This is a genomic window from Nonomuraea sp. 3N208, from assembly GCF_052245935.1.
Taxonomy (GTDB): Bacteria; Actinomycetota; Actinomycetes; order Streptosporangiales; family Streptosporangiaceae; genus Nonomuraea.
In genome coordinates this window covers 283,830-395,567 of sequence record NZ_JBQQBR010000004.1, presented here as the reverse complement: position 1 = coordinate 395,567, position 111,738 = coordinate 283,830, and the positions used below count along the sequence as shown (strand labels likewise).

The 111,738-nt window shown below is 69.3% G+C and carries 108 protein-coding genes and 2 pseudogenes (2 of these 110 running past the window's edge); 61 read left to right on the top strand and 49 right to left on the bottom strand.

Annotated features, from left to right (window positions below):
- The 4 genes from ACTWPT_RS08185 to ACTWPT_RS08170 form a co-directional block, all read right to left on the bottom strand.
- Window positions 1–38, bottom strand: the beginning of a protein-coding gene (locus ACTWPT_RS08185) for an alpha/beta fold hydrolase (protein ID WP_443176640.1). 331 nt of this gene lie to the left of the window's left edge; only the first 38 of its 369 coding nucleotides appear in the window; the start codon lies at window positions 36–38; its stop codon lies off the left edge, out of view.
- Window positions 25–393, bottom strand: coding sequence for a hypothetical protein (locus ACTWPT_RS08180; protein ID WP_443176639.1), 369 nt, complete (start codon window positions 391–393; stop codon window positions 25–27). The genes ACTWPT_RS08185 and ACTWPT_RS08180 overlap by 14 nt, the downstream gene beginning before the upstream one ends.
- A gap of 135 nt (window positions 394–528) precedes the next feature.
- Window positions 529–3,591, bottom strand: coding sequence for an NACHT domain-containing protein (locus tag ACTWPT_RS08175; protein ID WP_443176638.1), 3,063 nt, complete (start codon window positions 3,589–3,591; stop codon window positions 529–531).
- Between the two features lie 635 nt (window positions 3,592–4,226).
- Window positions 4,227–5,492 carry a LuxR C-terminal-related transcriptional regulator gene (locus tag ACTWPT_RS08170; RefSeq protein WP_443176637.1) on the bottom strand — a complete coding sequence of 422 codons (1,266 nt, stop codon included), beginning with the start codon at window positions 5,490–5,492 and terminating at the stop codon, window positions 4,227–4,229.
- A gap of 241 nt (window positions 5,493–5,733) precedes the next feature.
- On the opposite strand from ACTWPT_RS08170, the gene ACTWPT_RS08165 reads away from it, so the two are divergent.
- From ACTWPT_RS08165 to ACTWPT_RS08155, 3 genes are all read left to right on the top strand, one after another.
- On the top strand, window positions 5,734–6,207 hold the full coding sequence (locus tag ACTWPT_RS08165; protein ID WP_443176636.1) for a luciferase domain-containing protein: 474 nt from the start codon (window positions 5,734–5,736) through the stop codon (window positions 6,205–6,207).
- Window positions 6,208–6,296: 89 nt separating this feature from the next.
- Window positions 6,297–7,295 carry a hypothetical protein gene (locus ACTWPT_RS08160; RefSeq protein ID WP_443176635.1) on the top strand — a complete coding sequence of 333 codons (999 nt, stop codon included), beginning with the start codon at window positions 6,297–6,299 and terminating at the stop codon, window positions 7,293–7,295.
- A gap of 263 nt (window positions 7,296–7,558) precedes the next feature.
- Entirely contained in the window at window positions 7,559–8,260 is a 702-nt protein-coding gene (locus ACTWPT_RS08155) for a hypothetical protein (RefSeq protein ID WP_443176634.1), read from the top strand.
- A gap of 108 nt (window positions 8,261–8,368) precedes the next feature.
- On the opposite strand, the gene ACTWPT_RS08150 is transcribed toward ACTWPT_RS08155, so the two are convergent.
- On the bottom strand, window positions 8,369–10,906 hold the full coding sequence (locus ACTWPT_RS08150) for a LuxR C-terminal-related transcriptional regulator (protein WP_443176633.1): 2,538 nt from the start codon (window positions 10,904–10,906) through the stop codon (window positions 8,369–8,371).
- A gap of 66 nt (window positions 10,907–10,972) precedes the next feature.
- Here ACTWPT_RS08150 and ACTWPT_RS08145 point away from each other — a divergent pair, with 66 nt between their 5' ends.
- The gene (locus tag ACTWPT_RS08145; RefSeq protein ID WP_443176632.1) at window positions 10,973–12,070 is read left to right on the top strand and encodes a hypothetical protein; all 1,098 of its coding nucleotides are present in this window, start codon (window positions 10,973–10,975) and stop codon (window positions 12,068–12,070) included.
- Between the two features lie 72 nt (window positions 12,071–12,142).
- On the opposite strand, the gene ACTWPT_RS08140 is transcribed toward ACTWPT_RS08145, so the two are convergent.
- Both ACTWPT_RS08140 and ACTWPT_RS08135 read right to left on the bottom strand, forming a co-directional pair.
- The gene (locus tag ACTWPT_RS08140) at window positions 12,143–12,946 is read right to left on the bottom strand and encodes a GNAT family N-acetyltransferase (RefSeq protein ID WP_443176631.1); all 804 of its coding nucleotides are present in this window, start codon (window positions 12,944–12,946) and stop codon (window positions 12,143–12,145) included.
- Between the two features lie 246 nt (window positions 12,947–13,192).
- Window positions 13,193–14,257 (bottom strand): hypothetical protein, encoded by a 1,065-nt coding sequence (locus ACTWPT_RS08135; protein ID WP_443176630.1) that lies wholly within the window; start codon window positions 14,255–14,257, stop codon window positions 13,193–13,195.
- Between the two features lie 478 nt (window positions 14,258–14,735).
- Here ACTWPT_RS08135 and ACTWPT_RS08130 point away from each other — a divergent pair, with 478 nt between their 5' ends.
- On the top strand, window positions 14,736–14,870 hold the full coding sequence (locus ACTWPT_RS08130; RefSeq protein ID WP_443176629.1) for a hypothetical protein: 135 nt from the start codon (window positions 14,736–14,738) through the stop codon (window positions 14,868–14,870).
- Window positions 14,871–14,959: 89 nt separating this feature from the next.
- On the opposite strand, the gene ACTWPT_RS08125 is transcribed toward ACTWPT_RS08130, so the two are convergent.
- Window positions 14,960–15,160, bottom strand: coding sequence for a hypothetical protein (locus tag ACTWPT_RS08125; RefSeq protein WP_443176628.1), 201 nt, complete (start codon window positions 15,158–15,160; stop codon window positions 14,960–14,962).
- 148 nt (window positions 15,161–15,308) lie between these two features.
- On the opposite strand from ACTWPT_RS08125, the gene ACTWPT_RS08120 reads away from it, so the two are divergent.
- Window positions 15,309–16,529, top strand: a complete 1,221-nt coding sequence (locus ACTWPT_RS08120; RefSeq protein WP_443176627.1) for an MFS transporter — start codon at window positions 15,309–15,311, stop codon at window positions 16,527–16,529.
- A 59-nt stretch (window positions 16,530–16,588) separates the two neighbouring features.
- On the opposite strand, the gene ACTWPT_RS08115 is transcribed toward ACTWPT_RS08120, so the two are convergent.
- Entirely contained in the window at window positions 16,589–19,558 is a 2,970-nt protein-coding gene (locus ACTWPT_RS08115; protein WP_443176626.1) for a BTAD domain-containing putative transcriptional regulator, read from the bottom strand.
- A gap of 111 nt (window positions 19,559–19,669) precedes the next feature.
- Between ACTWPT_RS08115 and ACTWPT_RS08110 the strand changes: the two genes are divergently transcribed.
- A complete protein-coding gene (locus tag ACTWPT_RS08110; protein WP_443176625.1) occupies window positions 19,670–20,755 on the top strand; it encodes an ArsR/SmtB family transcription factor in 1,086 nt (361 codons plus the stop codon).
- The gene (locus ACTWPT_RS08105) at window positions 20,752–20,904 is read left to right on the top strand and encodes a hypothetical protein (protein ID WP_443176624.1); all 153 of its coding nucleotides are present in this window, start codon (window positions 20,752–20,754) and stop codon (window positions 20,902–20,904) included. The genes ACTWPT_RS08110 and ACTWPT_RS08105 overlap by 4 nt, the downstream gene beginning before the upstream one ends.
- Here the strand turns inward: ACTWPT_RS08105 and ACTWPT_RS08100 are convergent.
- Window positions 20,880–22,130 (bottom strand): vanadium-dependent haloperoxidase, encoded by a 1,251-nt coding sequence (locus tag ACTWPT_RS08100; RefSeq protein WP_443176623.1) that lies wholly within the window; start codon window positions 22,128–22,130, stop codon window positions 20,880–20,882. The genes ACTWPT_RS08105 and ACTWPT_RS08100 overlap by 25 nt on opposite strands.
- 244 nt (window positions 22,131–22,374) lie before the next feature.
- Window positions 22,375–23,013 carry a TetR/AcrR family transcriptional regulator gene (locus tag ACTWPT_RS08095; protein WP_443176622.1) on the bottom strand — a complete coding sequence of 213 codons (639 nt, stop codon included), beginning with the start codon at window positions 23,011–23,013 and terminating at the stop codon, window positions 22,375–22,377.
- A 74-nt stretch (window positions 23,014–23,087) separates the two neighbouring features.
- Between ACTWPT_RS08095 and ACTWPT_RS08090 the strand changes: the two genes are divergently transcribed.
- Entirely contained in the window at window positions 23,088–23,495 is a 408-nt protein-coding gene (locus ACTWPT_RS08090) for a RidA family protein (RefSeq protein WP_443176621.1), read from the top strand.
- 185 nt (window positions 23,496–23,680) lie between these two features.
- Here ACTWPT_RS08090 and ACTWPT_RS08085 read toward each other — a convergent pair whose 3' ends face one another.
- Window positions 23,681–24,085, bottom strand: a complete 405-nt coding sequence (locus ACTWPT_RS08085; protein WP_443176620.1) for a hypothetical protein — start codon at window positions 24,083–24,085, stop codon at window positions 23,681–23,683.
- Window positions 24,086–24,654: 569 nt separating this feature from the next.
- Between ACTWPT_RS08085 and ACTWPT_RS08080 the strand changes: the two genes are divergently transcribed.
- From ACTWPT_RS08080 to ACTWPT_RS08065, 4 genes are all read left to right on the top strand, one after another.
- A complete protein-coding gene (locus ACTWPT_RS08080; RefSeq protein ID WP_443176619.1) occupies window positions 24,655–25,047 on the top strand; it encodes a response regulator transcription factor in 393 nt (130 codons plus the stop codon).
- A gap of 142 nt (window positions 25,048–25,189) precedes the next feature.
- Entirely contained in the window at window positions 25,190–26,140 is a 951-nt protein-coding gene (locus ACTWPT_RS08075; protein ID WP_443176618.1) for an SPFH domain-containing protein, read from the top strand.
- 5 nt (window positions 26,141–26,145) lie between these two features.
- On the top strand, window positions 26,146–26,415 hold the full coding sequence (locus tag ACTWPT_RS08070) for a hypothetical protein (RefSeq protein ID WP_443176617.1): 270 nt from the start codon (window positions 26,146–26,148) through the stop codon (window positions 26,413–26,415).
- A complete protein-coding gene (locus ACTWPT_RS08065) occupies window positions 26,390–27,040 on the top strand; it encodes a GPP34 family phosphoprotein (RefSeq protein WP_443176616.1) in 651 nt (216 codons plus the stop codon). Before ACTWPT_RS08070 ends, ACTWPT_RS08065 begins: the two co-directional genes overlap by 26 nt.
- 419 nt (window positions 27,041–27,459) lie before the next feature.
- Here the strand turns inward: ACTWPT_RS08065 and ACTWPT_RS08060 are convergent, their stop codons facing one another.
- Together ACTWPT_RS08060 and ACTWPT_RS08055 are read right to left on the bottom strand one after the other, a co-directional pair.
- Window positions 27,460–28,341, bottom strand: a complete 882-nt coding sequence (locus tag ACTWPT_RS08060) for an alpha/beta hydrolase (protein WP_443176615.1) — start codon at window positions 28,339–28,341, stop codon at window positions 27,460–27,462.
- Complete coding sequence (locus tag ACTWPT_RS08055) at window positions 28,338–29,189, bottom strand: MBL fold metallo-hydrolase (protein ID WP_443176614.1); 852 nt, start codon at window positions 29,187–29,189, stop codon at window positions 28,338–28,340. The genes ACTWPT_RS08060 and ACTWPT_RS08055 overlap by 4 nt, the downstream gene beginning before the upstream one ends.
- A 75-nt stretch (window positions 29,190–29,264) precedes the next feature.
- On the opposite strand from ACTWPT_RS08055, the gene ACTWPT_RS08050 reads away from it, so the two are divergent.
- The 3 genes and pseudogenes from ACTWPT_RS08050 to ACTWPT_RS08040 form a co-directional block, all read left to right on the top strand.
- Window positions 29,265–29,591 carry a winged helix-turn-helix transcriptional regulator gene (locus ACTWPT_RS08050; protein WP_443176613.1) on the top strand — a complete coding sequence of 109 codons (327 nt, stop codon included), beginning with the start codon at window positions 29,265–29,267 and terminating at the stop codon, window positions 29,589–29,591.
- Between the two features lie 456 nt (window positions 29,592–30,047).
- Complete coding sequence (locus ACTWPT_RS08045; protein ID WP_443176612.1) at window positions 30,048–30,422, top strand: YciI family protein; 375 nt, start codon at window positions 30,048–30,050, stop codon at window positions 30,420–30,422.
- Between the two features lie 449 nt (window positions 30,423–30,871).
- A pseudogene (locus tag ACTWPT_RS08040) lies at window positions 30,872–31,123 on the top strand (hypothetical protein); the annotation flags it as partial.
- Between the two features lie 3 nt (window positions 31,124–31,126).
- Here ACTWPT_RS08040 and ACTWPT_RS08035 read toward each other — a convergent pair.
- The 5 genes and pseudogenes from ACTWPT_RS08035 to ACTWPT_RS08015 form a co-directional block, all read right to left on the bottom strand.
- Window positions 31,127–33,949: a BTAD domain-containing putative transcriptional regulator gene (locus ACTWPT_RS08035; RefSeq protein WP_443176611.1), complete on the bottom strand. Its 2,823-nt coding sequence runs from the start codon at window positions 33,947–33,949 to the stop codon at window positions 31,127–31,129.
- Between the two features lie 725 nt (window positions 33,950–34,674).
- Window positions 34,675–34,833 carry a hypothetical protein gene (locus ACTWPT_RS08030; RefSeq protein ID WP_443176610.1) on the bottom strand — a complete coding sequence of 53 codons (159 nt, stop codon included), beginning with the start codon at window positions 34,831–34,833 and terminating at the stop codon, window positions 34,675–34,677.
- Between the two features lie 345 nt (window positions 34,834–35,178).
- Window positions 35,179–35,263 (bottom strand): annotated as a pseudogene (locus ACTWPT_RS08025) (IS5/IS1182 family transposase); the annotation flags it as partial.
- 18 nt (window positions 35,264–35,281) lie between these two features.
- Window positions 35,282–35,704 (bottom strand): hypothetical protein, encoded by a 423-nt coding sequence (locus ACTWPT_RS08020; RefSeq protein ID WP_443176609.1) that lies wholly within the window; start codon window positions 35,702–35,704, stop codon window positions 35,282–35,284.
- A gap of 66 nt (window positions 35,705–35,770) precedes the next feature.
- Window positions 35,771–37,159, bottom strand: a complete 1,389-nt coding sequence (locus ACTWPT_RS08015; RefSeq protein ID WP_443176608.1) for a DHA2 family efflux MFS transporter permease subunit — start codon at window positions 37,157–37,159, stop codon at window positions 35,771–35,773.
- An 88-nt stretch (window positions 37,160–37,247) separates the two neighbouring features.
- Between ACTWPT_RS08015 and ACTWPT_RS08010 the strand changes: the two genes are divergently transcribed.
- Window positions 37,248–37,874, top strand: coding sequence for a winged helix-turn-helix transcriptional regulator (locus tag ACTWPT_RS08010; protein ID WP_443176607.1), 627 nt, complete (start codon window positions 37,248–37,250; stop codon window positions 37,872–37,874).
- Window positions 37,875–38,146: 272 nt separating this feature from the next.
- Here the strand turns inward: ACTWPT_RS08010 and ACTWPT_RS08005 are convergent, their stop codons facing one another.
- Complete coding sequence (locus ACTWPT_RS08005; protein ID WP_443176606.1) at window positions 38,147–39,166, bottom strand: aldo/keto reductase; 1,020 nt, start codon at window positions 39,164–39,166, stop codon at window positions 38,147–38,149.
- 150 nt (window positions 39,167–39,316) lie between these two features.
- Between ACTWPT_RS08005 and ACTWPT_RS08000 the strand changes: the two genes are divergently transcribed.
- Window positions 39,317–39,919 carry a TetR/AcrR family transcriptional regulator gene (locus ACTWPT_RS08000; protein WP_443176605.1) on the top strand — a complete coding sequence of 201 codons (603 nt, stop codon included), beginning with the start codon at window positions 39,317–39,319 and terminating at the stop codon, window positions 39,917–39,919.
- 116 nt (window positions 39,920–40,035) lie between these two features.
- Here the strand turns inward: ACTWPT_RS08000 and ACTWPT_RS07995 are convergent, their stop codons facing one another.
- The gene (locus ACTWPT_RS07995) at window positions 40,036–40,236 is read right to left on the bottom strand and encodes a hypothetical protein (protein ID WP_443176604.1); all 201 of its coding nucleotides are present in this window, start codon (window positions 40,234–40,236) and stop codon (window positions 40,036–40,038) included.
- A gap of 118 nt (window positions 40,237–40,354) precedes the next feature.
- On the opposite strand from ACTWPT_RS07995, the gene ACTWPT_RS07990 reads away from it, so the two are divergent.
- Together ACTWPT_RS07990 and ACTWPT_RS07985 are read left to right on the top strand one after the other, a co-directional pair.
- Window positions 40,355–40,570, top strand: coding sequence for a hypothetical protein (locus ACTWPT_RS07990; protein WP_443176603.1), 216 nt, complete (start codon window positions 40,355–40,357; stop codon window positions 40,568–40,570).
- A 116-nt stretch (window positions 40,571–40,686) separates the two neighbouring features.
- The gene (locus tag ACTWPT_RS07985; RefSeq protein ID WP_443176602.1) at window positions 40,687–41,046 is read left to right on the top strand and encodes a hypothetical protein; all 360 of its coding nucleotides are present in this window, start codon (window positions 40,687–40,689) and stop codon (window positions 41,044–41,046) included.
- A gap of 288 nt (window positions 41,047–41,334) precedes the next feature.
- Here ACTWPT_RS07985 and ACTWPT_RS07980 read toward each other — a convergent pair whose 3' ends face one another.
- Window positions 41,335–41,943 (bottom strand): TetR/AcrR family transcriptional regulator, encoded by a 609-nt coding sequence (locus ACTWPT_RS07980; protein ID WP_443176601.1) that lies wholly within the window; start codon window positions 41,941–41,943, stop codon window positions 41,335–41,337.
- A 71-nt stretch (window positions 41,944–42,014) separates the two neighbouring features.
- Between ACTWPT_RS07980 and ACTWPT_RS07975 the strand changes: the two genes are divergently transcribed.
- The gene (locus tag ACTWPT_RS07975; protein WP_443176600.1) at window positions 42,015–43,265 is read left to right on the top strand and encodes an FAD-dependent oxidoreductase; all 1,251 of its coding nucleotides are present in this window, start codon (window positions 42,015–42,017) and stop codon (window positions 43,263–43,265) included.
- A 30-nt stretch (window positions 43,266–43,295) separates the two neighbouring features.
- Here the strand turns inward: ACTWPT_RS07975 and ACTWPT_RS07970 are convergent, their stop codons facing one another.
- Together ACTWPT_RS07970 and ACTWPT_RS07965 are read right to left on the bottom strand one after the other, a co-directional pair.
- Window positions 43,296–44,141 (bottom strand): LLM class flavin-dependent oxidoreductase, encoded by an 846-nt coding sequence (locus ACTWPT_RS07970; RefSeq protein WP_443176599.1) that lies wholly within the window; start codon window positions 44,139–44,141, stop codon window positions 43,296–43,298.
- Window positions 44,142–44,393: 252 nt separating this feature from the next.
- A complete protein-coding gene (locus ACTWPT_RS07965) occupies window positions 44,394–45,146 on the bottom strand; it encodes a GNAT family N-acetyltransferase (protein ID WP_443176598.1) in 753 nt (250 codons plus the stop codon).
- Between the two features lie 289 nt (window positions 45,147–45,435).
- Between ACTWPT_RS07965 and ACTWPT_RS07960 the strand changes: the two genes are divergently transcribed.
- The 7 genes from ACTWPT_RS07960 to ACTWPT_RS07930 all read left to right on the top strand — a co-directional run bounded on the left by ACTWPT_RS07960 (window position 45,436) and on the right by ACTWPT_RS07930 (window position 49,509).
- Entirely contained in the window at window positions 45,436–45,675 is a 240-nt protein-coding gene (locus tag ACTWPT_RS07960) for a VOC family protein (protein ID WP_443176597.1), read from the top strand.
- A 130-nt stretch (window positions 45,676–45,805) separates the two neighbouring features.
- Window positions 45,806–45,976 (top strand): alpha/beta hydrolase fold domain-containing protein, encoded by a 171-nt coding sequence (locus tag ACTWPT_RS07955; RefSeq protein ID WP_443176596.1) that lies wholly within the window; start codon window positions 45,806–45,808, stop codon window positions 45,974–45,976.
- 56 nt (window positions 45,977–46,032) lie between these two features.
- A complete protein-coding gene (locus tag ACTWPT_RS07950; RefSeq protein WP_443176595.1) occupies window positions 46,033–47,013 on the top strand; it encodes an oxidoreductase in 981 nt (326 codons plus the stop codon).
- 57 nt (window positions 47,014–47,070) lie between these two features.
- A complete protein-coding gene (locus ACTWPT_RS07945; RefSeq protein WP_443176594.1) occupies window positions 47,071–47,655 on the top strand; it encodes a mycothiol transferase in 585 nt (194 codons plus the stop codon).
- Window positions 47,656–47,704: 49 nt separating this feature from the next.
- A complete protein-coding gene (locus tag ACTWPT_RS07940) occupies window positions 47,705–48,484 on the top strand; it encodes a DinB family protein (RefSeq protein WP_443176593.1) in 780 nt (259 codons plus the stop codon).
- Between the two features lie 122 nt (window positions 48,485–48,606).
- Complete coding sequence (locus tag ACTWPT_RS07935) at window positions 48,607–49,077, top strand: hypothetical protein (protein ID WP_443176592.1); 471 nt, start codon at window positions 48,607–48,609, stop codon at window positions 49,075–49,077.
- A gap of 90 nt (window positions 49,078–49,167) precedes the next feature.
- Window positions 49,168–49,509: an iron chaperone gene (locus tag ACTWPT_RS07930; protein WP_443176591.1), complete on the top strand. Its 342-nt coding sequence runs from the start codon at window positions 49,168–49,170 to the stop codon at window positions 49,507–49,509.
- A 221-nt stretch (window positions 49,510–49,730) separates the two neighbouring features.
- Here ACTWPT_RS07930 and ACTWPT_RS07925 read toward each other — a convergent pair whose 3' ends face one another.
- Complete coding sequence (locus tag ACTWPT_RS07925) at window positions 49,731–50,648, bottom strand: LysR family transcriptional regulator (RefSeq protein WP_443176590.1); 918 nt, start codon at window positions 50,646–50,648, stop codon at window positions 49,731–49,733.
- A 72-nt stretch (window positions 50,649–50,720) separates the two neighbouring features.
- On the opposite strand from ACTWPT_RS07925, the gene ACTWPT_RS07920 reads away from it, so the two are divergent.
- The gene (locus ACTWPT_RS07920) at window positions 50,721–51,125 is read left to right on the top strand and encodes a nuclear transport factor 2 family protein (RefSeq protein ID WP_443176589.1); all 405 of its coding nucleotides are present in this window, start codon (window positions 50,721–50,723) and stop codon (window positions 51,123–51,125) included.
- A 228-nt stretch (window positions 51,126–51,353) separates the two neighbouring features.
- Here the strand turns inward: ACTWPT_RS07920 and ACTWPT_RS07915 are convergent, their stop codons facing one another.
- Window positions 51,354–51,674 carry a hypothetical protein gene (locus ACTWPT_RS07915; RefSeq protein WP_443176588.1) on the bottom strand — a complete coding sequence of 107 codons (321 nt, stop codon included), beginning with the start codon at window positions 51,672–51,674 and terminating at the stop codon, window positions 51,354–51,356.
- Window positions 51,675–51,849: 175 nt separating this feature from the next.
- The gene (locus ACTWPT_RS07910) at window positions 51,850–52,740 is read right to left on the bottom strand and encodes a polysaccharide lyase (protein ID WP_443176587.1); all 891 of its coding nucleotides are present in this window, start codon (window positions 52,738–52,740) and stop codon (window positions 51,850–51,852) included.
- Between the two features lie 271 nt (window positions 52,741–53,011).
- Here ACTWPT_RS07910 and ACTWPT_RS07905 point away from each other — a divergent pair, with 271 nt between their 5' ends.
- Entirely contained in the window at window positions 53,012–53,428 is a 417-nt protein-coding gene (locus ACTWPT_RS07905; RefSeq protein ID WP_443176586.1) for a RidA family protein, read from the top strand.
- A gap of 75 nt (window positions 53,429–53,503) precedes the next feature.
- Here ACTWPT_RS07905 and ACTWPT_RS07900 read toward each other — a convergent pair whose 3' ends face one another.
- The 3 genes from ACTWPT_RS07900 to ACTWPT_RS07890 all read right to left on the bottom strand — a co-directional run bounded on the left by ACTWPT_RS07900 (window position 53,504) and on the right by ACTWPT_RS07890 (window position 56,694).
- Window positions 53,504–54,529 (bottom strand): serine hydrolase domain-containing protein, encoded by a 1,026-nt coding sequence (locus tag ACTWPT_RS07900; protein ID WP_443176585.1) that lies wholly within the window; start codon window positions 54,527–54,529, stop codon window positions 53,504–53,506.
- A gap of 191 nt (window positions 54,530–54,720) precedes the next feature.
- Window positions 54,721–56,214 carry an FAD-dependent monooxygenase gene (locus ACTWPT_RS07895; protein ID WP_443176584.1) on the bottom strand — a complete coding sequence of 498 codons (1,494 nt, stop codon included), beginning with the start codon at window positions 56,212–56,214 and terminating at the stop codon, window positions 54,721–54,723.
- A 15-nt stretch (window positions 56,215–56,229) separates the two neighbouring features.
- A complete protein-coding gene (locus tag ACTWPT_RS07890; RefSeq protein WP_443176583.1) occupies window positions 56,230–56,694 on the bottom strand; it encodes an SAM-dependent methyltransferase in 465 nt (154 codons plus the stop codon).
- Between the two features lie 98 nt (window positions 56,695–56,792).
- Between ACTWPT_RS07890 and ACTWPT_RS07885 the strand changes: the two genes are divergently transcribed.
- Entirely contained in the window at window positions 56,793–59,525 is a 2,733-nt protein-coding gene (locus ACTWPT_RS07885) for an ATP-binding protein (protein ID WP_443176582.1), read from the top strand.
- A 27-nt stretch (window positions 59,526–59,552) separates the two neighbouring features.
- Here ACTWPT_RS07885 and ACTWPT_RS07880 read toward each other — a convergent pair whose 3' ends face one another.
- Window positions 59,553–60,101 (bottom strand): maleylpyruvate isomerase N-terminal domain-containing protein, encoded by a 549-nt coding sequence (locus tag ACTWPT_RS07880; RefSeq protein WP_443176581.1) that lies wholly within the window; start codon window positions 60,099–60,101, stop codon window positions 59,553–59,555.
- Window positions 60,102–60,216: 115 nt separating this feature from the next.
- Here ACTWPT_RS07880 and ACTWPT_RS07875 point away from each other — a divergent pair, with 115 nt between their 5' ends.
- From ACTWPT_RS07875 to ACTWPT_RS07860, 4 genes are all read left to right on the top strand, one after another.
- Window positions 60,217–61,056: an NAD(P)H-binding protein gene (locus tag ACTWPT_RS07875; RefSeq protein WP_443176580.1), complete on the top strand. Its 840-nt coding sequence runs from the start codon at window positions 60,217–60,219 to the stop codon at window positions 61,054–61,056.
- Window positions 61,057–61,208: 152 nt separating this feature from the next.
- Complete coding sequence (locus ACTWPT_RS07870) at window positions 61,209–61,334, top strand: hypothetical protein (protein WP_443176579.1); 126 nt, start codon at window positions 61,209–61,211, stop codon at window positions 61,332–61,334.
- Window positions 61,335–61,441: 107 nt separating this feature from the next.
- Window positions 61,442–63,280 (top strand): ABC transporter ATP-binding protein, encoded by a 1,839-nt coding sequence (locus ACTWPT_RS07865; protein ID WP_443176578.1) that lies wholly within the window; start codon window positions 61,442–61,444, stop codon window positions 63,278–63,280.
- Window positions 63,280–65,103, top strand: coding sequence for an ABC transporter ATP-binding protein (locus ACTWPT_RS07860; protein ID WP_443176577.1), 1,824 nt, complete (start codon window positions 63,280–63,282; stop codon window positions 65,101–65,103). The genes ACTWPT_RS07865 and ACTWPT_RS07860 overlap by 1 nt, the downstream gene beginning before the upstream one ends.
- 18 nt (window positions 65,104–65,121) lie before the next feature.
- On the opposite strand, the gene arsM is transcribed toward ACTWPT_RS07860, so the two are convergent.
- The 3 genes from arsM to ACTWPT_RS07845 all read right to left on the bottom strand — a co-directional run bounded on the left by arsM (window position 65,122) and on the right by ACTWPT_RS07845 (window position 69,959).
- Window positions 65,122–66,345, bottom strand: coding sequence for an arsenite methyltransferase (gene arsM, locus ACTWPT_RS07855; protein WP_443176576.1), 1,224 nt, complete (start codon window positions 66,343–66,345; stop codon window positions 65,122–65,124).
- Between the two features lie 11 nt (window positions 66,346–66,356).
- The gene (locus ACTWPT_RS07850; RefSeq protein WP_443176575.1) at window positions 66,357–66,692 is read right to left on the bottom strand and encodes an ArsR/SmtB family transcription factor; all 336 of its coding nucleotides are present in this window, start codon (window positions 66,690–66,692) and stop codon (window positions 66,357–66,359) included.
- A 327-nt stretch (window positions 66,693–67,019) separates the two neighbouring features.
- Complete coding sequence (locus ACTWPT_RS07845; RefSeq protein WP_443176574.1) at window positions 67,020–69,959, bottom strand: BTAD domain-containing putative transcriptional regulator; 2,940 nt, start codon at window positions 69,957–69,959, stop codon at window positions 67,020–67,022.
- Between the two features lie 96 nt (window positions 69,960–70,055).
- Between ACTWPT_RS07845 and ACTWPT_RS07840 the strand changes: the two genes are divergently transcribed.
- Window positions 70,056–71,093 (top strand): ArsR/SmtB family transcription factor, encoded by a 1,038-nt coding sequence (locus ACTWPT_RS07840; protein ID WP_443176573.1) that lies wholly within the window; start codon window positions 70,056–70,058, stop codon window positions 71,091–71,093.
- A gap of 79 nt (window positions 71,094–71,172) precedes the next feature.
- A complete protein-coding gene (locus tag ACTWPT_RS07835; RefSeq protein WP_443176572.1) occupies window positions 71,173–71,559 on the top strand; it encodes a YciI family protein in 387 nt (128 codons plus the stop codon).
- A 109-nt stretch (window positions 71,560–71,668) separates the two neighbouring features.
- Here the strand turns inward: ACTWPT_RS07835 and ligA are convergent, their stop codons facing one another.
- Together ligA and ACTWPT_RS07825 are read right to left on the bottom strand one after the other, a co-directional pair.
- Window positions 71,669–73,732, bottom strand: coding sequence for an NAD-dependent DNA ligase LigA (ligA, locus tag ACTWPT_RS07830; protein ID WP_443176571.1), 2,064 nt, complete (start codon window positions 73,730–73,732; stop codon window positions 71,669–71,671).
- 162 nt (window positions 73,733–73,894) lie between these two features.
- Window positions 73,895–79,375: an ATP-binding protein gene (locus ACTWPT_RS07825; protein ID WP_443176570.1), complete on the bottom strand. Its 5,481-nt coding sequence runs from the start codon at window positions 79,373–79,375 to the stop codon at window positions 73,895–73,897.
- A 320-nt stretch (window positions 79,376–79,695) separates the two neighbouring features.
- Between ACTWPT_RS07825 and ACTWPT_RS07820 the strand changes: the two genes are divergently transcribed.
- The gene (locus tag ACTWPT_RS07820) at window positions 79,696–81,144 is read left to right on the top strand and encodes an ankyrin repeat domain-containing protein (RefSeq protein ID WP_443176569.1); all 1,449 of its coding nucleotides are present in this window, start codon (window positions 79,696–79,698) and stop codon (window positions 81,142–81,144) included.
- Between the two features lie 172 nt (window positions 81,145–81,316).
- A complete protein-coding gene (locus tag ACTWPT_RS07815) occupies window positions 81,317–81,793 on the top strand; it encodes a hypothetical protein (RefSeq protein WP_443176568.1) in 477 nt (158 codons plus the stop codon).
- 76 nt (window positions 81,794–81,869) lie between these two features.
- Here the strand turns inward: ACTWPT_RS07815 and ACTWPT_RS07810 are convergent, their stop codons facing one another.
- Window positions 81,870–82,598, bottom strand: a complete 729-nt coding sequence (locus tag ACTWPT_RS07810; protein WP_443176567.1) for a class I SAM-dependent methyltransferase — start codon at window positions 82,596–82,598, stop codon at window positions 81,870–81,872.
- 132 nt (window positions 82,599–82,730) lie between these two features.
- Between ACTWPT_RS07810 and ACTWPT_RS07805 the strand changes: the two genes are divergently transcribed.
- The 4 genes from ACTWPT_RS07805 (at window position 82,731) to ACTWPT_RS07790 (ending at window position 86,400) form a co-directional block, all read left to right on the top strand.
- A complete protein-coding gene (locus ACTWPT_RS07805) occupies window positions 82,731–83,435 on the top strand; it encodes a ThuA domain-containing protein (RefSeq protein ID WP_443176566.1) in 705 nt (234 codons plus the stop codon).
- The gene (locus tag ACTWPT_RS07800; protein WP_443176565.1) at window positions 83,420–84,523 is read left to right on the top strand and encodes a Gfo/Idh/MocA family protein; all 1,104 of its coding nucleotides are present in this window, start codon (window positions 83,420–83,422) and stop codon (window positions 84,521–84,523) included. The genes ACTWPT_RS07805 and ACTWPT_RS07800 overlap by 16 nt, the downstream gene beginning before the upstream one ends.
- Complete coding sequence (locus ACTWPT_RS07795; RefSeq protein ID WP_443176564.1) at window positions 84,516–85,022, top strand: hemerythrin domain-containing protein; 507 nt, start codon at window positions 84,516–84,518, stop codon at window positions 85,020–85,022. Before ACTWPT_RS07800 ends, ACTWPT_RS07795 begins: the two co-directional genes overlap by 8 nt.
- A 169-nt stretch (window positions 85,023–85,191) precedes the next feature.
- Window positions 85,192–86,400: a serine hydrolase domain-containing protein gene (locus tag ACTWPT_RS07790; RefSeq protein WP_443176563.1), complete on the top strand. Its 1,209-nt coding sequence runs from the start codon at window positions 85,192–85,194 to the stop codon at window positions 86,398–86,400.
- On the opposite strand, the gene ACTWPT_RS07785 is transcribed toward ACTWPT_RS07790, so the two are convergent.
- Window positions 86,381–86,797, bottom strand: coding sequence for a PPOX class F420-dependent oxidoreductase (locus ACTWPT_RS07785; protein ID WP_443176562.1), 417 nt, complete (start codon window positions 86,795–86,797; stop codon window positions 86,381–86,383). The genes ACTWPT_RS07790 and ACTWPT_RS07785 overlap by 20 nt on opposite strands.
- Before the next feature lie 95 nt (window positions 86,798–86,892).
- Between ACTWPT_RS07785 and ACTWPT_RS07780 the strand changes: the two genes are divergently transcribed.
- The 3 genes from ACTWPT_RS07780 to ACTWPT_RS07770 all read left to right on the top strand — a co-directional run bounded on the left by ACTWPT_RS07780 (window position 86,893) and on the right by ACTWPT_RS07770 (window position 88,267).
- Window positions 86,893–87,507, top strand: coding sequence for a TetR/AcrR family transcriptional regulator (locus tag ACTWPT_RS07780; RefSeq protein WP_443176561.1), 615 nt, complete (start codon window positions 86,893–86,895; stop codon window positions 87,505–87,507).
- A gap of 143 nt (window positions 87,508–87,650) precedes the next feature.
- Window positions 87,651–87,893 carry a hypothetical protein gene (locus ACTWPT_RS07775; RefSeq protein WP_443176560.1) on the top strand — a complete coding sequence of 81 codons (243 nt, stop codon included), beginning with the start codon at window positions 87,651–87,653 and terminating at the stop codon, window positions 87,891–87,893.
- Complete coding sequence (locus ACTWPT_RS07770) at window positions 87,890–88,267, top strand: hypothetical protein (protein WP_443176559.1); 378 nt, start codon at window positions 87,890–87,892, stop codon at window positions 88,265–88,267. The genes ACTWPT_RS07775 and ACTWPT_RS07770 overlap by 4 nt, the downstream gene beginning before the upstream one ends.
- Window positions 88,268–88,341: 74 nt before the next feature.
- On the opposite strand, the gene ACTWPT_RS07765 is transcribed toward ACTWPT_RS07770, so the two are convergent.
- The 3 genes from ACTWPT_RS07765 to ACTWPT_RS07755 all read right to left on the bottom strand — a co-directional run bounded on the left by ACTWPT_RS07765 (window position 88,342) and on the right by ACTWPT_RS07755 (window position 92,476).
- Complete coding sequence (locus tag ACTWPT_RS07765; RefSeq protein ID WP_443176558.1) at window positions 88,342–88,719, bottom strand: VOC family protein; 378 nt, start codon at window positions 88,717–88,719, stop codon at window positions 88,342–88,344.
- 90 nt (window positions 88,720–88,809) lie between these two features.
- On the bottom strand, window positions 88,810–89,736 hold the full coding sequence (locus ACTWPT_RS07760; protein ID WP_443176557.1) for an esterase/lipase family protein: 927 nt from the start codon (window positions 89,734–89,736) through the stop codon (window positions 88,810–88,812).
- An 85-nt stretch (window positions 89,737–89,821) separates the two neighbouring features.
- Window positions 89,822–92,476: an AAA family ATPase gene (locus ACTWPT_RS07755; protein ID WP_443176556.1), complete on the bottom strand. Its 2,655-nt coding sequence runs from the start codon at window positions 92,474–92,476 to the stop codon at window positions 89,822–89,824.
- A gap of 221 nt (window positions 92,477–92,697) precedes the next feature.
- Between ACTWPT_RS07755 and cpt the strand changes: the two genes are divergently transcribed.
- Entirely contained in the window at window positions 92,698–93,228 is a 531-nt protein-coding gene (cpt, locus tag ACTWPT_RS07750; protein WP_443176555.1) for a chloramphenicol phosphotransferase CPT, read from the top strand.
- 132 nt (window positions 93,229–93,360) lie between these two features.
- Here the strand turns inward: cpt and ACTWPT_RS07745 are convergent, their stop codons facing one another.
- Window positions 93,361–94,041 carry a response regulator transcription factor gene (locus ACTWPT_RS07745; RefSeq protein WP_443176554.1) on the bottom strand — a complete coding sequence of 227 codons (681 nt, stop codon included), beginning with the start codon at window positions 94,039–94,041 and terminating at the stop codon, window positions 93,361–93,363.
- A complete protein-coding gene (locus ACTWPT_RS07740) occupies window positions 94,038–96,002 on the bottom strand; it encodes a sensor histidine kinase (protein ID WP_443176553.1) in 1,965 nt (654 codons plus the stop codon). The genes ACTWPT_RS07745 and ACTWPT_RS07740 overlap by 4 nt, the downstream gene beginning before the upstream one ends.
- Window positions 96,003–96,202: 200 nt before the next feature.
- On the opposite strand from ACTWPT_RS07740, the gene ACTWPT_RS07735 reads away from it, so the two are divergent.
- The 5 genes from ACTWPT_RS07735 (at window position 96,203) to ACTWPT_RS07715 (ending at window position 99,483) form a co-directional block, all read left to right on the top strand.
- The gene (locus tag ACTWPT_RS07735) at window positions 96,203–96,799 is read left to right on the top strand and encodes a hypothetical protein (protein ID WP_443176552.1); all 597 of its coding nucleotides are present in this window, start codon (window positions 96,203–96,205) and stop codon (window positions 96,797–96,799) included.
- Between the two features lie 161 nt (window positions 96,800–96,960).
- On the top strand, window positions 96,961–97,209 hold the full coding sequence (locus ACTWPT_RS07730) for a hypothetical protein (protein ID WP_443176551.1): 249 nt from the start codon (window positions 96,961–96,963) through the stop codon (window positions 97,207–97,209).
- Window positions 97,206–97,607, top strand: a complete 402-nt coding sequence (locus ACTWPT_RS07725; RefSeq protein WP_443176550.1) for a DNA-binding protein — start codon at window positions 97,206–97,208, stop codon at window positions 97,605–97,607. Before ACTWPT_RS07730 ends, ACTWPT_RS07725 begins: the two co-directional genes overlap by 4 nt.
- 116 nt (window positions 97,608–97,723) lie before the next feature.
- Window positions 97,724–98,548 (top strand): aminotransferase class IV family protein, encoded by an 825-nt coding sequence (locus tag ACTWPT_RS07720; RefSeq protein ID WP_443176661.1) that lies wholly within the window; start codon window positions 97,724–97,726, stop codon window positions 98,546–98,548.
- 218 nt (window positions 98,549–98,766) lie between these two features.
- On the top strand, window positions 98,767–99,483 hold the full coding sequence (locus ACTWPT_RS07715) for an alpha/beta hydrolase (protein ID WP_443176549.1): 717 nt from the start codon (window positions 98,767–98,769) through the stop codon (window positions 99,481–99,483).
- A gap of 219 nt (window positions 99,484–99,702) precedes the next feature.
- On the opposite strand, the gene ACTWPT_RS07710 is transcribed toward ACTWPT_RS07715, so the two are convergent.
- A complete protein-coding gene (locus tag ACTWPT_RS07710; RefSeq protein ID WP_443176548.1) occupies window positions 99,703–100,908 on the bottom strand; it encodes a cation:proton antiporter in 1,206 nt (401 codons plus the stop codon).
- Window positions 100,909–101,168: 260 nt separating this feature from the next.
- On the bottom strand, window positions 101,169–101,651 hold the full coding sequence (locus ACTWPT_RS07705) for a cupin domain-containing protein (RefSeq protein ID WP_443176547.1): 483 nt from the start codon (window positions 101,649–101,651) through the stop codon (window positions 101,169–101,171).
- A gap of 328 nt (window positions 101,652–101,979) precedes the next feature.
- On the opposite strand from ACTWPT_RS07705, the gene ACTWPT_RS07700 reads away from it, so the two are divergent.
- Window positions 101,980–102,441, top strand: a complete 462-nt coding sequence (locus tag ACTWPT_RS07700; RefSeq protein ID WP_443176546.1) for a carboxymuconolactone decarboxylase family protein — start codon at window positions 101,980–101,982, stop codon at window positions 102,439–102,441.
- A gap of 39 nt (window positions 102,442–102,480) precedes the next feature.
- On the opposite strand, the gene ACTWPT_RS07695 is transcribed toward ACTWPT_RS07700, so the two are convergent.
- Entirely contained in the window at window positions 102,481–103,095 is a 615-nt protein-coding gene (locus ACTWPT_RS07695) for an NADP-dependent oxidoreductase (RefSeq protein ID WP_443176545.1), read from the bottom strand.
- A 440-nt stretch (window positions 103,096–103,535) separates the two neighbouring features.
- On the opposite strand from ACTWPT_RS07695, the gene ACTWPT_RS07690 reads away from it, so the two are divergent.
- From ACTWPT_RS07690 to ACTWPT_RS07680, 3 genes are all read left to right on the top strand, one after another.
- A complete protein-coding gene (locus ACTWPT_RS07690) occupies window positions 103,536–104,135 on the top strand; it encodes a sulfite oxidase-like oxidoreductase (RefSeq protein ID WP_443176544.1) in 600 nt (199 codons plus the stop codon).
- A gap of 11 nt (window positions 104,136–104,146) precedes the next feature.
- A complete protein-coding gene (locus ACTWPT_RS07685) occupies window positions 104,147–104,377 on the top strand; it encodes a hypothetical protein (RefSeq protein ID WP_443176543.1) in 231 nt (76 codons plus the stop codon).
- A 143-nt stretch (window positions 104,378–104,520) separates the two neighbouring features.
- Window positions 104,521–105,087, top strand: coding sequence for a YciI family protein (locus tag ACTWPT_RS07680; protein WP_443176542.1), 567 nt, complete (start codon window positions 104,521–104,523; stop codon window positions 105,085–105,087).
- A gap of 75 nt (window positions 105,088–105,162) precedes the next feature.
- Here the strand turns inward: ACTWPT_RS07680 and ACTWPT_RS07675 are convergent, their stop codons facing one another.
- Window positions 105,163–106,086: an RNA polymerase sigma-70 factor gene (locus ACTWPT_RS07675; protein ID WP_443176541.1), complete on the bottom strand. Its 924-nt coding sequence runs from the start codon at window positions 106,084–106,086 to the stop codon at window positions 105,163–105,165.
- A 106-nt stretch (window positions 106,087–106,192) separates the two neighbouring features.
- Window positions 106,193–106,378 carry a hypothetical protein gene (locus ACTWPT_RS07670; RefSeq protein WP_443176540.1) on the bottom strand — a complete coding sequence of 62 codons (186 nt, stop codon included), beginning with the start codon at window positions 106,376–106,378 and terminating at the stop codon, window positions 106,193–106,195.
- Between the two features lie 213 nt (window positions 106,379–106,591).
- On the opposite strand from ACTWPT_RS07670, the gene ACTWPT_RS07665 reads away from it, so the two are divergent.
- The 3 genes from ACTWPT_RS07665 (at window position 106,592) to ACTWPT_RS07655 (ending at window position 108,873) form a co-directional block, all read left to right on the top strand.
- The gene (locus ACTWPT_RS07665) at window positions 106,592–107,335 is read left to right on the top strand and encodes an SDR family oxidoreductase (protein ID WP_443176539.1); all 744 of its coding nucleotides are present in this window, start codon (window positions 106,592–106,594) and stop codon (window positions 107,333–107,335) included.
- 240 nt (window positions 107,336–107,575) lie between these two features.
- Window positions 107,576–108,373, top strand: coding sequence for a thymidylate synthase (locus ACTWPT_RS07660; protein WP_443176538.1), 798 nt, complete (start codon window positions 107,576–107,578; stop codon window positions 108,371–108,373).
- Window positions 108,370–108,873: a dihydrofolate reductase gene (locus ACTWPT_RS07655; protein ID WP_443176537.1), complete on the top strand. Its 504-nt coding sequence runs from the start codon at window positions 108,370–108,372 to the stop codon at window positions 108,871–108,873. Before ACTWPT_RS07660 ends, ACTWPT_RS07655 begins: the two co-directional genes overlap by 4 nt.
- A gap of 31 nt (window positions 108,874–108,904) precedes the next feature.
- On the opposite strand, the gene ACTWPT_RS07650 is transcribed toward ACTWPT_RS07655, so the two are convergent.
- On the bottom strand, window positions 108,905–109,891 hold the full coding sequence (locus tag ACTWPT_RS07650) for a DUF5937 family protein (RefSeq protein WP_443176536.1): 987 nt from the start codon (window positions 109,889–109,891) through the stop codon (window positions 108,905–108,907).
- A 48-nt stretch (window positions 109,892–109,939) separates the two neighbouring features.
- Here ACTWPT_RS07650 and ACTWPT_RS07645 point away from each other — a divergent pair, with 48 nt between their 5' ends.
- Together ACTWPT_RS07645 and ACTWPT_RS07640 are read left to right on the top strand one after the other, a co-directional pair.
- Window positions 109,940–111,199, top strand: a complete 1,260-nt coding sequence (locus ACTWPT_RS07645) for an MFS transporter (RefSeq protein WP_443176535.1) — start codon at window positions 109,940–109,942, stop codon at window positions 111,197–111,199.
- On the top strand, window positions 111,181–111,738 hold the 5' portion of the coding sequence (locus tag ACTWPT_RS07640) for an alpha/beta fold hydrolase (protein WP_443176534.1). The gene runs 153 nt beyond the window's last position; 558 of the gene's 711 nt are visible here — the first part of the coding sequence; its start codon is at window positions 111,181–111,183; its stop codon lies beyond the right edge, outside the window. The genes ACTWPT_RS07645 and ACTWPT_RS07640 overlap by 19 nt, the downstream gene beginning before the upstream one ends.

Below are 111,738 nucleotides of genomic sequence, written 5' to 3'. Positions count from 1 at the left end.
AACCAGGCGGGACGGTCGAGGGGTTCAAGCGGAGACATGCATACCTCCTGGTCGTATGTGTCGATGGCGCGGTGTCAGGTCGTCGCCGCCGTGCCCGGCGGGCGGCGCGGCCAGCCCGGGCGCGAGGAACGCGACCAGCCTGGCCAACTGCTCGTCGAGGTCGTCGGTGCCCAGCTGCCCGATCTCGCCCGGTTCGGGTGCGGTGGCGAACAGGACGGTGACCATTGCGACGACCATCCACATCCGGATCCGCAGTTCAGCCGCGTCCACGTCCGGCACGGCGCGTTCCAGCAGGGCGAACAGCCGGTCGCCCTCCAAGGGCACCCGGTCGCCGTGGGTCGCCACCGCCTGGTCGAGCAGCTGGCGGCCCTGGCAGCGGGCACAACGCTGCATGTCGGCAACTCCGGCCGGGCGGTTCAGCGGGACCGGCCGGTAGCGCTCCGGACATGCCATATCGGCCTGTAGTCGGGGCAGGCCGTAGAGGTCAGCCGCGGCGTCGGCGTCTCGCCGCTCGCGCGCATGGGGCCGTCAGCTCTCGGGCACCCGCTCTGTGATGCGCCTGATCCGGTCGTGGTGCGCGGCGGCGAGGCGTTCGAGCTGCCCCGGACAGCGTTTGTCGTACTGGATGAGCGACGAGAGCAGACCGGGGTGCCGGAACTGCGGTGCAGAGGCCCATACTCCGCGCGGGATCGGAACTGTGCTCTTCTCGTCCACCATCCAGGCGATGTGCCCCAGCGCCGCGTCCAGATCCTGCAGCACGTCCATGGCATGGGTCAACGATTCCGGCGGGCACTCGGTCAGGGTCCTGACCAGGAAATCCGTCTCGGGCGTCTCCCAGTTCCTGCCACGGGAGACCGAACTGCCCGGGTGATCGGCACGGCCGGCGCGGTACAGCATCGCGAGCAGTTCCTCGGCGGTGAGGTGGCCGCTTGCCATGCGGTCGGAGACGCCCTGCCGCTTGATCCGCCGTTGCCACCTGGACAGGACGCTGTTGACGAGGAGGGCCAGGAGGATCAGGCCCGTGACCGTCGCGCCGCGCGCGTCGTCTTGGTTCTCAGGGGAGACGTTCGGGATTTCGGCCGGTAGACCTAAGACGAGGATCGCGAGGGCGAGGAAGAGGCCGCCGTTGAGCCAGCGAAGCAGGACCGCCTTGTTCGGAAGCGCCAGGTTGCGCTGGACGGCGTGGAGGATCTCGTTCGGGTCGCGGGCGGCGATGTGCTGCGTGAACAGGTCGTGCAGCGGGCGCAGATGCGGCACGATCCAGTCCCGCGGACCTTGAGGCAGCCGCGCCGTCCAGCCCATGAAGGCCACCAGCGCGACGGGCCACGAATCCGCCGTCGCCCTGAACAGTTCCAGGAGCCCGTTTCCTATTTGTCCCGACAGGAGGAAGACGAATGCCTGCACGGCGTGCGTGATGGCGCGCAGGGCCAGCAGACTCCCCACGAACGCGGGGATCACGGCCATGGCATAGGCCTTCCGTGAGACGGTCTTCAGTCGCAGGCCCGAGCCGAGGAGGAAGACGCCGCACGTCAGTATCAGCACGGCATTGGGCCACCATACGCTCACGTCCCCGGAAAGCAGGGTGCTGAGGCGGACGATGCCGATGACCGCCCACGCCTGCAGCAGGCGCACCGTGGCGCGGACGAGGGCTGCCAGGCCGATGACGTCATCGTCGAGGCGGATTCTGGCCCGGGGGACCAGCAAGCTGACCAGTGGCGGGGACTGCAGAACCCGGGTGAGGAGCAGCAGGCGGACGTGTCCCGGCAGGCGTGAGAACGTCTCCGGCGACGCGTTGAGCTGCTCGGCCGCGTTGAGAGTCAGCCCTTCGGGGCTGTCCGTCCGCACCAGCCAGGTCACCGCCCAAGCTCCGACCTCCGGCGACGCGAGCGGCAACAGAGCCAGGGCGCGTTTCTGCTCTGCCGGCCGGCCGCGCACGAACGCGCTGACGACGATGCGGTCGATGAGGCGGGTCAGCTCGGCGGACGCAGGCACGTCGCCCTCCACCCTGTTCAGCAGGTCGAGCACGTGCCTCATCGGCGCGGGCCAGGCCAGATCCGGCCCCGCGATGCCGGTGATGGGAGCGTTAGGCGCGGACGTGAGGTACGGGGTCACGTCGCCGATCGCCCACTCCGCCTTGGCCAGCTGCTCGTCGAGCACCTCGCGGGCCGCCGTGACCAGTGGCTCCCGCAGCTCGCCCGCAGGCGGGCCGAGGCAGAGCGCGAGGGGATCGCGCCAGGCCGGAGCCGTGATCAGCTGCCGAGGGTCGATCCGCTGGCGCATGCGTACGAGCCATCGAGCGGCGAAATAGTCGCAGAACATGCCGCTGGAGAACACGGCCGTGTCATTGCGGTACGCATGCAGGATGCCCGCTGCGATCAGCGCGTCGATCGCCGCGGGATCCGGGGGTTCGAGGTCCGCCGCGAGGCCGCGGTCGATCACGCGAGCGGCGAGCGATTCCGCGACCTCGGCGGCCTGGAGCGGGTTGGCGGCTGTCCCCAGCCGCTCGGCGACGACCGCTTCCAGCAGCTCGTACGAACTGCCGGGAAACCGCTTCGCCTCGGCTTGCCGTACGTGGTCGCAGAGGAACTGCAGAAACCGCGGATTGGCCGCCCGCCGCGCCAGCTCGGGATGCTGGGCCAGCTGCGTCAAGAGTCTCTTGAGCACCATGTCCGTGACGCCGCTGCTCGCCGCTATTTCCTGCTGCTGCCCATAGGTCAGCGGCGAAAGACGCAGGATCTTCTCGCCCGCGAGGGCGTCCGGCTCGTCCTGGGTCACGACGATCGCCTCGAACGCCGGCCCGCTGTCGGCGAACTGACGAATGGCCTTCAGGGTCGTCTCGTCCGAGTCCGCGGCGTCGAAGGTGTCGAACAGGAAGAGCCACCTCAGGTTCCGCCGTCCGCTCAGCAGATCGCGCAGGTCGGTCTCGATGACAGAGTCCCCGTCGGCGACGAACTCGTAGACATGGCTGCGGATCGCCTCTGCGGTGATGGGCGCCGCCACGTCGGCCAGGTTGACGTACAAGGCCATCCAGCGGGGCTTCTTCGTGCTCGTGACATGCTGGTGCGTTCGCCACAACGCCTTCCGCAGTGCCAGCGTCTTCCCCGAGCCTGCTTCGCCGGCGACGAAGGTGACTTTGGCGCCGGAACGCAGCAGCTGCCGAGAGGCCGACCGGCGGCGCGGGACCTTCTTGCCGATGGTGACGAGCGGCTCGGTGAGCTGGTCCGGCTCGCCGAATCTCCCGATGGCGGTGTTGGAGATGTGCCGTAACTTGGTCACGTACGACTCCGGCCCAGTCCGCACCACCCGTACGATGCCCAGGACGAGCACGGCGCAGCCGACGCCCGCTGTCACGATCGACGTGATGTCCGGCCAGACGCGCGGCGGGACCCCTGCGCCCCTGAGCCAGGCGAAGACGCCGAGCCCGGCCAGCAGCAGGCCCACGACAGCGAACGACCGCCCGCTGATCTTCCGGAATGCCTCTTCACGGCCGTGGGCATGGCTGAAGGCGTCGAACCGCAGGCTGATCACTGCCGCCACGGCGGCGACGGCGGACAGGATCCACGCGATCTGATCGAGAAAATTTTGCGTCACGAGCTCATTCCTCGGCGTAGTCGGCTACCTGGACAACGAGGCAACCGCAAGGAGCGTTACCGGGGTCGAGGGGGGATCCGCGCCCCGCCGCGCTCGGCGGGGCGGTAGTAGCAGCGCCGGCGGTGTGGACCGTAGCGGGCAGCTCGCCGCCGATCACCGGGTCGGCGCCGGTAGGCCGCCAGCCCTCGATCAGCTTTTCCGGCCTCCATAACCTCGGGCACGCCGACCTGGTCACCGCGCTCTACACCCCTGCACAAGAAGATCATCCCATCACCAGCCGGGGTGCTGGCATCACGACATCAGGACGACGCTCCAAGGCCGCCAGCAACCGGTCGATCGGCCTGCAGGGCCAGCCCGTCATCTTCCAGCGGAGCCCCGCCCCGCGTGAGCTGAGACAACGATCTTGCCCGGGCCAGTGTTGAGGCATGGGTCGAGCTCAGGGAGTACTTCCTCACCGATCAGGCGAAGTGGGTCTGGCGGTATCGATCAATCAGCTGGATTCGGACCCGGGTTGCGCGGGGTGGCTCACCCCAAGCTCATATTTGAAGTGCCTGTCTGAATGAGCTGCTGCCAGAAAGTGAACCTCCGCCTTGGGAAGTCACACACCAACTCGGTGAAAGCTTCCGGTCATAGCATTAGGTGTGGCTGTGTGCGAGGGCTGCGGCCTCGGTACGGGTGCCGACCCCCAGCTTGTCCAGGATGTTGGCCACGTGGAACTTCACCGTGTGCTCGCTGATCATCAGCTCCTCCGCGATCTGCCGGTTACGCAGGCCGCGCGCCAGCCGTTCGAGCACCTCCAGTTCGCGTGGCTTGAGCGCGGCCAGCGCCTCGTCCTGGAGCTTGGGCGCGGGCGGCACGAGCGGCAGCACTGCGGTCACCGTGGTGCCCCAGCCGGGAACCGCGTCGAGGGAGAGGGTGCCGCCCACCGCGGTTGCCAGCTCGGTCAGGCGGCGCAGTGGCAGGGCGTCGGCGGTCAGGACGCCTGGTCCGTCGTCGCGGACCTCCAGGCGGAGGTCTGGCCCGGACGGTTCCCAGGTCACGCGGATCCTGGTCACGCCCTTGTAGTCGAGCATGGTCACGACGGTGTTGTGGACCAGGGCCTGGGCGGCGTTGGCGATGTCGCCGGGCAGGACGCGGTCCCGATCGCGTGGACCGGCCACCTCCAGCGACACCTCGCCGTAGCGGGTCAGCGGTGCGAGCTTTGCGGCGAGCCGGTCGAAGGCGGGGCCGGCCTGCTCCTCGCTCAGCGAGGAGTCGAGGTCGGCGGCGGCACGCAGCTCGATCAGCGCCGATACCGCCAGGTCGGTGGCGTTCCGCCGGGCGGCGGCGTCGTCGAGCCTACGGCTGCGCAACGTGCTGAGCAGCGATTGGAGCGTGGCCGCGTGGGCGGTGGTGAGCTCGGCGATGGCGCGGGCGCGCTCGCCGGCGGCCAGGCGGTTTCCGCTGAGGTCGGCCGGCGGTAGGTTGACGGCCCGGTGCGGCAGGTGCAGGGTGACCAGGTCCCACAGCTTCTGCATCAGCTCGCGAACCGCAGTGGTGGGCTCGATCTCGCCGGCCGTCACCACCACGAGCAGGGCGCCAGAGGCGCCGGCCGGCCGGGACGCGACGGCGAGCGCCGGGATGAGACCGCCCGCCAGGTACGCGTCCCCGAACCATGGCCTGCCCACCTCCACGGTTCCACCTACATGCGCCAGCTCTGCGCTGGTGATCTGCTCGGTGAGTACGGCCTCGCCGTACGCCTTCATGGGATGCCTGGCGCAGTCGCCGGTGAGCATGGCCAGCGCCTGGTGCGGCAGGAACTCCGACACTGCCTGGGACAGGGGCTCCAACATGCCGCCGATCGGAGCCTGTAGCACTGAGGCGGCGGCGGCCAGAGCGGTGGTCGGGTCGGGCACGCGCATGGCCTCATGCTAGGTGATCTCCCTGGCCTGCTGGTCTGCTCGATCGGGCAGCGGATACCACCCGAACGGCCAGTGCGTTAGTCGGCCGTCGGTCAGCAGGCTTTCCCTCGACCGGTCACTCACCGCGACGCGCCCCGCTCGCTCACCTTGCCGTAGGTCACGCGGCCTCGGTTGCGTGGCTGGTCTCCACACCGTGCGGTCCCGTCAAGGGGGCGGCATGGCTCTGTTGAGGAGGAACATCATGATGACGCTGCTGAACCTGCCCGCCCGCGTGGGCGATCGTCCCCGTACCGGGCCGTCCGTGCCGCACGTCCAGCTCAGCCAGAGAAGCCCCGAGGAGATCCGCGAGCAGCTGAAGCAGTGGATGAGCACCGAGTTGCCCTCGACCGAGATCAGGCCCAGCGAGATCGCCGAGCCCCGGTCCATCGCCTTCTTCCTGGCGGGCGACGCGGCTCCACCGCAGGGAACGGTGCTCCTGCCGCCCCGCCTGATCGCTGAGTTCGCGCACATTCACGTCGATGGCAGCCTGCATCTGGCCCTGTCACAGGAGGACCAGCGGGAGCTCATCGACAAGGGGTGGGGTGAGCGGCATCCTCTGTATTCACCCACCATCAACGTGGTGATGCTCTACGGCCCCCGGACGGCGGGGGAGCTCGAGGTGGCCAAAGGCGTCGTCGCGGCCTCCTACCGGTACGCAACCGGTAGGACGCTGTAGCAGCCTGGGTGCTCGCTCACGTCGCTACAACCATTGCCCAGCCGTGCACCGCTCTGCCCAGACGCGACCGATACGGGCAAGGTGGAAGCATGCGTGTACTTCTCCTGGGCGGCACCTGGTTCCTCGGCCGGCGCGTGGCCGAACGGCTCGTGGAGCGCGGCGACCAGATCCTGCTCGCCCATCGCGGCTCCCCACGCTCGGCTCCCGAGGTGCCCGGCGAGCACCTCCTCGGCGAGCGCCATGATCTCGTACGGCATGTCGGCCGGATCAAGGAGTTCGCCCCCGAGGCGATCGTGGACACCTGCGCGTTCACCGGGGCCGACGTCGATGCCGTACTCCCGGCGCTGCCGGATGTGCCCACGGTGGTCCTGTCCAGCCAGGACGTCTACGAGGCCTACACCGGTCTGCGCAGCGGGCGCGAACTGTCACCGCTGCCGATCACCGAGGAATCGGCCCTGCGCAGCGAGCGCTACCCCTACCGCGGCACGGGGCTCCCCGATGTCCCTGACGACTACGACAAGCTCGACGTCGAGGAGCGCTGGCTGCCACGCGGCGCGGCGGTCCTGCGGCTGCCGGTGATCTACGGCCCGCACGACTGGCAGCGCCGGGAGGAGCCGATCCTGCGCCGCGTACGCGCCGGCCGCCGCCAGATTCCTGTTGGGATGGCCAACCTGTTGTGGACGCGTTGCCACGTTGATGATCTGGCCTCCGGCGTACTGGCCGCCCTGGATCGCCGGACGGCCGACGGCCAGGTGGTCAACCTCGGCGAGACCAGCACGGTGACGATCCGTGCGTGGTTCCACCAGATCCTGGCCGCAGCCGGGTCATCGGCGGAGCTGGTCCGCGTGCCCGACCGGGCTCTGCCCGAAGACCTGGCCCTGTCCGGGGAGCAGGCCCAGCACCTCCTGGTCTCGGTCGCGAAAGCCCAATCCCTGCTGGGCTGGGCTCCCGGTTCCCCCGCCACACGGGTGCAGGACTCGGTCCACTGGCACCTGGCCCATCCGCCAGCCGGCATCAGCTGGACGGAGGCGGACACGACAGCCGACGAGACGGCGCTCGCAGCCAGCCAATCCGGCAACCCGCACTAGCCGGCAACCATCGCGACCGAGTAGCCGAGGTTGGTCGCCCAGAAGAGCAGCCCGTATGCCCTTGAACGCAGTTCCGCCGAGACGAGGTCGGCGACACCCGGTGGATGGCGCCATGGCGGCCAGAGCACGAGCCGCACTCCAGTGAGCGAAATATGAGTAGGGGCTACTCATGTCCCGGCGGTGGGCCGCGGGACAGGATGCGATCGCGGGGGCCGGGAGTGCCTGCCCGCGCTCCGTCCTTTGATCTCTCCCGGAGGAAGAACATGCTCACACGTTCCGGCAGGCTCGCGGCGATGACGGCATCGGGGTGCCTGGCGTGGTCGCTGTTCGGGGTTACGGGAGCCGGCGCTGAGACCGCGTTCGCCCCCGACAGCTGCGCCAGCGGGTACGTCTGGCGCGGCGCGCGGCCCAGCGACCACGTATGCGTGGACCCGTCCATACGCGACCGGACGCGGTCGGAGAACGCGTCAGGAGTCTGGCACGCGTGCACGACCGGGTTCGTCTGGCGGGAGGCGTACCCCGGCGACTACCGGTGCGTGGTCCCCAGCTCCCGCACCCAGGCGCGGCGCGACAACGACAGCGCGGCCCGCAGGCTCGCGTGGGTCATCATGATGAAGCGCAACCACGCCGGCAACGGGCCCTCTTGTGACGGCGAAACCTGCTCCACCACCAACGAGGGGCCGTACCAGACCGTGGCCGTCCGCGGCTACTACCTGACGCCTGGCACCCAGGTCACCGTCCAGGTCAAGCGCTCCTCGGACGGCGGGGTGCTGTGGCAGGGCCGTGCCACCGCGCAGTCGGGCGGCAATGGACCGGCGGGCAGCTACTCGGTCGACACGGGGCGCGTCCTGTGCGGCGGGAGCTCGTTCAAAGCGTCGCTCACCGCGTACGTGGTCGTACGCGGCGACGGCGGACAGTGGTCGCCGCGCGTGCCGATCGCCTGGCGGTCCTGCTCACTGCTGTGATCACGGGCACAGGCCGACGAGCGTCAGCGTGAGCAGCCGGTCGGCGCGGCTGGAATGACCGCGCCGCCCGGTTCAGGGCGTGGTGCGCCCGGGGGACGGGGGGTTCGCTCAGGCGGGTGGCCGGTTCAGGAGAGCCGTAAGGGCGGTGCGGTCGTTGACGCCGGTCTTGTCGTAAATGGCGTACAGCGTGTTCGCGACGGTGCGGACGGAGACGACGAGCCGCTCGGCGATCTCCCGGTTGGTCAGCCCCTGCGCGGCCAGCACCGCGATCTCCCGCTGCCTCGGGGTCAGCCCGGGAACCTCGAGGTCCATCAGCGCGAGTGTACGGGCGCCCTGGCAGCGTTGCGCGAGGTGCCATGCCCGGGTCTCGGCAGCCCGCGCGCCGCGGGACAGGCCCGATTCGCGGTAGCGCGCGGCCGCCTGGGCCGCCGCCTCGGCCGCGTACAGCAGCAGGCCCAGCCGCTCGAAGCCGGCCGAGACCGCGTCCAGCTCCGCGCCGTCGCGGGCGACGGCGTGCTGTGCGAACAGGGCCACCAGCGGGCCCTCCACGCCGACCGCGGCGAGCCGCCCGGCGACCAGGTCGGGGCGGCCGAGCCGGACGACGTCGTGCAGCACGATCGGCAGGTCGCAGGGCAGCGCGGTCTCGGCGACCTCCAGGCAGAGTTCGACGGCCCTCGCCACGTCGCCGCGTCCGGCCTGGGTCCAGATCCGGGCGAGGCGGAGGGGCACGACGACGGACGGGCCGATCGGCATGCCGGTCGCCTCCGCGCGCGCCAGCGCCTCCTCCGCCGCGTCCACGTCACCGAGGAGCGCGTGCGCGTGCGCCAGCTCGCCCAGGCACGGTCCGGCCAAGGTGCTGCGGGTGGGCAGCCGCGCGGCCGTGTCGCGGGCCCAGGAGATGGCGTCGCCGAGCCGGCCGCGCAACCGCAGCACGCGGGCCTTGAGAGCGCCGAACTCGAGGATCGCCCGGGTCCAGGTGCCGAACTGGCCGTCCAGGCGGTATCCCTCGTCGGCGAGCCGCTCGGCGGTGTCCAGATCGCCGAGCAGTAACGCGGCGTTCGTGGCGTGGCCCGTCAGCGCGGCGGTGAGGCTGCCCATGGCGTCCCGTTCCCTGGCGATCCAGGTGCGGGTCTCCTCCACACGGGCCAGGCATTCCCTGGCGCTGCCGCGCGCCAGCAAGACGGCCGCCTCGGCGCCGCCGATCGTGCGCTCGCCGTGCGGGGTGAGCGGGCCCATGCGCCGCGTCCGCGCCAGCAGGTCCTCGGTGGCCGCGATGTCGCCGGTGAGCGTGGCCAGGACGGCCCGCATGACGTACATGCCCTGCAGCATGGGGACATCGCGGACGAGCCGGGTGGTCTCCTCGAGGACGGCGCGCGCCTTCGTGACGTCTCCGAGGCCCACGGCCAGGTTCATCGCCCGTTGGATGCCGAGGTCGGCCCGGGCGGTCTCGTCCATCTCCGTCTCCCAGACGGCGGCGGACACCTCCTCGGACTCCTCGTACCGGTCGGTGTAGAACAGCACGGTTGCCAGCGCGGCGAGCGCGGATGTCCCGCCGCCCGCGGCCACGGCCGCACGCCCGAGCCGTACGGCCAGCTCCAGGTCGCGGGCGACCCGGGCGCGCTTGGACCCGGCCAGCAGCAGCTCGGGATCGCCGGTCATGCCGGCGTCCAGCCGCCACACGGCCACCCTGAGCACGTCCTCGCGCCGCCGCAGCCCGGCCTCGGTGACCGCCTCGGCCAGTCTCCGCATCATCGTGCGGGCACGCAGCACCCCGCAGCCGTCTCTGATGACCTCGCCGTGCAGGGGATGCGCGAGCCGCACCTGGAGGCGCAGGCCGTCCGGTTGCACGCTGACGAGCTGCCGGTCCTCCAACTGCTGGACGGCGTCGAAGGAGCCGAGCGCGGCGAGCAGATCCGCGCCGAGCGGCTCCCCGTACGCCAAGAGCTCCATCACCTCTCGCTCCCGCGGCGTGACCTCGCCGATGCGGCCGGCGATAGTCTCGCGCAGCGTGGGCGTGATCGTCATCGGCCCGCGCCAGCGCCACACGCCGTCGGCGTCGGTGAGCACCCCGGACAACACGAGCTCGCGCAGGTAGAGAGCGTTGCCCTGGCTGGCACGCCACAGCCGCGTCACGGTCGCGGACTCGACGTGGCCGCCCAGCGCGCCCTTGAGCACGGCCGTGGTCTCCTCCAGTGAGAACGGCTCCAGCTCCAGCAGCGGCGTCATACCGTCTTTCCACAGCGCCAGCACTGCGTCCGGCACGGGCGTCCGGCTGCGGAGTGTCGCTATCACCCGGGTGCCGCCGCGCGTCACGAGGTGGTGGACGAGCGCGGCCGAGGCCGCATCGAGCAGGTGGGCGTCGTCCACCACCAGCACCGGCGCGCCCAGCGCGGCGGCTGCCCAGCCCAGCGGGTTGCCGGTGGGCGGTGTGGTGGGAAGCAGCGCGGCGAAGGCGCCCAGCGGGATCTCCGCGGCGGCCGCGGTGGCGCGCACCCAGGCGACCCCGTCGAGATCGTGGACGGCCTGCGCCACCAGCCGGCTCTTGCCCGTCCCCGGCGGGCCGGCGACCACGACGCCCCTGGAAGCAGACCTGATCTCCGCGAGTTGCGCCGCACGCCCGGTGAACGGCCAGGAGCTTGGTGTCACGGCGAAAGCGTATTTGAGTAGACCATGCTCATGCGAGGGCATTGTCCGGTCGAGCATGCTGTGCCCATGACCATGGCACTGACCGCTGACCTGACCGTTCTCGTCCGGGAGAGCCTCGGCGACCCGCTGGCCGAGATCGCCGGCCAGCATGCCGAGCTGCTCGACCACGGCCCAGGGATGTTGTCCACGGCCTCGCTCCACCGCGTGCACGGCACCACGACCAGCGGCGCGACCTGGTCGTTCTTCGTCAAGTCGATCCACTCGCTCAGGCATTGGCCCGGGCGCGCGATGATCCCCGAACACTTGCTGGCCGACGCGGACGCGAACTTCCCCTGGCGGGCCGACGCGGACGTCTACCTCGCCGGCCGGCCGCTCCCTGACGGACTGCGGCTGCCGCGGATGTACCGGCTGGACGACCTGGGCGACGACCGGCTGGTCATGTGGCTGGAGGACGTTCAGGTCGCGCCCGCGGAGTGGGACCTGAACCGTTACCGTTGCGCCGCCCGCCTGCTCGGCGACCTGGCCGCGGCACAGCCCGTGGCAGGGGCGGCGACCGGTCCGCGCGAGCCGCTCGACAGCCACCTGCGCTACTACCGCGAGGGCCCGCTCGACCATGTGTTCCTGCCGGCGCTGCGGGACCCGGCGACGTGGCGGCATCCGCTGGTCGCCGTGAACGCCGACCCCCTGCTTCGCGCCGACCTGCTGGCCCTCGCCGACCGGATCGACCCGCTGATGGAGGCCCTGGACCGCCTCCCGCACACTCTCGTCCACGGCGACGCCAGCCCAAAGAACCTCCTGGTCCCGGCCGACGGCTCGGCGGAGTTCGTGGCCATCGACTGGAGCTGGCCGTGCCCTGCGGCCGTGGGCTTCGACCTGGGCCAGCTGCTGGTCGGTCGCGCCCACACCGGTGAACTCGACCCCGAGGACCTGCCCGCCGTCCACGAGGCGATCGAGACCGCGTACGCCGCATCGGCCGGCGCCCTGGCGAGCCCGGACGAGGTGTCCTTCGGCTACGTCGCCTCTCTCGTGCTCCGCAGCGCGTGGTCCGCCATCCCCTTCGAGCTCCTGGACCAAGAGCCCACCCCCGAACTGCACGAGCTCTTCCGCAAGCGGGCCGGGCTCGCCCGCTTCATCGTCGATCTGGGCCGATCCCTGGTCATATAGACAGGCAATCCGCGCGCGTACGTCGACGCGGATGCAGCGGCCCCCTTCTTGCCGATCATGCCGATGCGCTGTTCAAGCTCGTCGAGCGCGAACCCAATCGCGATTCTCGCGCACGACGGTGAACCCGGCCGATCGATAGAGCACCACCGCGGCGTCGTTTGTGGACGGTGTCGCGACGGCGACCGCGCTCGCACCCCGATGGGCGAGAGCCGCGCACGCGCCCAGCACGGCATCGCGCCCATAGCCGTGCCCGCGATGGTCCGGATGGGTGCCGACCGGCTCGAGCAGCCCGCACCTGCCCACGCCCGCGAGCCATCCGGTCGCGGCGGCTGCAGGCTCCCCCGCGGGCGTGCGCACGAGCGCCTCCACGGCCAGCCCGCCCGCCGGCGACCGCTTCATCGTGCGCCAGCGCTCGACGGTGAACGTGGATCCCGCGAAGGCGGACCGCTGCACCAGCACCCGGTCGGCCGCACCGGCCTCACCGACCGGCTCGGCGCGGCTCGACACCGGCCGCGGGGTCCACGACATGACGAGCCAGGACTCCTCCTGCTCGAGCTCCCACCCGGGCACAGGCAGACCGTCGGACCAATCGTTGCCGGGCTCGAGCAGCTCCTCGGCATCGGCCGCGAGCGCCCCCAGATCGGCGCCGGGCGCGGCGGTCACGCGCAGCACGGGGCCGTCGAGGAAGCCGGCTGCCACCGGCACCACATCATCAATCCAAAGAAAAACGGCCGCGTCGTCGAACCGCAGATACCACCCCACGTCTCCGGGATGGACGCCGCCGCCCGGGGCATCGACTGGCGTCCACTCGCACAGCGCGCGCAGCGCCGGGCCGGTTTCGGCAGGGGTCAGGCGGTGCCGCGCGAGTGAGATCATGGACGGCAGATTAGCCAGCGCGCCACGGTGTCTCAAAGGCTTATATCCAGCGGTCGAACCGCTCGACCGCCTCGGCCGTGGGCGTGCCGGGGAATTGCTGACCGGCTGGATCACCGGCAGCACGCCGACCGCGATGTGGTCTGTCCGTGGGAGGATCACATCGCCCTGGCCGCAGCCCTCGAGATCGAACGCACCCAGAGCTGATCACACCGCCTCCGGCACCGGCCCAAGGCTGACCGCGCTGTTCTAGCGGGGAGGGGATTTGCGTCGCATGAGAAGGAGACTCGCAGCGGTGAGCGCTGCGGCCACGCAGAGCAGGGCCGCGCGGACCGCCGGCACGTACCAGACCGGGCCCTCGATAACCACGTCGGGCACGGCCTCGTCGGTGTTACCGATGGTGAAGGGCGTGTAAGAGACCGCAAGCGTCAGGAGGAGGAGGTACGCCAGACCCGAGGTGACCACCGCGGCCTGCGTCCCCGCCGTACCGCCCCTGATCCAGACCCGTCGGGCCAGGACGATCAGACCCACGACGACGACGACGAACAAGACGGTGTAGGCCCAGGCGCCCGTCTCCGCATCCTCAAGGAAAGAAAGGCCGACACGGTCACTCCTCACAATGCGCCGGGCCTCGTCGATGCCCGCGAAGCTGAGGACGGTGATGATGGGCGCCGCCGTGATCGAGGCGGCGATCAGCGCGGCGGGCACTCTGCCGTCCGCCCGCTCCCCATTCGGCACGGCTGCCAGCCGGGCCATTGCTGCCATGAGCGGCACGGTCAGGAGTGAGCCGATGACGGGCCACACCACCGGCAACCTCGTGAACGTGCCGGAAAAGCTCATCATCGCGATGGTGAAAAGGAAGGCGATGATCCCTCCCGTGATCAGCACGGCTTTCGATCCGCCTCGCCGGGTTGCCAGTACGGCCAGGATCACGGCGATCCCTGGTGCGATGATCATCATGGGGGTGGGGGGCGGAGACCCAAAACCCTCCCCCAGCTTCCACGCGTAGGCCGCCGCCGCGAGCACGACAATGCCGATCGCGCTTCCCACCAGAGCCCGCCGCGTGAAGGCGTCGGCCTGCATGGGGCTTTTGTGTGGCGGAATCGCGAAGAGGGCGAGGACGTACGACAGGGCGGCGAGGCTGAAGAGCGTGGCGATGGGCCAGACGTACCATGACACCCCGTCGTCGGCGGCGGCGAAGAAGAGCACAAATGCGCCGAAGTACGAAAGGACCATCAGCCAAGGGCCGATCCAGGCAGCCAGCAGCGAACCCAGCGGTTTGCCCCGATAGACCATCAGGGCGACGACGCCCATCAACGGCGCCGCGGTGAAGTTGAACAGGGCGCCGATGAAGACGAACGACGAGGACGGACTAGCGGCGGTGAACAGCATGGTCCTGAGTGCCTGCAGTATGGACCCGGCGTCTATCTCGCGCAGGTTGCTGCCTGTGGGCCGCGCCAGGACAGCGAGATCGAGTCCACCGATCAAGGCGCACCATAAGGCTACGGAGCCGAGCAGGATAGCCGCCCACGCATGACGTCTCATGATGAGTTGGACGCACGAGATCAGCTACAGGTTGTGTCGGTGGACGGCCCTGGGGTTCTCCCATGACTTCTCGGCGTTCTCGCAGCGGGCATCGTGGCCCTCGGCCGTGCCGCCGGCCGCTCCCTGACGGACTGCGGCTGCCGCGGATGTACCGGCTGGTCGCCGTGAACGCCGACCCCCTGCTGCGCGCCGACCTGCTGGCTCGCCGACCGGATCGACCCGCTGATGGAGGCCCTGGACCGCCCCGATGAGGAACGTCGGGGACGGCTTCCGATCGATTTTCCGTCACCTGAGCTGGACCTACACGGTGGAAATGATTCCCGCCAAGGCCTACGACGCTTTGGTGTACGTGCCGCAGGCCAGCCCGGTCACGCCACTGTGACGGCAACCGGGTGTTCGTAAGCTCGTCGCCGTACGTGAGCCCTGGGAGCGTGCGGCCCGCCACTGCACAGCGGGCCGCACGAAGGAGCGCTAGCCGCCGAACCTGCTCGTGTTGCGTGGGTCGGATACGCCGAGCCCGCTCTTGACCGGGCTGATTCCACTGCTCGGGCCGAGCCCGCTGCTGCTGCCGAGTCTGCCCCTGTCCGACGCCGCCGACGCGGCCTGAGCCATCGAGCCGGTCAGCAGCGCGACCCCCATGGCGGCGGCGACGATTCCGGTGACAATCCGCATGTTTCTCCCCCTGTCTGGAGCGGATCTGTGCTGCAGCCCAGGGTCGTCGAGCGGGGTCATAACGGCGTCATAGCCGCAGGATTATGACGCCGCTATGACAGCGGCGGGCGAAGCTGCTCGGAACAGATCGGCGTCTGGGGGCAGACACATGGGGCAGCGCTCGCCGGGGTTCCGCGACGTGTTCGCGGTGGGGGAGTTTCGTACGCTGCTGGCGGCCCAGAGTCTCTCGACGGCCGGCGACCAGGTCGCGCGGCTGGCGCTGGCCATCCTCGTCTACGCCGACACCGGCTCGCCGGTGTTCACCGCGGTCAGCGTCGCGCTCACGTACGTGCCCGAGTTGCTCGGCGGACCGCTGCTGAGCGGGCTCGCCGACCGCTACCCGCGACGGGAGGTGATGGTCGCGTGCGACCTCGTCCGGGCCGTACTCATCGCCGCCGCCGCGATTCCCGGCCTGCCGTTGCCCATGCTGTGGCTACTCGTTTTCCTGGTGCAGACGGCGAGCGCGCCGGCGCGGGCCGCACGGTCGGCGAACATGTCGGTCATGCTCGCCGGCGATCGCTACACGGTGGGGCTCGCGGTGATGTCCACGGCCGCGCAGATCGCCTACTTCGGGGGATTCGCCCTGGGCGGCGTGCTGGTGAGCGCGGCGGGGCCGCACGTGGCGCTGCTGGTGGATGCGGGTACGTTCGCCGTCTCCGGGCTGCTGTTCCGCATCGGCCTCGTGCCGCGCCCCGCGAGCAGGCGGGACACGACGATGCTCGGCTCGGCCCGGGCAGGGCTGCGGCTCGTCTGGCGGGATCGCAAGCTGCGTGCGCTGGTGACGCTGGCCTGGATCTACGGCTTCTACGTCGCGCCGCTCGGGCTCGCGGTGCCGTACGCGGACCAGATCGGCGCGGGAGCGGCGGCCGCCGGCTTGTTCCTGGCCGCCGAGTCCGTCGGCTCGGTGGCGGGCGGCCTGCTGCTCGCCCGCCTGGTCTCGGCGGGGCTCCGGCTCCGGCTGCTGGGTCCGTTGACCGTGCTCACCGGTGTGCCCCTGGTGGCCATGGTGTTCGCGCCGTCGATCTGGCTGTCGCTTGTGCTGCTCGTGCTGTCCGGGGTCTTCGTCGCCTACCAGGTGGTCGCGAACGCGACGTTCGTCATGTCGATCGCCGTCGAGTACCGCGGTCAGGCGGTCGGCATCGCCGCGTCGGGGCTGTTCGCCGCGCAAGGGCTCGGGATCTTGGGCTCCGGCCTGTTTGCCGAGGTCGTTGGGCCTGCGGCGAGCATCGCGGCGTTCGCGGCGGTCGGGGTGCTGGCCGCCGTTCCGGCCGGCGTCGCCTGGCGGCGGGCGACCCGGCACGCCTATGAGTACGCGGGGAAGGAGGGATGATCATGGAATCCAAACGTGCCTTGGACTGGCACGCGCCAGTCGAGTGGAACTGAGTCCGCTCAGCCCGCCCGGCGGGTCCGATGGGCGCGCCGGGCGGGGACTCCCGCTTCGATGTCCGGGTCGACGGCGCCGATGGCGGCGATGAGGTGGCGTACCTGGGCGCGGGCCGCGGTGGCGGCCGGCTCGCAGCCGCGCTCGGCGTGCACTTCGGCCTCCTGGTGCAGGGCGCGGGCCTGCCAGATCGGTGAGTCGATGGCCCGCGCGAGCCGCTCAGCCTGGCCGAACCGGTGCAGCGCCGCCTCGTGGTCATGGCGCAACCTGCTGGCCGCGCCGAGCGCCAGCCACGCCTTGGCCTCCACCAGGGGCTCGTCCACGACACCGGCCAGCTCGATCACCTGATGGAGGTACTCCTCGCCTGCGGTGAGACGATCCCGCTCGAGGTGCAGACAACCCAGGCCGTAGCGGGCGAAGGCCTCGCCCCGCTGGTCGCCGAGGCCGGTGACGGTGGCGAGGAGGTCGGTGAACGCCTGCTCCGCCTCCTCCAGCCGTCCCGAGGCGAGGAGCAGTTCGCCGATCCGATAGATGACTTCCGGGTGCACGTGCGGGTCGACCGCCCGGCTCGCGGCAAGGGCCTCGTCCAGGTACGGGCGGGCGGAGTCGAGGTGGCCGACGTCCAGCAGGAGCTGGCCCAGCAGGCGCAGCACGAGGATCTCCGCACCCGCGTCGCCGACCTGGCGTATCGCGTGGAGTGCGCGCTCGCACTGCTCGACGGCCTCGGCGTACAGACCCCTCATGCCTGCCGTGAACGCGGCCACCGCGTTCGCCAACCCCCAGCCGTGCCGGTCGCCGCACTCTGCGAACAGCTTCAGGGCTTCGTCGACGGCCTCGGCGGCCGGCTCATAGCGGTGCCGGTACGCCTCCAGCAGGCCGATCCCGGTGAGCAGGGCGGCCGAGCCGCGGGCGTTGTCCGCGGCGCGGGTGGCGGCGAGGGCGACCCGGTGGGTCTCCTCCCAGTCGTCGTAGTGTCCGCGGGTCTGGAACAACGACACCGCGCTGACGGCCAGGTCCCAGCACAGCTCGTCGAGGCCGAGTGTGGCGGCTTGGCGGACGGCGGCGGCGATGTTGGGGCGTTCGGTCTCGTACCAGGTGAGGGGGTCGGTGTCGACGATGTCCAGACCGGGTGGTTGCCAGCGGGCGGCTGCGCCGTGCAGGATCGCGTGGTCGCCGCCGTAGACGGCGCGGTGTGCCCGTTCGACCAGCGCCAGCCAGCCACTGAGCACGCGCGGAATGGATTCGGACTCGCCGAGCTCGCGGGCGTAGACGCGGACCAGGTCGTGGAAGCGGTACCGCATGGGCCCTGCGACCTGGAGGAGCTGGGCGTCGACCAGGCTGTCGACGAGGTCGGGCGACCCGTTCGCGGCGAGGGCGGTCCAACCGGGCAGGTCGGGGGTGTCGGTCAGCGCAAGGGCCGAGAGCAGCCGGAGCGCGGCCGGGGTGAGCCCTTCGGCCGAGAGCGCGATGCTGCTGCGTACCTCCAGATCGCCGTGCGCGAGCTCGTCGAGCCGCCGCCGCTCGTCTCTGAGCCGCTCCACCATGTGGCCGACCCGCCAGTGTGGCCGGCCGGCGAGTCGGGCACCGGCGATGCGAAGCGCCAGGGGCAGGTTTCCGCAGAGCCGTACGAGTTCGTCCGCGGAGTCCGGTTCGGCCCGCAGCCGGTGAGCGCCGGCGACCTTGGCGAGGAGCCGTATCGACTGGGCGGGCTCCAGCTCTCCCAGCTCCATGCGTCCGGTGCTGGGCAGGGCGCACAGTCTCGACCTGCTGGTCACCAGCACAGCGCAGCCCGCGTTGCCCGGGAGCAGGAGGCGCATCTGCGCCTCGTCGATGGCGTCGTCCAGCACGACCAGGACGCGCCGCGTAGACAGGAGTTCCCTGAACCTGGCCGCGCGCTCGTGCACGCCGGCCGGAAGGTCCTGTACCGGCTCACCCAGCGCGCGCAGGAACTGCGCGAGCACCTCCCCGGGCGGCACGCGCCGATCCTGTACGGCACGCAGCCGGGCGAACAGCTGGCCGTCCGGAAACCGTGCGCGCACGCGGTGCGCGACGTGCAGGGCGAGTGTGGTCTTGCCGACCCCGGCCTTGCCCGTGACGATCAGGACGGCGACCGCGGGCCCGGCCTCCGGCCGCAGCATCGCGTCCAGCTCGGCCGCCGCCCGGTCCCGACCGGTGAAGTCCGGCACGTCGGGCGGCAGCTGGCCCGGACGGGGCCGGTCGGGCTCCCGGTCGAGGTCGAGTGCGGGATCCCCGGTGAGCATGGCCTGCTCCAGCCGCGCCAGGCGCGGCTCCGGCTCAAGTCCGAGCTCTTCCACGAAGGTCTGCCGGGCGGCCTGGTAGAGCACCAGAGCATCGGCCTTGGCGCCGCACCGGTAGAGAGCAAGCATCCGCGCCTCCCACATCCGCTCACGCAGCGGGTGCTGGTCGGTGAGTGTGGCCAGCTCGGACAGGAGCTCCCGGTGCCGGCCGAGCCGCAACTCCAGTTCCAGGCATGCCTCCAGTACGGCCAGGCGGGCCTCCTCCATGCCGGCCTTCTCTGCCTCCAGGACGTTGGCGTCGATGCCTGACAGGAGAGGGCCACGCCACAGCGCCAGGCCGCGCCGCAGCGACGCGACGGCCTGCGCATGCCTGCCCTCGGCGGCGGCACGGCGGCCTTCCTCGACGTGGCCCGCGTACTCGAGCAGGTCAAGGGTGTCCGGGCCGGCCTCGAGCAGGTAGCCGCCCGGCCTGGTCCTGATCACGTCCGGGCAGCCGGCCGCGGCCAGCGACCTGCGCAGCCGTCCCACGGTGTTCCGGACCTGCCGCGGGGCCGACTCCGGGACCGGATCGGCGAAGGATACCTCGACCAGCTGGTCCACGGTGACCGTGTGGTTGGCGCGAAGCAGCATCAGCGCGAGCGACTCGCGCTGGCGTAACCCCAGGTCCACCACATCCCCGTTGACGGTGACCTCGATCCGTCCGAGAACATGGAACCGCACAGCCACCTTTACGCCTTTCCCCCGTTTGCCGATAATCGTGGCCACGGGCGTGACGGGGTGTCCACGCTCTGCAGTCATGGCTGAAAAGCCCAGCATGAACAGCGAAGTCGGATGTTGCGGATCCATTTCACGAGTGAGGACCTTGCCCGGACGCGGATCGCCACGACGGCGGATCCACTCTGGGAGATCGCGCTGAGCATGTACCGCCTGACGGGGCGCAGGGGCAGGAGCGCGTTCGCCGCCTGGCGGAGCCGTACCCGGCAGGAGCTGGCCACCACGGGCGGCACGGCCACGGTGCGACGGGTCCTGGCGCCGCTCTTCCCCAGCACCTCCTCCTACTTTCCGGACTTTCTCACCCCTCCCGACGGCGGTCTCGGGCTGGAGGCGGGAGTGGACGCCGTGCTGAGCACGCCGCGGCGGCTGCTCCGCCGGGAGCTGGACAAGCTGGCGGGCAGGACGGGTACGCCGTCATGGGCCTGGGGACTGGTTGACGGCCGCCGGGACGCCTTCCACGATCTACGGGACGGGCTGCACAGCTATTTCGACACGGTCATCGCGCCGTACTGGTCCGACATCCAAGGCATGGTGGACGCCGACCGGGCGGTGCGCGGACGTGCGTTCCTGGACGGCGGGGTCGACTGCATGCTGGCCGGCTTCCGGCCGATCATGCGCTGGGAGCCGCCCGTGCTGTCGATGGATCATGCGGTGGACCGGGACGTGCATCTCGGCGGGCGCGGGCTGGTGCTGATCCCTTCGCACTTCTGCTGGGGGGCGCCCGTGCCGCTGGCGGATCCCTCGCTGCCGCAGGTGGTGGTCTATCCGATCCAGCGCGATCACCCGCCTGCCGCGCCAAAGCCCGGCAGCACTGTCGCCCGGCTCCTCGGTCCCACCCGCGCCGCCATCCTCCGTGCCGCCGTCGAGGGGGCGACGACCGGCGAGCTCGCCCGGCGCCAGGGGATCTATGCCTCCGGCGTGAGCCAGCACACCCAGGTGTTGCGGGAGGCCGGCCTGATCGTCAGCCGGAGGACGGGCGCCCAGGTCATCCACACCATCACCCCCTTGGGCGCGGCCCTGCTGGCGGGCGCTACGGACAGCAGGTCCGTTGGAGATCGGCTGCGGTGTGGCCGATCTGCGCCGGACGTGTCAAAGGACAGCAGGCCCGGCGCGGTTCGGGAACACCGAGACGCGAGCCCTTGATCATCCACCTGTCCGACCACCCCGGTCAGATGATCCTCATCGATGCCGTTCTGGAGAATGGCGGAACGGCCGACTTCACCGCCTGGCCGGTCGCTGAACCGTTCCAGAACCGCTTCCTTTCTGATCAACGCGAGACTGGCCTGAAGTAGTTGGCGGCCTCCCACCGCGCAACCTCCTTGCCGAGTCGCGCGCCTTGCACGTCCGCGGTACGGAAGTGAACACCGCCCCACACGCGCGAGTCGATCACCTCGTCGAGTGCCTGGGAGAAGCTGGTGAATCTCCTGGTCGTGCCCGAGCTGGAACTCGTTGCACTGAATGCGATCGTGTCGGTTCCGAAGAAGGTCTGCAGTGCGCCGGCGATCGCGGCACTGCCGCAGGTGTGTCCCGCCGCGTGTTCTGCGAATCCAGGTGTTTCGAGCAAGGGAGTCCACTTCCGGTTCGGTCTGGTGGCCGGGTTGCCGTCGCTCGCGGCGTCGCGGATCGCGGTGACCGGCCGCCACCAGTTCCAGTGGTTCTTGTCGTTCACACAGGCGATCTGGGAGTCGGCGGCAGCCAGGTACACCATCGCCAGCAAGCGGGCGGTCTCTGCGGCATTCAGCTTCCGGCTCTGAGCCAGCGACCGGACGATGTCGTCCCACGGCGCCTGGTCCCAGTAACGCGCGACATCGGTCTGTTCGGGTGTCCGCGCTGGGCTGTCGGCCGCGCCCAGCTTCTTGACCTCGGCGAAATCCTTGGCGTAAGCCGTGCTTGTGAGTGCGTTGGGGCCGCGGGTCCGCAGTTGCTCGGCGCTGGGGATGAGGAACGGTTTGACGTCTCCGAGCCAGGCTGTAGGGGCGACCGTGTAATTCGGCGGCGTCGGCCGCCACTGGCCTGGCTCTGTGCCGATCGCGGGTTGCCTCGTGCCATTGCGGCCGTCGCCCTCGCGTGCGGCGAGCATCGCCTCGGCAGCCTGCTCGCCGGCCTTGACGCCGCCTCTCTTGGCGGCGTCGTCGTGGATCGTGGACAGCGATCGCTCGTACCGCGACTTCAGCTCCGGCTGCCGCTCTGGCAGCAGCGCGATCATCGTCCGATAGGCGGCGGTCGCGGCGGCGGCCTCTGCGGAGTACCACGGTCGTGCGGGCGGTGTGACGAGATAGGGCTGGTTGGTGCGCGTGATCGCGTTCACCGCGTCGTACACCGCGCCTTGCACCATCGCGATCTCCAAGCGGTTGACCATCTGCACCGCGTACCGGTTCCATTCCAGGACGACATCGGCGGATGCGGCCGCCGGCGCCGCATGCGCGGTCGTCGGTGCCGCGAGCGGTACCACCGCGCTGACGGTTGCCGATAACGCGGCGGCAACGGCGATGGTGCGGCTGAATCGCTGCTTCTGCATGATCTCTCCTTTGGGGCGACCCGGAGCCATTCCGGCCGGCGAGGTTGGGCGAAATGCCATGACCATCGGCACGATCGAGCCGAGAGATGCGATGACAAGCCCACGGCCGAGCGGCCATAGTCACCAAGCTTCGGTGGTGGATAGGGCTGACCGCATCGACCACTGGGGGGAATTGCCCGGTCCACGATCGGTGGACAAGCATCACCACTGCGTGGACTGCCAGCGGGATCTCAGAACGCCAATGTCAATGGCCCGCCGCGACAATGAGCTCGGATGTCAGAGGACGCCACCCGCGTTCGACTGACCGGCGGCATTGCTCGGGGTTGTCGCCTGCGCTGGTGAACAGGGCGGTCAGCAGCGGCACGCCCTGGGCGAGCGCTTGACGGGGCAAGGGGCCGGTCGCGACCAGCGATGCCAGTCCATGACCGATGGTCCAGCTCTGGGTAGCCAGCTCCAGGGGGTCGATGTCGTCACGAAAGCGACCGGCGGCCGTGGCCCGTTCGGCGCCGCGAACCAGACTGTGCAGCGTGTCATCTGCGGCCGCGGCGTCCTCGAGCTCGAATGCGGCGTCGAACATGACCCGGTAAAGATCGGGACTGGTCAGGGCGTTGGACAGGTACGCGGCGCCGAGGGCGGCCAGATCTCGCACCGGATCCTCCGACGGCGAGACTGTGGCGAGGCGGGCGGCCAGGCGGGTGAAGCCTTCCTGCCGCACGGCTTTCCACAGGCCGTCCATGCCGCCGAAGTAGGTGTAGACGGCCATGGTCGACACGCCGGTTCCGGCCACCAGCGTGCGGAGTGTGACCGGCTGCCGAGCGGCGAGCATCTGCGCGGCCCGGTCGATCAGCAGGGAGCGGACCGCCGGGTCCTTCATCCTCACCATGGCAGCACAATACATAGCTTTGCTATGTTTTCGGGGAATGCCGAACCATCTGTGCCGATGTGCAAGGAGCGGACATGGCCGTGACGCTGGTCAACCCCGACGGGCTGCCGAAACCCGACGTCTATCGCCAACTGTCGATCGCCACCGGGTCCAAACTGGTGTTCCTGGCGGGCCAGGTGGCCCGCGATGCCGAGGGCCGGCGAGTCGGCGAAGGAGATCTGGCCGCTCAGGTCGAGCAGGCCTACCTCAATATCGGCACCGCACTGGCCGCAGTCGGCGGATCCTTCGACGACGTGGCCAAGCTGACCGTCTACGTCGTCGACTGGAAACCTGACAAGATGCCGCTGCTGGGAGAGGGCGTCGCGCGGGCAGCCGCGAAGCTGGGGGTCGATCCGGTCAAGCCGATCACGCTGCTGGGCGTCGCGGCGCTGGGAGAACCCGATCTGCTGGTCGAGGTCGAAGCCACCGCGGTCATCGACTGAATCGGGCACCTCAAAATCTGGGCACCATGGGACACGCCCGCCGGCCTCCCGTGTCGGCGGGCGTGTCCACCTCAGACTTCAGGCCCACGCCGGTGCCCACCTGCCCGGCTGGAATCTCGGCATGCTGCTGCGGCACGTCGGCGGCGATAGCTGGAGGGCTCCTGGCCGCGGGACGCGGCCTGGGCTCACAGCGGCAACTCCAGCGTGATGGTCGTTCCGTCGCCGGTTGATGAGGCGATGTCGTACCGCCCTCCCATTGCTGCGGCGCGGGCGCGCAGTTCACTGCGGTTGAGAACCTCCTTTGAGTCGAGCCCCAACCCGTTGTCGCACACGGTCAGCCTCAACGTGCCCCCGGCGGTCAGCGCCATCGACACGTACGTGGCCTGCTCCACGGCGGAGAGCGCGTCGACGAGCACCGCGAACGCGAGGCCGGCCGCCTCGTCGGGCACCACTCGCTGTGGCAGCGCCCACACCTCGACCGGGATCGCCGTGTGCTTGCCCCAGCCGGCCACGAACGCCTCCACCGACTCCCGCAACGTACGGCCCGTGACGTGTGACGGCTCCCTGATCAAATCCAACACTGCGGTCATGACACCCCCTCTTCCCTATGGGACCAGAGTTGTGGAGCATCCTTGGAGCCACATGGTGATGGGATGAGAATCACATGAAGACAGCTCAGCCGGTAACGGCTGCATCTGCCCAGGCCGGAACCGTCAGTGCTGCGAAGTGCGTGCTGTTCCCTGGCAAGGCGAAGAAGGATGGCTACCGGGATGTCGTCGGCGCGGGCTCTGTGTCGAGCGACTGTAAGGGCCAGGTCGAGCTGCGCCTTCAGCGCCAGCGGTGGTACGGCTGGGAGACCATGGCCCGTGACACCTGGGACCCCAAATGGGGGCACCAGGAGAGCCGTGGTCTATGCGAAATGCAAGGGCACCCACAACTGGCGTGTCTGGATGTACTCCGACAGCGCGGGCGCCGCCACCGCCGGAAACACGAAGATCAGCTGCTAATTCGCCGCCTGATTGGTCGCGACGCGCATGCGGACAGGTCGTGATCGCAGCGTGGGTCAGGCTGCGGCTTCCTGCTCAAGGGATCGCCGCCGGAGCACCTGTTCGCCGCCATCCGCAGCGCCGCCCGCGGGGACATCCTGCTCGACCCCGCCGTGACCGGACGCGTCGTCGACGGCTACCGCCGTGCGACGCCGCCCGTGCCGTCGCCGTCGGGGCTGACGGCGCGGGAGGAGCAGGTGCTGCGCCTGGTGGCCGGAGGCCTGTCCAACTCCGAGATCGCCGACGCCCTGTCCATCACCGAGGCGACCGTGAGCACCCACCTCAACCGCCTGCTGGCCAAGCTCTCACTGCGCGATCGGGCCCAGGCCGTGCGGTACGCGTACGAGTCGGGCATCGACCGCGCCCTGATGGCGTTCTGGGTTCGACCGGCGCCGCGCCGAGGAACTGCTCGAGCACGTCGATCAGCAGCGCGGCCGGGAGCACCCACCACCACATCGAACGTGGCGGACGCAGCTCGGGCGGACGCGCGTGATAGGCCCTTCTGACCTGCGGCAACACGTCTACCTTGCGGCTCATCGCACCGACCCTTGCGGAGGGCCCTGATTCACAGAGAACCGGCCTGCCGCAGTCGACCAAAAAGTGATATCATTTTAATAGCAAGATGAAGTCACGTAGAAAGGACGGACGATGGCGAACACATCGGGCGGGGCCGCACTTGAGGCCGCCGTCGTGGACATGCCCGCACCGCACACGAGCGAGCACCCGGTGCGGGCGGCCAACGGGTTCGTGATGCTGGGGGTGGCGACGGCGCTGGACCTGGCCGGGATCGTGCTGCTCGTCGTGGGAATCGTCATGCTCGCCTCGGGGGCCGGGCAGGGCGGCATGTGGGTGGTCATCGTGAGCAGCCTGATGATCCTGCTCGGGTTCTTCATGTACTTCGGCCTCACCGCGGTGGCGCCGGGCGAGGCCAGGGTGGTGCAGCTGCTCGGCCGGTACGTCGGCACCCTGCGCACCCCCGGCTTCCAGTGGGTCAACCCGATCACGGTGCGCCGGCGGGTGTCCACGAGGATCCGCAACCACGAGACGGACGTGACGAAGGTCAACGACGCGGACGGCAACCCGATCCAGATAGCGACCGTGGTGGTCTGGCAAGTGCAGGACACCGCGCAGGCGGTCTTCGAGGTGGACGACTTCGTAGAGTTCGTGGCCATTCAGGCGGAGACGGCCGTGCGGCACATCGCGGGCAGCTATCCGTACGACGCGCACGGCGAGCCCAGGCTGTCCCTGCGGGACAACGCCGACGAGATCAACGAGCGGCTGTCCACGGAGATCGCGGCCAGGGTGTCGTCCGCCGGGGTGAAGGTCATCGAGTCCCGCATCATCCACCTGGCGTACGCGCCCGAGATCGCCCACGCCATGCTGCGCCGCCAGCAGGCGGGCGCAGTGGTGGCGGCGCGGCAGCGGATCGTCGAGGGGGCGGTCGGCATGGTGGAGATGGCCTTGGCCAAGCTCGCCGAGCACGACGTGGTCGAGCTGGACGAGGAGCGCAAGGCGGCCATGGTGAGCAACCTGCTCGTGGTGCTGGTCGGTGACCGCGACACCCAGCCCGTGGTCAACGCGGGCACGCTCTACCAGTAATCACCGTGGAGCGGAAGAAGATCCTCCTGCGGCTTGACCCGGTGGTTCACGACGCGCTGGCCAGGTGGGCGTCCGACGAGCTGCGCAGTACGAACTCCCAGATCGAGTTCCTGCTGCGCAGGGCCCTCGCCGAGGCCGGACGTCTGCCTGACGGGGTGGGGCGGATGCGCCCACGCGGACGGCCTAGGAAGGCGCCTGAGGACGGCACAGGGGACGACACAGATCAGGAAGAAGAAGAGGAGCGGGCGGATGGAGACGCAAGTGAAGCAGGATGAGTCACTGACCCGATCGGCCTTCCTACTGGCCTTCGACCTGCGGAAGGAGAAGCTGACCCAGCGGGGCGAGCTGGGCTACCTGCTGCGCGCGGCCACCCTCGCCGAGCTGCTGCTTGCGGGCAACCTGGCGGACGAGTCGGGCAAGGCACGAGCTCTCATTGCCCCGGCCGCCGAGCCGGGTTCCCTGCGGGCCGTGGTCTGGGAGCAGATCTCGAACTCGCGGCCCCGCTCGTGGCGGCGGTGGGTGCAGAAGGACAACGGCAAGGCGGTCCGCGTGGTACGCGACGAGCTGGCGGCCGCCCGGATGATCAACGTGGAGCGGCGCCGGATCCTGCTGTTCCCGGTCGAGCGGATCACGCCGCGCAAGGCGTACCTGTCGCGCAGGCTGGCCGAGCGCGTCGGCCGGGCCATCCGCGGCGGCCAGCCGGTCGGGCACCTGGACGAGGACGTCCGCGTCCTGGCGGCGCTGGCCACGGCGGCCCGGCTCAAGACGGTGGTTCCCTCCTGGCGGGAGACGCGTCTGCGCCGGGACAGGATCCAGCAGCTGTCCGCGCCCGTCGAGCCGATCGCGACCGCATTGCGCAAGAGCGTCGAGGAGGCCAGGTCGGCGGCGGCGAGCGGCTGACACGGCGCATCACGGCGGCTCCCACCGCCGGCTCTCGGAGGAGATCACTTGACCACGTCAATCGAAGCACGGCCCGGCCCCGCGCCATCGAGCGGGCCCTTGGCCCCGGACCTGCCCCGGGGGGCGATCGCAGTTGGTGTAGCTCTTCCGCAGTGACTGGCTGAGCTGGCGTTTACTGGCCTGGGCTGTTTGTTCGTGAATCCGACTTCTACTGAGGGTGCAGGCGTGCGAGGCGGTGGTTGCGATGGGTTCGTTGCGGGCGGTAGCGGCGATGGCCCAGTCGGGCTCGGATGTCCGCATGTATGGATGTGTCCGGAAATCCTGTGCAAAGGGGGAATCCACAAGACTGTTGTCCGACGTCACAGGAGTGACCTAAGGGGCAGGCGACCACAGTAGAGGGGGCTTATCGTTCCCGGCTGTCAGGGTCTGAGGTGGCGGTGGAGGAAGTCGGCGGTTGCCTGGGCGGCTTGGGTTACGTGCGGTTCCACGTCATAGAGGTCGATGTGCTGGGCGGCGTCCAGCCAGAGGATCTCCTTGTCGCCGGGCTTGCGTTCGTAGAGCTCCCGGGCCAGCGTCGGCGAGCAGTAGGCGTCGGTCTTTCCGTGGACGATCAGTAGCGGGGTGGCGGCCAGGAGGTCCGCCGTGCCGAGGGCGTCGAAGGTCATCAGGGTGTGGAGCGATCCTATGGTGACCTCGTTGCGCCAGTACGGGGAGGTGGACCGGGCGGTGCCGTAGTAGGCGTACGGCTCATCGCCTGTCATCGCGGCCTCGCCGCCGTCGGGCGCCACGGCGGGTACGTACTCGTCGTACCGGTCCAGGAAGCCGCCGAGTGCGGAACGGTAGGCGTCGATGCCCATGGTCTGGGCGATCCGAGCCGGGCTGTTGTAGGCGCCCGCGATCCCTGCCACCGCCTTCACTCGGGAGTCCGTGGCGGCGGCCCGTACCGCGTAGCCGCCGCCGAGGCAGACGCCGACCACTCCGATCTGGGCCCGATTCACCTCGGGTCGGCCGGCCAGCACGCCGACTGCAGCCCTCAGATCGGCCAGTTTTCCCTGACTGTCCTCATGTTGGCGGCGTCCGCCGCTTTCCCCGAAGCCCCGGTGGTCGAAGGCGAGCGTAACGAGTCCAGCCTGAGCGAGTAGCTCGGCGTAGGTACCGAGGACTTGCTCTTTCACCCCGGTGAAGGGACCGGTGAGCACGATGCCGGGTTGCGGGCCGTCCGCGTCTGGAAGCCGGAGCTCGCCTACTAGCTCGATGCCTTCGCTGCCGAAGGAAATTCGCTCGGCTTTGACAACGGTCATGAGCCCTCCCTTGCATCGATTGGTGATGAGGCCGCGAGTTCGGCGGCAACGGCGTCCGCGCCCAGGCCAACCAGCCAGTTCAGGGGCGCCCCCGGTAGGAAACGGGTCAGGGTCTGCGTCAGCTCCAGCTTCTGCGCTTCGCTCAGACTCGGCGCACCGGCCGCCAAACGCCCCACTGCCTGTCGGTACATGAGCAGGTACTGCCGCTGCCGGATCAGCAGGCCGGTGTCGCCGGGCGCGCCGTGGCCCGGATAAAGCGACACCCCGGCCAACTCGTCCACCAGCCGATCGAGCGCACCCAGCCACGCACCCGAATGCCCATCCGCCGTATAGGAGTGCACGCCGTCGAAAGCCAGGTCACCGATGAAGGCATTCCGCTTCTCGCCGGCCTCGACGAGGAGGTAGGAGTCGGCGTGACTTTCAGCGGCTCCCAGGTCGTGCACCTGGATCTGCAGCCCGGTGACGTCCAGCGTGCCGCCACCGTCCAGCGGCCGGTCCGGCACCCGGAACCGGTCCGGCCATTCATCGCCGTAGGTGGGCTGCCACTGCTCCCGCTTGGCGACCGCGGTCTGCTCGATCGTCTTGGCGACCAGTGCTGTCGCATAGACCGGCACGTCCTCGCCGACCACGTACGGCAGCCCGTTGAAGTGATCCGGGTGGGCATGCGTCACGAACGCCGCCACCAGTGGCTTACGCAACGCCGCGAGTCGCGCGGCCAGCGCCCGCGCGTCGGAAACCAGCAGTCCGGCATCGACAAGCACCACGCCGTCCACCGTCTCCAGCAGGTAACTGTTGACGAAGATCCCGGGCTCTGCCGCCGTGTACGTGTGGACCTTAAACTCTGTCATGGCCGAGACACTAGGCGCCCTGATCTTGAACCGGCCAGAAGGCACTTTGAGGTGCCCCTCCACACGGGAGACCCCATGGCACTGGTGATACCCGACGTCCTGGAAGAAAGCTGCGCGACCCGGCAGGCGCTGGAGCGGCTGGCCGCCAAGTGGCGGGTCCTGCTGATCTACGCGCTGCTCGCCGGACCGCAGCGGCACGCCGAGCTGCGCCGCAGGCTCCCCGGTATCACCCAAAAGGTACTGACCGAGACCCTGCGGAGCATGGAAAGTGACGGGCTGGTCGAACGACGGGTGCTCAAGGACACCGCCCCACAGCATGTCGAGTACGCCCTGACCACACTCGGCCAAACCCTGCGGGAGCCGCTGTCCGCCATCTGCGCCTGGGCATTGGAGCACCCCTAGCGGTGGCCGCAACAGCGACGTCCGCTCATCGGAGAAGAGGACGAAAGCGCGGGAGACGTCTCGTGCTCATCCCGAGCAACGCGTAACAGATGGTCACCGGGACCAGCCGGGGCCCGTCCGGCGGCGTGTTGACCTCAACCGCGATGGAGGTTCTTGCCTGCGCTGCGGTCAATGACTGCGACAGTTCGTCGTCGAACAGGCTGCCCGCTCACGCATGGTGACGACCTGCGGGAAGCCGGGGCGCGCGTTGTTTACAGCAGATTAGGTGCGGTGGGACCACTCGTGGCCGGTGGCGGCGGCGATGATCTGCGCGAATAGGGGCGACATGACACCCGCAGGCGCCGAGCGGCGGAGGTCCCGTGAAAATCTTTGGCATGGCGTCGGATCCGGGGCGAGTCGTTCGTAGAACAGGTGAGAGGCGGCCGGAGGAAGCCGCCGGGACAAGGGAGTGATGGGATGACGCAGTACTTGATCTCGTTCAATGACGGCGCGATGGACCACATCCCCGGCGAGGACATGCCCGACGTGGGCAAGGCCTCGCACGCGGTGGTTCAGGAGGCCGTGAACGCCGGCGTATGGGTGTTCGGCGCCGGACTGGAAAGGCAGAGGGCGAGCGTCGTGGCCACGGACGGGATGGTCACCGATGGGCCTTACCCGGAGACCAAGGAGGTCATTGGCGGGTTCGTGGTCGTCGACGTGGCCTCACGCGAAGAGGCGCTGGCGTGGGCTGCCAAGTTCGCCGTCGCTTGCCGCTGCGCGCAAGAGGTCCGGCAGCTCATGCCCGACCCCGAACTAGACGCGATGCTCCGCCAGGCTGACAGGCGATCGTGACATCCCGACGACGTCTGATCGAGGCAGACCTGCCACATTAGAGCAAGACTTGCGTGGCCGCGGTTGACGACGCGGGTCTGCGGATCGACCTGAGCTGGGAACGCGGGGCGGTGACCCCGGGGATCGGGCGGGGGGTGAAGCCCGGTCCCCGGACTTGGCCGGATTCCCGCAACCACTGATCGCGCGACAGCCACGCCCATGGCGGCGAGTGTGCCCGCTCATCTGCAAAAACTGCGCGTCGACCCATCGTTCGACATCGCAGCCGAGGTCTACGGTGAGTGACTTAAGGACTAAGTGCTGGCATCGTTGCCTCGTCTGCCATGGTCAACAAGTGGCGCTCGTTCTCACGAACATCCGCGAAGGACGGGGCGAGGAGGTGGCGCCGGGAGTGACGAACATCTGGCTCCCGTTCTCACGAAGGTAATCAGGCAGCTCATGGACGGCTTGCGACAGTCGGCCCGGATGGAACACCACAGGTGCGTCCTCTGGGATTCCGGCTGAATCCGGAAGGGACCATCGACCTCGGTGGGCCGTGGGTGGCCTCCACGCAGCGCTGGCGCAACGTCCAGGCCAACCCGCGGGTGAGCTCTATCGTGGACGACATGACGCCGGATGGCTCGGATGCCGTCAAACGGGTGCATGGGACGAGGCGTGGGAGTCCGCGGTCAGGGGGAGGCAATGGGGGACACGCGCCGGGATGAGAGTCAGAGCATGTTCTTGATCGGCTGGGGTGTTTCCGGCACGGGCTGGGCGAGGATCTCGGTCGCCTCCCGGGGCGTGAGCAGGCGGGCGTCGCGCAGAAGGCGGACGGACTCCTCCCACTGTTTCCGTGCTTCGCCGTGCCGTTCCAGGGCGTGCAGGGTGGTGCCGAGCCACCAGTGTGATACGGCTTCCCCCAGGCGGTATCCCGACTCGCGGAGCACCCGCACGGCCGTCGTGTAGCTTTCCACCGCCTCGGTCAGCCGGCCGGCATAGCGGTAGACGTCGCCCAGCGAGTCGTGTGCCGTGCCCGCACCGGCGAGCGGGTCCGCCTTCGGCCACAGCTCCACCAACTGGCGTGCTTCCGCGATCGCCTCGTCGAAGCGCCCCTGATGGCAGTAGACGTGCACCCGATTGTTGCGGATCACGGCCGTTGCCACAGGGCGTTCGGCGTCGTCGTTGAGCGTTAAAGCGGACTCCAGGTAGCCGAGCGCGTCGTCGAGACGGCCCACGATCGTGTTGATGACACCGAGGTGGTTGAGGGCTCCCACCTTCCTTCGGGGAAGTCCCGCGCGGTCCCAGTCGGTGAGCGCTGTATTCAGTTGCGCGATCGCGGCGTCGTAGCGGCCCTGGTCTCGGAAAACCCAGCCGAGGAAGTTGCGGAGCTGGGCCTTGTCCTCCCACGCCGCGATGCGATCAGCCACCTCGATGGCCTGCGCGTAGACGTCGGCGAGTTGAGTGTGCCAGGCCTGGTAACAGAAGGGCCAGTGGAGTCCGATGACCAGGCCGATGGCGGTCGCCGGGTCGGGGCCGTCCAACGCCTGCTGCGCGGCGGCAAGCAGGTTGTCCCGCTCGTCCTGGACCCATCGTCCCGCCTCCTCCAGGTTGAAGGTGATGTCGGGCAACTCGACGGGGCATCGCAGTACGGGATCGCTGTTGACTATGGTGCCCGCCATCCAGAGGGTGGTCAGGTAGTGGTGGAGTGCGCGCCGTACGGCGGTGGTGCGTTCCTCGTCGGACAGATCCTGGTGTGCCCGTTCGCGGGCATAAAGGCCGACCAAGTCGTGGAGCTGGTAGCGGCCGGGTCCGGCGGGTTCGAGGAGGCGGGCGTCCTGCAGGCGTTCCAGGGCGGCTTCGGCGCGGTGGAGGGGCCAGTCGGCCAGGGCGGCGGTGGCGGCGGGGGTGTGGGTGGGCAGGCCGAGCAGACCGAGCAGGGGCAGCAGGTTGGCGGCGTCGCGGCCGGTGGGTTCTTCTCGGAGGTGGTGGTGGCTGACCGCGATGCTGGCGCGGACGGCCAGGTCGGCGTATTCCAGCACGTCCAGGCGGCGGGTGGCGTCGGCCAGCCGTACTTCCAGGTCGGACAGGGTCCACTCGGGGCGGGCGGCCAGGCGGGCGCCGACGATCCGCAGGGCGAGGGGGAAGCCGCCGCACAGGTGGACGATCCGCTCGGCCGCCTGCGGTTCGGCGCGTACCCGGTCGGGTCCGGCCAGGCGGGACAGGAGCGCGACGGCGTCGGTGGCATTGAGGGTGCCCAGGTGGAGTTGGCGGGCGTGGTCCAGGGTGGACAGCGGGTCCCGGGTGGTGATCAGGACCCGGCAGCCGGTGCCGGCGGGGATGAGCGGGCGGATCTGGCGGACGTCGCGGGCGTTGTCCAGGATGACCAGTAGGTTGCAGGTCGCGGTCAGGGAGCGGTAGCGGGCGGCGGCCTCGCCCGGATCGGCGGGGACGGCGGCGCCGTCCAGGCCGAGGGAGCGCAGCAGGTGGCGCAGGGCTTGGGCCGAGGTCAGCGGGTCGAGGCCGGGGGTGGATCCGTGCAGGTTGAGGTAGATGACGCCGTCGGTGAATCGGGCGGCCATGGCGTGGGCGACGTGGACGGTCAGGGCGGATTTGCCGATGCCGCCGGGTCCGTCGATCACGGTGATGGCGGGCCCGTGGGTGGGTCCGTCGGCGGCGCCGAGTGCGGTGCGCAGGCGGTCGATCTCGGTGGCGCGGGCGGTGAAGGCGTGGGTGTCGGCGGGCAGTTCGGCCGGGATGTACGGCTCGCTGACCGTGACCTCTTGGGCCGGGGTGGTCAGGTCGAGGACGGGATCCTTGACCAGGACGGCCTGGTGCAGGCGGCGTAGTTGGGCGCCGGGTTCGATGCCGAGTTCGGAGACCATGATCCGGCGGGTGTCCTGATAGACGGCGAGCGCTTCGGATGGGCGGCCGGCGCGGTGCAGGGCGAGCATGAGCTGGGCGGCGGGGCGTTCGCGCAGTGGGTGGGCCCGCACGTGTACGGCCAGGTCGGCGGCCACCGCGTGGTGGTCGCCGGCGGCCAGGCGGAGATCGGCGTGGTCTTCCAGGACGGTGAGGTGCTCTTCTTCCAGGTGGGTGGCTTCGATTCGTGCCCAGGGGGCGGTCAGTTCGGCCAGGGGTTCGCCTCGCCACAACTGCAGGGCCGAGCGGAACAGGGCGTCCGCGACGGCCCTGCCCCCCTGTGCCTGGGCGGTGCGGGCGCGTTTGGCCAGGCGGGTGAACAGGTGAGCGTCGATGTGGTCGGGTTCGAGCGCGAGCCGGTAGCCGCCGGGCATGGTCTGGATGATCTCTTCGGTGGTGTGGGGTTCGAGGGTTTCGCGGAGTTTGGAGATCACGATGTGGAGTTGTTTGGCCATGGTCGCCGCGGAGCTGTCTCCCCATATGTCGGTGAGGATCCGCTCGGTTTGTACGGCCTGCCCGGCGTCCAGGGCGAGTCTGGCCAGCACGCCGATTCGTCGTTGCCCGGCGAACCGGATCGGTTCGTCACCGGCCAGGACCTGCCACGGGCCGAGAAATCTGATCTCCAGGGCCATTCGCTCCCATCCTTCAACGGAGTCGGCATTGTAACGAGATGATCGGGCGCCTTCGCGGCGATGACGGATGGAACGCCATCTTCGCGCGGATTCCGGCGTCTTAGTTCACATATGCATGTCTAGACGTGCAGGCTTACATGTCACTTTCAGGCTTACATGTGACTTGCAGGCTGCCGATCACAGGAGAGACCACGGCAGGACTGCCCCACGGCGTCCGTACCGGCTGACCAGGAAAATCGACATCGACGAGGCCACGATCATGGGCCGTCAACCGGGAGCGGGATCAGTGTCGCACCGAGCTTGCTCTCGCCGTGTCGAAGCGACAGTTCGTCCATATGCCGAGACGAGACGACGGCAAGCGATGCCAGATACCAGCATGCGCCGCCGTGCCGTATGTCGAGGCTTTGGAGCGGCGACTCCTGAAGAGCCAGTACAGACGTCCGCCAAATGTCCGGTCCAGACCTTCAGCAATGCCTGCGTGAGGAGGAAGAGTGCCTACTTTGACGCAGGAGGCGCGGCCTACGAGCTGCGCCATCGAAGGCAGGGCAGTACGCCTGCCATCTGCGCTTCGCGGAGCCGGACCTCGCAGCCGGGCTCGCGCTGCTGGAACAGCTCGGTGGCTCCGATCAGCAGCTGTCCGCCTGCCGCGCCAGGCGAAGGCGGCGCGGAGTGAGTCGGGATGTACGTGCGGTTCGACTGACCTGCCGGTGGCGGCCGCGTGCACGTCAGCGTGTGAAGGCAGCCGCGTGCTCCTGCGCCCAGGTGGCGAACGTGCGGCCGGGCCGTCCGATCAGCCGCTCGACGTCCGTGGTTATCTCGGGCGGAACGCCGTCGTTCGACCGCCACCAGTCCTCGGCGGCTGGTGTTGCCGAAGACAGCGACATACCGCCTATCCCTAACGTGTGGCCTTGCGCCGAAATATTGGGAACGGAGTACTTTCGCCATGCAGCACCTTCGCGAGTGGATGATCACTGGACTGGTGGCGGCCGCGATGGACCGCGTGCATGGCCGGAAAGATCGCTTAGGCCGCCCCTCATGACGACAGACTTCATCAAGCTCGCGAGGCGGCTTGGTCCCGACTTGGCCAAGTCCGCCCGGCGCCCTCGAATCCCTGTCCCTCCCAGCCAACCTCGACCCAGACCGCGCCTTGTCTGATCTGGCATCCGTGCAACACCTTTGCGTCAGGGAGGCCGTGAGTTGCACGGCTCGCCATCCAGGTCACGGCCTCGGAGCTCGGTGAACGTCTCGCCCTTGCGGGTAGACCAGCACCAGCAGGGCTTGCTGTCCGGGGTTGAGCAGCCGCCAGGCCGACCCGCTCGCGCCATCCGAGTTTCAGCGCCTGCTTGCGCGGCGACCCCAAGGCCGGTACATCCCGAGGAGTGCGGTGGCGACCAGCGCCACCAGGATGACCACCGATCCGGTCACCACCCGGGAGGCGGCCCGCGCGTCGCCCGCGGCCGCGTCGACCACGAACCCGGCACGGAGGAGCAGCGACCCCGCCAGGGCCAGAACCGTCAGCACCAGCTTGGCCACCACCCATGGCTGGGCGAACAATCCCGCCCAGCCCGCCAGCGCGACACCGCTCACCAGCGCGGCCAGTCCTAAGGGGACGACGATGGCCAGGTCATAGAGCTGGATGAGCGCGTAGGAAGCTGATGTGGCGGAGACGGCGAGCACGAGGGTGGCGTACGCGCCGCCGAGCCAGCTCACCGTGACCAGGACGTGGACGGCGACCAGGAGCCGCCTGGCCCTCACGGAACTCCCGTGCGGGCTGGCATGAGCGTCATGCCACTGGCTCCGTTCCCGGCGATGGCGTGCGGGTCATGCCACCCGCTCCCTTTCCGGCGTCGGAACGCGTCGCCGACCCGGCATGCCCAGCGCGGCCACCGCGCCGAGCAGCGCGATCACGCCCACGCCGCCCATCGCCGCGGCGAACCCGTCGCTGAACTCGTGCGGCGAGCCGTACCCGCCGGTGCTCGTGAAGAGCATGCCGGCAACGGCGACCCCGAAGACGCCGCCGAGGAAGCGGAGCGTGGTAACCGCGCCCGACGCCTTGCCGATCTCCGCGGGCGCGACCGCGCCCACCGCCGCCTTCTGCACCGCCGGAATCGCCATCGACACACCGACCCCGCCGACCACCAGCAACGGCAGAATCTGCAAGTACGGCACGCCAGGATCGGCCACGAGCGCGAGCCACCCCAAAGAGATCCCCCATAGGCCGAGCCCGGCGACCGTGAACACGCGCTCGCCCACCTTGTCGGCGAGCGCCCCCGCCACCGGTGCCACGATCATCAGCGCGCCGGTGGCGGGCAGCAGCCGCAGCCCCGCCTCCAGCGGCCCGACGCCCTGAGCGGTCTGGAAGAACTGTGCGAAGAAAAAGAACATCCCGTACAGCACCGCGAACAGGGCGAAGTTCGCCAGATTGGCGGTCGTGAAGGCACGGTTGCGGAAGAGCCGCATGGGCAGCATGGGCGCGGGGACGCGGCGTTCCCAGCCTGCGAAGGCGACGATCAGCACGATGCCCAGCGCCAGCGCTGCGAGCACCTCCGCGCTGCCCCAGCCCGACGCGCCGCTGCGGACGAGCGCCCAGACGAGGCCGAGCACGCCGGCGGTCGCCAGCAGGAGCCCCACGAGATCGAGCTGGTTGTCGGGGCCGTGGCTCTCGTCGATCTTGGCGAGGACGCCGACGATGGCGAGCACCCCGACCGGCACGTTGATCCAGAAGATCCATTCCCAGGACGGCCCCGCGGCGATGGCTCCGCCGACGAAGGGGCCGACGAACGTGGCCAGTCCCGCCACACCGCTGAACAGGCCGATCGCCCGCCCGCGGCGTTCCGGCGGGAAGGCCGCCGAGAGGAGCGTCAGCGCCAGGGGCATCGTGAACGCCGCCCCGACTCCTTGAGCCACGCGAGCCGCGATCAGCCAGCTCGCGTCGGGCGCCAGGGCGCACGCTGCCGAGGCGAGGGTGAAGACGGCGAGGCCACCGGCGAACACTCGGCGGCGCCCCCAGCGATCACCCAGCGCCGCACCGGTCAGCAGCAACACCGCGAAGCTGAGGTTGTAGGCATTGACCGTCCACTCGAGCTCTTCGAGCGAGGCGCCGAGGTCCTGCCTGATCGTGCCGAGCGCCGTGGTCACGACAAGGCTGTCGAGCGAGATCATGAACGCGCCCAGCGACGCTAACGCGAGCACCCAGGTCTGTCTGGTCACATCACACACTCCTTCGATTTACTTGCAATATTTCTCTAAACACTCCTAAAAAACAAGTATCTTCTCTCTTTCCTGTAAACTGAGGGTTGTGACGGGAAAGCGGAAGTACGGCGACGGCTGCGCCGCGGCGCACGCCCTCGACCTCATCGGAGAGCGCTGGGGCCTGCTCATCGTCAGGGAGCTCCTACTCGGCCCCAAGCGGTTCACCGAGCTCCAGGCCGGCTTGCCCAACGCCAGCTCCAACGCGCTGTCGCAACGCCTGCACGAGCTGGAGGAATCAGGAGTCGTACAGCGGCGCAAGCTCGGGCCGCCCGCCGCGGTGTGGGTCTACGAGCTCACGGAGTGGGGCCTGGACCTGGAGCCAGTCCTGATTCACCTCGGCCGCTGGGGCAGGCGCTCACCCAGCCGCGACCCGCACGCCATGGCCAGCGTGGACGCGCTCATGCTCGCCCTGCGCAGCCACTTCGACCCCGATGCGGACCCGGGGCTGAGTGCCACGATCGCGGTACGGCTGGGCGACGACCGCTTCAGCGTGCGCGTCTCAGGCGGGACGCTCACGATCACGCGCGCCGATCCCGCGGATCCCGTCGCCGTGATCGACACCGACCTGCGCTCGTTCGCCGCGCTGGTCATCAAGAAACGCCCCTTGAAGGATCTGCCGGTCGCCATCAAGGGCGACGAGGAAGCCGTCCATCGCCTCCTCGCCACGCTGTAGCCGTATGGGGCAAGCAACCCTAGGACGATGTGCTGGAAGCCGGCGTCGATGGCTTCAGCGATCGCGTCCCGTGTGTTACTGGGGTGGTCGTAGGAGACCGGCAGGACGATGGATCGGCTGATCGAGGCGGGGTCGCGGCCGATCTCGGCGCAGAAGCGGTCCAGTAAGGCGCCGCGACGGACGGCGTCGTCGATGTCACCGCCGGGGATGTTCCACACGTCGGCATGCTCGGCGACCACGCGCAGCGTAGCGGTAGAGCGTCGGGTGCGCCATCAGCGGCGTCGCAGCGACGGGTCGAGCAGGGCTGGCGGAGTGTCGTACTTCTCGTGCGCGGCGAGGTCGACACCGGGAGCGACGATCGCGTCGATCGCGTCAAGTACGTCGGCGGACAGCACGGTGTCTGCGGCGGCGAGCTGAGAGTGCAGGTGGTCCAGTGTGCGGGGGCCGATGATCGCACTGGTCACGGCGGGGTGCGCCGTCACGAAGCCGAGCGCGAGCTGGATCATCGTCAGGCCGGCCTCGTCGGCGACCTTTGCAAGCTGCTCGACGGCGTGAAGCCTGGCGCGGTTGGCGGGGATGGCGGTGTCGAAGCGTTGCGGCATGAACGTCGAGCGGCTGGTCGTGATCTCTCGACCCGCACGGACCGCACCCGACAGCCAGCCCGAGGCCAACGGGCTCCATGCCAGCACGCCGAGCCCGTACTGTTCGGTGACGGGCAGCACGTGGGTCTCCACGCCCCGCTGCAGGATCGAGTAGCTGGGTTGTTCGGTGACGTACCGGCTCAGGTGGTTGTCTCGGGCGGCCCACTGGGCCTGGACGACACGGTAGGCCGGAAAGGTCGAGGAGCCGAAGTAGCGGATCTTCCCGACGCGCTGCAGGTCGGTCAGCGCCGACAGCGTTTCCTCATCGCTGGTCCGCGGATCCCACCGGTGGATCTGGTAGAGGTCGACGTGGTCGACGCCGAGGCGGCGCAGGCTGTCGTCGAGTGCGGTGACCAGCCAGCGGCGCGAACTGCCCTGGTGGTTGCGCTCGTCACCCATCGGCATGTTCGCCTTGGTGGCGAGCACGATGTCGTCGCGTCGACCGGCGATGGCCTTGCCGACCATCTCTTCGGACTCGCCGCCGCTGTACATGTCGGCGGTGTCGATGAGGTTGATTCCGCCCTCGAGCGCGGCGTCGACGATGGCGGTGGCCTCGTCCTGGGTAGTTCGCCCGAGGGCGCCGAAGTTCATCGCTCCGAGCACAAGGGAGCTGACCTGTACACCGGTGCGGCCCATGGTGCGGTATTGCATGTGTCTCCTCCATCGGGGGACTGTCGACGTCACGGCTCGTTGATGGCTGGTCGCCCGCTCTGGCATCATGGTTAAGCGGAACCGTGCTCCGTCTAACATACGGAGCGCTGCTCCGCTTTGCAAGGCTTGGCAACGAGAGGAGCCGACACGGTGTCCGACATCGATGGGCAAATAGCGCGAACGTCCCCGCGGAAACGGGCCGACGCCCGACGCAACGAACAGACCCTGCTCGCCGCCGCTGCCGCCGTGTTCGTCGTCTCTGGCGTGGACGCGCCGGTGCGCGACATCGCGGCCAAGGCCGGCGTCGGGATGGGTACGATCTACCGCCACTTCCCGACGCGAGCAGACCTCGTCATCGCTGTCTTCCGCCACCAGGTCGACGCCTGCGCCGAAGCCGGACCAGCCCTGCTGGCGAACAGCAGCACACCGCACGTCGCGCTGACGCAATGGGTCGATCTCTTCGTTGACTTCCTGATCACCAAGCACGGACTCGCCGCGGCGCTGCAGTCCGACAACGCTCGCTTCGAGACTCTGCACGCCTACTTTCTCGACCGTCTCGTGCCCGTGTGCGCTCAGTTGCTCGATGCCGCTGCCGCCGCCGGCGAGATTCGCCCTGATATGGATGCCTACGGACTCCTGCGCGGCATCGGCAACCTATGCGTCGGTGTCGACGGCGACTCGCGCTACGACGCGCGTCGCATGGTCGAGCTTCTCATCGCCGGGCTACGTCAATCGCGCCCGACCGACCAATGACCCAGCGAGTCGCGTTCGAGGCCGACGCCTCTGAGGTGACCCACGGAACATCTCATTCAAGATCCAAAAAGCACGCCCAGGTGAGCCTGATCAGAGCCGCCACGCGGAACCCATGGTCAGCGGACCTTCAGGAAGAACGCCCTGACGTCGTCGACCAGCAGGTCGGGGGCCTCCATGGCGGCGAAGTGACCGCCCCGGTCGAACTCCGACCAGTGAATCACGTTGTGCTCACGCTCGGCGATACGCCGGATCCCGCCGTCGCCGGGGAAGACCGCGACCCCGTGCGGGACCTCCGAGCGCTCGACCGGCATCCCCACTGTGCCGAGCCCTCCTTGTAGAGCCGAGAGGTCCTCGGTGCAGCAATGCACCGGGGTCTGTGGGGGAATTCACGATTCCGCGAGGAACTTGGTGGGGGTTCGGGGCGTCATGTCTAGCATGAGCGATGAGGCGCAGAACCATCGGTTCCGGCACCTGCCGGAGCGGCCGGACCCGTCGACGTGGCGGTCCGGTCGGGATGAGGGGCCGTTGCCGCAGGTAATCGCCGAGCCGGCGGAGGTGGGGGACACCGGCCTGCGCTGGGTGGCGCCCGAGCTCGAAGCGGCACGGCAGATCAGCGACGCGATAGTACGGCGCCGCGGTTCTCGTGACTGAACGGCCCAGGCTCGCTGGCGGGCGGTGAATGCACCTCACCTGGTCGCCCTCGTCCGTGCGGGCGCCCGCTTCGAACGCGGCGTTCTGCTGGAACGTCATGAGGGGAAAGACGCCGCATGACCAGCCCCGACCGCTACGACTACTGCGGGCTCTACCTACAGGGCGTCAGCGAAGATGCTGCGATCGAGCTGGCCGCCCGAGCCATCGGCGCGACACGTGATGGTCGCCTGCTGCGCGTCGGCACCATCGAGATCGAGATCCGGCGCAATTCCGACTGCACTCACGATGGGCCCGACTTTCCAACCTGGCCGATCAAGATGGAGATCGAAAGAGGGAACGCTACCAGCCACCAGGTCATCGAGACGGTGACCAAGATTCTCACCCACGCCTGGCAGGCAGGCCATGACGCAGTCGCTGCCTGTGACTACGAAGACGAACTTCCCGACCACGGTGGATACCCCCGCTACAGAGGTTGAAGTTGTCCGTACCCCGTCCAGCTCAGGGCCCTGCTGCGCTTCCAGGAAGTTGGATGAAGAACTGAGTGCGGCGGCTTCCACGCAGCGCGTTGGAGATGCCGCCGATCGTCTTCGGCACTCTCGGATGGTCTACCGGGCGGCCACTGCCAACGGGGCTGAGCGCTCATGGCGCCGCCTTATGGTCTTCAGGGTACGACGATGAACGCGGTTGCTCGCAGGAGTCCCCGGGCAAGACCCGCGCTGACGAAGGGGACCACCTTCGAAGACTGCCGTGCTCTCCAATGCTGATCATTGAGGGGTAGGAGGTGGCTGGCGGTAGCCGGTGACGGTGGCGAGGACCGCGTCGCGCCAGCGGGCCTCCGCCTGGTCGGGCGTGCCGAGGTGGCCTTGGAGTTCGAGGGTGGCCAGGCCGTGTACCAGGCCCCACAGGTGCTGGCCGATCAGCCGGGGGTCGTGGCCGGGCAGGTGCCCGGCGTCGGCGAAGCGTTGAAGTGCCTGCACGACGCGGGTGAGGCTGCGGCGGGCCAGTTGGGCGTCGTCCCCGACGGGACGGAAGCCGGGTACGGCGCCGCTCATGAACAGGCCGTAGAGGTTGGGCTCCTCGAGGGCGGCGGCCCGGTACGCGAGCGCCAGTGCCGTGATCTCCACGAGCGGGTCCTCGTCCTCGGGGACGCCCTCGTGGTGGCGGCGCATGGTTTCGGCGGCCTGCTGGTAGAGCGCGCGTAGCAGGCCCTCCTTGTCGCCGAACAGGCTGTAGACCGCCCGGGTGGTGGTCTGGGCCTCCTGGGACACCCGCCGGACGGTTACCCCGGCCGATCCCTCGGTCGCCAATAGGTCGCCGGCCACCGCCAGCAACGTGCGGCGGGTCTCTTCATCGTGCGCGCGTGGGCGTCCCATGCTGGACAGCCTATCGCAACACTGTTACGTTACGGCGTAACGAAACAGTGTGACGAAACCGGGAGAGCGTCATGGACTACGACGTCGTCATCGTGGGAGCCAGCATCAGCGGCTGCACCGCCGCCATCCTGTACGGCCGGGCCGGCCTACGCGTCGCGCTGCTGGAAAAGCACCGCAGCATCGACACCCCCAAGCGGTTATGCGGTCACTTCCTGCTCGGCCGCGCCCAGGCCCCGCTGCGCCGGCTCGGCCTGTGGGACGACCTGCTGGCCACCGGCGCGGGCACCGGCGACCTCTCGATCCGGACGGAGTACGGCTGGACCGATCGCTCCCGTGCCGACGTCCCGCCGTTCCTCAACGTCAGGCGCACCACCCTCGACCCGATCCTGCGTGGCCGCGCCGCCGCCACCGGTGGGGTGGACCTGCTCCTCGGCCGTACGGTCACGGGCCTGCTGACCGAAGGACGCCGCGTGAGCGGCATCCGCGCCCGGCTGCTCGACGGCACCGAGGAAACCCACACCGGCCGCCTGGTCGTCGGTGCCGACGGCAACCGGTCCAAGGTCGCCTCGCTGGCCGGCGTCCCCGAGCAGTTCACGCCAAACGGCCGCGCGTTCTTCTACACCTATTACCGGAACGTCCGGCACACGCTGCCCACCCCCGCCGCCCTGTGGTGGAACGACCGGGACTGGGTGGTACTCGGTCCCACCGATGGCGGGCTGACCGAAGTGGCGGTCATGCCCGCCAAGGACACCCTGCCCCCAGACCTGACCGACCACGCCGCCTACATCGAGCGCTACGTCGCCTCGCTGCCCGACGCCCCCGATCTGACCCGCGCCGAACGCGCCGCCAAGGTCGTCGTCGCCCCTGACTACCCGCTCATCCGCCGCCACCCCACCCCCGAGCCGGGCCTGGCCCTGATCGGTGACGCGGCCCTGACCGCCGACCCCGCCCCGGCCCCCGGCTGCACCTGGGCGCTGCTGTCGGGTCAGTGGCTCGCCGGCGCCACGGCGCCTGCCCTGCTCGCCGGCGACGACCCGGCGGCAGGGCTGCGCCGCTACCGCCGGGCCCACCGCGCCCTCGAGCGGGAACACGCGTTCATGCGGGGCGACGCGGAAACCGGTCCGCCCAGTGAAGTGCAACGCCTGCTCCGTGAGGCCGCGGTCCACGATCCGGAGGTGTCCCGCCGCCTGGCGCTGGTCGGGATGCAGGTCGCCCCCACCACGTCCCTGCTCAACCCGGCTCTGGCAGTCCGCGCCCTACTCGTACGCCACCGCAGCCGGCGACGCTCCGCCGGACGGACAGGCCAGGCGGAGGCCGTATAACCCCATGTGAATCGAAGGCGATCTCCGTCTTCACACCACGTCGGCGAGGCGGTCTACCTGGGACGGGTCGAGGCCGTAGCAGTAGAGCATGACCTCGTCGGCGCCGAGGTCGGCGAAGGCGGCGATCGTGGTGCGGATCTCGGCGGGTGTGGTGAGCATTCCGGCGACCATCCGATCGGCCATGCCGGTGAAGGTGTAGTAGGCGTGCATGTTGGTGCGGGCGTCGTCGATGACGTTCTGGGGGCCGAGTGCGACGTTGACCTGTGCGACGATGCGGGGTTCGCCGTCGCGGCCGTACTTTTTCCAGAAGGTTCGGACGGTGTCGAACAGGTCGCCTGCCCATGAGGGTGATGCGGCGGAGAGGAAGCCGTCGCCCCAGCGTGCGACGCGTTCGAGTGCGGCGGGCTTGAAACCGCCGAAGAGGACGATCGGGCCGGTGGGACGGGCGGGGGCGGGCCCGATGGGGCCGATGTCGTCGCCGTAGGGCTCGCCGGACCACAGGCGGCGCATCATCGCCATCTGTTCGTCCAGGCGGCGGCCTCGAGTACGCAGGTCGACGCCGGTGACCTGGTGGTCATCGTCGCGGCCGCCGATGCCGAGGCCGAGGACCAGGCGGCCGCCGGTCATCCGGTCCAGGGTGGCGGCCTGCTTGGCGAGCAGGGCGGTGTCGCGTAGCGGGGCCAGCAGTACCTCGGTCTGGAGGCGGATGCGGGATGTGGCGCCCGCGAGGACGGCGAGGGCGACCAGGGGTTCGGGGTTGTGGTAGACGAGCCGGTCGAGTAGGCCGAGGGTGCTGAAGGGGCCGGCGTCGGCGCGCTGGGCCCAGTCGGGCAAGGTGGTCGGGTCGCCGATGGGCAAGCCGATACCGATGTTCATGTGACAGACCTCCGAAGGGAAGGGTCGGCAAAGACTCCTGCCGCCCCTCCAGCACCTCATCGAGGTGGGGCGCTCTCGCTCTGCGGCCTACTTCTGGAGAGCGTCTCGTCGAAGTGATCACACTGTAGGACGAACGATGTTCGTTCGGCAAATCAGATGATCGGGCCCGGTCGGGCGACGAGCGCGCGCACGCCCTTCGGGGACTTTCTGGTGATGCAGGCGGCGACGAGCGATCTGCTCGTCGCGCTCGTGCTACGCGCGCAGCGAGATGTGCAGAGCCTCGCCGACCCGGCGGTAGCCGACGCGGGCGTAGACGCGGGCGGCGCCGTCGTCGGCGGGGGTGAGGAACGGAGTGCTGATGCCGGCGTCGGCGCCCGCGCGGGTCAGGAGCGCGGTGACTGCGCCCGCGATGCCGCGCCGCCGGTGCGAGACGCGTACGGCGATGCCGGCGACCTCGGCGACCCCGTGATGCGGGCTGCCGGCCTGGCCGGCGCCGACGACGTCGCCGGTCGTGGTATCCACAGCGGCGGCCACGATCCCGCCGCCGTCCAGGACCCGCCGCAGCCGTGCGACATCGTGCTCGGTCGCCTCCGGCGCCTCGAACGCCGCGTTCATCACTTGGGCGACCTGCCAGAGGTCGGCGTCGGCGGTCACGAGCTCGACCCGTACGGCGGGATCCACGGGCGCGTCCACGACCTCGCCCGGCGGGCACACGAGCAGCGGGTAGCGCCCTTCCACGGTGAACCCGGCCGCGAGCAGCGTGCCCTCCACCTTCGGCGCGGCCTGCGGCACGTACTCCAGGCGAGGCGTCCTGGCCCGCTCCCGGAACGCCGCGACCAGCGCGGCGACCTCGCCCTCGGTGGGGTCGGCGGCGTCGTCGGGGATGGCGTAGTTGAACGGGAGCGCGTCGTCGTGCTCGTCGAACCTGATGGTGAACGGCTCGTGCCGGTGCGCCCGGGCCCCGGCGGCCGAACGGAGATAGGCGTGCACGTCTGCGCCGAACAAGTCAGATCCTTTCGGAGAAGCGACAACTCCGACAGATCGTAGACCCACCGTTGACTACGCCGCGAAGCCCGCGTACCTGAACCCTGCGCCGCCCGGATTACCGGTGTTTACGGTGCTTATCGCGCCTGTGGCGGGACGGTGTGCGGCGCGGGAGCGAGAGGTGCGCCAAGCACCGCGTCCGGAATCAGCCTCACCCAGTGCCACGGCATGCCACAGTCAATCCGGCGTCGCGTGCCGGGGTGGTGACACGGTCAGCCAGAACGTCTCACGGCCAGGCATGTACGGATTCGTGGATGGAAGCACAACCGGCGAGGGGACCGGTCTCAACGGCGGGATCGGCGGTGGTCCTGGCCACCAGCCCAGAGTCCTCTTCTACGTGGGCGTTCCCGACGTGGAAGCCGCGCTCCAGAAAGCCGAGAGCCTCGGCGGGACGCGACGGATGGGCCCCGACGGGACTCCGGGCACCCTCGTGGTCGGCCACTTCACCGATCCCGAGGGCAATCTGATCGGCGTCGCCGGCACGGCTTAGCCCTCGGTCTGAGCTGTCCAGATCATGGCCGTGGTAGGAGCCTTCCCGCTCCCGGCGAAGGCGAGCGATTCCTTTCCGGCCATCGTTGTTCTGCATTCATCGAGACCGATGCTGGCGATCTGCCCGCGACGTGGGCGGTGCCGAAGCGGAGCCTCGAGGAGCGCAGGCCGACGACGCGACCGCCGTCTACCGGTGGCTGCTCGACCAGGGAATCAGCGCCGACCGCATCGTGTTCACCGGCGATTCGGCAGGCGGTGGGTTGTCGGTCGGCGAGGCGGACGCCCGTAGCCGGCCCTGCTAAACTCATCTCGTTGAGCCTTCTCGGCCGGAGCCACTCCGCCTGGGGAGGCTTTTTTCATGCCCCGGATCCGGCCAGACCCGATGACCGCGGCGCTCACGCACCTCTCCGGCAGCCCCATAGGCAAGGACATACACCTGATCATGACCGCACAGACGAACTCCGCCGCGGCGGCTGGCACCTGGCACCTCGGCGACCTGACCGTCAATCGGATCGGGTTCGGAGCGATGCGCCTGACTGGCAGCGTCGCCTTCGGCCCCGGCATCCCGGGCGACCGCGATCGTTCGATCGGCGTGCTGCGGCGCGCGATCGAGCTCGGGGTCAACCACATCGACACCGCCGCGTTCTACTTCTCGCCGTATCTATCGGCCAATGAGCTGATCAACCGGGCGTTGGCCCCCTATCCTGACGATCTCGTCATCGCCACGAAGGTATGGCCGGCGCGTGACTCCTCGGGTGCCTGGTGGTGGGCCACGCCAGAGCAGTTGCGCGATCAGGTAGAGGACAACCTGCGCCAGCTCGGGCGTGACCACCTCGACGTGGTCAACCTGCGCATCCCCCCAAGCCGGAGGACCGGCTCGATCGCCGACCATTTCGGCGCGCTGGCCGAGCTTCGCACGGCCGGGCTCATTCGCCACCTGGGGGTGTCCAACGTCACGGCAGAGCAGCTGGCCGAGGCCCAAGCCATCGCGCCGGTGGTGTGCGTGCAGAACTCCTTCGGCATCGGCGCGTCGGCCGGCGAGCAGGAACTCCTGCGCAGCTGCGGCGAGCAGGGCATAGCCTTCGTGCCGTTCTTCGCGATCGCCGGCGCTGGGCGCGAGGCGGGGGCGACCGCCACGGAGCACAAAGACGTGCTCGCCATCGCCCGCGCGCACGGCGCGACGCCCGCGCAGATCCGGCTGGCCTGGACGCTGCGGCAAGGACCGCACATGCTGGCCATTCCCGGCACCGGGAATCCGCACCACCTCACCGAGAACGTGGCTGCCGGAACGCTGCGGCTGTCCGACGACGAGGTGGCCGGCCTCCAGTCCCTCGGCTGACCGGGGTTCGGTGCGAGCCGGACGCAGAACGTCCGGAATGGGGTCTACGGTCGCGACATGACCAACAGCGACTACTGGTGGGAACCGCCACTCGCGGGCACCGAGGCCGAGCACCTCGTCGGTGCGCTGGACCGCCTGCGCACAACCTTCCGCTGGAAGACCGACGACCTCGACGCGGCCGGGTTGCGGGCCCGCATCGGTGCCTCCTCGCTGACGCTGGGCGGCCTCCTCAAGCACCTCGCGTGTGCCGAAGAGCAGATGTTCAGCACCAAACTCAGCGGCGCGCCGCTCGGCGCTCCGTGGGATGCCGCGGACTGGGACACCGACCCCGACTGGGACTTCAACTCGGCCGCCCAGGACACCCCCGAAGACCTCTACGCGCTCTGGGACGCCACCGTCGAACGGTCCCGGGCGAAGCTTGACGCGGCCCTGGCCGCCGGTGGACTCGACCAGCTCGTCCACCTCACCTACTCTGACGGGCGCCATTGCAGCCTGCGCCGGCTGCTCTGCGACCTGATCGAGGAGTACGGGCGGCACACCGGGCATGCCGATCTGCTCCGCGAGGCCGTGGACGGGCTGGTCGGCGAGGACCCTCCGGCTGGGTGGCACGCAAAGTCCAACCGCCCACGCCTGCGCAGCTGACCGGCCGACGAGTGGACGGACTGTCGGTCCTTGGCGTTACTGTCTCGGCATGACTGACTTCATCGGTGATGAACTCAGGGGTTCGCGGTTCGAGCGCGTTGATCTCAGCGGAGCGGAGTTTCGCGCCAGCGACCTGGCCGGTGCCCAATTCCGCAGCGTTAACCTGAGCGGTGTCGTGATGCGCGGAGTCGAGCTGGTCAACGTCGACATCTCCGGCGAGATCGCGAACTTGACGATCAATGGTGTCGACATCGGGCCGCTGATCACCGCCGAGCTCGACCGGAGGCACCCCGGCCGGGCCAAGATGCGCCCAACCACGCCCGCGGGCTTCCGCGACGCATGGGACACCGTCGAGCGGCTCTGGGACGGCACCGTCCAACGGGCCCGCCGCCTGGATCCTGCGCTGCTGCACGATTCCGTCGACGGCGAGTGGTCCTTCGTCGAAACCTTGCGTCACCTCGTGTTCGCTACTGACGCATGGATCAGAAGGGCCATTCTCGGCGATCCGGCTCCGTGGGATCCGCTCGATCTGCCGTGGGACGAGATGCCGGACACGCCGGGGGTGCCCCGCGACCGCAAGGCGCGACCGTCGCTGGACACGGTGCTCGAGCTACGTCGTGACCGGATGTCCACCGTGCGCGAGGTCATCGACGGGCTCACCGACGAGTCACTGGACGGCCATACCGAACCGGTCGAGGCGCCGGGATGGCCACCACCATCGCGTAGCTACCCGGTGCGTGAATGCCTGCTGTGCATTCTCAACGAGGAATGGGAGCACCGGCTCTACGCCGAACGGGATCTTGCCGCTCTGGAGGCGGGCAACCCATAGTGCCTGATACGCCAGGTGTGCGGGTCCCAATGCGCTCGGCTCGAAAGCGGCGAAGTGGTCTGCCGTTAATGATCGGAAGTGGCTATCGGCACCGGGCCCCGCTGCGCGCCTAGTGTCGAGCCATGACGAGTGTTTCCTCGGACTACACGCATGTGCGCAAGCGGCTCTCGGCGGGCGAAGGCCTCGAGCTGCCCGGCGTTCGCTTCAAGTGGTACGACCTGCACCGGGAGGACCGGGAGATCGGCGACGACGTACGGAAGGAGGCACGCGAGTTCCTCCGGGCAGAGATCGGCGGGATCAGTCCCAAGGGCGATCTCGGCTTCGTCATCCTGCACCGCGTCGGGGACGCTTATCTTCTGCTCATATGCACGTGGCTGAACGACAACGAACTGTGGGAGACGGCCTACCTCAAGGATGCGGCGGGGTTCGAGCTGATCCCGTTCGGGGAGACGGCCAAGGGGACCTACTGCGTGTGGGAGATGGGCGCCATCCTGCACGAGCAGCAGGCCTGGATCCGCTACCTGTTCTCCCCTCGCGACGCTGAAGCCGGACGCGCCTACCTCGCCGACCGGCACCCCGGCGGCCTGATCTGACGCTTCGTCGTTGATTCTCAGCGGCGATGAGTAGGATCAGGCCTGTTCGGATTGGCCTTATGCTGCGTGGGATTTTGCGATGATGGAGAGATGGGCGACGCCGTTCAGGACTACATCGAAGCCATCGACCCCGCGTACCGGCCGTTGTTCGATCGCCTCCATCACCTGATCTTGGATGTGCATCCCGACGCCATCGTTGTCCTGTCCTACAAGATTCCCACCTACAAGGTCGGCCGCCGCCGCCTCCACCTCGGCGTGTGGCGGCATGGAGTGTCGCTCTACGGCTGGGGCCAGGACCGCGCCGCCGACTTCACCGCCCGCCATCCCCAACTCCAGACCAGTAAAGGAACCATCCAGCTGCGCCCGGACAACGCCGCAGGCATCCCCGACGACGAACTCCGCGACCTGATCCGCGCCGCTCTGGACGACTGAGCAACCCGCATCCCACTGCATGCGGGGCCCGTACGCACACGCGCTCGAGGTCCGTGGCACCGGACGGTTGCTGTTCGTCGCTGGGACCATGGGGCTGGATCCTGCGGGAAATCCTGGAGCGACCCTTGATGAGCAGGTCACCTGGGGATGAGCGATCATCCTGCCGTTCGCCCCGCTCCGCAACGAGTTTCGGCTACGGCGCTCATCGGCTTTCTGTGCCGCTATCGCAGTCTGTGTCGGAGTTGGGCGGACAGTCCGGCTGAGGCGTCGCGGAGTGCTTCGGTGAAGGTCCGCCGGAGGTGTTCGTCGGGGGCGTCGGAGCGTTGTGCGATCGCTGTGGGTCGCACTGCGGCGGGGTGATCGATGCGTACGAGGGCGATGTTCGGGGGAAGCGCCGGTACGGCGAGTCCCGGTACCACGGTGACGCCCAGACCGGCGGCCACGAGACCGAGCTTGGCGACCCAGTCGCGCGCGATGAAGGCGATGTCGGGCTGCCAGGAGGCGTCGCTCCATGTGCCCAGGAGTGTGGTGCCGGGTTCGGTGCTGGCGGTGATCCATCGTTCGTTGCGGAGCATCGCGGCTGTGACGCTTGTTCGGCCGGCGAGGGCATGGTCCGGCGGGACCGCGATGAGCAGGGGGTCGTCTATCAGGGGGAGCACCTCGACGCCCTGCGGCGCGTCCTGGGGGCGGGTCACCACGGCCAGGTCCAGGCGTCCGCGGGCGACAGCGGTCAGCAGGCGAGGACTCAGCCCCTCGCGCAACGGTAGCTGTGTGTGGGGTTCCTGCTCGGCGAGAGCAGCGATCGCTCTGGGGACCAATGCCGCCATGGCAGTGGAGAAGGCTCCGACGCGCAATCGGCCGGGCGGCCGCGCGTCGAGGTCGTGGAGGTCCTGGTGGGCGGCGTCGAGTTCGCCGAGGACCGTTTCGGCATGTTGGAGGACGACTCGGCCGGCTGTGGTCGGCTGCACGCCGCGCGCATGGCGTTCGAACAGTGGCCGGCCGGCTGCCTGCTCCATGAGCGCGATCTGGCGGGAGACGGCGGACTGTGTGTAGCCCAGACGGTCGGCCGCCGTGGAGAACGAGCCGTGGCGGGCCGCTTCGCGGACCACGCGCAGGCCGACGATCGTGAACTCAGTCATGCGGATTATTCATATCAAACATGCGAGACTGTCGTTTGTCGCATGGCTAGTGTCCTGGTTAGCCTCGTTCGCATGGGTGCCGCAGAGAACAAGAGGCTTCTTCAGGACGTCTTCGACCAGATGGCTCAGGGAAACACGCGTGCGATGAGCGAGGTGATGTCCGATGATTTCCGGTGGGTGTTTCCGGGGAACTGGTCGTGGTCGGGAAGCTGGGGACCGAGGCAGGTGGCACTGAACGTGTTGCTGCGACCACTCATGGCGCAGCTCACCGGTTACCGCAGTGAGGCGGACCTCATCCTCGCCGAAGGAGACCGCGTCGTGGTCCAAGCCCGCGGATATGCCACCACCAAGCGCGGGGAGCCGTACCACCAGACTTACTGCTACATCTTTCGAGTCGCCGACGGGCAAATCACCGAAGTGGTCGAGCACTGCGACACGGCACTGGTCGAACGGGTCCTCGACCGGCCAAACCGATAAGTGACTCAATCCATGTCCAGATGCGGTCATGCAGGGTGAACATGAGCGATCTGGTTCTGTCGTGACAAGTGGATCTAGCTCAAAGTCCGTGAAGTGATCACGGAGCGTGGTGGTGTTCAGGGAGTGAGAAGTAGCAGCACCAGGGGCCACCGAGCCGACACCGGGTTTGAGCGGGTCAGTGCTCCTCATGCAAGCCCGGATCTTGCCTGCCCCTTGTTGCTCGCTTGGTCATTCCGGGTTGGGGAGATCGGTTGGTGGGCCGAGCGGGGGGTCGTTGGCCAGGTCGAACGCGGCGGCGAGGATGGTGAGGACCTGAATCATGGCCTGAGGCGCCAACCCGTACTCGCCGCGGCGTCGTTGTGTGATCAGCCTGGCGCTGTGCAGCGCCTGCATCAGCGCAGGCAAGAGGGCGAGCACAATGCCACCCGCCTGCTGAGGGAGATCGTCGCGCTCGGCTATCGCGGCAGCTACGGCGCGCTCAGCGATTATCTGCATCCCCTGCGCGCCGCGCCCTGTCGCCGCGCCGGCGCCTTCAGTTCGCAAGGTCACTGGCTGGCTTGCTACCCACCCCGACCGGCTCGAAGAAGCCCACCAGCTCCAGCTCAAGGCCGTCCTGGACCGCTGCCCAGAACTGGCCGCACTCATCACCCAAGTCTGCTCCTTCGCCAAAATGCTCACCCAACGCCGCGTTGGCCGTCGGTGATCCAGACGGCCTGGCCGCAGCCTAATTGACCGCCGGGTTGACCTCACTGAAGGATTTGCCCACGGCGATGTTGTCGTGGAAGATCGTACGGCTGTCGACGTCGGTCGGTCCGTTGTTCCACGCAGGCTTGTAGAGGCCCCATTTCAGGTAGCCGCTGGTGGACTCGTCGTCGTTGAACGTGTTGGGACCGGTGGCGCTCAAGACCTTGCGCCACCCAGGATTCTTGTGGGTCTGATACCAGGCGTCGATTTGGCCTTGGCTGCCGTAACTCCATTCGTACTTGAAGACGAAGTCGTGCCACTGCCCCGGTTTCACATCGGCGAGGTCGAAGCTGGTCTTGCGGACGGAATCCGGTGTGGAGCAGGCCGTGCTGTCGGAGTTGACGCGCAACCGCCACTTTCCTGTGGGCTGCACGCTGAGGAACGCGCTGGGAAACTTGTCGGATTCGCACTGGTCGCGCCAGGGTTTCCACTGGAACACGATGTCTTCTCTTGAATCGCGCTGCCAGGTGCTCGCCAGATAGATGCTGAACCCATAGTAGACGGTGTCGCCAGATCGGAAATGGCTGGCATCAATGTCCATCGTGTGGCTTTCCGCCCTGGTGCCGCCGGCAACCATATGATCGCCGTACTTCAGATAGGAGCGGACCGCGTACTTTCCGGTCCTCGGCAGATCATCGACCTGGATCGAGGGACGGCTGCAACATTCGTTGAATCCCAGTTCCGGGTTGCCGGACGACCTCGACCCGTCCTCGTAGCCGAACCGGAGAATGGCAGCGGATTTGCCTTCCGCGGCTGCTGAGACATTCGCGGAGGCGGACGCTGAGGCATCCACGGTCGCGAGGCTGGTGACGGGGAGTGCAAGCAAGGCCGCAGCGAGGACTTTGCGGAATTGCGGGAATGTCGAATTCATGGGGGCGGAAGCTGTCACCGCAGAGAGCTTTCCATCAACCGGGCGAAAGGACCAAGTGATTGCCGCAGCGAGGAGCGTCGAACATACCCGCTCTATACCGCCGCTCCCTAGAGTCATGCTCTGGCCCGCTCCGCACCTTCGACGGCGCGCGCTTGCTTCGGCAACCGGCACGTCCGGCTGGCCCAGCAACCGTGAGGTCGGTTTCGGATGGGGACCAATCGGGCTGGATTGGCTCTGGGAGGGCCCCATCCGCCGGGGGAGTATGGGCTCCATGAACCGCAGCGCCATGGAAACCGTGACCCACAGTCCGGAAGAAGGTATCTACGCCGCCACCGATGACTATGTGCACGCGCTCGAGGTCCGTGGCGCCGGACGGCTGCTGTTCGTCGCTGGGACGATGGGGCTGGACCCCGAGGGAAATCCGGGGGCAACCCTTGATGAGCAGCTCGAACTCATCTGGGCGAACCTCCGTACGATCCTTGCCTCCGCGGGCATGACGGTCGACAACATTGTGAGGCTCACGAGTTACCTGCGGGACGCCACCTACGCCGAGGCGAACGCGAAGGCTCGCGTAGCGGCCTTGGGAGGCCGGCCCGTCCCGACCACGGCGATCGTGGCCGAGACTCTCGTCAGCGACTGGATGGTCGAAATCGAAGTGATAGCCGCAGACGGCCTGGGTGCCATGTGAACCCGGCGCCCCCGCTTCGCTGACGTCCTGCCCGGCACCTGGTGCCGGTCTCACGCGTGCACGCCGGCGTCGCACTCAGCAGAATGCCGTGGTCGCCAGCGCGACTATGTCGCTCGTGGTGACAGGCTTCCTCGACGGGTTCACGGACAAGGTCATCCTCGTGCCGTCGTCGGAAGTGAAGGCGAACGTCAGGTAGCCGATCAGCTCGCCACTGTGCCCCCAGGCCTTCGTGCCGCAGGGCAGCGGGTATTCCTGGAGGCCGAGCCCATAGCCGAAGCCGGCAGCGGTCGCCTCGACCGTGCGCATGGCGGTCAGCGAGGACCTGCTCAGAATCCGCCCGCCCGCAAGCGCGGTCAGGAAACGGTTGAGGTCGCGGCCGGTAGAGATCATCTCGCCCGCCGCCCAGTCGAGTGAGGGGTTCATGCGGGTGGCGTCCACCAGGTCACCGTCGGGCAAGGCCTCGTAGCCGTGCGCGTGCGGGGTGGGCAGGCCGGGCTTGTCTCCTGGGATCATCGTCTGCGTCAGGCCGTACGGTCGCAGGATCCGGCGCTTGATCTCCTGTCCGTACGGGCGGCCGGTCAGCTTCTCGACCAGAAGGCCGGCCACGACGTAGTTGGTGTTGGAGTACGACCACGCGGCGCCGGGAGCGGTGGACTTGGCGGGGTCGGCGAACGCCACCTTGAGCAGGTCGTGAGGGTCGTAGTGGCGGAAGCGGGCCGTTCCCCGCCAGCGGTTGGTGGAGTATCCGGGTTCGTGCATGTAGTCGTACAAGCCGCTGGTGTGGTTGAGGATCTGCCGCACGGTGATCTTCGCGCCCTGCGGAACGACGCCGGGGAGGTGACCCTCGATCGGGTCCGTGAGTGAGAGCCGCTTTTCGTCCACGAGTTGCAGGAGCACCGTGGCCACGAGCAGCTTGGTGACGCTGCCGATGCGGAAATATCCGTTCGGCGAGACGGGGGCGCCGGAGGCGAGGTCGCTGACGCCGGCGCTGTGCACCCAGCTCCCGGCGGCCCCGTCCACTCGAAGGATCGCGGCCGTCGCCTTGTCCTCCCTGACCAGCTTGGCGATCAGGGCCTTGGCCGTGTCCTCCCGTCCATCCACGGTCGTCGCCGTCGCGGGCAGGGGGTGTGGGCCAGCATCGACGCCAGCAGCCCGGCGATCAGAATTTTGCTTCTCATGACGGGCAACGCTACGAATCCGCGCCTGGCCGGCCCATGAGGTATCCCGTCGATCTTGCTGGCGCGTTCCTGAGCAAGCCGGCTGCGGTAAACCACAGGGTCGGCAGGTCACCGCTACCGCCGGCGGGATTCACGCAGGCTGGGGAGGGGGCCCGCCCAGGTGGTCAGTGCGGCTTGGAGTGCGGCCTCGGCGTTCGGCTTGTCTGTTGCCCAGCAGAAGTAGCCGTCCGGGCGGACCAGGGCTGTGGTGCGACGGTCGCCGGTCCAGTGGGCGCGTACGACCTGGTCAGGAACGGGCGCGTCCGCGTTCTGCCCGGCGGGAGTGATCAGCACGAACCTGCCGCCGCGCTGCAGTTCGTTCAGTCGTCCTTCCGCCAGTCGCAGGTCGGGGGCGCGCCGTCCGGTGAGCTTGTGTGCGCCGCGCGGAGCTTTGTAGGCGATGCCGATGCCGGAGATCATGGCGGCTGCTTTGTCGGCGAGTGGGCGGACGTTGCTGAGCATGATTCCGGCGATGGCGCGGAGCAGCCGGGCGGCGGACCCGTGCAGCAGTGCTGCTCGTACCAGCATTCCGCTCATCCGTAGCACGATCTTGCCGACGGCGTGCCGTTCGGTTTGGTAGGTGTCCAGCACCTGGTCATCAGCCCCGTCACGGAGCACGGCCGCCAGCTTCCAGCTGAGGTTGGCGGCGTCTTGCAGGCCGGTGTTCATGCCCATGGCGCCTGCCGGGGAATGCACGTGCGCGGCGTCGCCGGCCAGGAAGACCCGGCCGACGCGGTAGGCGGGCGCTTGCCGTTCGTCGCTGTGGAAGCGAGACTTCCAGCGGACTTCGGTGATGCCGTAGTCGGTGCCGAAGGTGAGCCTCAGCAGTTCCTTGATCTCTTCGGCGTCTAGTGGCGCGTCGTCGGGCAGCTGGTGGTGCCGGTTCCATCCGGTGAGCCGGTGGATGCCGTCGCCCATTTCGGTGAGCAACGCGAACCCGTCGGGGACGGCGTTCACCGTGAACGGCCGATCCGGTGCCTGCTCGAGCTTGAGGTCGGCCAGGATCAGCGAGCGGAGAATCGACTTGCCGGGGAAGGGAAGGCCGATCGCCTGCCGGATGGAGCTGTGCACGCCGTCTGTCCCGACCAGGTAGGAGGCGTGGTAGGTGGTGGACGGGCCGTTCGGATCCGCGTCCTTGCCTGGGACGGCGCGGGCCGTGACACCGTTCGTGTCCTGGTCCAAGCCGACGACCTTGGTGTCGTAGGCGAAGGTGACGCCGGCTGCGCGGGCTCGCCGTTCCAGCACGCGCTCGACCTCGTACTGCGGGATGAACAGGACGAACGGGTAGCGGCTGGGTAGGCGGGAGGGGTCGAGTTGACCTCGCTCGAACAGCGCCAGCCGGTTGATGGGGTGCCCGAGCTCGACGACTTCGTCCGCGATCCCGCGGGCGTCGAACTGCTCCAGCACGCGGGCGTGTACGACCAAGGCGCGGGACAGGTTGCTGATCTCGTGGGGGCGGGCCTCGAGGAGGGTGACGGACAGGCCTGCTTCGGCAAGGTCGCCGGCGAGCAGCAGCCCGGTCGGGCCTGCGCCTACGACCAGCACATCGGTGGTGTGTTCGGCGATCATATGGGGCCCCTTGTCTCAGTAGTAGTTGCGCATCAACTCGGTCGCCCAGTCCGGCTGCACGACCTCGCCCTGCGGACCGAACTCGGTCATGTAGGGCTTGAGGTCGCAGACGGGGCTGCCGTCGATGGCGTCCAGGCCGCGTACGCGCACGTCGAGGCCGTCGACGGCGAGCAGCTGGCAGCGGGAGACGCCCAGCCTGTTCGGGCGGTTCTTGGCGCGCTGCGCGAAAATGCCCACCCGCGGCCACTCCGGATTGCCCCTGGGTCGTCGGGCCGAGGTGTGCACGGAAGCCGGCTCCACGAGGTGGAAGAGGAACACCACCTCCAGGTGCGAGAACGCGTCCAGCCCGGCGAGGGCCTCGGGCTTGAAGCAGGTCTCGTCGAGCCGGATCAACGCCTCGACGGTGTTCCAGTCGTCGTCGAACGCCTCGCTTCGCCCGCCGACGACGGTTCCCACCGGCTGTATCTCCACGATTTCCATGCGACCGACCGTACGAAAGAGCAGCCGCTGCCGAATAGGTCACGATGACCGGAGTCGCGCGCAGGGCTGGGGAGCCGGTTAGGTAAGGTCAGGGCATCATGATCGGCCGGAACGCGGAGATCGCCTTTCTGCAGACGATGATCGCTGAGGCTGGGATCGGCCGGGGCGGCGCCGTTGTCATGCGTGGAGAGGCGGGCATCGGCAAATCGGCGCTTCTGGAGGAGGCCGCGCGCAGGGCCGGAGGTGATCTGCTGGTGCTGCGGATCACCGGCGTCGAGGCCGAGGCGGAGCTGCCCTTCGCGGCCCTGCACCTGCTCCTGAGAACGGCGCGGCATCTCGTCCCGGCACTTCCCGCGGCGCAAAGGGAAGCGCTGCGCGGTGCGTTCGGCGAAGGTGAGGGTGAGAGCGGCGGTCCGGATCGTTTCCTTGTCGGTCTCGCGGTACTGACCCTGCTCGCCGACCTCGCCGCCGACCGTCCGCTGCTGTGTCTCGTCGACGACGTGCAGTGGGTGGACCGTGCGTCAGTGGACGCGCTGGCGTTCGCGGCGCGCAGGCTGGGGGCCGAGCGGATTGCCATGATCTTGGCCGCTCGGGAGTCCTCCGTTCCCGGCATCCCCGAGCTGGAGCTCGCCGGGCTGGACCGGGACGACTGCGAGAGGTTGCTCGCCGAGGCGGCGGCCGATCTGGTGCCAGAGGTCCGGGACCGCCTGATCGAGGAGGCCGAGGGAAATCCCCTGGCTCTCCTGGAGTTCGCCGGGTCGCTCACCCCTGAGCAGCGGGCGGGACAGCTCAGCCCGCTGCCTCTGGAACCGCCCCGGCTTCCCCTGGCCGGGCGGCTCGAGCAGTCCTTTCGCGCCGCGATCCGCCGGCTGCCCGAACCCGCTCAGCTCCTGCTCATGCTCGCCGCAGCCGAGGACTCCGGCAGCCTTGAGCTCGTTGTGCGGGCGGCGGAGGGCTTCGGCGTCCGACTGCCCGACCTGGAACCGGGCGAACGTGCTCAGCTGGTGCAGGTCTCCGAGGGACGGCTGCGGTTCCGCCACCCCTTGGTCAAGGCGGCCGCGTACCACGAGGCGCCCGTCGCACGGCGGCTGGCCGCGCATCGTGCGCTGGCCGGCGCGCTCGACGGCGACGAGCACGCCGACCGCAGGGCCTGGCATCTGTCCGCGGCCGCGGTCGGACCCGATGAGGAGACGTCAGCCGTGCTGGCGGCCGCCGGGGAGCGCGCCCGGCGGCGCGGCAGCCATGCCTCGGCCGCCACCGCGTACGAGCGCGCGGCGCAGCTCACCGTCGATCCGCGGCAACGCGCTCGTCGGCTGGCGGCCGCCGCCGAGGCGGCACTCGGGGCCGGCCAGCTCGCCCGGGCCGGCGCCGCGGCCGATCGTGGACGGCGGCTGACCGGCGATCCCGCGGTGCTGGCGCGGCTGGCCGCCGTACGGGCCGCGGTCGACGCCGAACATGGCGCTCCAGCCGCGTCCACGCTGATCGAGGCCGCCTCCGGCATCGCCCGTACTGCGCCGGACGAGGCAGCGTCCTTGCTCGCGACCGCTGCGGGCGACGCCTGGTTCGCCGGCGACCACGACGCCCTCCGGCAGACCGCGGAGCTGCTGGAATCCCTCCGGCCGGGCATCGACCCCCGCCTTGCGCCGGTAGCCGCGGCAGTGCGTGGCATGGAACGGGTGGCCGCCGGCGATCCGGCCGCGGGACTACCGCTCCTGCGCGCCGCCATTCCGCCGGGCCGCGTCACTGACCAGGTCGTCGGTACGTACGCGGTGTTCAGCGCGCTGATGACCGGCGACGACGACGCGGCCTGTGAGCTGGCCGCCGTGCGGGTCGGCACCTGCCGGGAACAGGGCCTGATCGGGGCACTGCCGCACGCTCTGCAGCTCCTCACCCAGGCGCTGATCCTGCGCGGACGGCATGCCGAGGCGGCCGAATCAGGCGCCGAGGCGTGGCAGATCGCGCACGACACCGGGCAGGCGGGACGGCTACGGCACCTGCATGGCATCCTGGCGCGGCTCGCCGCGATCCAAGGCGAGGACGACAGGTGCCTGCGGCTCGCCCAGCAGGCTGAAGGCGCCGCCCAGGAACGCAACGGATCGGGCTGGGGCGGCTGCGCGCTGACCCTGCTCGACCTCGTACGAGCCCGATACGAGGCGGTGGCCGAGCGGATGGCGCGGGTGCTGGCAGGCCCGCTGGGCCACACCGTGATCGTCACCTTCGCCATACCTGACTATGTCGAGGCCTGCGCCCGCCTGGGTGCCCCGGAGCGGGCGGTTGAGGCGTTCACCCGGTTCGACGCCTGGGCGGCGGCCAGCGGCCGGCCCTGGGCGACCGCGGTCGCGTACCGGTGCCGCGCGCTGCTCGCCCCTCGCGACGAGGCCGAGGCGCAGTACAAGGTGGCGCTCGACTGGCACGGCCGCGGTGGGCGCGTGTTCGAGCAGGCCAGGACGGAGTTGTTGTACGGCGAATGGCTGCGCCGGGCACGGCGGCGCTCCGACGCCGGTGTGCAGTTGCGTTCCGCGATGAGCCGGTTCGCGGCGATGAGCGCCGTGCCCTGGGCCGAGCGGGCCCGTACAGAGCTGGCCGCGGCCGGCGCCCGCGCCGACCTGCCGGAGCTCGGCGTCGCGCCGAACCCGCTCGGCGCACTCACTCCGCAGGAACTGCAGGTCGTACGGCTTGCCGCGACCGGCGCCACGAACCGGCAGATCGGCGCCCAACTGTTCCTGAGCCCGCGGACGGTCGCATTCCACCTTTACAAGGCATTCCCGAAGCTAGGCGTCTCCTCTCGCGCCGACCTGTCGGGCATCGATTTCGGCAGTGCTCAACCTTAGGGAGCGCTCAACCATAGGAGCCATGCCTCACTGCGTTGCCATGACGACGCAGCGTTGCAGCTCCTCGACCGCCTCCGGAGCGCCCTCTACCGTCACACTGCCCGGCTCGCCGCCGCCCTCCCGGTTCCACAACCAGCGCAGCACGGCCGCCGGCGGGCCGCTCACGGTCACGTCGGCCGCGTCGTCGCCGGTGCCGTCCTCGACGGTGAACAGCCCTGGGCCGGTCCGCATCGTCCACGCCGCGCCGTCGGTCCGCACCGCGTACGTCCGGCCCGGCGAGCCGGCGAGGATGTCGGTGAAGTCGTCACCCCATTCGGCGACGCTGTACGCCACGAACACCTTCAGCAGTTCGTCGACGCCGTCGACGGCGAGGTCGTCCGGCATCGGCGCGACCGGCTGCCCGGTGCCGAGTTCGGCGTCGATGCGGTGCAGGTACACCTGGCCGACGTGGTGGGTGAGATCGGCGACGGTCCAGCCGGGACAGCTCGGCACGGCCGCGGCGAGGTCGGTCGGCGCGACAGCCCGCAGGCGGGCGAAGTCTGCCGCGAGGCAGTCGAGGAATCGGCGATATTCCATGACAGACAGTTCAGCACAGCCTCACAGCTCGGTCTGCTGCCGCACCAGGAGCCCACCCTCGTGGAGCTACCCTTGCGGTCGGGCTCGTTGCGGCGCTGTGCAGACGGAGGTTCATATGATCTTGGTGACAGGTGCGACAGGGAACGTCGGTTCCGAGCTGGTCGGCGCGCTGACCTCGGCGGGCCGGCAGGTCCGGGCGCTCGTCCGCAACCCGCGCGGCCACGCCCTGCCACCCGGCGCCGAGCCCGTGACCGGCGACTTGAACCGGCCCGAGAGCCTGGCCGAAGCGCTGGACGGTGTCGACGGGCTGTTCCTCCTGTCGGGCTACGCGGACATGTCGGGGCTGCTCGCACGTGCACATGACGCCGGGGTGCGCCACGTCGTCCTCATGAGCGGCGGCTCGGCCGCCCTGGAAGACCTCGGCAACGCCGTCTCCCGTTACATGACCCTGTCGGAGCGGGCCGTGCGGGAGTCGGGTCTGTCCTGGACCTTTCTGCGGCCCAGGTCGTTCATGTCGAACGCGTTGCGCTGGCTGCCGCAGCTCGCGGCCGGCGACGTGGTGCGGGTGCCGTTCGCCGAGGTGCCGGTCGCGGCCGTCGACCCGTACGACATCGCGGCCGTCGCGGCCCGCGCGCTGGTGAGTGGTGGGCACGAGGGCCGGATATACGAGTTGACCGGCCCCCGCGCGTTGGTGCCCGCCGACCAGGTCGCGGTCCTCGGCCGGGTGCTCGGCAGGGACCTGCGGTGCGAGGGGCTGTCGAACAGCGAGGCGCGGGCTGAGATGGAAGCGGGCATGCCGGTCGAGTACGTCGACGCGTTCTTCCAGTTCTTCGTGGACGGCACGCTCGACGAATCCGAGGTCCACCCGACGGTGCAGGACGTGCTCGGACGGCCGCCGCGTACGTTCGAGGAATGGGCGGCCGCACACGCCGACGCCTTCCGCGCGGCAGGTTGACCTCCACCTGGAGCGGTTGCGATCCGCCTCCGTCGAGTTGTTCGGCCGGGCCTTGCCCGACGAGCGGGTGCAGGCCCATCTCCGGGTGGCGCTGGCGTCGGTCGAGCACGAACGGTTCCTCCCGGCTGTGAAGCACGTCGGACGGCGCCGCCGTGGTGTGGCCCGACGCCGAGATGCTGCGCGGCACCACGATGGCCATCGTGCGCCGGCAGCTGGATCGCCTCGGTGTGCCCCAGCGCGTCCGCCAGGTCACGCTCGAACCGCGCACCGCGCCGTAACGGCGCTGGTCGCCCCGAGGCCCGCAGAAAACCGTTGGGAAACTGTCGGTGGCCGGTGATAGAAAGCGGGGTCGAAGTTTCACCGAGCCGCATCGGGGGCGGTGCCCGTGACTACCAGCACGTCCGAGTTCTCCGTTTCAGGACCACGGCACAACCGGCGTGGGCCGGTGCGCTGGCTCTGGTCCCACCTGCGGCGTCATCCGCTCCACCTCGTCGGGTTCCTCGGCGGGTCGGTGGTCATGACGGTGCTCAACGCCATGGTGCCGCAGTTCACCGGCAACGCCTTCGACGCCGTGCTGGGGGAGCGGGGCGAGCCGATGGACGCGCTCGGGCTCATCGCGCTGGCCTTGCTGGCGATCGTGCTCGCCCGAGGCGTGTTCGACCTCCTCGCGCGGATGTCCAGCGAGGTCCTGGCCAAGCGGCTGGAGCGGGACGCGCGTGATGAGCTCTATGTGAGCCTGCTGGGCAAGAGCCAGACCTTCCACAATCGGCAGCGGGTCGGCGATCTGATGGCCCGGGCCGCCAACGACATCCGGCAGCTGTCCATCATGATCACGCCGGGCGTGGATCTGATCGTGGACTCGGGTCTCACCGGGATCGTGCCGCTGTTCTTCATCGCCGCCATCGATCCGCGGCTGCTGCTGGCGCCGGGTGTCTTCGCGGTCGTCTTCGTGGTCGCGCTCTGGCACTACATGAGGCAGCTCAACCCCGTGGCGACCCGGATGCGGGAGGAGTTCGGGGATCTCAACGCCGGGCTCAACGAGGCGGTGCGGGGCATCGAGGTGATCAAGGTGACCGCGCAGGAAGGGCAGGAGCGGCGTCGGTTCCGGGCCAACGCGCGGCGCTATCGGGACTCGTTCGTACGGAACGGGCTTGTACAGGCGCGTTACCTGCCCACTCTGCTGTTCTCCTTCGCGATGGCCGGGGCGTTGTGGCACGGGCTCTATCTGCAGGGCATCGGGGCGATCACCCTTGGCGAGCTCGTGGCGTTCATGGGGCTCATGGGGATGCTCGGGTTCCCCACGCAGATGTCGCTCTTCACGTTCTCGCTGATCCAGATCGGGATCGTGTCCTCGCGCCGGATCCTCAGCATCGTCACCGCGGAGAGTGAGATCGAGCAGCGGGTGGACGGGCATGCCGCGCCGATCACCGGGGAGATCGTCTTCGAGGACGTCACCTTCGGCTACGAGGAGGACGGCGACTCCGTGCTGCGTGGGCTGACGTTCACCGTGCGGCCGGGGGAGACGGTGGCGATCGTCGGGGAGACCGGGTCGGGCAAGAGCACGCTCACCAAGCTGGTTCCGCGGATCTACGACGTCACGGCCGGCCGGATTCTGGTCGACGGGGTCGACGTGCGGGACTGGGATCTGGACTCGTTGCGGTCGCAGATCTCCACGATCGAGCAGGACATCGTGCTGTTCTCGCGGTCCGTGTCCGAGAACATCGCCTTCAGCCTGGGGCAGCAGGCCGATCACGAGGCGGTGGTCAGAGCGGCGGAGGACGCCCAAGCAGCCGAGTTCATCAGCGAACTCGACGAGGGATACGACACCGTGATCGGGGAGCGAGGGGTCACCCTTTCCGGGGGGCAGCGGCAGCGGCTGGCCATCGCGCGGGCCTTGCTGACCGATCCGGCGATTCTGGTGCTGGACGACTCCACGAGCGCCATCGACTCGGCGACGGAAGACAAGATTCAGCAGGCCATCGGGCGGATCCTCGAAGGGCGGACGACTCTGCTGATCACCCATCGGCTCTCGCAGATCCGGTGGGCGGACAAGGTGTTGTTGCTCAGGCGGGGCCAGGTCGTCGACTTCGGCACGCATGACGAGCTGATCGCGCGAAGCCGCCTCTACCGGCGGGTCTTCGCTCATTACGACGAGGTCGAGATGGGTGACGAGGTTCCGGAGGCCGAGCCGTCCCTGGCCGGCGAGCAGGGAGGGGTACGCTGATGGGCTTCCTCATGGACGGCCTCGACGGTGAGGACTACGACCGCACGTACAACGACCGTGACCTGCTGCGGCGCATCGTGTCGTACTTCCGGCCGAAGCTGGGGACGATGGTCCTCGTCGCCGCGATGATCGTGCTGATGTCAGCCAGTCAGGCGGCCATACCGGCGTTGGGCAGTCTGGCGGTCGACGCGATCGCGAATGGCACGATCGGCCAGGTGGGATGGATGCTCACGGTGGCGATCCTCGTCACCGGCGGGCTCTCCTGGGTGGTCAACTACGTGCGGCACAAGTACAGCGCGCGGGTCACCGGAGATGTCGTGCTGCGCCTGCGGGAGGACGCGTTCGACGCGGTGCTTGCGCGGGACCTGTCGTTCTACGACGAGACGCCGTCCGGGAAGATCGTCAGCCGGGTGACGTCCGACACCGATGACTTCGCCACCGTGTCCACGCTGACGATGGACCTGATCAGCCAGGTGCTGATGGTGGGGTTCGTCACGGTGCTGCTGTTCGTGCGGAGCGTGGAGCTGGCTCTGCTGACGTTGCTGGTGGTGCCGATCGTGGTGGGGCTGGCGCTGGTGTTCCGGCGGATGGCCAGGGTGAGCACCCGCAGGGCGCAGCGGTCGCTCAGCCGGGTCAACGGGAACCTCCAGGAGACCATGGGCGGGATCGCGGTGGCCAAGAACTTCCGGCAGGAGCGGCAGGTATACGAGGAGTTCCGGCCCATCAACCGGCAGAGCTATCAGGTGACGCTCCGGCAGGGGTTCGTCTTTTCCACCATCTTTCCCGTGTTGTTCACGGTGGCCGGGCTCGCGACGGTGGTCCTCGTTCAGCTGGGTGGCGAAACGGTGCTGGCGGGTGGGCTGTCCGCTGGTGATTGGTACCTGTTCCTGCAGGGTGTCGCGCTCTTCTGGTTCCCGTTGACGTCCATTGCCGCGTTCTGGTCGCAGTTCCAGCAGGGGCTGTCGGCGTCCGAGCGGGTCTTCGCGCTGATCGACGCGCCGCCGAGGGTGGTGCAGAACGATCCGCGGCCGGCGGAAAAGCTGGCGGGGCGCATCGAGTTCCAGGGCGTCACGTTCGGCTACGATGCCGGCAATCCCGTCCTGCGTGACTTCGACCTGGTCATCAAGGCTGGGGAGACCGTGGCGCTCGTGGGGCACACCGGGGCCGGCAAGTCGACGCTCAGCAAGCTGATCACACGGTTCTACGAGTTCCAGGAAGGCCGGCTGCTGATCGACGGGCAGGACATCCGCGGTCTGGAGCTGGGGAGTTATCGCCGGCAGATCGGTGCGGTGCCGCAGGCTCCGTTCCTGTTCAGCGGCACCGTCGTCGACAACATCCGCTACCCGCGGCCGGAGGCCACCGATGAGGAGGTACGCGCGGCGGCGGCCGCCGTGGGCGGTGGCGACTGGATCGACGCCCTGCCCAATGGGCTGGAGACGGATGTGGGGGAGCACGGGCGGGCTCTGTCCATGGGGCAGCGGCAGCTCGTCGCGCTGGCGCGGCTGCTCATCCAGGATCCGGCGATCGTGGTACTGGACGAGGCCACGGCCAGTGTGGATCCGCTGACCGAGGCGCAGATCCAGGAAGGGCTGGACCTGGTGCTGGCCGGGCGTACCTCGATCGTCATCGCGCACCGGCTGTCCACGATCGAGCACGTTGATCGCATCATCGTGCTCGATCACGGGCGGATCGTGGAGGAAGGTGATCACGCGGCGCTGCTGGCGCGTGGGGGGCGCTACTGCGAGGTCTACAACACCTACTTCCGGCATCAGTCGCCGAATTACCGGGCCGGGACGGGGTTCGTGTCGGTCGGCAGCGACTGATGCGGCGATCGGCGCTGCTCAGTGCGATGAGCTGCGCCGTTCCACGAAGACGACGTCGCGCCAGCGGCCGTGGTGGCGGCCGATGCGCTCGCGGGTGCCCACGACGCGAAAGCCCAGCGCCTGGTGCAACGCGAGGCTGGCCGTGTTCTCCGGGAAGATGCCCGACTGCACGGTCCACACGCCGGCGTCCTCGCAGGCCGCGATGAACGTCGTCAGCAACGCCGTGCCGATGCCGTGCGCCTGGCAGCCGGGATGCACGTAGACGCTGTGCTCGACCACGCCCGCGTACACCGGCCGCGTCGACACCGCCGAGCCGGCCACCCACCCCACGACCTGGCCGGTTCCGGTGTCGGCCGCCACATACCGCAGGTGCGGCAGGCGGCCCGCGGTGAACCCCTCCCAGCTCGGCGCCGTCGTCTCGAAGCTGGCCTGCCCGGTGTCCAGCCCGGCCTGATAGATGGCCAGCACCTGGGAGGCGTCCGCGTCGCGCATGGGCCGGATCTCCAGCCCGGGACCGGCGGCCGGCTTGGTGGCCCGGACGATCGCCGAGTGCACGCCGTCTCCATGATCGGTGGTCAGCGTGATGTCCACCCCGACGAACCCGGCCGCACCCAGCAGGCCCCGATAGTCCGTCACCGACAGCGCCCCGGCCACGCAGCCGATGCGCTCCTCCGCCGCCTGGCGCCGCCGTGGGTCGAGGTCGCCGTCGGTTACCACATCGCTGACGCCGAACCGGCCGCCCGGCCGCAACACCCGGAAGGCCTCGGCCAGCACCGCGGCCTTGTCGCCTGACAGGTTGACCACGCAGTTGGAGATGACCACGTCCACCGTGCGGTCGGGCAGCGGCACGTGCTCGATGACGCCTTGCAGGAACTCCACGTTGGCCACACCGGCCTGCTCGGCGTTGCGGCGGGCCAGCGCGAGCATGTCGGGGCTGGCGTCCAGCCCGTACGCCTTCCCGGACGGACCGACCCGGCGCGCCGACAGCAGCACGTCGATCCCACCGCCCGACCCCAGGTCCAGGACGGTCTCCCCGGTACGCAACGCGGCGACGGCGACCGGGTTGCCGCACCCCAGGCTGGCCCGGACCGCGGCCTCCGGCAGGGCATTGGTGTCCTCATAGCCCGCGGCGCCGAAACCGCCTTGCTCGAAGGCGTCGGGCCCGCAGTCGGCGACGACCCGTCCGGCGGCCGCCGCTCTGGCCAGGCGCGAGTAGCGGTCGATGATCTCGTCGTGCGCCATCACGGTCTCCTTCATTCGCAGGTGGGTGCGGCCGGCACCGGGTTGCCCATGACCACGTCGGCGGCGGTCGGGAAGCAGCTCACGCAGGCTTCGTTGATCCGGTACAGGCTGGACGTGCCCTGCCGTTCGACCAGCACGAACCGCACCTCGGCCAGGATCTTCAGGTGGTGCGACACGGTGGACTGCCCCACCCCGGAGGCGGCCACGATCTCGCCCACGCTCATCGGCGTCCGCCGCCGGGCCAGCAGCGACACGATCTGGATCCGCGTCGCATCCGCCAGCGCCTTGAACCAGCCGGCGTACTCCTCGGCCTCGGCCCGTGCCAGAGGCCCCTTTTCATCATCCATCGACAATCGACGATAGACGATTAAGCCTCCAAAGGGAAGAGAATGGGGCTGAGCAGGAAGCGGGTGCGATCCGGGGTGGGATCGTGGTCCAGGTGAGGGACGATGGCGGCGCGCATCCTCTCGATCAGGTCGACGAGCTCGTCCGGGCTGAGCCAGAGAGCGTGCCGTCGGTAGCCCACGGAGTCGGCGACCGGGTCGGCCCCGTCCCGGTCCAGCTAGGCGTTGAACTCGGCGAGCAGGGTGGCGACCGCGGCCGCGAACACCTGGCGATTCCTGCCGGGCGCCGGGCTCGTCGGCCTGGACTTTCTGAACCTGCATGAGGGCCGGTCAGGAGACCTGCAGGTACGGGACTCCCGCGTCGATGTCGAAGCCGGCGGCGCCCAGTGAGGCGATGAGCACGCCCAGCCGGGCATACGCGGAAGCGGCCGCCGCCTCATGGCCGCGTTCGCTGTACACGATGGCCGCCTGACGCAGGGCGCGAGCCTGCCACAGGGGCGCGTCGATGGCCTGCGCCAGCTGCTCGGCCAGCTCGAACCTGTGCAGCGCCGCCGCGTGGTCGCCGCGCGACCTGCTGGCCGCGCCGAGCGCCAGCCACGCCTTGGCCTCGATCAGCGGCTCGTCCACCGCGCTCGCCAGCTCGATGGCCTGCTGGAGGTACTCCTCGCCTGCGGCGTGGCGATGCCGCTCGAGGTGCACATAGCCGAGGCCGTAGCGGGCGAAGGCCTCGCACCGCAGATCCTCGAGGTCGGTGACGGTGGACAGCAGGTCGGTGAACGCCTGCTCCGTCTCCTGCAGCGGTCCCGAGGCGAGGAGCAGCTCGCCGATCCGGTAGCAGACCTCCGGATGGGCGAGCTGATCGGCCGCCTTGCCGGCGGCGGGGGCCTCGTCCATGAACGGGCGGGCGTGGCCGACGTCCAGCAGGAGCTGGCCGAGCAGGCGCAGCACCAGGACCTCCGCGCCCGGGTCACCTGCCTGGCGGATCGCGTCGAGCGCGTGACCGCACCGGTCGGCAGCCTCGGCGTACCGGCCTCGCATGCCTGCCGTGAACCCGGCCACCATGCTCGCCAAACCCCAGCCGTGCCGGTCGCCGCAGCGTTCGAAGAGCTCCAGGGCCTCCTCGACGGCCGCTGTGGCCGGCCGGTAGCGGTGCCGGTACGCATCCAGCAGGGCGATCCCGGTGAGCAGGGCCGCGGTGCCGCGGGTGTTGTCCGCCGCGCGGGTGGCGGCGAGGGCGACCCGGTGCGTCTCCTGCCAGTCGTCGTAGTGCCCCCGGGTCTGGAACAGCGACACCGCGCTGATGGCCAGGTCCCAGCACAGCTCGTCGAGGCCCAGCGCGGCGGCTTGGCGGACGGCGGCGACGATGTTCGGGCGCTCGGTGTCGTACCAGGCCAGGGGGTCGCTTTCGACGACGTCCACGCCCGGGGGCTGCCAGCGGGCGGCCGCACCGTGCAGGACCGCGTGGTCGCCGTACGCCGCCCGGTGCGCCCGCTCGACCAGCGCCAGCCAGCCACTGAGCACGCGAGGGATGGACTCGGCCCCGCCGAGCTCGCGGGCGCAGGCCCGGACCAGGTCGTGCAGGCGGTAACGCGTGGGCCCGGCCACTTGCAGGAGCTGGGCGTCGACCAGGCTGTCCACCAGGTCCGGCGTTCCGTTCGCAGCCAGGGCGGTCCAGCCGGGGATCTCCGGGGTGTCGGTGTGGGCGAGCGCGGACAGCAGCCGGAGCGCGGCCGGGTCCAGCCCTTCGGCGGCCAGCGCGATGGCGCCGCGTACCTCCGGGTCGCCGAGCTCGTCGAGCCGCCGTCGCCCATCCCTGAGCCGCTCCACCATGTGGCCGACCTGCCAGTGGGGGTGGCCGGTGAGCGAGGCGCCGGCGATTCTGAGTGCCAGTGGGAGGCTCCCGCACAGCCGTACGAGCTCGTGCGCGGCCTGCGGCTCGGCCGACAGCCGCTCCGCGCCGGCGACCCTGGCGAGGAACCGCATGGCCTGGATCGGTTCCAGCTCCTCCAGCTCCAGGCGGCCGGTGCTGGGCAGGACGGTCAGCTTGGATCTGCTGGTGATCAGCACGGCGCACTCCGCGCGGCCGGGAAGCAGGGGACGCACTTGCGCCTCGTCGACCGCGTCGTCCAGCACGACGAGGACCCGCCGCCCCGCCACACACTCCCTGAACCTGGCCGCGCGTTCGTTCACGCCGTCGGGGAGGTCGTGGGATGGTTCGCCGAGCGCCTGCAGGAAATGAGCGAGCACCTCGGCAGGCGGAACGCGGCGATCTTGCGCGGTGCCCAGCCGGGCGAACAACTGGCCGTCGGGGAAACGTTCCCGCAGGCGGTGGGCGACGTGGACGGCGAGAGTGGTCTTGCCCACCCCGGCCTTGCCCGCCACGACGATGACAGGCATCGCGCAGCCGAGGTCGGGCCGCAGGACCGCTTCCAGCGCCGACCGGGCCTCGTCCCGCCCAGTGAAGTAGGGCACGTCCGCAGGCAGCTGGTCCGGGCGCTTGTCGAGGTCGAGTGTCGGGTCGTCGGCGAGTATGGCCTGTTCCAGCCGCTGCAGCCGACGGCCTGGCTCGAGGCCGAGGTCTTCCATGAAGATAGTCCTGGCGTTCTGGTAGAGCGCCAGCGACTCCGACTTGGCGCCACACCGGTACAGGGCGAGCATGTGCAGCTCCCACAATCGCTCGCACAGCGGCTGCTCGTCGGTGAGCGCGGCCAGCTCGGGAAGCAGCTCACGGTGCCGGCCGAGCCGCAACTCCAGCTCCAGGCATTCCTCGTGGATGGCCATGCGAGCCTCGCGTATGCGGGCCTTCTCCGCGTCCAGCCCCACGGCGTTGACGTCGGCCAGGAAAGGGCCCCGCCACAGCTCCAGCCCGCGGCGCAGCGACATGACGGCCTGCCGATCCATGCCTTCGGCGGCCGCCTGGTGGCCTGCCTCGACGTGCTCGGCGTACTCGAGCAGGTCGAGCGTGTCCGGATCGGCTTTGAGGACATAGCCGCCCGGCCTGGTCCTGATCACGTCGGGGCAGCCGGCCGCGGTCAGCGTTCTGCGCAGGCGTCCCACGGTGTTCTGGATCAGCCGGCGTGCCGACTCGGGCGCCGGCTCCGTGAAGACGGCCGCGACCAGTTGGTCCACGGTGACCGTGTCGTTGGCGTGGATCAGCAGGACCGCGAGCACCTCACGCTGCCTGCTCCCAAGGCCGACCACGTTCCCTCCCGCGGTGACCTCCACCTGTCCGAGCACCCGGAATCGCGCGGCCATGTGGTCGCCCCTCACGCCTTCTCATTAGTTTGCTGATAATCGTGTCGGGGCCGTGACAGCCCGTCTACTCTCTGAGACCACAGCTTAAAGGCCCAGCATGAGGCGACAGGGATGTTGCGGATTCACTTCACGAGCGAGGATCTCGTACGGACTCGAATCGTCCCGGCGGCCGACCCGCTGTGGGAGGTCGCGCTGAGCATTTGCCGGTTGGCGGGGCGCAGGGGGAGGACGGCGTTCGCCGCGTGGCGGGACCAGGCCCGGCACGACCTCGCCAACACGGAAGCCTTGGCCACCGTGCGACGCGTCCTCGCGCCGCTCTACCAGGGCACCGCCCTCTACATGCCCGACTTCCTCACTCCTCATGACGCCGTCCGCGGGCTGGACGCCGGCGTGGACGCCGTGCTGAGCACGCCGCGGCCGTTCCTCCGGCAGGAACTCGACAAGCTGGCCGGCCTCGCGAGGACGCCGTCATGGGCCTGGGGGCTGGCCGACGGGCGCAAGGACGCCTTCCACGAGCTGCGGGAGGGCCTGTACGCGTACTTCGACGCCGCCCTCCGCCCGCACTGGTCGAACATTCAGGGCATGGTTGACGCCGATCGGGCCATGCGCGGGCGCTTCTTCCTGGACGGTGGGGTCGAGGCCATGCTGGCGAGCTTCCGGCCGGGCATGCGATGGGAGTCGCCCGTGCTGACGGTGGTGGGTCACCCGGTGGACAGGGACGTGCATCTCGACGGTCGCGGGCTGGTGCTGATCCCGTCGTACTTCTGCTGGGGTACGCCCGTGCCCTTGGCGGACCCGCAGCTGCCGCAGGTCCTGGTCTATCCGATCCAGCGGGATCACATGCTGGGGGTGCCGAAGGAGCCTTCCGACGAGCCGGGCACCCCTGTCGCGCGGTTGCTCGGCTCCACCCGGGCCGCGATCCTGCGTGCCACCGTGAACGGGGGGACGACCGGCGAACTCGCGCGGCGTCACGAGATCTCCGCCCCGGCGGCCAGCCAGCACACGCAAGTGCTGCGGGAGGCAGGGCTGATCGTCAGCCAGCGAATGGGCCCCAATGTGATCCACACCGCCACGCCGCTGGGCAGGGCCCTGCTGATGGGCGGTTCTCCGGTGCACCCGCGTTACGGCGGGAGGCCCCCGCGTTCGTGATTTCCGGCGGGACGGTGTCGATACCAGGCTCCGGGCTCCGACCACTGGTCAAAGGCACGACGAACGTGAAGGAACACACGTGCGTTACCTGCTGCTGATCTACACCGCCGCTCAGAACTGGGGCCACCCCGCCGTCCTGCGTACGCTCGCCATGCAGGCAGAAGGGCGAGCCGAGCTGACCGCGCAGGTCCAAGCCCTGATCCAGGAGATCGCCGAGTCCGGAGAGCTGGTCGGGGGCGAAGCCCTGGCCGACCCGGTGAACAGCAAGACCATCCGGGTACGCGGCAGCGCGCCGGTGGCCACGGACGGCCCGTTCGTCCAGGCCGAAGAGCACCTTGCCGGCTACTTCGTCGTCGACTGCGAGAGCACCGAACGGGCGATGGAGATCGCGGCCCGCTTCCCCGACGCCCGTTTCGCGGCCGTGGAGGTCCGCCCCGTCATGAGCTCCTCCGGGGAGGAAATGTGAACCCTGACCGCACGTTCCGCCGGGGACGGGGCGGCGGAACGTGCCGGCTCACCGGGGCGCGCTTTGAGGCGCGCAACAGCCATCGAGGCCAGTCGTGTCGATGGCCTGGTCAGAGGAATGCGCTGACCTGAGCGGCAAACTCCTCAGGGGTCACAATCTGAACCCCCAGCGTCTCCGCCTTGGCCCGCTTCGAGCCTGCCTTCTCGCCGGCCACCAGCAGCGACGTCTTGGCCGACACGCTGGAGGACGCCTTGCCGCCCGCCCGTTCGATCAGCTCGTTGACCTCGTTGCGGGACAACGTCGCCAGCGGGCCGGTCATCGCGCCGGTGACAACCACCGACATCGAGGCCAGCGGCAGCCCGGTCGGCGCCGGCTCCCCCTCGGCGGGTGGCGTGGCGCCTGGCTCGGTCATGTTGACCCCGGCCTGGGCCAGCTTGTCGATGAGCGGGGCGAGCTCGACCAGCTCGGCCACCACGACCGGCGCCTTCTCCGGGCCGATGCCTTCTACCTGCTGGATCGCCTCGGCGTCGGCCACGCGGATGGCGTCCATCGTGGCGAAGTGGCGGGCGATGCGGCGGCTCATCGAGCGGCCGGTGCCGCGGACGCCGAGCGCCGCGAACACCCGGCTGAGCGGCCGCGTCTTGGCTTGCTCGAGGGCCGCCAGCAGGTTGTCGGTGCTGGTCTCGCCCATGCGCTCCAGGCCGAGCAGCTGCTCCCGGGTCAGGAAGAACAGGTCGGCGAAGTCACCGATCAAACCGGCGTCGAGCATTTGCTTGATGCGGTTTTCCGCCAAGCCCTCGATGTCGAGCTGGTCGCGGCCGGCCGCGTAGATGATGGACGCGATCGCCTGGCAGTCGCGGCCGCGTACGCACCGCCAGCGCTCCTGCGACCTGTCGATCGCGTCCCCGCACACCGGGCAGACCTGCGGGATGTCGATCGGCCGCTCGTCACCGGTGCGCAGGTGCACGACCGGCGCCTCGACACGGGGGATCACATCGCCCGCCTTGTAGACGGTCACGCTGTCGCCCAGCATCAGGCCACGGCGGGTGATGTCGGCGACGTTGTGCAAGGTGGCGTAGGTGACGATGCTGCCGTCCAGCTCCACCGGCTCCAGCACCGCCCGCGGGGCGATGACGCCGGTGCGGCCGGTGTTCCACTCCACGCCGACCAGCTTGGTGATCTTTTCGGTGGCGGGCAGCTTGTAGGCGATCGCCCAGCGCGGCGCTCGCGAGCTGAACCCGGCCTCCGCCTGGTCGGCCGCCAGATCGCACTTGATCACGATGCCGTCGATGCCGAACGGCAGCTCCGCCCGCACCGCCGCGATCTCGCCGACGCGCTCCTGCGCCCGATCCAGCGTCTCGGCGACGATGCCGGCGACGGGTGTGGCGGCCGTGGTCTGCACGCCCTGCGCGGCGACCCAGCCCATGATCTGGCTGTGTGGCAGCTCGCGCAGCGATGTGGCCAGGTCGGAGTGGTCGTCGGGCGGCGGCACGACACCGTAGCCGAAGAACGTCAGCTCGCACACATACGGCCGCTCCCGCGTGCGCAGCGTGCCCGCGGCCGCGCTGCGCGGATTGGCGAATGTGGTGCCGTCGTGCGCCTGGCGCTTGGCACAGGCCTCCTCGAACTGCGAGGCGGTCATCATGACCTCGCCGCGCAGCTCCACGGTGACGGCGCCGGCCAGCCGGTCCGGCAGGCCGACGATGGTGCCGATGGCGTGCGAGACGTCCTCGCCTGCGGTGCCGTCGCCCCGCGTCACCAGCTGGGCCAGCCGGCCGTTGCGGTAGCGGGCCGAGATCGCCAGCCCGTCGAGCTTGGGCTCCACGCTCCACGCCGTGACCGGGCGGCCGATCCGGCGCTCCAGCGCGGCCGCCCAGTCGGCCAGCTGCTCGGCGCCGAAGACGTTGTCCAGGCTGAGCATCGGCACCGTGTGCGGCACATCGCCAACGACGGCCCCGCCGGCCACCTTGCCCGTGGGCGAGGACGGCAGCACCGCCTCGGGGTGCTCCTCCTCATACGCCTGGATGCCGCGGACCAGCCGGTCGTAGGCGTCGTCGTCGAGCGTGGAGGTGCCGTCGGCGTAGTAGGCCGCGGCGGAGTCCACGGCCAGCTGCACGGCCTCGGCGTAGGCCGTGTCGTCGGCCAGGACGGTGGTGGGGGGCGTCTCGGTCATGAAGCCATCATGCCTGGAGCCACCGACAATTCCAGGCCCGGCAAACAGTCCCTGAACTGCGGCCACGCGCTGACACCGGCATTGCCGCGCCGGAAATCCGGAGCCTGAGCCGCCTCCAGCCGGCAGCGTTCCGTGCAGCCGTCCGCCATTCGCGCCTCACGGTCAGCGTAGCCGGGACTCGATGGCCTCGATGATCCGTGGGCGCAGCTCCGCGGCGCGGATGACGACGTCGACCGAGCCGACCTCGACCGCGCGCTGGATGTTGTGCACGCGATCGAACTCCGTGGCCACCTCGCCGAGCTTCTCCGCGCGGACCGACGAACGGAGCTCGTCGAGCTCCGCGGTCAACGCGGCGCGGTCGGCTCCGGAGGCGGCCGCGACACGCGCCTCCAGGTCCACCACGCGCGGGTCGGCCGCGGTACGGGCGTTGACGTCGCCGGCGAACACCACCGCGGCGGCGGGGGCGCCGCCGAGCACCGAGGCGAACGAGCCTTCCAACGCGAGCACGGTCATGTTCGGGTTCAGCGCCTTCGAGAACACCACGAACGCTCCGCCGTGGTACCGCGAGATGACGCAGAACACGATGGGCCCACGGAAGTTCACGATCGCGCGGCCGATCTCGGCGCCGTACTCCAGCTGCAGCTTCCGCATCGACTCCGGCGAGCCGTCGAAGCCGGAAAGGTTCGCCAGCACCACCAGCGGCCGGTTGCCGCTGGCCGCGTTGATCGCCCGCGCGGCCTTCTTCGACGACCGGGGGAACAGCGTGCCCGCGGTGTAGGTGTCCGGGCCGTCGGTCGGCGGGAAGCCGCGCCGCGGCACGGACCGTGACTCGATGCCGAGCAGGCACACCGGCATGCCGCCGAGGTGCACGTCCTGCACCACTGCGGTCTCCGCGTCCACCATGCCCCTCCAGCGTTCCAGCACCGGATGGTCCTGGTCGGAGAGCGCCCGCATCACGGTACGGATGTCGAACGGCTTCTTGCGGTCCGGGTTGGCCGTGGCGGAGAAGATCTCGCCGACGGTGGTGAAGTCGCTGCCCGCCACCGCATGCGGGAAGTCGGAGATGTCGCGGTCGACGGGGTCGGTCGTCGTCGCCCGCCGCGGCGCCTCCTCGCCCGGTGTGACGTACGTGTGGTCGTAGTACGACATCAGCACGTCCCGCGCGGCGGCCAGGTTCGGCGCCCAGTATTGCGCCTGCCCGTTCGGGCCCATCACCCGGTCGTAGCCGCCGATGCCGAAGTTGTCCTCGGCCGACACGCCACCGGAGAAGTCGAGCGACTGCTTGCCGGTGAGCACCATCGCCGAGTCCGGCGTCATGACCAGGATGCCCTTGGTGTGCATGAGCATCGTCGCCTCGGCGTTCCAGTACGGCTGCGCGCCGACGTTGATGCCCGCGACCACGATGTTGATCTCGCCGCCGCCCTGCGTGAACTCGACGATCCGCTTGAGTGCGGCGGCCACCCAGTCCATGTTCTCCGTGCCCGACGTCATGGAGATGCGGGCGCCGGCGGACAGCGCGTACCACTCCAGCGGCACCCCCATGCGCTCGGCCAGGTCCAGCGCGGCGATCACGCGGCGGCACTCCGGCTCCGACAGCGCGCCGAGCGACTTCGTGGGGTCGCCGAGCAGCACGACCCTGGTGACGCCCTGCGGGTGCCGCCTGGTCGGCGTGGAGACCACGCCCGCGACGATCGCCGCGGTGTTGCGCCCCTTCGGCCGGTCGACCGGCACCAGCGCGTGGTCCCCCGCTTCGGCACTGTCGAGATCGTGCTCGACGAAGTCGCCGAGCAGACCGGTCAGCTCGTACGGGTAGACCGTGTTGCGGCTGCTCGCGCGCAGCACCTTCAGCCGGTAGTCGTCGAGCGGCTCGACCGGCTCGCCCGACGGCTCGCCGATGGTCAGCTTGGCGCCGCCGGTGGCGTCGAAGGCGATACGCACAGCGATCTTGGTCAGCTCGCCGGTCGTCCTGTCCCGCTGCCGCGCGATGAACAGGATCTCCTCCAGACCGGCGCCCGCGGTCGTCGGCCGCACGCGCCTGGCGATCATCTCCATCTCCGCGCGCGTGATGACGCTCGGCGGCCAGACGTAGACCACGATCCGGTTGGTGTTGAAACGTTTGGCCGCCGGCCGCCGCGACTGCGCCGTGCGGATCGAGTCGAGGCAGGAGGCGACGGTGTCCTCGATCGTCGGCAGCGCGACCAGCCTGCCGTCGTGCTCGCGCAGCTCGGTCAGGTCGCGCACCTGCGCGAATGCGACCAGGCGGTCGTCCGACGGGTTCTCCCGCGCCACGCACTGGAAGAGGTAGACCTCCTCGTCCGACGACGGCAGCCGGGTGAGGTCGAACTTGCTCAGCCGCTCCAGCTGCATCCGCTCTGCGATGAACGGGTGCAGGCCGCGGATCAGCCGCTCCTCCGTCATCCCGGTGGCCGATGGGCGGAACGTGAAGTGATGGTGCATCACCGCGCCACCGCTGCCCGCGACGGTGGCGGTGAGCCTGCGGACTTGGGATGGCAGTGGGTGCGCGCTGACGACCTCGTGCAGCGCGGCCGCCATCGCGTCGGAGTCCTCCGGCTGGTTCTCCCAGGCGAGATAGATGTCGGCGTCGATGGCGTCCTCGCCGTTCGCCAGGCCCGCGAGCCCGTGCAGCGCGCTGCCCAGCGCTTCGAAGCTCACCGCGGAGGAGACCACGCATGAGCCCGCGCGCTCGGCGACCACGAACATGCAGCCCGCGACCTCGCTGGTGCGGACGCCGGTGAGGCCCTTGTTGCCGTAGTAGCGCCGGGTCAGCACTTCCAGCATGACCGCGTTGTCCAGGTTGCCGCGGACAAGCCGCTGGCCGAGCAGCCGCACCAGCGGCTCGGTGGTGCGTACCATCTCGGCGATGCGCTCGGCGCGATCCGGCGCGTCCGGGTGCGCGTCCAGGTGACGCAGATGCTTGCGGACGCGGGCGTAGACGCGGGCGCGGTTGCGGCGCAGCAGCGGCTGCGCGAACCAGGCGAACACCACGCCGCGCGCGAGGTCGGAGACCACGGGGAAACGGACCTGCGTCGCGGCCAGCAGCCGCTCCAGCGCCAGACCGGCGGGCTCGCGCAGCGTCTCGTCCGGCGGCGGCTCCCGGAGCCACGCGCGCAGCAACGTCGCGATGACCGCGGCGTCGGCTGACGCGCGTTGCTGGGCGAGGAAGATCCGGAACACCGCGGCCTCGAGCTCGGGGGAGCGCTCCAGCTCGGTGACGCCGTAATGGCCGAGCGCCTTGGCGAGCTTGGCCTGGAACGACTCCGGCAGCCCGGCCCGCTCGACGTCGAGGCTCTGCAGGTAGGTGTGGAAGTACTCGCGGGCGCTGTGCACATGCTCGTCACCGCCGCCGTCCTCGCCCGCCGGCCGGTTGCGGCTCAGCTCGGCGAGGTCGGCGAACGCGTTGACGAGTCCGAGCTCGTCGGCCAGCGGCCGGTGACCGTCCTCGGCGGCCGCCCGGCGTGCGGAGAGGTAGTCGTCGAGCACTCTGCGTTCGTCGTGCGGGTCGACGTCGAAGCCCAGCAGCAGGCTGCACAGGTCCTCCTGGCCGCGCACGGTGCGCTCCCGTGCCGAGATCTTCCCGGGCGCGGCGGGCAGGTCCAGCTCGACGGACCCGACGGCAGAGGTGTCCTTGGCCGCGGCGTCGTCGTCGTCGGCGAGCGGCTCCAGCCGCAGCAGTGGCGCCCCGGTCTGCACCTGGGTGCCCACGGACACGGCACATTCCTTCAGCCGCGCTCTGAACGGCGCCCGCAGCACCGTCTCCATCTTCATGCTCTCCAGCACCAGCACCGGCGCGCCCGCCTCGACCTCGGCGCCGACCTGCAGTGGTGTGGCGACGACCAGCGCGGGCGCGGGCGAGCGGACGACGCCGCCCTCGTCGCGGCTGACCCGGTGCGTCACGCCGTCCACCTCGACCAGGTGGATCGGCCCGTGCGTGCTGGTGAGCAGGCGGTACCGGGTGCCGTTGACGACGATCTGACCGGTGTGCCGGTCAAAGCGGTCGAGCTCGACGTCGGCGGTGCGGACGTCGCCACCCGCTTCGATGCCGACGCGGAAGCGATGCGCGCCGATCCGCGCGACGCGCACGCGGTAGCCGACGCCACGCAGCTTCAGGTCCAGCGGCCGGCCGCTCTTGTGCTGCACCTGCGGGCGTCCGCCGAACGCCGTCGACAGCAGCCGCTGCCGCTCGACGCGTTCTTCCTCCTCGTACGCCTCGATGGCGGCGGCCGCCAGCGCGACGGCGGAGTGCCGGTGCGAGACGAGCCTGCCCTGGCCGCGGACGCGGTCGATCCAGCCGGTGTCCGCGCTGGCGTCGATCACCTCGGGCTGCTCGAGCAGGTCGAGCACGAAGCTCTTGTTCGTCGCGCCGCCCTCGATGATCACCGTGGTCTGCGCCATCGCCCGGCGCAGCCTGCCGAGGGCCTCGTCGCGATCACGGCCATAGGCGATGATCTTCGCGATCATCGAGTCGAAGTCGGCGGGGATGGTGTCGCCCTCGCTGACGCCGGTGTCCACGCGGATGCCCGGCCCGGCGGGCAGGTCCAGCCGCGCGATGCGGCCAGGGGAGGGGGCGAAGTCGCGGTCGGGGTCTTCGGCGTTCAGCCGGGCCTCGACGGCGTGCCCGCGCTCCACCGGCGGCTCCCCTTCGAGCCTGCCGCCGGACGCCACCCACAGCTGCGCCTTGACCAGGTCGAACCCGGTGGTGACCTCGGTGATCGGGTGCTCGACCTGCAGGCGGGTGTTGACCTCGAGGAAGGCGAACAGCTTGTCGCTGGGGTGGTAGAGGAACTCGACGGTCGCCGCGCCGCAGTACCCGACCGCGACGGCCAGCCGTTCGGCCGCCGCCTTGAGCTCGGCCGTCTGCACGGGACTGAGCACCGGCGACGCCGACTCCTCGATGACCTTCTGGTTGCGCCGCTGCACCGAGCAGTCGCGGACGCCGAGCGCCCACGCGGTGCCCTCGCCGTCGGCGATCACCTGGACCTCGACGTGCCGGGCGCCGGTGACCAGGCGCTCCAGGAACACGATGCCGCTGCCGAACGCCCGCGCGGCCTCCTGGCTGGTGCGCTCGTAGGCGTCGGCGAGCTCGGCGTCGTTCGTGATCACGCGGATGCCGCGCCCGCCGCCGCCCGCGGTCGCCTTCAGCATCAGCGGGTAGCCGATCTCGCCCGCCGCCGCCAGGGCGGCGTCCAGGGTCTCGACCGCGCCGCGGCTCCACGGCGCGACCGGCACGCCGACCTCCTCGGCGATCAGCTTCGCGCCGATCTTGTCGCCGAGCTTGCGCATGGCCTCGGCGCTCGGTCCGACGAAGGTGACTCCGATCTTCTCGCACAGCTCCGCGAACGCCGGGTCCTCCGCGACGAAGCCCCAGCCGACCCACGCGGCGTCGGCCCCCGTCTCCACCAGCGCGCGCTCCAGCGCCTTCAGATCGAGGTACGGGCGCGCGGACGCGGGACCGAGATCGTAGGACAGGTCCGCTTCGCGGACGAAGGTGGCTGTGCGGTCGACGTCGGTGTGCAGTGCGACGATCTCGATTTGTGTCCCGGTCTCCGCGGCGATATCCCGTACGGCGTGAATGAGCCGCATAGCGGCCTCACCACGGTTGACGATGGCGACACGACTGAACACCCGACCGAGCCCTCCTGTAGACAACGATATGCGCGCCTGTAGACAACGATATGCGCGCCGCGAGACGGCGACACCCCCTGTAGTCTCCACCCTTCCCTGTGCCGGGCCGGCAGCGCCATGTCGCAGACCGTGCAGGCTACGCGCCACCAGTTGTGGGAATACCACCAAAACCCATCGGCGTATGCTAGCTACAGCGCGCCCAGGGCGCCACCGGTCCGCGGGAAGGGCAAAGCCCACCTGATGCTCGTCGAACGACCCGCTCGTCACCTCTTTTCCGGCCTGATCATGCGGACACCGGGCCATACGGAAAGGAGGCACTCGTGCCGATCCATCGCCTGCCCGACAACCCCAGCATCGAACGGCTCCGCAAGCAGGCCAAAACACTCCTTCAGTACGTGAAGGCGGGAGTCCCTGAGGCGCTGGGGCTCGTCACCGAGTTCCATCCCCGGCCGCCGGAGACGCTCAAGCTGTCCGACGCGCAGCTCGTCACCGCCCGCATGTACGGCTTCGCGAGCTGGCCCAGGTTGAAAGAACACCTCGACACCGTCGACCGGTACTCCCGATCGCCGCACCGGGTCGCGCCGAGCGAGGAGCTGCCGGAGGAGTTTTTGCGGCTCGCCTGCCTGACCTACGGCTCGGACTACCCGGGCCGGACCGGGGAAGCCGACCAGCTGCTGGCCCGGCACCCGCAGCTGCCCACCGCGAACGTCTTCACGATGGCGGCCACCGGCTCGGCAGACGCGCTGGCCGGCGCGCTGGCCGGCGATTCCGGGCTCGCCCGGGCGCAGGGCGGCCCCTTCGGATGGGAGCCGCTGCTGTACCTGACCTACGCGCGTCTCCATGCTCCCGGCCAGTACGTGGCGGCGGCCCGGCTCCTCCTCGACCACGGCGCCGATCCGAACGCCGGATTCCTGTGGGACGGGCTGACCTCGCCGTTCACCGCGCTCACCGGCGCGTTCGGCGGAGGAGAGGGCGACCAGCCACCGCACCCGCAGGGCCTGGCGCTGGCCAGGCTGCTGCTGGAGGCGGGAGCCGACCCCAACGACAGCCAGACCCTCTACAACCTCGGGCTCGGTGGCTCCTTCTCCGACGACACCACTCATCTCGAGCTGCTGCTGGAGTACGGCCTCGGCCGCGGTGAGGGCGGGCCGTGGCATGCCCGGCTGGGTCCGACCATGCAGTCCCCGCAGCAGCTGATGCGGGAAGAACTGGCCACCGCCGCTCTGCGTGGCGGCTCGCGACGGGCCCGGCTACTCCTCGCACACGGCGCGCAGGGGGACGGCCTCGGCGGCCACCCGGCGTTCGGCGGACGCACACCGTACGAGCTCGCTCTGCTGAACGGGCACACCGACGTCGCGGAGATCCTCGCCGCGGCGGGCGCCTCGGCGGCACTGGACGAGATGGACGCGTTCAGAGCCGCCTGCATGCGCGCCGACGCCGACGCGGTGGCCGGACTCGGCCCGGACCTGCCGGCGCGAGCGCTCGCCCGTTACCCAGAGCTGATCAACACCGCGGCGGGGCAGCGCAAGCCCGCGGCGGTACGGCTGCTCGCCGGTCTCGGCTTCGACGTGAACCATCGTCGTCGTTCCACTCCGCTGCACGACGCGGCCTGGAACGACGACGTGGAGACCGCCAGGACACTGATCGAGCTCGGCGCCGACCCGACCATCAAGGACACCGAGCACGACTCGACCCCGCTCGGCTGGGCCGAGTACGGCAGCAAGCACCGTGTAGCCGCCTACCTGCGAAGCCTCCAGCGAGAGCGATGACCGTCCTGTCAGTCCCCGGGTAGTGCAGGACCGAAATATAGGTCTTTGACGGCCGAAACTGATCGCATCTGGATCTCTTCCGTGAGAGCATGACCAGAATTGGCGATCATGCCAACCTGTTGTCATGACCGCGGTCAGGCACCCGCCCGGCCGCCTTGAGAAGGATGAACGCATGCGCAAGTCAGCGAAGGTCCTTGCCGCGGCCACCCTGTTCGTCGCAGGCACGGTCCTCGCCCACCCCGCCCCCGCCATGGCCGCCGGTTACACGCCGGAGGCCGCGTGTGCCAAGGAATCCGGGCGTGGTGGATGGACGCACGTGAAGGACAACAAAAGGGCGCTGAAGAACGGGGGATCCACCTGGGGGTACGTCTGGCTGATGTGGAACCGCGGCCTGCAGAAGAACTGCGTCACGGTGATCAAGACCGCCTATGCCGGGACGGCGACGTACACGCAGGCGATTCTCCATGTGACGGGCGGTGGCGCCTATCGGGACCCGGGCACGCTCACCGCGAGGAAGTATCGCTACTACGCCGCCGCCATCGGTTACGGCAAGCGTGAGTGCGTGGACTTCGAGGGCCACACCACCGACACCCGTAGGGACTTCGGGATCGCCTCGGCCAGGCGGGGCAAGTTCATGAACTGCGGCTGACACCAAGATCGTGCAGCCCGGATCGAGCCCCCGGCGGGGGCTCGATCCGGGCGGCCGCTTGCTTCTGCCCGTTGGCTCAGGTCGTGCGCTCGGCTATGAACACGAACTCGAGACCCGGACGATCGGGGGCTTCTCGCACGTCGAGCGTTCGGTAGCCGTGGTTGCCCAGGCTGGATTCCACCTCGTCGCGGCTCCGGAACCGGAGGGTCGAGTCGGAGGTGACCACCGCGCCGTCCGCCAGGAACCTGTAAGCGGACCGGAAGGAGACGAACGGAAGACGCACCTCGGTGACCTCATGACGCCGCTCCACCGGCCCGATCCCAGGGACGTCAAGGACGAGGGGAGCAGTGTCGGCAGCCCATTCCTCCCAGGCCCGGCGTTCCGGGCGTCTGGTCTCGAACACGAGATACCCCCTGGGACGAAGAGCGGCATGGATGCCCCGGAGGTTCGCCGACCACTCGTCATCGGTGAGGAAGACCTGCGCCACATTCCCGGTCATCACCGCCAGATCGGCATTGAGCGTGGGGACTGTCGTGGCGTCGCCATGGACCCAGGTGACCGTCCCGGCTTCGTCCTTCGACCTCGCGACCTGCAGCGACGCCTCCGCCGGGTCGACGCCCACGACGGTGCGGCCGGTCCCGGCGAGCAGGACCGCCAGGGATCCTGTGCCGCAGCCGACATCCAGCACCCGGTCCGCGCCCAACTCATCGGCGATGGTGAGATAGGCGGGCAGGTCGTCGCGCTCTCCGTCGAAGGCGTCGTAGACGGGTGCGAGGCGGGGGTGCGCAAAGATGGGGTCGGGCACCCGGCGACCGTATCCCTGCTCAAGCGCTCCGGCGACAGGTTTTCCAGGGGAGTCTGCCCCGCTTTGGAGCGCATCGGCCAGAGATGCGACGATCGGACGCGTTGACTCCTGAGCGATCGATGGGGCGAAAGCATGACAGACGACCAGGGCCGTAGAGCTCTCGTGGTGCGGGGCGGCTGGGAAGGGCACTCCCCGGTGGAGGCCACCGATCTCTTCGTTCCGTTCCTCGAAAAGCACGGGTACGAGGTGCACCTGGCGGACTCCCCGGCACCGTACGCGGACTCCGCGCTCATGTCCGGCATCGACCTCATCGTGCAGTGCTACACCATGGGCACGATCGAGCCGGCGGAGCTGCGGGGGCTGGAGGCCGCGATCCGGGCCGGCACGGGAATGGCCGGCTGGCACGGCGGCATCGCCGACTCCTACCGCAACTCTTCGGATTACCTGCACCTCATCGGCGGGCAGTTCGCCTGCCATCCGGGCAAGGACCCGGGTGAGCGGGACGGCTCGCAGGCCGACAACTTCGTGCCGTACACCGTGAACATGCTGCCCGAGGCGAGCGACCACCCCATCACGGCGGGCATCGAAGACTTCGACCTGGTCACCGAGCAGTATTGGGTGCTGACGGACGACTACATCGACGTGCTGGCGACGACGACGCAGAAGGTCCGCCCGTGGGATCCCTGGCACCGGGAGGTCACCTCGCCGGCGATCTGGACCCGCCGCTGGGGCAACGGGCGGATCTTCGTCACCACCCCGGGGCACAGCCTCGACGTTCTACGGAACGACAGCGTACGCACGATCATCGAGAGGGGAATGTTGTGGGCCAGCCGATGAACGTGGGCATCGTCGGATGCGGTGCCATCTCGGCCCAGTACTTCCAGACCATCGACCGGTTGCCGCAGCTGCGGCTGGTGGCCGTGGCCGATCTGGACCTTGACCGGGCACGGGAGGCGGTGCGGTCGTACGCGGGCGTCGACGTGCTGAGCGTGCCGGAGCTGATGGCGGATCCGCGCGTCGACGTCGTACTCAACCTCACCATTCCCGCCGCCCACGCCGAGATCGCGCTCGCCGCCATCGCCGCGGGCAAGCACGTCTATTGCGAGAAGCCAATTGCGGCGACGGCGAAGGACGCCGAGCGCATCCTGCGGGCTGCCGAGGACGCCCGGGTACGGGTGGGTTGCGCGCCGGACACGGTGTTAGGAACGGGAACGCAGACCGCCCGCAAGGCCATCGACGACGGCCTGATCGGCAGACCGGTCGCGGCGACCGCGACGATGGCGACGCCCGGCCACGAGCGCTGGCACCCGAACCCCGACTTCTACTACGTCCCTGGCGGCGGCCCCCTCCTGGACATGGGCCCCTACTACATCACGAGCCTGGTGACCATGCTCGGGCCGGTGACGACGGTCATCGGCGCCGCCAACCGCACCCGCGCCAAGCGCACCATCGGCTCGGGCCCGCGCCGCGGCGAGGAGATCCCGGTCACCGTCGACACCCACGTCACCGGAGTGCTCGTGCACGCCTCCGGAGCGCTGTCCACGCTGGTGATGAGCTTTGACGCGGCCGCCACCAAGGCGTCCCACATCGAAGTGCACGGCGAGCAGGGCTCGCTCGTCGTACCCAACCCGAACCACTTCGACGGCCTCGTCCAGGTGTCGAGGATCGGCGAAGAGGGCTGGCGTGACCTTCCCGTGTCGGCGGGCTACCTCGAGGCCGGGCGCGGCGTGGGCCTGGCCGACTTCGCCGCGACCCCGGCGGGCCAGGAGCCGCGTGCGGGCGGGACGCTGGCCTTCCACGTGCTCGACGTCATGGAGTCACTGCTGACCTCGGCGCACTCCGGGGCGGCGGTGACGATCGCGAGCACGTGCGAACGGCCCCGGCCCGTGGCCTTGCCGACCTCGCCAGGAGACATCCATGCGTGATGCGCGCTTGGCGGCGTTCGGTGATCAGCTGATCGGCGTTCACGACTGGCTCCGCGGGGAGCTCGCCAGCCTCGGCGACGAGGTGGACGCCTATCTCGACGGCGGCACGCGGCCGAGGGACCTGCGAGCGCACTGCCTGGCCTTCTGTACGGCGCTGGAACGGCACCACACCGGTGAGGACGACGGCGCCTTCCCGGCGTTGGCCGCGCGGCACCCCGAGCTGGCGCCGGTCCTGGACAAGCTGCGCGAGGACCACCGGCTGGTCGCCGACATCCTGCGCCGGCTGCGAGAGCTCGTCGACGGGCTGGACCCGGAGACCGGCAGGGATCCGCGGGAGGCACGACGGGTCCGGGGAGAGGTGGACGGCTTGACGGCGATCGTGGAATCGCACTTCGGCTATGAGGAACGCAGCATCGCCAAGGCGCTCAACGCCTTGGACGTCGCGGAATGGAAGCAGGGCAGGCCGCCTGCCTTCTTGCGTACCGATCGGGTCGAGTAGCGGTGCCCGGCCGGAATCCGGCCCATCCCGGACATCGGCCTCAGTCGGGTCGAGATCATCCGTTGTGATGACTGTGGTAGTAAAGACCCCTGTTGAGGTTCTTGTGGCAATAGGGGGCAATGTGGCGATGCTCAGCCGGCGACGGCTTCTCCAGGCGAGTGCGGGCGCCGTGCCGGCAATCGCACTCGGAGCGGGTCCCGTACGAGCCGACTCGGGTGACCTGCTGACCACTGGTGTTGTGCCGAGCGCGCTGGCCGGTTTCGACAAGGCGATGAAGACGTTCATCACGGAGCGGGACATCTCCTGCGCGCAGCTAGCAGTCGCCAAGAACGGCAAGATCCTGCTCGCGCGCGGCTACGGGTACTACTCCAAGCCCGGCACCCCCATCGTGCGGGTGCAGCCCACGTCCCTGTTCCGGGTCGCGAGCCTCAGCAAGAGCCTCACCGCGGCCGCGATCGTCCGGTTGGTCCAGGACGGCAAGCTGACTCTGGGCACGAAGGTCGCGTCCCTGCTGGGCCTGTCGACCACGGCCGACCCCCGGCTGGCGAACGTCACCCTGTGGCGGCTGCTCCAGCACACCAGTGGCTGGGACAAGGCCGTGTCGAAGGACCCGCTGTGGCTCGACCACACGATCTCCGCGTCGCTGGACGTGCCGCTGCCGATCGACCACGCCGACATCATCAAGTACGTCACCGCGCGCAAGCTCGACTTCGACCCCGGCACGAAGTTCGTCTACAGCAACTACGGCTACATGCTGGCCGGCCGGGTCATCGAGAAGGTCTCGGGCATGAGCTACGAGTCGTACGTGCGGCAGAAGCTGCTCGCCCCCGTCGGGATCACCCGGCCGCGGCTCGGCCGCAGCCTCCGCTCCGAGGCCTTCTCCACTGAGGTCGCCTACGAGTCGGCGTACACCAACAAGAGCGTCGTGGACCAGTCGGGCACCGTCGTGCCGTTCCCGTACGGCGGTTTCAACATGCCCAACCAGGACGCCAACGGCGGCTGGCTTGCCTCGGCCGTCGACATGGTCAAGTGGGGTTTCGTCTTCAACACCGCCGGCCCCGTGCTCAACGCCACGTCGATCTCCCGGACCTTCGCCAAGCCCGAGACCGGCGTGACCTCCGGCGGCTCCTGGTACGGCCTCGGCTGGAACGTGCGCGACAACAACGCCGGAGGGCTGAACACCTGGCACAACGGCAGCATGCCTGGCACGTTCAGCTTCCTCGCCCGGGTGCAGAACGGCGTCAGCTACTGCGCCATCTTCAATCGCAGGGAGGAGGAGGGGACGCCCGACTTCGACTCGATCGACCCTATCCTCGGCCAGGCGATCGGCACCGTGAAGACCTGGCCCACCACTGACCTCACCCCGAGGTATTTCTGACGGGGAACGGGTTCGAGCCGCCATCGGCCACGGTGACTTTCAGGAAAGTCGGGGTGATGCGGCGGCGTCCGATCAGGAAGTCCCGGAGGCGCTGCAGGAGGCCGTAGCGGCGGAGGAATGCCGTATGGACTGCAGCGGGGACCTTTTGGCCGACGTCCTCCGCCAGCGCTGGGAGATCGGCTCCCCGGGGAGTGCCGCGCGAGGTGGACGGGGCGATGCTGACCTGGGGGTTGCGCCGGACCCGTCTGACCTTGCCGGTGTGGGCGCCGGTCTTGATGTAGAGGGCTCCGTCATGGTGGACGAACCAGACGGGGGTCGGCACCGCCTCGCCTGAGGCCCGGTATGTGGTCAGGCGGAGGTGGCGGTGGGGGCGTAGGTCGTCGAAGGGGTGTGACATGCGGGCCCGCCTCACCGTGAGCTGAGCTTGACAGTGACAAGCTCAGCATAGGCACGCAGATTGACAGTGACAAGCTCCCGGGTCATGCTGCGGGAATGCGTAACCCGACCTACTTCGAGGGTGATCTGCGGGCCACGTTGCTGGAGGTGGCCGAGGAGGAGGTGGCAGGCCAGGGGTTCGCGCAGGTGAGCCTGCGGTCGATCGCCAAGCGGGCCGGGGTGAGTCATGCGGCCCCGGCCTACCACTTCCAGGACAAACGGGGGTTGTTCACCGCTTTGGCGGTCGAGGGCTTCACGGAGCTGGGGACACGGATGCGCGGCGCACTGTCCCGCCTGGATGCGGCACCCGCCGCCGACCGGATCCAGGAGCTGGGGATGGTGTACATCGGGTTCGCGCGGGAGCGGCCGGGGCTGTTCGAGGTGATGTGGCGGCCTGAGCTGCACCACCGTGACGACCCGGCGCTACGGGCCGGAGCCCAGGCCACTAAGGACACGATGACCCAGCTGATCGTCCAAGCGCAGCAGGAAGGGTGGAGCACCCGGCCGGACACGCTGCACCTGGTGGTGCTGGGCTGGGCGGCAGTGCACGGCCTCGCGGTGCTCTGGCGCGACGGCCCCCTGGCCGATCAGAACGAGGGCGCGGACCCGTACGAGCTCGGCCGGGCGGTGTTGGGCACACTCGCCGCAGCACTGCAGGCCCGGCCCTCCTGAAAGCGGAGGACCTTGATCGATTGTTGGTGAGCGTGCGGGCGGCGGTTCTCCGCAAGCTCCGCGACGATCTTGTCCCTGTGACGGCAGCCACGCCCTCTCCTATTTGACTAGGAGACCAATTCCTAATCTAGTATCCTCATGTCGTGACCGGGGACCTTCCCCCGCACATGCGCCAGCTAGCCGAGGTCGCAGCCATAGTGGCGGCAGTAGGTGCGGCCGCTGACTGGCTGTACCACCTCAAGGGCGACATGTGTGCGGTGCGCGTGATCAAAAATGGCATCGTCTCGGTTCCCGTCATGATCCCTGCCAACCCGGACGGCGACCCCGAGCTCTTTCATGAGGCACTCAAGCGCCTGAAGGCGGTCACCGAAAGGATGGGCCGATGAGCAAGACGATCACCTACTTCATTACCTACGAGAACGGGCGCTGGGTATCTCGTTGCCCGACCGGGGAGACCGAGGGCGTCGGCGTGGCGAGCTCCTTGTCCCAGATGGAGCGTGATCTGGCGGAGATCCACGCCTGGGCCTGGCCTGAGGACACCCCCGGCGTGGACTTCGTGTTCGACCTACCCGAGGACGTGGCTGGTTTGGTAGCCGAATACCACCACGAGAAGGCGCTGGCGGAGGCTCATACCAGGCGTGCCGCGGAGCTGGCCGTCACGGTCGCGAAGGCACTCACGAGCCACTGGTCGGAGCCGGACACGGCACGTGTCATGGGACTGTCCAAGCAACGCGTCCATCAGCTGAAGGTCAGCGCCTGATGAGTGCCCGCCGGTGCAAACAGTGGGGGCGGGTGTACGTGGTCTGATCCGGCCGCGGGCGACCACAGCACCCGCTACCTCACGGCATGATCGGATTCGCCCCGTAGGACGCAGAACTCGTTGCCTTCAGGATCGGCGAGGATGACCCAGCCCGACCCGTCCGGGCGGCGATGGTCGGCGACGAAGCCGGCGCCCATGCCCAGCAACCGCTCGATCTCCTCCTCCCGCGAGGTTTCAGGCCGCAGGCAAAGGTGGAGGCGATTCTTGACCGTTTTGGGCTCCGGCACCTGGTTGAAGTACAGCAATGGGCCGTGCGGCAGCATCACCTCGGTCTCCTTGTCTCCCGGCCGGTCTTCGGGATGAAGCGGATAGCCCGTCACCTCGCTCCAGAACCGGGCCAGCTCGTACGCGTCAGCACAGTCGATCGCCACGTTCTGCACTTTCGAAACCATGCCTACGATCTTGTCTGAACGCGAGCCGGCTCGCCACGGAAGCCGACCGGCCGGGAGAGGTACGTCCCGGCCGGCCGGGCGGTCGTCGCCCTAATAGAGCATGTGGTTGTAGATGCCATACATGCCCTGGACGAGCGGCGGGTTGTAGTAGCCCGTGCCGCTGTCGTCCAGATTGCGCCAGACGGCGTCGAACGCCGTGCTCTTCTCGGAACGCATCTCGGTGTGGGTGATGGTGTCACCGTCCGAGGCCTTGTAGTACACGGCGGCATGGCTGACGTCGCTGTCCCAGCTCTTCACCGCCGACTCGCCGCTGACCGTGTCGTCATAGCCCGAGCCGAGCAGGGTGTAGTCGGTGCCCATCTCCGAGGACTTCAGCCCGCCGAGCCAGGACAGGAAGCCGCTCCCCTCGCGCATGTCGCTGCACTGCTCGTGCGTGAGCGCACACGCCTCCAGAACGCCGCTGATGCCCTTGTGCGGGGTGCCGAGGGTCACGATGTCCTCGATGTACAGGTACGGCGGCCAGCCGCTGGGCCATGCGGCAGTGCCAACGTCGGCCAGCGAGGCCAGCTGGGGCAGGTCGGCGGCGGACACGGCGGCGCCGTATCTGCGCACTCCCTCGATCGCGGCCCGCGAGACGAGGCCGCCCATCGAGTGGGCCATGATGTCGATCGCGACACCGTGGCCGGACCAGTAGTAATAGACCGTCCAGGCGAGCTGGCGGCCGACCTCCTGGATGCGGGTGTCGGTGGTGCCATCGACCTTCACATCGCAGTTGGTGGCCCCGGTGTAGTAGCCGAACGTGTAGACGTTGGTCCAGCCGTTGGCGGTCAGCAGATCCTTGGCGGACTTCCAGCCGCCGGCGCAGTTGACGTCGGCCTCCCGATCGAAGCCGTGGACCAGCACGGTGATACGTTTCCCGTCGGCTCTGCCCGGAGCGGCGTGCGCGGGTTGTCCGGTGACGGCCACGGCGCAGATGGCGAGAATGAGGGCAATGCCGAGTCTGCGTAACTTGTGCATGCGCACTCCATTCGGTGGGGTGGCTGCACGGTACTTCGCAGACGATCATGCACGTATCCGCTGATATGACCTATATGCGGGTGTGCTACCGGGGCGTCATATCCGTCATCACTCCGGCCAGCTCCTCGCGTGAGGAGATCCCCAGCTTGCGGAACGCGTTCGACAGGTGATGGCCCACCGTGCGAGGGCTGAGGAACAGCCGTGAGCCGATCTGCCGGTTGGACATCCCCTCGGCTGCCAGCAACGCGACCTGCCGTTCCTGCGCGGTCAGGAGCTCCGCCCGCCGGCCACCGGCGGGGGGAGCCGTGACACCCGTGGCTTGGAGCTCCGCGCGCGCCCGCGCCCGCCACGCACCGGCCCCGAGCTGGTCGAACAGCTCCATGGCCATCCGCAACTGCCGGCGGGCGTCGCCGCGGCGGCGTTCCCGCCTGAGCCACTCGCCATAGAGCAGTCGCGTACGGGCCGTCTGGAACGGCTGATCCGCCCCGACGCCGAGGGCCTCCTCGAAGTGGATGTGGCGGTTCGCCGTGATGGCCTTGAGCCGCGCGGCGACGGATACCGCCCACGGCCGATTCACCGCCGCGGCCCATTCCTCGAACCCACGCGCCGCCTTCTCTGCGGGCCGGCCGCTCCGGACCGCTGCTTCGACCAGGTCGGGTGCCGCGAACAAGCCCACAACGGCATGGTTGGCCGACACCTCCATGAGGTGCACGCGCGCTTGCTCCCAGTCGCAGGCGGCCAGGTGATGGAGGCCGACGGCCCACGCGGCGATCGCCCGGACAGACGGCACATCCCGGCTCGCCCGTGCGGCCAGATCGAGACAGGACTGGACGTCACCGCGAACCGCGGCCAGCCAGGCGAGCACCCCGCTGATCTGGCCGACTCGGTGCTGCTGATGGGTGTCACCCGAGATGGCCAGCGCCTCCTGCGCCGCCGCGGTCGCCTCCGCGTGCTGATCACACAGCATCTGTGCCTGGGCCAGCAACGCCAGCGCGTCCGGCAGCACGCCGATCCACCCGCCGTCACGGCAGCGGGTCACGAACTGCGCGCCCAGGTCGCGGGCCGTACGCTCATCCCCGGCCACGAGACTCAGCGAGGTGGCAAGCGGCAGCATGTCCGGATCGGCGGCGAGCCGGACGGCCGCCGTACGCAGGTCGGCCAGGTCCGTGACCGGGTCGCCCTCGATGAGCCGGGTGACCGTGGCCATACCGCGTGCCTGAACGCACAGCATCTCGGAGGCAGGCGGCAGCGCGAGAGCACGCAGAGCCGCCTCGGCCTCACGAGCGATCGCCGCGTTCCCACCGAGGGAGGCGGCGCGAATCGCGTCACACAGCAGCTGCCCGGCCACCTCCGGGTCGGCCACCATGCCGGCCCCCTCGACAAGACTGCGGGCCGCATGATCAGGGTTGCCGCGTTCGCCAGAGGTCCAGGCGTTGACCCGGGCCAGCCGAGCCGGGTCCGCCGACGCCTCGACGCGTGCGGCCAGCCGTTCCACGCGCGGCAGCTGCCCGGCGTGCATCGCCTGCTCGGCGGCGGACAGCAGCAGTTCGGTACGCCGGCCGGGCACGGCGGTGAACTCCGCGGCCCGCTCGAACGCGGCGGAGGCAGCCGCGGCATCCTGCTGAAGGCGCGCCCGTATGGCCACGCCCGCCAACTCCTGGCTGAGACACTCGTCGGGCGCCGGCCTGCCGGCCGCGCGGTGCCAAGCCCGCCGATCGGTGTGGCTGTCGTCGAGCGCCTCGGCCAGGGCGAGGTGCGCGGCCTGGCGGCGGAAGTAGGGCGCGGCTTGATAGGCGGCGCTTCGGATCAGGGGATGCCGGAAGCTCACCACGCCGTCGGCCGTCACATGGATCATGGTGGCGCGCTCGGCCGCCGCCAAGTCCGCCGCGTCGCAGCCGAGCTGCTGCGCCGCGCGCAGCAGCACGGCCGGCTCCCCGGTGTCGTCGGCGGCGACGATCAGCAGGGCGGCCTGGGTGGCTTCGGGAAGCCCGGTGATCTGCTCGTGAAAGGCCCGCTGGACCCTCCGGGTCGGCGCCCCGGCGTCGACGTAGGACGGTAACGCGCCTAATCGGCCCTCTCGCTGGCGCGGGGTGAGCTGCGCCGACAGCTCCAGCAGGGCCAGGGGGTTGCCTTGCGCCTCGGCGATGATCCTGCGGCGTACCTGGGGCGGGAAATTCCCGGCCAGCAGCGCGGCCGCCGCTTCTTCGCCGAGGCCGTCCAACGCCAGCTCCGCGAGCCCGTACGCGCTCCCGCCACCGCGACCGGCGAAGATCATGGCGATGCCCTCGGCGTGCAGCCGCCTGGCCGCGAACGTCAAGGCGTCCAGCGACGTACGGTCTATCCATTGCGTGTCGTCGATCAAGCAGAGGACCGGCTCGCCGCCCAGCTCCGACAGCAAGGTCAGGGCGGCCAGGCCGACGAGGAAGCGGTCACAGATCGCCGACGTGGCCAACCCGCAGGCGCTGCGTAACGCGATCGCCTGGCCGATGGGGAGCTTGCCGACCTGACCCAGCGCCGGGCGGAGCAGCACCTGGAGCGCACCGAACGGGATGGCCGCCTCCGACTCCACCCCGCGCGTGCGCAGCACTCGCCAGCCGGTTGCCTGGGACTCCGCGTAGTCGAGCAGCGCCGACTTGCCGATGCCCGCGTCTCCGGTGACGAACAGGGCGCCGCTGCGGCCATCCTTCGCGTGGCCGAGCACACGATCGATCTCCCGCTGCTCATCGAGCCGCCCAAGCACGACATCCAGTATGGAGGTAGAGAGTGGTCAAGGCGCTAGTTAGATGTCCTGCCTCCTGGAGCTGTCTCCAAGGACTCCCCGCTGGCCCCGCTGTCCTCCGAGGAGCAGGACGCCCTGCAGCGCCTCCTCACCCGCGCCCTCATCCGCTGATCCGCTCGACGCCCGCTGAAAAGCATTTTTCAGATCTTGGGCACGGCTTCTAGTGTGGTGCGGTGACCCAAGTGATCGTTTTGAATGGCGGCTCCAGCTCGGGAAAGTCGGGTATCGCCCGCTGTCTGCAGGCCGTCCTGCCGGATCCATGGCTTGCCTTCGGCGTCGACTCGCTGATCGAGGCGATGCCCGCGTCCATGCAGGGATCGGATGGGGGGATCGAGTTCGCGCCGGACGGCGGGGTGAGTGTCGGTCCGTTGTTCCGGAAGCTGGACGCGGCGTGGATGGAGGGCGTCGCCGCGACGGCCCGGGCGGGCGCTGGGGTGATCGTGGATGACGTCTTCCTCGGTGGAGCCGCGTCCCAGCAGCGGTGGGAGAAGGTTCTCGCCGGACTGGACGTGCTGTGGGTCGGCGTCCGATGTGAGAGCGCGGTCGCAGCAGGCCGCGAGATCGCCCGGGGGGACCGGGTCCAGGGCATGGCCGCGTTGCAAGCAGAGGTGGTTCACCAGGGCGTGGTCTACGACCTGGAGGTGGACACCACACATACCGAGGCCTTGGATTGTGCGCAGAGGATCGCCACCCACATCCGGTCCCAGGCATAATCCGCTCGGCGCCGCTGACCACCAGCCGGCAGGACCGCGGCGCATGATCAGAGCCACGGGTGCGGCGGTGGCGACGAGTGCATAAAGACGGCAGGGCGGAGCAGAGTTGGTCATCAGCCGACTCCCTTAAGATCATGACCGGCGTTCGTCGCCCGGCGTCACCAGCCCGGACTCGTAGGCGTGGATCACCAGGTGGACCCGCGTAGTGGCGTCGAGCTTGGTGAGCAGTCTGCTGACGTACGTCTTGACCGTCGCCGCCCCGATGAACAGCCGCTCAGCGATGTCACCATTGGACAGCCCTTGAGCGACGAGCCGCAACACGTCGGACTCCCGCTCGGTCAACTCGGGCAGCTTCCCGGCGACCACGACAGGCGGCGGCGCGACCGCGAAAGCCTCGATGAGCCGGCGCGCGATCGACGGTGACAGCAGCGCGTCGCCGTCGGCCGCCACCCGCACCGCGCGCAGCAACTCGGCAGGCGGGGTGTCCTTGAGCAGAAAACCCACCGCTCCCGCCCGCAGCGCCCCGAAGACGTATCCGTCCAGCCCGAACGTCGTCAACACCACGATCTTCGTCTGCCCGCACGCGGGATCGCCCGTGATACGCCGGGTCGCCTCGATGCCGTCGAGCACCGGCATGCGTACATCCATCAACACCACATCCGGCCGGGCGGCCCGGACCAGCCGCACGGCCTCTTCACCCTGCCCGGCCTCCCCGATGACCTCCAGATCGGCACTGGCCGACAGCAGGGCCACGAACCCGGCCCTGACCAGCTCCTGATCGTCGACCACCACGACCCGCAGCGGCGTCGTCATCGGCTCACCCGTTCCTTGCCGGCCGAAAGCGTGGCATGGACACTGAAGCCGCCGCCCGCCCGCGGCCCCGCCTCCAGCATCCCGTCGAAGAGTGCCACGCGTTCCCCCATCCCCACCAGGCCGAACCCGCCTCCGCCGGCACCGCTCGCGCGCGCGCCGGGCCCGTCGTCGTCCACCCGGATGTCGATCCGTCCGTCCACGGCCCGCACGCCGACCGTCACCGGGCTGCCCGGGGCGTGCTTGCGCGCGTTCGTGAGCGCTTCCTGCACCACCCGGTAGACGGTCAGCCGCAGGCTCTCCGGCGCGTCCGCGACGGACGCGTCGATCTCCAGCGTGACCGGGCCGTGGGAGGCCCGGTGTACGGAGGCCAGCAGCTCCAGCTCCGCCAGCCCGGGCGCCGGCGCGAGGCCGGCCGCCGCCGTATCCGGCTGCAGGAGCCGCAGCATGCGGCGCAGATCGTCCATGGCGGTACGAGCCGCGTCCTCGATGGCGGTGAGCGCGGGCGCCACCTGCTGCGGCCGGGAGGTGATGAGGTGCCCGGCGACGCCGGACTGGACGGCGATGACCGACAGCGTGTGCGAGACCACGTCGTGCAGCTCCCGCGCGATGCGCAGCCGCTCCTCGACGACGGCCCGCTCGGCGTCCCTGGCCCGCCGCCACTCGGCCTCCAGCGCCAGCTCGACCGCGTGGTGCAGGGCCAGGCGCCGGTGCCTGGCGTACCGGCCGAGCGCCCACAGGACGGTGACGGCGGCCACGGTGACCAGGGCGAGCGGGTGGTCGAAGTATGGGGCCTGCAGCAGGGCGAGCGTGCCCATCTCGGCGTAGACCAGGGCCAGACCTGCCACCGCGACCGGGCGTCGCCCTTCGGCCGCGACCGTGTACAGCGCGATCATCATGCACAACGGGGTCAGACCGGCGTTCCAGCCGAGCGCCGCGATCGTGAAGGCCGACGCCGTCACCACGCCCAGCACGCTCATGGGGAAGCGGCGCCGTACCGTGAGCGGCAGCCCCGCACCCAGGGCGAGCAGCACCAGCCACTGGTCGGGCTCGGGATAGGTGTAGGTGTCGGTCGGGTCCTTCGTGAGCACGCTGCTCACCGCCACGGCGGCCACCGCCAGCCCGAGCAGCAGATCGAGCAGCCGCTCCCGCCGCCCAGGAAGGGCCGGTCCGTCGTGGCGGGTACGCGCCGGCCCGTCGTGCTCGGGGGAGGGGGTGCGAAGCACGCCGAGCATGCGCCGTAGATCATCCAGCGCGGCCCGGCTGGCCTCCTCGATCGCCGACAACGCCGGCCCCGCCTGGTCCGGCCGCGCGCCGACCAGGTGCCGGGCGACAGCGGACTGCACGGTGATGACCGACAACGTGTGGGAGATGATGTCGTGCAGGTCGCGGACGATCCGCAGCCGTTCGGCGAACACCGCCTGCTCCACCGCCAGCGCCCGGCCCCTCTCGGCCTCCAACGCCCGCGCCATCGCCTCCTGCCTGCCGAGCCGCCAGCGGCGCACGTAGAAACCCAGGGCCCAGGCCACGACGAAGAACCCGGACTCGGGCAGCGTCGCCGGCGACCACAGGGCCGGCGACCGTAGCAGCATGACCACGATCGCGGCGGCGTATGCGGTCACCAAGCAGGCCAGCGACATCGGGACCGGGCGCCAGGCGGCCACCGCGTAGAGCGCGAACAACACGCAGACGCCGATCAGGCCCGGATCCAAGCCCTGCCACTCGAAGGCGGTGTTGGCCGCGATCGTGAAGGCGTACACGGCGACCGGCCACCGCCTGCGCACCGCGAGCGCCAGCCCGGCCACCAGCGCCGTCAGCACCAGTGCGGCATTCGGCTCGGGCTGCGGGAAGGCGGACGCCGGATCGTAGGTGAAGACGTCGCTGACGGCCAGCGCGGCGAGGGCCAGCGCGAGCAGCACGTCCAGCAGCTGCTCCCGCTCCCACCAGCCCCGCGTCGCACTCATGATCGGAGGGTACGACCCGGCAACCGGGTCGCGATACCGCCGAACGGGCGACGTCCCCTTCCCCCACACGGGGGAACGCACCCGCCGCGTCCGCCCACAAGGGGAACACCCCGATCAGCCCGCAGGCCGCTGACCTCGACGCCGCCGACGCGCATTCTGGCTGACGGCAACCACCGATCGCTCACTCCGAAGGAAAACCGATGTCCACGACTGCCTCCTCGTACGATTCGCAAGCCTCGTCAAGCCGCGTCCTCACACCCCAGTTCGCCGTCGTCGCAGGCGGTCTCGTCGGCGCGACCGGCGCGGCCGCGTACATCTCCAGCTTCTTCCTGCTGGCGGACCTCAGCGGCCGCGAGGCCGTCCGCAGCCCGCTCTGCGTCACCGCCAACGTGCTGATCACAATCGGCTTCATCACGCTCGCCCTCGCGCTGCCCGCATTCTCCGGGCCCGCCAAACTTCCCCGATGGGCCACTATCACCGCGGGTCTGGGCTGCGCGTTTCTCGCCGCGGCCGCATGGGCGATGGCGACGTTCGGCGCCGACATGGCCGGCACGGTCACCGATGCCCAGTGGGAGGGTCCTGGCCTGCTGGCGTTCGTGGGTCTGATCCCGAAGATGCTGCTCTGCGGAGTGGGCTTCGCCGCGATCGCGGGCGCCGGCTGGAGGCGTCGTGGCATCTCCCGAGGAGCGTGCGTCCTTCTCGCCCTCGCCGCGCTGGTCGCCGTACTGCTCACGCCCCACCAGCCCGCGGCACTCCTCGGCGGCCTGGCCCTCGCCTGGGCCGCCAAGTCCGCCTGATCCGGTCGGCGGCCTCGGCTCAGGTGGCCCGGACAAGATCTGGACATCATCGGGCTGACTCTTCGACTGGACCATCCGGTTCATCGCGCGAGAGGCCGGCGATCCATGGCGGAGGTACGGCTGGAGCGGAGCCGATGTGCATACCGTAGTATGCTTGCTTCATGGCGGATACGACACGCATCACGGTGACACTCCCGAATGACCAGGTAGCCGAACTCAGGAAGCTCACCGATAACATCTCCGGCTATGTCGCAGAGGCGGTGGCACGCCAGCTGCGGCACCAACTCCTCGGCAACGACCTGCTGCGTCACCAGGAGGAGCATGGGGAGTTCACCGAGGAGGAGCTGGCTCAGGCTCGTTCCAGGATCTTCGGGGCGGCGGACCCCGGTCGTTCGGCGAGCGTGGCGTGATCGAGCACGTCGAAACCGTCGTCCTGGACTCCCAGGGGCTCTCCGCCTGGATCGCGCAGGACCGCAAGATTCTCGCGATGTTCCAGGTGTTCCATACCATGGGTGCCGATTTCGTCATTGGCGCCAACACCATCGTGGAAGTCAGCCACACGCGGATGAACATGCCTCGGCTGCAGTGGGTGCTCTCCCGTGTCAAGGTTGAGCCCGTATCCGAGGCAGCGGCGAGGGCGTCCGCGGGTCTGCTCAAGGCCGCAGGTCTGCACGGCCACAAGTACGCGATCGACGCGACGGTCGCCGAGGTGGCACTGCGCCAGCCAGGTCCGGTGGCCATGCTGACCTCCGATGTCGACGACATGGCCCGGCTGTGCGGCGACCGTGTCCGGCTCATCGGCATCTGAGCGAGCAACGCCGGTATCTGCTCGGCAGCGCTTCACCCCACGTGCCGCCCAACCGCGCAGGGGACATAACTGGCAAGGCCGCGAACCCGAACGTCAACGCGCCCCCGACGAACGTCATGGCGAAATACTTCAGGCTCTCGCGGCAGTGTCATACTCGCGCCATGGCGCTACTCGATGGTGCACCTGTCTCCCACGACACACTCCTAGCCCTGGGGTTCGTCAACTACGGCCACTTCACCACGATGCGTGTGGAAAATGGGCGCGTCCGTGGCCTCGTGCACCATCTCGATCGACTTGATCGTGACTGTCGCCTCATCTTCGCAGCTCACCTGGATCATGAACGGGTGCGTGAGTACGTTCGGCAAGCAGTAGAAGACGTGGACGGCTCGATCATCGTACGAGTCACCGTCTTCGACCCCGACCTGGAGCTGAGCCATCCCGGCGCTACGGCGCACCCTCGGATCCTGATCACCACCCGGCCGACAGGCTCCCTACCGCTGTCTCCGATACGCGTTCAGACGGTCAGATACCAGCGTGATCTACCGCAGGTGAAGAACGTGGGCCTGTTCGGCGTGCTGCGTAACCGCCGGACGGCTCAGCTCGACGGATTCGATGACGCGCTGCTCATCGACCAGGCGTCCCTCGTCGCGGAAGGGACGACCTGGAACGTCGGCTTCTACGACGGAGAACGGGTCGTCTGGCCGAGCGGCGACATCTTGGAGGGAATCACCATGCGGCTGCTCCAGCAGGTCCACGACCGGACGAGCACGGTCCCCATACACGTCGACGACATCCCGAGGATGCAGGCTGCCTTCGCCACCAACGCCGCGATCGGCGTGCGCCCCATCAGCGTCATCGACGACGTCGCTCTGCACGCAGACCATCCGATCTTCGAGACCCTCCGCAAAGAATACGAAGCGATCCCCGCGGAACACCTTTAGCCGGTCCTCCTTCATTGCTGGATCCGCAGAAGTAGTGCCGGACAACATTTGCCCTGGCGGGAAGTAAGTAAAGCCCGTTGTGATACGTTTGGTACCAAAGTGAACCGTATCGACCCGGAGGAGGTGAGACCGATCAACGCTGTGACAGGTCGGGGCTCCCTCCCGCGTATCGCCTAGGGAGCGCCCGCACAAGGCATCCCGAAAGGCTTGAAACGCGCATGCGCTTCACCTCGCAGACGTCGACCGACGGCGTCACCGAACGATCCTTCACCCTCGACGAGATCCCCGGCGTGCTGTGGACTCCGGAAGACGCTGAACCCTGCGCCCTGATCCTCATCGGACACGGCGGCGGACAGCACAAGCAGGCTCCTGGTGTCGTGGGCCGCGCCCTCCGGCTGGCGGGCGAGTGCGGTTTCGCGGCGGCGGCCATCGACGCCCCGGCTCACGGCGACCGGCCCAAGAGCGCCGAACACGACCGGATCATCACCGAGATGCGGGCCTGCATGGCCGACGCGGGCGACCCGGTCCCGCTGCTGGCCGAGCTCCACACGCTGCTGGCCGCCCAGACCGTCCCGGAATGGCGCGCGGTCCTGGACGCGCTCGGGGATCTGGGCCCAGTGGGTTACTGGGGCATGTCGCTGGGCTGCGCTCTCGGCATTCCGTTGGTCGCCGCCGAACCGCGGATCCGTACGGCGGTGCTGGGGCTGAACGGGACGTCGTTGGCCTCGGCCGAGGCCGCCGCCGGCGTCACCGTCCCCGTGCAGTTCCTGATGCAGTGGGACGACGAGCGGGTGCCGCGCGAGGAGGCCCTGGCACTGTTCGACGCCCTGGCCTCGGCTGAGAAGACGCTGCACGCCAATCCCGGCAAGCACGGGGACGTGCCGGCCTTCGAGGCGGACAGCGCGTTGCAGTTCTTCGCCCGGCATCTGGGCTGATACCGCCGCCTGCCGTCCGCGACGCGCCGATCGGGATCCGTACCCGATCGGCGCGTTCAGCGCACACTGGCCGGCGTGGGCTTGGCCTGATCGCCGGCGTCGGGCGCGCCGATCGATCCACTGGGTGCGGGCGCCCCGCAAAGGGTGGTACTCAAGGGCGGCGACCGGCCGGTCCTGCCCACCGCCTCACCGCGACACCAGGCACGTCAACGCCCTGGGCTAGGCGACTTGATCGGGCGCCGCCGGCGTGGGTGGATGGGAACGGCCCAGCAGCCGCAAGGCCATCAAGGGGAACACAACCACTGACAGGAGGCCCGCTGCCACCAGCGCGGCGGCGTTCTCCGGACGGATGGCGTCCAGCTTCAGGCCGATCGTTGCCGCGGCCACGATCACCGGCAGTGATGTGGCCTGCAGGAGCCCGCTGGCCATGACCTCCGCGCGGGAGAGACCGGCAGCGCGGTAGGCCAGTGCAGGAAGTCCGCGAACCAGGAGAAGCGCGGCCAGGAACATCGGCACCCGCAACACCGTCTCAGCGTCGGCGAACAGGGCGCCGAGATTGAACTGGATGCCGCTCGTCACGAAGAACACCGGGACGAGAAATCCGTACCCCAGACCCTCGAGTTTGATGTGAAACTGCGGGTGGGTCCGTTCCGTGTCTGGGTCGATCAACCGGAGCACGGCTCCCGCGACGAAGGCACCGAGGATGGCCTCGAAGCCGAGATGCAAGGCCATCGCAGACAGCCCGACGACGAGGAGCATCGACAAGCGGACCCGGACTTGCGCACTTGTGTCCGCCAGCTTCTCCACGGCTCGGGACAGCCACATGGAGTGCCCCGCCTGGATCGACGCCAGCACAATGAGTACCGCCAGCCCGGCAAGACTGAGGAGCAGCAGCAGCCTGGAGCCCGGGGCCGACGAATGCTCGGAGAAGAACAGCGATAGCAGCACCACAGCGCTGATCTCACCGGCCGAGGCTCCGCCGATGGTCAGCTGGCCGACCGGCCGGTCGATCGCGCCGACGTCCTTCAAGATGGGAACCAGCAACCCAAGTGACGTGGCCACCAAAGCAGTGCCGATCAGCAGTGGGCTCTCGACCAGTCCCGCTGCGTGAAACAACAAGCCGACGATTGCGGCCAGCGCGACCGTGCCGACGAGGCCGACACTGACCAGTCCCGCCCGCGGACCGCGCAGGTGTCGGATGTCGATCTCAAGTCCGGCCAGGAAGAGAAGGAAGCCCAGGCCGATGATCGACAACGTTTGGACGGCGGTGTCTGCCGTCACCACGTTCAACACTGCCGGGCCAAGGACGACACCTGCCACGATCTCAAGGACCGCGCCGGGTACGGGTAGCCGGGGCACCGTGGCGAGGAGGAACGGGACGCCGGCGGCTACGGCCAGCACGATCAGCAGGTTGTCGTACGACATCAGATTCTCCGGTGCTCGCGCGGGATGATGGCAGAGATCCCGTCATGACCCAGGCCAGCGGCGAACCAGTCGACGAAACCGCCGCAGGTGCCGGTCGATCTCGCCGGAGTGCACCTCGCGCACCGCCAGATCGAGTGTCACGCTCAACCTCGCCTGATCGGCGCTGTCGTACGCGTGGCCGGTGATTCCGATCGGGCAGGGCGGTGAATTTCCGTTGAGCAATCCGCAATTCCTACTACCCCGGTTGTGTAACCGATGCCCTACCCCGGCGGGTCATCGACCTTGATCTTGTCTCCTGTGTTGGAGATGAAGACGACCAGCAGCTTCGCCGATTTTGTCCGGCTGGTGTTTTCCGTGAGCACATGGTGGGCGCCCGGCGGCTCGACCCAGTCCTCGCCCTGGTGGAAAGTGCGCACCGGCTCGCCACTGATCTGGCTACGCAAAGTGCCTTCGAGCACGTAGGCGTACACGAAAGCCTCGCCGTGCCGATGCGGCACCGCACGTGAACCTGGCGGGAAATCTACGATCGCGGAGGTGAACGTCTTGCCTTTGACATTCGGAAGCGCCTGTTCCAACAGAGGCGAGAGCGTCTCGGACGGCGGTTGCGAAACCGTGGCGGCAACCGGCACCTCGGCGGCAACCTGCACCTTGCCTGTCGCACGCTCTGTTATGGGAGCGCACGCGGCGGCCGCAGCCACCATGCCGGCAGCCAGAAAGCCACCGGTAAACCGTCGTCGGATCATGACAACTCTCCTATCCCGCTTGGACTTTGAGGCGGACAGGGCGATCGCGAGGCCTCTCAGCTTCCGGACCTAGGGGTTCGCTGCTCCGACTCGCCACACCACCGGACACAGCCGAAGCGCTTACCCCGGCATGGGGCGTCGATCAGGCGGAGTGGAATTGCTCGAATACGCTGCCCAGGCAATTCGACGGCTACCGAGGGCGAATTCAAGCCTTGGCGATGGTCTGTTCAGGCGCAGGTCGAGCCGCCCAAGACCGCGCCGCGACGAACTGCGCGGCGACCCTGCCGTGCGGCAGAGGCGGCAGTTCACGCGGCCTAGAGTGAAACCCGTGACTGAGCAGCAACGCGTCAACATCGGCAAGCAGCATCCGGCCGGCTACAAGGCTCTCATCGCCTTGTCGACGGCGGCGGAGGAGAGCGCCGCAGCGGCAGGTCTCGACCCGCTCCTGGTCGAGTTGGTGAAGATCCGCACGTCTCAAATCAACGGCTGCGCGTTCTGCCTGCGAATGCACACCCGCGACGCGCTCAAAAAGGGCGAGAACCCAGACCGCCTCGCCGTGCTGCCGGCGTGGGCAGAGACCGGCTACTACTCCGAGATCGAGCGCGCCGCCCTGCGCCTGACCGAGGCGATCACACGGGTGTCGGATGGTCATGTGAGCGATGATGACTACGCGGCGGCCGCCGCAGTGCTCTCCGAGGATCAGGTCTCGGCGGTCGCCTGGCTGTCGACCGTGATGAACGCCTTCAACCGCGTGGCGATCACGAGCCGATACCCCGTCGCCGGCAACTGAACCTGCCTGGAGGTTCCACAGCCCCGCGCACGTAGCCGGCTATTCGCCTTCCGCGACCCGGATGATCGTCTTGCCGGGGGTGCGCTGGGCGGCCGCGAGCACCGACGTCGCCTCGGCGAGCGTCCGCACGGACCCGACGTTCGGGCGGAGCCGCCCGTCCCGGAGCCGACGGGCCAGGTCCGCGAGCCGGGCGCGATCGGGTTCGACGACGAAGAAGATCGCCTGCCCGTCTCGGGGCCGGACCGTGGGTGGCGAGGCGATGGCGACGAGCGTGCCGCCGGCGCGCACCAGCGCAGCCGAGCGGTCCATGATGTCGCCGCCGATCATGTCGAGCACCACGTCGACCTGACCGGCATCTTCTAGACGATCGGCCTCCAGGTCCAGAAAGGCATTCACGCCGAGCCCGAGAGCCGTGTCCCTGGCGCCGGCCCTGCCGGTGCCGATCACTCGGGCTCCTGCCTCGCGTGCGAGCTGCACCGCAAGAGAACCGACACCGCCCGCGGCGCCGTGGATCAGGACGGTCTGGCCGGCAGTGAGGCGGCCGTGGTCGAACAGCCCCTGCCATGCGGTCAGCCCTGAGATCGGCAGTGCGGCGGCCACGGTGTGGTCGACGTCGGCCGGCAGCGGCGCGAGGTTGCGGGCCTCCACCGCCACGTACTCAGCCAGCGAGCCGTCGCGGGCCGGGTCGGTCGTCGGCCAGCGGGGGTGAACGCCGCAGCATGCACCCGCACGATGACGTCGTTCTCGGCGGCGTGGGGGTACGGCACTTCCGTCAGGGAAAGCCCACCCAGACCGGCGGCGCGGTCTCGGACCGTGATGGCCTGCATGACAGGTCCTCGCGAGCGGTGGAATATCGGATAGGACGAAACGTACCTGCGCCGGGGTTCGATACGGTCGAACTCACTGCGGCGAGTCGCCGGGTCCACCACCACCAGCCAGTCCAACCGAGTCCGCTCGCGCAGGTGCCCGGACAAGCTGTGTGCAGGTCAGCGTCTCTTCACAGGTTTGCCCGAAGATCCTTTGCTGAGACATGTGGATCACGGGCGGGGGCATGGTGGTAGGACCAGATTGACCCGTCGCTGAAGGAGGCTTCCGTGGCCATCGTCTCGCGCGGCTTTCGCGGCAGGCCCAGAGAGGGCGGCGACCGGCTCCCACCCGGTCAGTATCTGGTCGAGGACTTTCCCGTGTTGTCGGCGGGGCCGACGCCGCGGATCCCGCTGGATCAGTGGGAGTTCGCCATCGACACCGAGTTCGGCCAGACCCACCGCTGGTCCTGGCAGGAGCTGATGGCGCTGCCGAGCCAGACTCCTACGGTCGACATCCATTGCGTCACCAAATGGTCCAAGCTGGACACCAGCTGGGCGGGCGTTTCGCTCGACATGCTGTTCGAGGACGTGGAGACTGCCGCCGAGTACGCGCTGATCTATTCCTACGGCGGCTACACCACCAACCTGCCGCTCGAAGACCTGCTCGACGGCCAGGCGTGGATCGCGCACCGCTTCGACGGCGAGGAGCTGGCGCCTGTCCACGGCGGTCCGGCCCGACTGCTGGTGCCCCACCTGTATTTCTGGAAGTCAGCCAAGTGGGTGCGCGGCATCCGGCTGTTGAACGACGACTCGCCCGGCTTCTGGGAGACCGCGGGCTACAACAACTACGGCGACCCCTGGCGCGAGCAGCGCTACGAAGGCGACTAGTGGCGCGCCCGATGCGCGGCCTGAGCTGGCGGGCCGCCCGGCTGGCCAAGGTGCGCAGGGAGACCGACACCGCCTGCACGCTCCGCATGGAGGTGCCCGGCTGGCCCGCTCACGTGGCCGGTCAGCACGTGGACGTGCGGCTGACCGCCGAGGACGGCTACAGCATCCAGCGCACGGCGAGCCGCTGCGGCGGTGGCACGGATCAGCTCCACTTGCTTGGCGGGCAGGTGGTCCGGTCGTAGCCCTCCGACTCGTCGGCGTCGGCCAGTCCCCAGGTCGGCGCCCTCGGGGTCGGTGGTGACGGCGCGGTCTCCTGCGAGCTTCCACCCTGGTGCAGGCTGAAGGATCGCCGATGGCTCGGATGGCCAAAATGTCGCCGCGGTCCATGGTAGGTACTCTCGGCATGGAGTTCTTCTGTTATCACCGCGATCGGCCTGACTCCGCGGCGCTGCGCGACGAGCTGTTGGAAGAGCACTGGTCCTACATGGACCGGTACGCGGCGGAGATGATCGCCCGTGGCCCGACCTTCGCCCGCGGCAGCGACACGGCCACCGGCAGCGTGCACATCGTCGACCTGCCAGATCTCGCCACTGCGCGTGCGTTCGTCTTCGACGAGCCCAGCTACCAGGCCGGTGTGTACCGGGACGTGCTGTTGCGCCGATGGCGCAACGTGCTGGGGCGCACTATGTGGGATTTTCCTGGCGGCCGGGACGGCGGCAACCGGTATCTGGTGCTGGGCCTCGGCTCCGGGCAGGCTGCCGACCTTGTCCCGCCGCCCGGCCGGGACGAGCTGATCGCGTACGGGCCGCTGCTGTCCGACGACGGCACCACCTGGCTGGGGACGGCGCTGCTGGTCCGGGCGCCGGACCCGGATGCGGCACGCGCCGTCCTGACCCTGGACCGGTACGCCGACATCGAGGTCCACGACTGGGAGTTCGGCGGGCGGCGGTAATGAGCGCTCCGACTACGGCGGGGCGCGACCCCCCTTTTCACGACACGGCAGCGTCACCCGCCGGGACATCGAGGACTATTCCGTGGGTCGGCGTGCCTGTCTTACTTCGCGATCGATTGCCCAGGCGTCCGCCACTGGGCCCACGTGCCTCAGCTTGTCTGGGTTGATCACCGCGCGGATCGTCTGGATCTGCCCGTCGAGTACATCGAGCGCCAGGGTGTGGAGCACCTTGCCGTCCCTGTCGCGGAAGATCGCGCCCGGCTGGCCGTTGACCTCGTGCGGCTCGCCCGTCACGCCGATCAGGGCCATCCGGGGGAAGACGGAGGCGAGCAGCCGGGCCACGTTCTGGGCGCCGATGACGGCCTTGGCCAGCTGCGGGGCCTTGCCGCCGCCGTCGCCGACCATCGATACGTCGGCAGCCAGCAGGTTCTGCAGGCCGGCGACGTCGCCTTCGCGGAGGGCGTCGAGGAACCGCGACGCCAGTTCTTCTCGCCGTCTGCGGTCCGTCTCGAAGCGGGGCCGGCCTGCGGCCATATGGCGTCGCGCCCGCACCGCCAGCTGGCGGCAAGCCGCCTCCGAGCGCTCCACGGCCGACGCGACCTCGGGAAAGCTGAAGTCGAACACCTCCCGCAGCACGAAGACCGCCCGCTCGAGCGGCGACAGCCGCTCCAGCAGCACCAGGGCCGCCATCGACAACGAGTCGGCCAGTTCCGCCGACCGCTCCGGGTCCTGGTAAGGGTCGGCGAGCAGCGGCTCGGGGAGCCACGGCCCGACGTACTCCTCCCGCCGGACGCGGGCCGAGCGCAGCACGTCGATCGAGATCCGGGTCACGGTGGCCGACAGGAACGCCTTGACCGACCTGGGCTCGGTCGGGGAGGCCTCGAAGCGCAGCCAGGTCTCCTGGATCGCGTCCTCGGCCTCGCTCACGCTGCCCAGAATCCGGTAGGCGATCGAGAACAACAGCGGCCGCAGCTCCTGAAACTCCTCGGCCCTGCTCATACCGGCTCCTCCTTGAAACCCTGCCGCCACGAGGGATAGCGCAGCTGCCAGCCGAGCTCCCGCTTGGCCTTGGCGTTGGAGAAGCCGCGCCCCTCAGTCATCATTGTCACAGCCTCCTCTGGCGTTCTGCTCCACCGCCAGGACCGTGGCACTTGCCGCGTCGTCCAGATGCACCCAGGAGGAGTAGCCGGTACTGCCGCTTGTGGATGAGCTCGACCTGGCGGATCGCCGCCGCCCCGGCGCCCGCCGCCGTACCCTCCTCCGGGTCCGGCGGGTCCTCCTGGGTCTCCACCTATCCACCCTGCCGGATGCCGTGCCGTAGGCGTGGCTCTGCGCGACGACGTCGTCCGGCCCAGCCGAGGCCACCGCCTCACCGACCGACATCGCATCCAGGCCGTCCATCACCACGCCCTCCGCCCCCGCCGGTTGTACCAGCCACTGGGTCGCGATTGTGAGGCCGCTCACACCGTGTCACAGCCGATCGGGGCATCTCGTCTCAGAGGGCATGACGAACTCGGAACAGACCTCGGTGCTGATCACCGGAGGCAACAAGGGGCTCGGCTTTGAGGCGGCCCGGCGGCTCGGGGAACTGGGTTGGACGATTTTCCTCGGCTCGCGTGACGAAGGGCGAGGACGGGCGGCTGCCGCGAAGCTGACGGCCGGTGGCGCGAACGTGGTCATGGTCCCGCTGGACGTGACCTCGGACGAGTCAGTGACCGACGCCGTACGGCTCGTCCGGGAGCACACCGACCGGCTGGATGTGCTGATCAACAACGCCGGCACGCCGGGAAAGGTCATGGCGCCCGCGGACGCGACGGCTGATGAGGTGCATTCCGTCTACGACACCAACGTGTACGGACCGATCAGGGTCACGCACGCGTTCCTTCCCCTGCTGCAGGCGGCGGACCATCCGCGGGTGGTGATGGTGTCCAGCGGCGGCGGTTCCTTCGCGGTTGTGACCGATCCGGAGCAGCCCGTCTCCACAATGCACGAGCTCGCCTACACCTCGTCGAAAGCGGCGCTGAACATGATCACCGTCCGGTACGCCCAGGCGCTCCCGAAGATCAAATTCAATCTCGTCACTCCCGGAGAAGTCGCCAACCGCACATTCACCGCCACCGACATGAACAATCACACCGGCCAGCTGACGGTCACCGAAGGCACGGACCCGATCGTCAAACTCGCGATGATCGACGCCGACGGGCCGACCGGGATCTTCATCGATCGCCTTGGCCCCGTTGCCTGGTGACTGGACTTCCCCCCATTTGACGGAAACCTGATTTTGGGCACCCAGCTCGACCGGGATGGCGCACTGCGACTCGCGACCACAGCATGCCTCGATGTCACATCCGTCAGGTGTGCGGGGAGGTCATACCGCCGCGATGGGTTGACCCTGACGCAGGGTCAACCTCGCACGCCGGTGCCCCGCATACCGTGGAGACATGACCGTCGAACGCCCCCTTGTGGGTGGCCACTAGACTCGACAGCCGTGGCGGACACTCAGTACGAAGACCTGTTGCGGCTGGTACTCACCTCTGGGACGGCCAAAGCCGATCGGACAGGCACCGGCACCCGAAGTGTCTTCGGGCACCAACTACGCTACGACCTCTCACAGGGGTTCCCGCTGGTCACCACCAAAAAGGTGCACCTCAGGTCCATCGTGTACGAGCTGTTGTGGTTCCTGCGCGGCGACTCGAACGTCGGCTGGCTGCATGAACACGGCGTCACCATCTGGGACGAATGGGCCGACGCGAACGGCGACCTCGGCCCGGTCTACGGCGTGCAGTGGCGCGCCTGGCCCACCCCGGACGGCAGGCACATCGACCAGATCAGCGACGTTCTCGACACTCTGCGCCGCGACCCGGACTCCCGCCGGATGATCGTCTCCGCCTGGAACGTCGCCGAGCTGACCAAGATGGCACTCGCGCCATGTCACGCCTTCTTCCAGTTCTACGTCGCCGACGGCAAGCTCTCCTGCCAGTTGTACCAGCGCAGCGCGGACCTGTTCCTCGGTGTGCCGTTCAACATCGCCAGCTACGCCCTGCTCACGCACATGGTGGCGCAGCAGGCCGGTCTCAAGCCGGGCGACTTCATCTGGACCGGCGGCGACTGCCACATCTACGACAACCACGTCAAGCAGGTGACCGAGCAGCTCTCGCGTACGCCGTTCGAGTTCCCCGAGCTGCGTCTGCGCCGAGCCGACTCACTTTTCGACTACGCCTACTCCGATGTGGAAGTGCTCGGCTACCAGCACCACCCGGCCATCAAAGCCCCGGTCGCGGTGTGAACGTCGGGCTGATCTGGGCGCAGACCCTCGATGGCGTGATCGGCGCGGATAACGCGATTCCGTGGCGACTGCCTGAGGACATGGCGCATTTCAAGGCGACCACCCTCGGCCATCCAGTGGTGATGGGACGCAAAACGTGGGATTCACTGCCTTCGCGATTCCGCCCGCTATCCGGCAGGCGCAACATCGTGGTGACTCGCGATCCGCATTGGGTGGCCGAAGGCGCGGAACGTGCCGGGTCCATCGCCAAGGCGCTGGAACTCGCAACGGAGCCGTTGGAGCCGGCCGCCTCTGCTGCGGCATGGGTGATCGGCGGCGGGGAAATTTACCGTGCGGCCTTGGCATATGCCACGACGCTCTGGGTGACTGAAGTCGACACGACGGTGGACGGCGACACCTACGCCCCGATACCGGACCCGAGGTGGAAAGTGGCCGAGGACAGAGGCTGGCAGTCCTCGACGTCCGGGCTGTGCTACCGCATCCGCAGATACACGCGGTGACGGTCAACCGATAGGAATGCGAAGGTGGGTCTCAGGAGGCGGCGCAGAGCGTGTCGCCCAGCTGGGATCGTACATAGAAGACCTCGCGACCGCTGCGGCGTCGCGTGATCAGGCCGCTCCGTCGCAGCACCGCCAGGTGCTGGCTGACCGCGCCGGGCGCCATGGCCAGCCGCCGCGCGAGGATGGTCGTCGTGGCCGCGTCGCTGAGGGTGACGAGGATCCGGGCGCGGGTCCTTCCGATGAGGGCGTCCAGCGCATCGGGGGTGGGCACGGCCCCTTGCGACCAGATCGTGCCGACGCCGGGCACGGGATAGACCAGGTTCGGCTGGTACGGCTCGGCCATCACGGTCGTGTTCGGCCAGTGGAAGACGCTCGGGATAAGGATCATGCCGTCGCCGCTGATCGGCCCGCTGCGCCGCCAGGCACGGGTCCGCACGCGAAGGCGGCCCTCGTTCCAGGTGATGTTCTCGTGTAGGTCGTTGAACATCGAACCGGCGCCGTCACGTGCCAGCTGCCGGGAACGGCGCAGCACCTCCGACTCGAACAGCCCGCGGATCTGCGGCCAGAATCTGTCCATCGCCGCGTCCCAGTACAGGCGCAGCTCGGCGACCGCCCGTGCGACACCGGCCGCCGGGTCGTCGAGGAACTCCCGCACCACCGGGCTGTCGGCGCCGGGAAGCCGCCGGGCCTCGGAGACGGCCTCGTCCAGGTCGGCCGCGCCGACCAGCTCCAGTTCGGCGGCGATGTCCGGCAACGGGGTGGCGGGCGGGGGAGTCAGGAAGTCGGCGAAGTACGGGCCGAGCGGGACCAGCGCGAACAGCAGCCGCAGATCCAGCCCGGCGAGCCGGGGACGGACCGCCCGGATCCACGGCAGGTGCATCGCCTGCCTGCTGGGGTCCTGCAACACGCGCAGGCTCGCGACCGCCTCGGACACCGGCGAGAAGGCGAACCTCACCCTGGCGAGATCGACAGAGGTGAAGTCGAACTCGGCGAATGAGGATAACGAGGATTCAGCCACGGATTAAACATTTAGGGGTTCCAGGTCCCCGGGTCAACCATGAACGCCATGGCAGTCCTCACCTCGCGGACGTCCCCGGCGCCTCCGGGCCCGCTGTCGTTGCCGCGCCCGTTCTGGATGCTCTGGCTCGGCACCGTCATCAACCGCACCGGCGCGATCGTGCAGCCGTTCCTGTCGGTGTACCTGGTCCAGGTCCAGGGCTTCACGCTCCCGCAGGCCGGGGCCGTCATGACGGCCTTCGGCGCCGGCTCGCTGCTGTCCCATGTGCTCGCCGGCTGGCTGGCCGACCGGTTCGGCCGCCGGGTCACACTCACCGGCGGCATGCTCGCCGCCTCCGCCGCGATGGTCGGCCTCGGCGCCGCGAGCGGGTTCCCCATCGTGGCGGCGACCGCGTTCCTGCTCGGGCTGACCATCGAGTCGTACCGTCCGGCCTCGCAGGCGATGGTGGCCGACCTCGTCCCGTACGCGCTGCGCCCGAGGGCGTACGGGCTGCTCTTCTGGGCGGTGAACCTCGGCTATTCCGTCGCGATGGTCGTGGGCGGCCGGCTCGCCGATCAGGGCACGCATGCGATCTTCGGCGTGAACGCGGCCGTCGCGGTGGTCTTCGCCGCCGTGGTGTGGCGTACCGTGCCCGAGTCCCGCCCCAGCGCGGGACCCGCGTCGGCTGCGGGCCTGCGAGCGGTACGGCGGGACCGGCTGATGCTCGCGGTCTGCGCCGTCACCATGGCCTACGGCGTGCTGTACGCCCAGGCGTTCACCACCCTTCCGCTGGCCATGGCCGGGCAGGGCGTCAGCCGTACGCACTTCGGCCTGGCCATGGCGCTCAACGGCATCCTGATCATCGCCGTTCAGCCGCTGACCGGAGCGTGGCTGGCGCGGCGGGATCCCTGCCGTGTCCTGGCCTCCGGCACCGCGCTCGTGGCGGCGGGTTTCGCACTCACCGCGCTCGTGCACGACGTGCGCGGGCTCGCGCTCACGGTGGCGGTCTGGACCGCCGGGGAGATCGTCATCGCAGGCACCCTTCCCACGATCGTGGCGGCACTCGCACCTCCGGAACGGCAGGGCACCTACGCCGGCGTCTCCGGCATGAGCTGGGCGGCGGGCGCGGTCGTCGCGCCAGTGCTCGGCACCGCGCTGCTCCCGCTGGGGCCGCAGGTGTTGTGGAACGTCATCGGCCTCGTCGGCGCGCTCTCGGCCTTGGGCGCGCTCCTCATCGCGGGCCCGATCCGCAGGCGCACCATGTCCGGCGCCGGTCAGCATATTTCCGCACCTCAAGACTTGGAGCAACCATGTCGGCCTTCGTACTGATCCATGCTTTCGGATCGGGGCCCCGCGCCTGGCAACCCCAGATCGACGCCCTCGGCGCCGAACACCGGATCGTCGCCCCCGAACTGCCCGGCCACGGCGACACCCCCGGCCCGCTGACCCTTGACCGCGCCACCGCCGCCATCAGTGAGGTGATCACCGCGCAGCCCGAGCCCGTGCACCTGGTCGGCATCTCCGGCGGCGGCACCATCGCCCTGCTGACGGCACTGGCCGTCCAGGAACGGCTGGCCGGGCTGGTCGTCTCCGGAGCCTCCGCCAGGCCGGCCAGGACGGACGCGGTGCAGCGGGCCATCATGGGTTTGCTGCCCGCCGACGTGCTGGCCGGGATGTTCAAGGGCATGTATTCGGGCGGCCGCCCTGAGCACGAGGCCGCCGCCGTGGACGACCTGCGCCGGGCCGGCAAGCGGACCCTGCTGGCCGGGCTGCGCGAGCTGGGTCGCCTCGACCTGCTGCCCCGGCTGGGCGAGATCGGCGTGCCGACCCTGGTGCTGAGCGGCGAGAAGGACAGGCCCAACATCGCC

What these genes read in the sequence shown, in the direction of transcription:
- ACTWPT_RS08180 (WP_443176639.1), bottom strand. Translation starts at nt 393, where the DNA reads ATGCAGCGTTGTGCCCGCTGCCAGGGCCGCCAGCTGCTCGACCAGGCG.
- ACTWPT_RS08170 (WP_443176637.1), bottom strand. Translation starts at nt 5,492, where the DNA reads ATGCGCGTGCCCGACCCGACCACCGCTCTGGCCGCCGCCGCCTCAGTG.
- ACTWPT_RS08165 (WP_443176636.1), top strand. Translation starts at nt 5,734, where the DNA reads ATGATGACGCTGCTGAACCTGCCCGCCCGCGTGGGCGATCGTCCCCGT.
- ACTWPT_RS08160 (WP_443176635.1), top strand. Translation starts at nt 6,297, where the DNA reads ATGCGTGTACTTCTCCTGGGCGGCACCTGGTTCCTCGGCCGGCGCGTG.
- ACTWPT_RS08155 (WP_443176634.1), top strand. Translation starts at nt 7,559, where the DNA reads ATGCTCACACGTTCCGGCAGGCTCGCGGCGATGACGGCATCGGGGTGC.
- ACTWPT_RS08145 (WP_443176632.1), top strand. Translation starts at nt 10,973, where the DNA reads ATGACCATGGCACTGACCGCTGACCTGACCGTTCTCGTCCGGGAGAGC.
- ACTWPT_RS08140 (WP_443176631.1), bottom strand. Translation starts at nt 12,946, where the DNA reads ATGATCTCACTCGCGCGGCACCGCCTGACCCCTGCCGAAACCGGCCCG.
- ACTWPT_RS08135 (WP_443176630.1), bottom strand. Translation starts at nt 14,257, where the DNA reads ATGGGCGTCGTCGCCCTGATGGTCTATCGGGGCAAACCGCTGGGTTCG.
- ACTWPT_RS08130 (WP_443176629.1), top strand. Translation starts at nt 14,736, where the DNA reads ATGAGGAACGTCGGGGACGGCTTCCGATCGATTTTCCGTCACCTGAGC.
- ACTWPT_RS08125 (WP_443176628.1), bottom strand. Translation starts at nt 15,160, where the DNA reads ATGCGGATTGTCACCGGAATCGTCGCCGCCGCCATGGGGGTCGCGCTG.
- ACTWPT_RS08120 (WP_443176627.1), top strand. Translation starts at nt 15,309, where the DNA reads ATGGGGCAGCGCTCGCCGGGGTTCCGCGACGTGTTCGCGGTGGGGGAG.
- ACTWPT_RS08110 (WP_443176625.1), top strand. Translation starts at nt 19,670, where the DNA reads ATGTTGCGGATCCATTTCACGAGTGAGGACCTTGCCCGGACGCGGATC.
- ACTWPT_RS08100 (WP_443176623.1), bottom strand. Translation starts at nt 22,130, where the DNA reads ATGCAGAAGCAGCGATTCAGCCGCACCATCGCCGTTGCCGCCGCGTTA.
- ACTWPT_RS08095 (WP_443176622.1), bottom strand. Translation starts at nt 23,013, where the DNA reads ATGGTGAGGATGAAGGACCCGGCGGTCCGCTCCCTGCTGATCGACCGG.
- ACTWPT_RS08090 (WP_443176621.1), top strand. Translation starts at nt 23,088, where the DNA reads ATGGCCGTGACGCTGGTCAACCCCGACGGGCTGCCGAAACCCGACGTC.
- ACTWPT_RS08085 (WP_443176620.1), bottom strand. Translation starts at nt 24,085, where the DNA reads ATGACCGCAGTGTTGGATTTGATCAGGGAGCCGTCACACGTCACGGGC.
- ACTWPT_RS08075 (WP_443176618.1), top strand. Translation starts at nt 25,190, where the DNA reads ATGGCGAACACATCGGGCGGGGCCGCACTTGAGGCCGCCGTCGTGGAC.
- ACTWPT_RS08065 (WP_443176616.1), top strand. Translation starts at nt 26,390, where the DNA reads ATGGAGACGCAAGTGAAGCAGGATGAGTCACTGACCCGATCGGCCTTC.
- ACTWPT_RS08060 (WP_443176615.1), bottom strand. Translation starts at nt 28,341, where the DNA reads ATGACCGTTGTCAAAGCCGAGCGAATTTCCTTCGGCAGCGAAGGCATC.
- ACTWPT_RS08055 (WP_443176614.1), bottom strand. Translation starts at nt 29,189, where the DNA reads ATGACAGAGTTTAAGGTCCACACGTACACGGCGGCAGAGCCCGGGATC.
- ACTWPT_RS08050 (WP_443176613.1), top strand. Translation starts at nt 29,265, where the DNA reads ATGGCACTGGTGATACCCGACGTCCTGGAAGAAAGCTGCGCGACCCGG.
- ACTWPT_RS08045 (WP_443176612.1), top strand. Translation starts at nt 30,048, where the DNA reads ATGACGCAGTACTTGATCTCGTTCAATGACGGCGCGATGGACCACATC.
- ACTWPT_RS08035 (WP_443176611.1), bottom strand. Translation starts at nt 33,949, where the DNA reads ATGGCCCTGGAGATCAGATTTCTCGGCCCGTGGCAGGTCCTGGCCGGT.
- ACTWPT_RS08030 (WP_443176610.1), bottom strand. Translation starts at nt 34,833, where the DNA reads ATGTCGCTGTCTTCGGCAACACCAGCCGCCGAGGACTGGTGGCGGTCG.
- ACTWPT_RS08005 (WP_443176606.1), bottom strand. Translation starts at nt 39,166, where the DNA reads ATGCAATACCGCACCATGGGCCGCACCGGTGTACAGGTCAGCTCCCTT.
- ACTWPT_RS07990 (WP_443176603.1), top strand. Translation starts at nt 40,355, where the DNA reads ATGAGCGATGAGGCGCAGAACCATCGGTTCCGGCACCTGCCGGAGCGG.
- ACTWPT_RS07985 (WP_443176602.1), top strand. Translation starts at nt 40,687, where the DNA reads ATGACCAGCCCCGACCGCTACGACTACTGCGGGCTCTACCTACAGGGC.
- ACTWPT_RS07980 (WP_443176601.1), bottom strand. Translation starts at nt 41,943, where the DNA reads ATGGGACGCCCACGCGCGCACGATGAAGAGACCCGCCGCACGTTGCTG.
- ACTWPT_RS07975 (WP_443176600.1), top strand. Translation starts at nt 42,015, where the DNA reads ATGGACTACGACGTCGTCATCGTGGGAGCCAGCATCAGCGGCTGCACC.
- ACTWPT_RS07970 (WP_443176599.1), bottom strand. Translation starts at nt 44,141, where the DNA reads ATGAACATCGGTATCGGCTTGCCCATCGGCGACCCGACCACCTTGCCC.
- ACTWPT_RS07950 (WP_443176595.1), top strand. Translation starts at nt 46,033, where the DNA reads ATGCCCCGGATCCGGCCAGACCCGATGACCGCGGCGCTCACGCACCTC.
- ACTWPT_RS07945 (WP_443176594.1), top strand. Translation starts at nt 47,071, where the DNA reads ATGACCAACAGCGACTACTGGTGGGAACCGCCACTCGCGGGCACCGAG.
- ACTWPT_RS07940 (WP_443176593.1), top strand. Translation starts at nt 47,705, where the DNA reads ATGACTGACTTCATCGGTGATGAACTCAGGGGTTCGCGGTTCGAGCGC.
- ACTWPT_RS07935 (WP_443176592.1), top strand. Translation starts at nt 48,607, where the DNA reads ATGACGAGTGTTTCCTCGGACTACACGCATGTGCGCAAGCGGCTCTCG.
- ACTWPT_RS07930 (WP_443176591.1), top strand. Translation starts at nt 49,168, where the DNA reads ATGGGCGACGCCGTTCAGGACTACATCGAAGCCATCGACCCCGCGTAC.
- ACTWPT_RS07925 (WP_443176590.1), bottom strand. Translation starts at nt 50,648, where the DNA reads ATGACTGAGTTCACGATCGTCGGCCTGCGCGTGGTCCGCGAAGCGGCC.
- ACTWPT_RS07920 (WP_443176589.1), top strand. Translation starts at nt 50,721, where the DNA reads ATGGGTGCCGCAGAGAACAAGAGGCTTCTTCAGGACGTCTTCGACCAG.
- ACTWPT_RS07910 (WP_443176587.1), bottom strand. Translation starts at nt 52,740, where the DNA reads ATGAATTCGACATTCCCGCAATTCCGCAAAGTCCTCGCTGCGGCCTTG.
- ACTWPT_RS07905 (WP_443176586.1), top strand. Translation starts at nt 53,012, where the DNA reads ATGAACCGCAGCGCCATGGAAACCGTGACCCACAGTCCGGAAGAAGGT.
- ACTWPT_RS07895 (WP_443176584.1), bottom strand. Translation starts at nt 56,214, where the DNA reads ATGATCGCCGAACACACCACCGATGTGCTGGTCGTAGGCGCAGGCCCG.
- ACTWPT_RS07890 (WP_443176583.1), bottom strand. Translation starts at nt 56,694, where the DNA reads ATGGAAATCGTGGAGATACAGCCGGTGGGAACCGTCGTCGGCGGGCGA.
- ACTWPT_RS07885 (WP_443176582.1), top strand. Translation starts at nt 56,793, where the DNA reads ATGATCGGCCGGAACGCGGAGATCGCCTTTCTGCAGACGATGATCGCT.
- ACTWPT_RS07880 (WP_443176581.1), bottom strand. Translation starts at nt 60,101, where the DNA reads ATGGAATATCGCCGATTCCTCGACTGCCTCGCGGCAGACTTCGCCCGC.
- ACTWPT_RS07875 (WP_443176580.1), top strand. Translation starts at nt 60,217, where the DNA reads ATGATCTTGGTGACAGGTGCGACAGGGAACGTCGGTTCCGAGCTGGTC.
- ACTWPT_RS07860 (WP_443176577.1), top strand. Translation starts at nt 63,280, where the DNA reads ATGGGCTTCCTCATGGACGGCCTCGACGGTGAGGACTACGACCGCACG.
- arsM (WP_443176576.1), bottom strand. Translation starts at nt 66,345, where the DNA reads ATGGCGCACGACGAGATCATCGACCGCTACTCGCGCCTGGCCAGAGCG.
- ACTWPT_RS07850 (WP_443176575.1), bottom strand. Translation starts at nt 66,692, where the DNA reads ATGGATGATGAAAAGGGGCCTCTGGCACGGGCCGAGGCCGAGGAGTAC.
- ACTWPT_RS07840 (WP_443176573.1), top strand. Translation starts at nt 70,056, where the DNA reads ATGTTGCGGATTCACTTCACGAGCGAGGATCTCGTACGGACTCGAATC.
- ligA (WP_443176571.1), bottom strand. Translation starts at nt 73,732, where the DNA reads ATGACCGAGACGCCCCCCACCACCGTCCTGGCCGACGACACGGCCTAC.
- ACTWPT_RS07815 (WP_443176568.1), top strand. Translation starts at nt 81,317, where the DNA reads ATGCGCAAGTCAGCGAAGGTCCTTGCCGCGGCCACCCTGTTCGTCGCA.
- ACTWPT_RS07805 (WP_443176566.1), top strand. Translation starts at nt 82,731, where the DNA reads ATGACAGACGACCAGGGCCGTAGAGCTCTCGTGGTGCGGGGCGGCTGG.
- ACTWPT_RS07795 (WP_443176564.1), top strand. Translation starts at nt 84,516, where the DNA reads ATGCGTGATGCGCGCTTGGCGGCGTTCGGTGATCAGCTGATCGGCGTT.
- ACTWPT_RS07785 (WP_443176562.1), bottom strand. Translation starts at nt 86,797, where the DNA reads ATGTCACACCCCTTCGACGACCTACGCCCCCACCGCCACCTCCGCCTG.
- ACTWPT_RS07780 (WP_443176561.1), top strand. Translation starts at nt 86,893, where the DNA reads ATGCGTAACCCGACCTACTTCGAGGGTGATCTGCGGGCCACGTTGCTG.
- ACTWPT_RS07770 (WP_443176559.1), top strand. Translation starts at nt 87,890, where the DNA reads ATGAGCAAGACGATCACCTACTTCATTACCTACGAGAACGGGCGCTGG.
- ACTWPT_RS07765 (WP_443176558.1), bottom strand. Translation starts at nt 88,719, where the DNA reads ATGGTTTCGAAAGTGCAGAACGTGGCGATCGACTGTGCTGACGCGTAC.
- ACTWPT_RS07760 (WP_443176557.1), bottom strand. Translation starts at nt 89,736, where the DNA reads ATGCACAAGTTACGCAGACTCGGCATTGCCCTCATTCTCGCCATCTGC.
- ACTWPT_RS07745 (WP_443176554.1), bottom strand. Translation starts at nt 94,041, where the DNA reads ATGACGACGCCGCTGCGGGTCGTGGTGGTCGACGATCAGGAGCTGGTC.
- ACTWPT_RS07740 (WP_443176553.1), bottom strand. Translation starts at nt 96,002, where the DNA reads ATGAGTGCGACGCGGGGCTGGTGGGAGCGGGAGCAGCTGCTGGACGTG.
- ACTWPT_RS07735 (WP_443176552.1), top strand. Translation starts at nt 96,203, where the DNA reads ATGTCCACGACTGCCTCCTCGTACGATTCGCAAGCCTCGTCAAGCCGC.
- ACTWPT_RS07730 (WP_443176551.1), top strand. Translation starts at nt 96,961, where the DNA reads ATGGCGGATACGACACGCATCACGGTGACACTCCCGAATGACCAGGTA.
- ACTWPT_RS07720 (WP_443176661.1), top strand. Translation starts at nt 97,724, where the DNA reads ATGGCGAAATACTTCAGGCTCTCGCGGCAGTGTCATACTCGCGCCATG.
- ACTWPT_RS07715 (WP_443176549.1), top strand. Translation starts at nt 98,767, where the DNA reads ATGCGCTTCACCTCGCAGACGTCGACCGACGGCGTCACCGAACGATCC.
- ACTWPT_RS07710 (WP_443176548.1), bottom strand. Translation starts at nt 100,908, where the DNA reads ATGTCGTACGACAACCTGCTGATCGTGCTGGCCGTAGCCGCCGGCGTC.
- ACTWPT_RS07705 (WP_443176547.1), bottom strand. Translation starts at nt 101,651, where the DNA reads ATGATCCGACGACGGTTTACCGGTGGCTTTCTGGCTGCCGGCATGGTG.
- ACTWPT_RS07685 (WP_443176543.1), top strand. Translation starts at nt 104,147, where the DNA reads ATGCGCGGCCTGAGCTGGCGGGCCGCCCGGCTGGCCAAGGTGCGCAGG.
- ACTWPT_RS07680 (WP_443176542.1), top strand. Translation starts at nt 104,521, where the DNA reads ATGGTAGGTACTCTCGGCATGGAGTTCTTCTGTTATCACCGCGATCGG.
- ACTWPT_RS07675 (WP_443176541.1), bottom strand. Translation starts at nt 106,086, where the DNA reads ATGAGCAGGGCCGAGGAGTTTCAGGAGCTGCGGCCGCTGTTGTTCTCG.
- ACTWPT_RS07665 (WP_443176539.1), top strand. Translation starts at nt 106,592, where the DNA reads ATGACGAACTCGGAACAGACCTCGGTGCTGATCACCGGAGGCAACAAG.
- ACTWPT_RS07645 (WP_443176535.1), top strand. Translation starts at nt 109,940, where the DNA reads ATGGCAGTCCTCACCTCGCGGACGTCCCCGGCGCCTCCGGGCCCGCTG.